Source organism: Streptomyces sp. NPDC049954 (assembly GCF_040656295.1).
Taxonomy (GTDB): domain Bacteria; phylum Actinomycetota; class Actinomycetes; order Streptomycetales; family Streptomycetaceae; genus Streptomyces.
The window spans coordinates 1-91116 of record NZ_JBFALS010000022.1 but is presented as its reverse complement, the minus strand read 5'-3'; the positions used below and the strand labels follow the sequence as shown (position 1 = coordinate 91116).

67 protein-coding genes, 9 tRNA genes, 1 other RNA gene and 4 pseudogenes are annotated in these 91116 nt (G+C 72.0%); 45 read left to right on the top strand and 36 right to left on the bottom strand.

The window, feature by feature from the left end:
* Positions 1-126: 126 nt before the first annotated feature.
* Both AB0J21_RS32080 and AB0J21_RS32075 read right to left on the bottom strand, forming a co-directional pair.
* Complete coding sequence (locus tag AB0J21_RS32080) at positions 127-4485, bottom strand: PAS domain-containing protein (protein WP_363149671.1); 4359 nt, start codon at positions 4483-4485, stop codon at positions 127-129.
* Positions 4486-4860: 375 nt separating this feature from the next.
* Positions 4861-5460, bottom strand: a complete 600-nt coding sequence (locus AB0J21_RS32075; protein ID WP_363149670.1) for an SSI family serine proteinase inhibitor — start codon at positions 5458-5460, stop codon at positions 4861-4863.
* A gap of 258 nt (positions 5461-5718) precedes the next feature.
* Between AB0J21_RS32075 and AB0J21_RS32070 the strand changes: the two genes are divergently transcribed.
* Both AB0J21_RS32070 and AB0J21_RS32065 read left to right on the top strand, forming a co-directional pair.
* Positions 5719-5809: transfer RNA gene (locus AB0J21_RS32070), tRNA-Ser, on the top strand.
* A gap of 192 nt (positions 5810-6001) precedes the next feature.
* Positions 6002-6074, top strand: a tRNA-Arg gene (locus AB0J21_RS32065).
* 77 nt (positions 6075-6151) lie between these two features.
* Here AB0J21_RS32065 and AB0J21_RS32060 read toward each other — a convergent pair.
* Positions 6152-6421 (bottom strand): annotated as a pseudogene (locus AB0J21_RS32060) (site-specific integrase); the annotation flags it as partial.
* A gap of 1191 nt (positions 6422-7612) precedes the next feature.
* On the opposite strand from AB0J21_RS32060, the gene AB0J21_RS32055 reads away from it, so the two are divergent.
* A complete protein-coding gene (locus tag AB0J21_RS32055; protein ID WP_363149669.1) occupies positions 7613-8284 on the top strand; it encodes a DUF4145 domain-containing protein in 672 nt (223 codons plus the stop codon).
* A gap of 558 nt (positions 8285-8842) precedes the next feature.
* Here AB0J21_RS32055 and AB0J21_RS32050 read toward each other — a convergent pair.
* Positions 8843-10183: a transcriptional regulator gene (locus AB0J21_RS32050; RefSeq protein ID WP_363149668.1), complete on the bottom strand. Its 1341-nt coding sequence runs from the start codon at positions 10181-10183 to the stop codon at positions 8843-8845.
* A gap of 412 nt (positions 10184-10595) precedes the next feature.
* Between AB0J21_RS32050 and AB0J21_RS32045 the strand changes: the two genes are divergently transcribed.
* The 6 genes from AB0J21_RS32045 to AB0J21_RS32020 all read left to right on the top strand — a co-directional run bounded on the left by AB0J21_RS32045 (position 10596) and on the right by AB0J21_RS32020 (position 16433).
* Positions 10596-11675 carry a sugar-transfer associated ATP-grasp domain-containing protein gene (locus AB0J21_RS32045; protein ID WP_363149667.1) on the top strand — a complete coding sequence of 360 codons (1080 nt, stop codon included), beginning with the start codon at positions 10596-10598 and terminating at the stop codon, positions 11673-11675.
* Between the two features lie 12 nt (positions 11676-11687).
* The gene (locus tag AB0J21_RS32040; RefSeq protein ID WP_363149666.1) at positions 11688-12617 is read left to right on the top strand and encodes a hypothetical protein; all 930 of its coding nucleotides are present in this window, start codon (positions 11688-11690) and stop codon (positions 12615-12617) included.
* A gap of 51 nt (positions 12618-12668) precedes the next feature.
* Positions 12669-14048 (top strand): cysteine--tRNA ligase, encoded by a 1380-nt coding sequence (cysS, locus tag AB0J21_RS32035; protein WP_363149665.1) that lies wholly within the window; start codon positions 12669-12671, stop codon positions 14046-14048.
* Positions 14045-14614 (top strand): 2OG-Fe(II) oxygenase, encoded by a 570-nt coding sequence (locus tag AB0J21_RS32030; protein ID WP_363149664.1) that lies wholly within the window; start codon positions 14045-14047, stop codon positions 14612-14614. The genes cysS and AB0J21_RS32030 overlap by 4 nt, the downstream gene beginning before the upstream one ends.
* 47 nt (positions 14615-14661) lie before the next feature.
* Positions 14662-15843: a serine hydrolase domain-containing protein gene (locus AB0J21_RS32025; protein WP_363149663.1), complete on the top strand. Its 1182-nt coding sequence runs from the start codon at positions 14662-14664 to the stop codon at positions 15841-15843.
* A 329-nt stretch (positions 15844-16172) separates the two neighbouring features.
* Positions 16173-16433 (top strand): hypothetical protein, encoded by a 261-nt coding sequence (locus AB0J21_RS32020; RefSeq protein WP_363149662.1) that lies wholly within the window; start codon positions 16173-16175, stop codon positions 16431-16433.
* 163 nt (positions 16434-16596) lie between these two features.
* Here the strand turns inward: AB0J21_RS32020 and AB0J21_RS32015 are convergent, their stop codons facing one another.
* Positions 16597-17124, bottom strand: a complete 528-nt coding sequence (locus AB0J21_RS32015) for a GNAT family N-acetyltransferase (RefSeq protein ID WP_363149661.1) — start codon at positions 17122-17124, stop codon at positions 16597-16599.
* Positions 17121-18386: an XRE family transcriptional regulator gene (locus tag AB0J21_RS32010; protein WP_363149660.1), complete on the bottom strand. Its 1266-nt coding sequence runs from the start codon at positions 18384-18386 to the stop codon at positions 17121-17123. The genes AB0J21_RS32015 and AB0J21_RS32010 overlap by 4 nt, the downstream gene beginning before the upstream one ends.
* Positions 18387-18612: 226 nt before the next feature.
* Between AB0J21_RS32010 and AB0J21_RS32005 the strand changes: the two genes are divergently transcribed.
* Both AB0J21_RS32005 and AB0J21_RS32000 read left to right on the top strand, forming a co-directional pair.
* The gene (locus AB0J21_RS32005) at positions 18613-19026 is read left to right on the top strand and encodes an ATP-binding protein (protein ID WP_363149659.1); all 414 of its coding nucleotides are present in this window, start codon (positions 18613-18615) and stop codon (positions 19024-19026) included.
* Between the two features lie 311 nt (positions 19027-19337).
* Positions 19338-19702: pseudogene (locus AB0J21_RS32000) on the top strand (hypothetical protein).
* Between the two features lie 79 nt (positions 19703-19781).
* On the opposite strand, the gene AB0J21_RS31995 reads toward AB0J21_RS32000, so the two are convergent.
* The gene (locus AB0J21_RS31995) at positions 19782-20741 is read right to left on the bottom strand and encodes an EamA family transporter (RefSeq protein WP_363149658.1); all 960 of its coding nucleotides are present in this window, start codon (positions 20739-20741) and stop codon (positions 19782-19784) included.
* Between the two features lie 26 nt (positions 20742-20767).
* Between AB0J21_RS31995 and AB0J21_RS31990 the strand changes: the two genes are divergently transcribed.
* Both AB0J21_RS31990 and AB0J21_RS31985 read left to right on the top strand, forming a co-directional pair.
* Positions 20768-21322 carry a CGNR zinc finger domain-containing protein gene (locus AB0J21_RS31990; RefSeq protein WP_363149657.1) on the top strand — a complete coding sequence of 185 codons (555 nt, stop codon included), beginning with the start codon at positions 20768-20770 and terminating at the stop codon, positions 21320-21322.
* A gap of 37 nt (positions 21323-21359) precedes the next feature.
* On the top strand, positions 21360-22271 hold the full coding sequence (locus AB0J21_RS31985) for a hypothetical protein (RefSeq protein ID WP_363149656.1): 912 nt from the start codon (positions 21360-21362) through the stop codon (positions 22269-22271).
* Here the strand turns inward: AB0J21_RS31985 and AB0J21_RS31980 are convergent.
* Positions 22210-22788 carry an RNA polymerase sigma factor gene (locus tag AB0J21_RS31980; RefSeq protein ID WP_363149655.1) on the bottom strand — a complete coding sequence of 193 codons (579 nt, stop codon included), beginning with the start codon at positions 22786-22788 and terminating at the stop codon, positions 22210-22212. The genes AB0J21_RS31985 and AB0J21_RS31980 overlap by 62 nt on opposite strands.
* A gap of 44 nt (positions 22789-22832) precedes the next feature.
* Here AB0J21_RS31980 and AB0J21_RS31975 point away from each other — a divergent pair, with 44 nt between their 5' ends.
* Both AB0J21_RS31975 and AB0J21_RS31970 read left to right on the top strand, forming a co-directional pair.
* The gene (locus AB0J21_RS31975) at positions 22833-24749 is read left to right on the top strand and encodes a protein kinase (protein WP_363149654.1); all 1917 of its coding nucleotides are present in this window, start codon (positions 22833-22835) and stop codon (positions 24747-24749) included.
* Between the two features lie 149 nt (positions 24750-24898).
* Entirely contained in the window at positions 24899-25759 is an 861-nt protein-coding gene (locus AB0J21_RS31970; protein ID WP_363149653.1) for a DUF4232 domain-containing protein, read from the top strand.
* Between the two features lie 55 nt (positions 25760-25814).
* Here AB0J21_RS31970 and AB0J21_RS31965 read toward each other — a convergent pair whose 3' ends face one another.
* On the bottom strand, positions 25815-28019 hold the full coding sequence (locus AB0J21_RS31965; RefSeq protein ID WP_363149652.1) for a TerD family protein: 2205 nt from the start codon (positions 28017-28019) through the stop codon (positions 25815-25817).
* 373 nt (positions 28020-28392) lie between these two features.
* Here AB0J21_RS31965 and AB0J21_RS31960 point away from each other — a divergent pair, with 373 nt between their 5' ends.
* The 4 genes and pseudogenes from AB0J21_RS31960 to AB0J21_RS31945 all read left to right on the top strand — a co-directional run bounded on the left by AB0J21_RS31960 (position 28393) and on the right by AB0J21_RS31945 (position 32233).
* Positions 28393-30405 carry a SpoIIE family protein phosphatase gene (locus AB0J21_RS31960; RefSeq protein WP_363149651.1) on the top strand — a complete coding sequence of 671 codons (2013 nt, stop codon included), beginning with the start codon at positions 28393-28395 and terminating at the stop codon, positions 30403-30405.
* A gap of 180 nt (positions 30406-30585) precedes the next feature.
* Positions 30586-30891: pseudogene (locus AB0J21_RS31955) on the top strand (MerR family transcriptional regulator); the annotation flags it as partial.
* A gap of 558 nt (positions 30892-31449) precedes the next feature.
* Positions 31450-31653 (top strand): cold-shock protein, encoded by a 204-nt coding sequence (locus AB0J21_RS31950; protein WP_030788646.1) that lies wholly within the window; start codon positions 31450-31452, stop codon positions 31651-31653.
* A gap of 289 nt (positions 31654-31942) precedes the next feature.
* On the top strand, positions 31943-32233 hold the full coding sequence (locus tag AB0J21_RS31945) for an SCO5918 family protein (protein ID WP_363149650.1): 291 nt from the start codon (positions 31943-31945) through the stop codon (positions 32231-32233).
* A 196-nt stretch (positions 32234-32429) separates the two neighbouring features.
* Here AB0J21_RS31945 and AB0J21_RS31940 read toward each other — a convergent pair whose 3' ends face one another.
* Together AB0J21_RS31940 and AB0J21_RS31935 are read right to left on the bottom strand one after the other, a co-directional pair.
* A complete protein-coding gene (locus tag AB0J21_RS31940; RefSeq protein ID WP_363149649.1) occupies positions 32430-33629 on the bottom strand; it encodes an acyl-CoA dehydrogenase family protein in 1200 nt (399 codons plus the stop codon).
* A 321-nt stretch (positions 33630-33950) separates the two neighbouring features.
* Complete coding sequence (locus AB0J21_RS31935) at positions 33951-35627, bottom strand: serine/threonine-protein kinase (RefSeq protein WP_363149648.1); 1677 nt, start codon at positions 35625-35627, stop codon at positions 33951-33953.
* A gap of 371 nt (positions 35628-35998) precedes the next feature.
* Here AB0J21_RS31935 and AB0J21_RS31930 point away from each other — a divergent pair, with 371 nt between their 5' ends.
* The 5 genes from AB0J21_RS31930 (at position 35999) to AB0J21_RS31910 (ending at position 41109) form a co-directional block, all read left to right on the top strand.
* On the top strand, positions 35999-37369 hold the full coding sequence (locus AB0J21_RS31930; RefSeq protein WP_363149647.1) for a glycoside hydrolase family 76 protein: 1371 nt from the start codon (positions 35999-36001) through the stop codon (positions 37367-37369).
* A gap of 297 nt (positions 37370-37666) precedes the next feature.
* A complete protein-coding gene (locus tag AB0J21_RS31925) occupies positions 37667-38230 on the top strand; it encodes an EF-hand domain-containing protein (RefSeq protein WP_363149646.1) in 564 nt (187 codons plus the stop codon).
* 103 nt (positions 38231-38333) lie between these two features.
* Positions 38334-39494, top strand: coding sequence for an isocitrate/isopropylmalate family dehydrogenase (locus AB0J21_RS31920; RefSeq protein ID WP_363149674.1), 1161 nt, complete (start codon positions 38334-38336; stop codon positions 39492-39494).
* Positions 39491-40225, top strand: coding sequence for a cysteine hydrolase family protein (locus AB0J21_RS31915; RefSeq protein ID WP_363149645.1), 735 nt, complete (start codon positions 39491-39493; stop codon positions 40223-40225). Before AB0J21_RS31920 ends, AB0J21_RS31915 begins: the two co-directional genes overlap by 4 nt.
* A gap of 26 nt (positions 40226-40251) precedes the next feature.
* The gene (locus tag AB0J21_RS31910; protein ID WP_363149673.1) at positions 40252-41109 is read left to right on the top strand and encodes an SAM-dependent methyltransferase; all 858 of its coding nucleotides are present in this window, start codon (positions 40252-40254) and stop codon (positions 41107-41109) included.
* A gap of 46 nt (positions 41110-41155) precedes the next feature.
* Here the strand turns inward: AB0J21_RS31910 and AB0J21_RS31905 are convergent, their stop codons facing one another.
* Positions 41156-41464 (bottom strand): hypothetical protein, encoded by a 309-nt coding sequence (locus AB0J21_RS31905; RefSeq protein WP_363149644.1) that lies wholly within the window; start codon positions 41462-41464, stop codon positions 41156-41158.
* Between the two features lie 29 nt (positions 41465-41493).
* On the opposite strand from AB0J21_RS31905, the pseudogene AB0J21_RS31900 reads away from it, so the two are divergent.
* Together AB0J21_RS31900 and AB0J21_RS31895 are read left to right on the top strand one after the other, a co-directional pair.
* A pseudogene (locus AB0J21_RS31900) lies at positions 41494-41922 on the top strand (hypothetical protein); the annotation flags it as partial.
* A 545-nt stretch (positions 41923-42467) separates the two neighbouring features.
* Complete coding sequence (locus AB0J21_RS31895) at positions 42468-42821, top strand: hypothetical protein (RefSeq protein ID WP_363149675.1); 354 nt, start codon at positions 42468-42470, stop codon at positions 42819-42821.
* Positions 42822-43016: 195 nt separating this feature from the next.
* Here the strand turns inward: AB0J21_RS31895 and AB0J21_RS31890 are convergent, their stop codons facing one another.
* From AB0J21_RS31890 to AB0J21_RS31880, 3 genes are all read right to left on the bottom strand, one after another.
* Complete coding sequence (locus AB0J21_RS31890) at positions 43017-44297, bottom strand: hypothetical protein (protein ID WP_363149643.1); 1281 nt, start codon at positions 44295-44297, stop codon at positions 43017-43019.
* Positions 44294-45094 carry a hypothetical protein gene (locus tag AB0J21_RS31885; RefSeq protein WP_363149642.1) on the bottom strand — a complete coding sequence of 267 codons (801 nt, stop codon included), beginning with the start codon at positions 45092-45094 and terminating at the stop codon, positions 44294-44296. Before AB0J21_RS31885 ends, AB0J21_RS31890 begins: the two co-directional genes overlap by 4 nt.
* A gap of 344 nt (positions 45095-45438) precedes the next feature.
* Positions 45439-45526: transfer RNA gene (locus AB0J21_RS31880), tRNA-Ser, on the bottom strand.
* Between the two features lie 71 nt (positions 45527-45597).
* Between AB0J21_RS31880 and ffs the strand changes: the two genes are divergently transcribed.
* The 6 genes from ffs to AB0J21_RS31850 all read left to right on the top strand — a co-directional run bounded on the left by ffs (position 45598) and on the right by AB0J21_RS31850 (position 55495).
* Positions 45598-45693: signal recognition particle sRNA small type (gene ffs, locus AB0J21_RS31875), an RNA gene on the top strand.
* Positions 45694-45801: 108 nt separating this feature from the next.
* Complete coding sequence (locus AB0J21_RS31870) at positions 45802-47991, top strand: DNA polymerase III subunit gamma and tau (RefSeq protein ID WP_363149641.1); 2190 nt, start codon at positions 45802-45804, stop codon at positions 47989-47991.
* A 207-nt stretch (positions 47992-48198) separates the two neighbouring features.
* The gene (purD, locus tag AB0J21_RS31865; protein ID WP_363149640.1) at positions 48199-49464 is read left to right on the top strand and encodes a phosphoribosylamine--glycine ligase; all 1266 of its coding nucleotides are present in this window, start codon (positions 48199-48201) and stop codon (positions 49462-49464) included.
* A gap of 629 nt (positions 49465-50093) precedes the next feature.
* Positions 50094-52289, top strand: coding sequence for a hypothetical protein (locus AB0J21_RS31860; protein WP_363149639.1), 2196 nt, complete (start codon positions 50094-50096; stop codon positions 52287-52289).
* A gap of 516 nt (positions 52290-52805) precedes the next feature.
* Positions 52806-54290 (top strand): N,N-dimethylformamidase beta subunit family domain-containing protein, encoded by a 1485-nt coding sequence (locus tag AB0J21_RS31855; RefSeq protein ID WP_363149638.1) that lies wholly within the window; start codon positions 52806-52808, stop codon positions 54288-54290.
* Positions 54291-54595: 305 nt separating this feature from the next.
* Complete coding sequence (locus tag AB0J21_RS31850; protein WP_363149637.1) at positions 54596-55495, top strand: phosphoribosylaminoimidazolesuccinocarboxamide synthase; 900 nt, start codon at positions 54596-54598, stop codon at positions 55493-55495.
* 187 nt (positions 55496-55682) lie between these two features.
* On the opposite strand, the gene AB0J21_RS31845 is transcribed toward AB0J21_RS31850, so the two are convergent.
* The 8 genes from AB0J21_RS31845 to AB0J21_RS31810 form a co-directional block, all read right to left on the bottom strand.
* Positions 55683-55755: transfer RNA gene (locus AB0J21_RS31845), tRNA-Gly, on the bottom strand.
* 49 nt (positions 55756-55804) lie between these two features.
* Positions 55805-56455 carry a response regulator transcription factor gene (locus tag AB0J21_RS31840; RefSeq protein ID WP_363149636.1) on the bottom strand — a complete coding sequence of 217 codons (651 nt, stop codon included), beginning with the start codon at positions 56453-56455 and terminating at the stop codon, positions 55805-55807.
* A gap of 13 nt (positions 56456-56468) precedes the next feature.
* Positions 56469-58988 (bottom strand): histidine kinase, encoded by a 2520-nt coding sequence (locus tag AB0J21_RS31835; protein WP_363149635.1) that lies wholly within the window; start codon positions 58986-58988, stop codon positions 56469-56471.
* 68 nt (positions 58989-59056) lie between these two features.
* A complete protein-coding gene (locus tag AB0J21_RS31830) occupies positions 59057-59875 on the bottom strand; it encodes an ABC transporter permease (protein WP_363149634.1) in 819 nt (272 codons plus the stop codon).
* Positions 59872-60978 carry an ABC transporter ATP-binding protein gene (locus AB0J21_RS31825; protein WP_363149672.1) on the bottom strand — a complete coding sequence of 369 codons (1107 nt, stop codon included), beginning with the start codon at positions 60976-60978 and terminating at the stop codon, positions 59872-59874. Before AB0J21_RS31825 ends, AB0J21_RS31830 begins: the two co-directional genes overlap by 4 nt.
* Before the next feature lie 191 nt (positions 60979-61169).
* Positions 61170-61242 (bottom strand) — tRNA-Gly (locus AB0J21_RS31820).
* A 77-nt stretch (positions 61243-61319) separates the two neighbouring features.
* Positions 61320-61391 (bottom strand) — tRNA-Gly (locus AB0J21_RS31815).
* Positions 61392-61706: 315 nt separating this feature from the next.
* Positions 61707-62024 (bottom strand): Lsr2 family protein, encoded by a 318-nt coding sequence (locus AB0J21_RS31810; RefSeq protein ID WP_363149633.1) that lies wholly within the window; start codon positions 62022-62024, stop codon positions 61707-61709.
* Positions 62025-62484: 460 nt separating this feature from the next.
* Between AB0J21_RS31810 and purS the strand changes: the two genes are divergently transcribed.
* Genes purS through purL form a run of 3 tightly spaced genes read left to right on the top strand, consistent with a single transcriptional unit; the run spans position 62485 to position 65653 of the window.
* A complete protein-coding gene (gene purS / locus AB0J21_RS31805; protein ID WP_363149632.1) occupies positions 62485-62730 on the top strand; it encodes a phosphoribosylformylglycinamidine synthase subunit PurS in 246 nt (81 codons plus the stop codon).
* A complete protein-coding gene (gene purQ, locus AB0J21_RS31800) occupies positions 62727-63407 on the top strand; it encodes a phosphoribosylformylglycinamidine synthase subunit PurQ (RefSeq protein WP_363149631.1) in 681 nt (226 codons plus the stop codon). Before purS ends, purQ begins: the two co-directional genes overlap by 4 nt.
* On the top strand, positions 63404-65653 hold the full coding sequence (purL, locus tag AB0J21_RS31795) for a phosphoribosylformylglycinamidine synthase subunit PurL (protein ID WP_363149630.1): 2250 nt from the start codon (positions 63404-63406) through the stop codon (positions 65651-65653). Before purQ ends, purL begins: the two co-directional genes overlap by 4 nt.
* 288 nt (positions 65654-65941) lie before the next feature.
* Here the strand turns inward: purL and AB0J21_RS31790 are convergent, their stop codons facing one another.
* On the bottom strand, positions 65942-67627 hold the full coding sequence (locus tag AB0J21_RS31790) for an MFS transporter (RefSeq protein ID WP_363149629.1): 1686 nt from the start codon (positions 67625-67627) through the stop codon (positions 65942-65944).
* A gap of 196 nt (positions 67628-67823) precedes the next feature.
* On the opposite strand from AB0J21_RS31790, the gene AB0J21_RS31785 reads away from it, so the two are divergent.
* Entirely contained in the window at positions 67824-68507 is a 684-nt protein-coding gene (locus tag AB0J21_RS31785; protein ID WP_363149628.1) for a helix-turn-helix domain-containing protein, read from the top strand.
* 459 nt (positions 68508-68966) lie between these two features.
* Here AB0J21_RS31785 and AB0J21_RS31780 read toward each other — a convergent pair whose 3' ends face one another.
* From AB0J21_RS31780 to AB0J21_RS31770, 3 genes are all read right to left on the bottom strand, one after another.
* Complete coding sequence (locus tag AB0J21_RS31780; protein WP_363149627.1) at positions 68967-69221, bottom strand: hypothetical protein; 255 nt, start codon at positions 69219-69221, stop codon at positions 68967-68969.
* A gap of 72 nt (positions 69222-69293) precedes the next feature.
* Positions 69294-69770: a hypothetical protein gene (locus tag AB0J21_RS31775; RefSeq protein ID WP_363149626.1), complete on the bottom strand. Its 477-nt coding sequence runs from the start codon at positions 69768-69770 to the stop codon at positions 69294-69296.
* Positions 69771-70244: 474 nt separating this feature from the next.
* Positions 70245-71105, bottom strand: a complete 861-nt coding sequence (locus AB0J21_RS31770) for a helix-turn-helix transcriptional regulator (protein WP_363149625.1) — start codon at positions 71103-71105, stop codon at positions 70245-70247.
* Between the two features lie 202 nt (positions 71106-71307).
* Between AB0J21_RS31770 and AB0J21_RS31765 the strand changes: the two genes are divergently transcribed.
* Positions 71308-72609: a metallophosphoesterase gene (locus tag AB0J21_RS31765; RefSeq protein WP_363149624.1), complete on the top strand. Its 1302-nt coding sequence runs from the start codon at positions 71308-71310 to the stop codon at positions 72607-72609.
* A gap of 85 nt (positions 72610-72694) precedes the next feature.
* On the opposite strand, the gene AB0J21_RS31760 is transcribed toward AB0J21_RS31765, so the two are convergent.
* Positions 72695-73042, bottom strand: a complete 348-nt coding sequence (locus AB0J21_RS31760; RefSeq protein ID WP_363149623.1) for a hypothetical protein — start codon at positions 73040-73042, stop codon at positions 72695-72697.
* A 251-nt stretch (positions 73043-73293) separates the two neighbouring features.
* Between AB0J21_RS31760 and AB0J21_RS31755 the strand changes: the two genes are divergently transcribed.
* The 4 genes from AB0J21_RS31755 to purM all read left to right on the top strand — a co-directional run bounded on the left by AB0J21_RS31755 (position 73294) and on the right by purM (position 78460).
* A complete protein-coding gene (locus tag AB0J21_RS31755) occupies positions 73294-74097 on the top strand; it encodes a sterol carrier family protein (protein WP_363149622.1) in 804 nt (267 codons plus the stop codon).
* A 101-nt stretch (positions 74098-74198) separates the two neighbouring features.
* The gene (locus AB0J21_RS31750) at positions 74199-75179 is read left to right on the top strand and encodes an META domain-containing protein (protein ID WP_363149621.1); all 981 of its coding nucleotides are present in this window, start codon (positions 74199-74201) and stop codon (positions 75177-75179) included.
* A 370-nt stretch (positions 75180-75549) separates the two neighbouring features.
* Entirely contained in the window at positions 75550-77076 is a 1527-nt protein-coding gene (gene purF, locus AB0J21_RS31745; RefSeq protein ID WP_363149620.1) for an amidophosphoribosyltransferase, read from the top strand.
* Positions 77077-77356: 280 nt separating this feature from the next.
* Positions 77357-78460 carry a phosphoribosylformylglycinamidine cyclo-ligase gene (purM, locus tag AB0J21_RS31740; RefSeq protein WP_363149619.1) on the top strand — a complete coding sequence of 368 codons (1104 nt, stop codon included), beginning with the start codon at positions 77357-77359 and terminating at the stop codon, positions 78458-78460.
* Between the two features lie 307 nt (positions 78461-78767).
* On the opposite strand, the gene AB0J21_RS31735 is transcribed toward purM, so the two are convergent.
* Positions 78768-79031, bottom strand: a complete 264-nt coding sequence (locus tag AB0J21_RS31735) for a DUF3073 domain-containing protein (protein WP_363149618.1) — start codon at positions 79029-79031, stop codon at positions 78768-78770.
* A gap of 334 nt (positions 79032-79365) precedes the next feature.
* Positions 79366-80451 carry a Glu/Leu/Phe/Val dehydrogenase dimerization domain-containing protein gene (locus AB0J21_RS31730; RefSeq protein WP_363149617.1) on the bottom strand — a complete coding sequence of 362 codons (1086 nt, stop codon included), beginning with the start codon at positions 80449-80451 and terminating at the stop codon, positions 79366-79368.
* Positions 80452-80679: 228 nt separating this feature from the next.
* On the opposite strand from AB0J21_RS31730, the gene AB0J21_RS31725 reads away from it, so the two are divergent.
* Together AB0J21_RS31725 and bldC are read left to right on the top strand one after the other, a co-directional pair.
* The gene (locus AB0J21_RS31725; protein WP_363149616.1) at positions 80680-81522 is read left to right on the top strand and encodes a hypothetical protein; all 843 of its coding nucleotides are present in this window, start codon (positions 80680-80682) and stop codon (positions 81520-81522) included.
* Between the two features lie 523 nt (positions 81523-82045).
* Positions 82046-82252, top strand: coding sequence for a developmental transcriptional regulator BldC (gene bldC, locus AB0J21_RS31720; protein ID WP_179813968.1), 207 nt, complete (start codon positions 82046-82048; stop codon positions 82250-82252).
* Positions 82253-82860: 608 nt separating this feature from the next.
* On the opposite strand, the gene AB0J21_RS31715 is transcribed toward bldC, so the two are convergent.
* From AB0J21_RS31715 to AB0J21_RS31695, 5 genes are all read right to left on the bottom strand, one after another.
* Complete coding sequence (locus AB0J21_RS31715) at positions 82861-83175, bottom strand: DUF6274 family protein (RefSeq protein ID WP_363149615.1); 315 nt, start codon at positions 83173-83175, stop codon at positions 82861-82863.
* 261 nt (positions 83176-83436) lie between these two features.
* Positions 83437-83511, bottom strand: a tRNA-Asp gene (locus AB0J21_RS31710).
* A 189-nt stretch (positions 83512-83700) separates the two neighbouring features.
* The gene (hrpA, locus tag AB0J21_RS31705) at positions 83701-87705 is read right to left on the bottom strand and encodes an ATP-dependent RNA helicase HrpA (protein ID WP_363149614.1); all 4005 of its coding nucleotides are present in this window, start codon (positions 87703-87705) and stop codon (positions 83701-83703) included.
* Between the two features lie 191 nt (positions 87706-87896).
* Positions 87897-87970, bottom strand: a tRNA-Phe gene (locus tag AB0J21_RS31700).
* 23 nt (positions 87971-87993) lie between these two features.
* A tRNA-Asp gene (locus AB0J21_RS31695) sits at positions 87994-88068 on the bottom strand.
* 194 nt (positions 88069-88262) lie between these two features.
* On the opposite strand from AB0J21_RS31695, the gene AB0J21_RS31690 reads away from it, so the two are divergent.
* Together AB0J21_RS31690 and AB0J21_RS31685 are read left to right on the top strand one after the other, a co-directional pair.
* Positions 88263-88544 (top strand): type II toxin-antitoxin system prevent-host-death family antitoxin, encoded by a 282-nt coding sequence (locus AB0J21_RS31690; protein ID WP_363149613.1) that lies wholly within the window; start codon positions 88263-88265, stop codon positions 88542-88544.
* Positions 88541-88804: a Txe/YoeB family addiction module toxin gene (locus AB0J21_RS31685; RefSeq protein WP_363149612.1), complete on the top strand. Its 264-nt coding sequence runs from the start codon at positions 88541-88543 to the stop codon at positions 88802-88804. The genes AB0J21_RS31690 and AB0J21_RS31685 overlap by 4 nt, the downstream gene beginning before the upstream one ends.
* 438 nt (positions 88805-89242) lie before the next feature.
* On the opposite strand, the gene AB0J21_RS31680 is transcribed toward AB0J21_RS31685, so the two are convergent.
* On the bottom strand, positions 89243-90658 hold the full coding sequence (locus AB0J21_RS31680; protein WP_363149611.1) for a hypothetical protein: 1416 nt from the start codon (positions 90656-90658) through the stop codon (positions 89243-89245).
* Between the last annotated feature and the right edge of the window lie 458 nt (positions 90659-91116).

Sequence of the window (91116 nt, the reverse complement as noted above, 5' to 3'; positions counted from 1 at the left end):
CCGGCACGTCCTCTCGCCGCACCGGCCGAAAACCCAAGTACGTCCAGTACTAGGGCTTCCGGCCGGCGCACCGAGAGCACGCACCGGACGCCGCTTCTTCACGGGCAAACATTGCCTGCCACGGCACTAGTTGGTCCCGATCTTCGCCAGGAGGTCGACGATGCGGCCCTGGACCTCTTCGCTCGTGGAGCGTTCGGCGAGGAACAGCACCGACTCGCCCGAGCCCAGGCCCGGGAGTTCGGCCGGGCCGATACCGGCCGCCGTGTAGACGACGAGCGGCGTGCGGTTGAGCTGCCCGTTGGCGCGCAGCCAGTCCACGATCCCGGCCCGCCTGCGCCGTACCTGCGCGAGGTCCATGACGACGAGGTTCGGCGGGGCCTGGGTGGCGGCGGCGACCGCCTCCGCGTCCGTCGCCGCGCGCGTCACGTGCATCGCGCGGCGCTCCAGCGCGGCGGTCAGCGCCCCGGCGATCTCCGGGCGCTCCTCGATGAGCAGGACCCGGGGCGGGTGCTGCTCGCTGTCGCGCGGCGCGAGCGCCTTGAACAGGACGGCCGGGTCGGCGCCGTACGCGCTCTCGCGGGAAGCGAGACCGAGACCGGCCGTCACGAGGACGGGGACCTCGGCGGTCACGGCGGCCTGCCGCAGCGACTGGAGCGCGGTCCGGGTGATCGGCCCGGTCAGCGGGTCCACGAACAGCGCGGCGGGGAACGCGGCGATCTGCGCGTCCACCTCTTCGCGGGAGTTGACGACGACGGGCCGGTAGCCCCGGTCGCTCAGCGCCTGCTGGGTGCCCGCGTCGGGGGCGGGCCACACGAGCAGCCGGCGCGGGTTGTCGAGCGGCTCGGGCGGCAGTTCGTCGTCCAGGGGCTGCGGCTGCGGCCGGTGCGCCACCTCGACGGCGCCGTTCGGGCCGTCCAGGGGCTCGGGGCCCTCGGCGCCCGCGTCCGGCGCCCCGATCGCGTACGAACGTCCGTGCTCGTGCCCCGACAGCCGGGCCTGCGCCGCGCCCTGGCCCGGCGCGACGCCCTGCCCGGGAACCTGCGGCGGGGCGGGCGGCACCGGCGGGGCGGCGAGCGGCGGCTGCGCGCTCCGGGGCGTCTGCGCCGGTACGGAGGACAGGCCGGACGCGGCGGACTGCGGTCCCTGCGGATGGGCCTCGGTCTCGGGGTGTTCCGCCCCGGACGTCTCGGCGGGCGGTCCCGGAGGCGTCGCGAGCTTGCGGCGGCGGCCGGAACCGTTGCCGCCCTGCGTCCCGTTCGCGTTCGGCGCCGCCGTGCCGGGGGCGGGCTGCCCCTGCTGGCGCGCGAGCCGGGCCTGACGCAACTGCTGCGCGGCCTGGGCCGGCAACTGCGCGGCGGCTGGCCGGGGACCCGCGATCCGCTCGTCGAACGGCACCCCCGCGCCGAGCGTGCGCACACTGAATGCCCGCCCCCGCGCGCCGTCCGGGTCGCTCTCGGGCGCCGGGGACGGGGCCGGCACGGGGCGCGCGCCGGGTTCCTGCGCGGGCTCCGGGACGTTCAGCGGGCGCGGCCCGTGCGGGGCCCCGGGCGCCTCGGCGGGCAGCGGCTGCGAGAGGGTCCGGTGCGCACCGCCGTCCTGAGCCTGAGCCTGCAACTGCTCCGGCGACAACTGCGCCTGCGCCTGCTCCTGCGGGGCGACGGGGGCCGGGGCGGCCTGCACCGGCTCCTGGTCCACCGGCTCCTGGTCCACCGGTTCCGGCGCGGGCGCCGGGGCCGCGACGGTGGGCGTGATGGGCGCGGCGGGCGCGTAGAGCGGCGGCTGCGGGAGCTGAGCGGCGGGTGCGGCGGGTACGGGAGCGGGCGGCGCCGGGGGTACGGCGGGCGGGACGGGCGGTACGGCCATCGGCGGCTGCACGGCGGCCCGCTCCGCGCCATGGGCGGCCGGGCTCGGCGCCTCCGACACGACGGGGCCTTCGGGCTGCTGACCGGAGCCCGGCGCGGACCGCGCGACCTGCTGGTCGGCCTGGGCGGGCGGCAGCGCGAAGGGCACGCGCGGCCCCGCCGCGAGCGCCTGCGCCTGCTCCGGCTCGGTCCGGGGCGAGGTGGAGGAAGTCTGCCCGGAGCTCTGCCCGGAGTCCGGCGCCTCGGCGGACGCCGGTCCGCTCACGGCGGCCAGTGCCCGGCGCGCGCGGCGCCCGGTGGGCCGGTCCCCGGCGGGACCGCCGTCGGGCCCGATCGGCTGGGCGGCGCCGGGATCGATCCCGTTCGGCATGGGCAGCGCGGGCGCCCCCGTACCGGCCGGGCCCACGGGCACACCGCGCGGCGACACGCTGACGGGGCCGAGGGAGTGCGAGGCGGCGGCCGTCCCCGCCGCGTGCTCGGCGGCCGTCACGACGGCCCCGTGCGGCGGCGTCTGCGCGGGGCCGGGCGCCCCGGACACGTCGGACGGCCCGGCGGTCAGCGCGAACGGCGACCCCTGGGCGGGCGCCGCCGGAGCGGGTTCCTCGGGAGCGGGCCGGCCGCGCCGCCGCCCGGTCGGCTGACCGGCCTGGGTCTCCTGGCGCACCTCGCTCTCCAGGAAGGCGTCCGTGGACGAGCGCCTGGCACGCCGCCGCCCGTGCCCGTTCGTCGCGGGACCGTCCGTGGACCCGGACTCGGTACCGGCGGCGGGCGTCGCAAAGGACGAGGGCTGCGCGGGGGCGGGGTTCTCGATGGCCGGTACGGGGGCGACGGCGACCGGTACGACGCCCGCGCCCTCCCCGATCGGCACGTCGAGGATGTAGGCGCTGCCGCCCATGCCCGGCACCGTGTGGGTCTGGAGCACGCCGCCGTGGGCGCGCACGATCCCGGCGACGATCGGCCCGTGCACGGGGTCGCCCCCGGGGTAGGGACCGCGTACCTCGATGCGTACGACGTCGCCGCGCTGGGCCGCCGCGACGACGATGGTCGAGTCGACGTACCCCGTGTTGAAGAGCCCCGTCCGGGCGTTGCCGGTCGCGTCGATCCCGGCGACGTCGGCGATGAGGTGGGCGAGGGCGGTGGCGAGCCGGGCCGCGTCGACCTGTGCCTCGATGGGCGGGGCGTGCACCGCGAACTGGGCGCGGCCGGGCCCGATGAGGTCGACGGCGCCGTCGACGGCCGAGGTGACGACCGCGTCCAGCATCGCGTTCTGCCGCTGGAGCTGCTCGGCGCCGACGTCGAGCCGCTGGTAGCTGAGGACGTTGTCGACGAGGGTCGTCATCCGGGCGTACCCGGCCGTGAGGTGGTGCAGGATCTGGTTGGCCTCGGGCCACAACTGCCCGGCCGGATCGGCGGCGAGGGTGCCGAGTTCGCTGCGCAGCTCCTCCAGCGGACCGCGCAGCGAGGTGTCGAGGACGGCGAGCAGCTGCTCGTGCCGGGCGGACAGCGCCTCGAAGCGGTCCTTCTCGCGTTCGGCGAGCGCCGCGTACCGGTCCTTCTCCTGCGCGATCTCCTCGTCGTGCCGCCCGGTGAGTTCGGTGAGCGTGCTCTCGTGGCGTCCGGTGATCTCGGCGAGGGTGCTCTCGTGCCGCCCGGTGAGTTCGGCGACGTCGCGCGCGCGGGCCTCCTTGAGCGCGGAGACCTCCTCGCTCCATCCGTCCTTCAGCTCGGTGACCTCGGCGGCGTGCTTCGCGGTCAGCTCCTCGACCTCCGCCGCGTGCCGGGTGACGAGCTCGTCGTAGGCGCGGCGGTCGGTGAAGGTCATGACGGCGCCGACGAGCAGGTCCCCGTCGCGCACCGGCGCGGTCGTGAGGTCCACGGGTACCTGTTCGCCCCGCTTGTTCCACAGGACCTGCCCGCGCACGCGGTGCTTGCGCCCCGAGCGCAGCGTGTCGGCGAGCGGCGACTCGGGATACGGGAACTCGGTGCCGTCGGCCCGCGAGTGCAGCACGAGCGGGTGGAGTTCGCGCCCGCCGAGTTCGCCCGCGCGATAACCCAGTATCTGCGCGGCGGCCGGGTTGACCAGGACGACCTGACCCTCGGTGTCGGTGCCCACGACGCCCTCGGAGGCGGCGCGCAGGATCATCTCGGTCTGCCGCTGGGAGCGCGCGAGTTCGGCCTCGGTGTCGACGGTCCCGGTCAGATCGCGGATCACGATCATCAGCAGTTCGTCGCCCGAGTAGCGGCCGGCCTGCTCCTCGTACGAGGAGGGGCCGGAGCCCGCGGTGGCGGTGCGGCCGTCGGCGAGGCTGGCGCTCGTGACCTCGACGGGGAACTCGCTGCCGTCGGTGCGACGGGCCACCATCCGGGCCGGTTTGGTGCGCCCGCGTTCGTCGGAGGACTCGGGCCGCCGCATCGATCCGGGGATGAGCCGCGAGTCGAACTGGGGCAGCAGGTCGAGCAGTCCGCGCCCGACGAGGGCGGTACCGGGGGACTCCAGGGCCTGGAGGGCGATGGTGTTGGCGTTGACGACCGTGCCGTTGGCGTTGACCAGCACGAGGGCGTCGGGCAGGGAGTCGAGTATGGCTGCGAGGCGAGCAGTGCCCCGGGATGGCCTGCTGCTCACGACGACGCTTCCTCCCTGACGTTCCGCGCTGCCCCGCACTCAGGCGACGCACCGCGCTCACTCCACTCCACGAACCGTCCGGCGGCCCGTGCGGGCCATCTTGCCGCGCGGCCCGTGACGTGTCACGGAAGGGAGTCTACGGGCAGCGCCCGGAGGGGCAACGCCGGATGAGACCCGAACCCGGCACGGACCGCTCGCGCGCACGGGACACCGCTGCGACGGGGCGGCGAACGGCCCCCGCACGGGCGCCTGTAGGGGGTTCTCGTACCTGTGCGCGTAGGGGTGCTGGTGTCTGTGCCCGTAGGGGGGTGCGTACTCGTGCCCGTACGGGGTGCTCGTATGCGTGCCCCTGTCGGCGCTCGTCTCAGCGGCGTCTCAGCGGACGGGGGCCGACTCGCCGCCGGGCGCGTCCTTCTCGCGGGTCGGCGCGTCGGTGGTCGCCTCGGCGGGGGTGCTCGCGCCGTCGCGGGGCGTCGCCCCAGTGGGGTTGACGGCCCCCTCGCGGGTCGTGGCGTCCGGGCGGGTCGTCGAGGGCAGGACGGGCACGAGCGCGTCCCAGCGCGAGATCTCGCAGCCGTTGGTCCGCTTGTAGGAGGCGTCGACGTGCCGCCCCGCCCACCGCCCGGTGATCCGCGCGGTCTGCGGACCGCCGTACTGCATCGTGCACAGCGCGTCCTTCGGCACGGGCGCGAAGGTGTCCCTCCCCCACCGCGTCACCTCGTCGAGCCGCGCGCAGGCGGCGCCCGCCTCCCGGTGACTCCCGCCGGCCGGGTGGCACCGCAGCGTGACGGTCCCGTCCCCGCCCGCCCCCGCCCCCGAGACGGTCACGAGCAGCCGGTCCCCCCAGGCGTCCCGGGCGGCGGGCGCGGCGGAGGCGGGCAGGGCGGACAGCAGCCCGAGCGAGACGAGGGCGGCGGCGAGCAGCGGCGTACGGATCCCGTGGCGCGCGGTCTTCTCGGAAGTCTTGGTGCTCATGCGGGGCGCTCCGTCGTGGGGTGCGGGGACCTGCCGGCCGGGCAGGGAGGGGTCCGCCTGCCTAACGCGGCGACGGCCGGGACGTTGCGGAGGGACCAGGAGTACGGAGGCGGGCGAGGGGCGCCCCGGGCGCGCGGAACCCCTTTGCCCGGCCCCCTCCCCACCCAGTACCGTGGGTGCCGATTGGTGGCACCGTGCTCGGCTGTGTCATCATCTCTCCGCACCCCGCGCACGTATTCCGGGCGCAGGTGCAGCTATGGAGGCGTCGCCTAGTCCGGTCTATGGCGCCGCACTGCTAATGCGGTTTGGGCCTTCAAGCCCATCGAGGGTTCAAATCCCTCCGCCTCCGCAGCCAAGCCAGGGCCCCGGTCGTTCCCACGACCGGGGCCCTGCGCGTCCCCCGGACACCAAGCCAACGCGCGAGCGTTTGCGCAGGTCAGATGGGGTGCGCGATACGGATTTCACGTCCGGCCGCAGGTCATGTAATGTTGTCCACGCAACGCCGACAGGGCAGAAAAAACCCCGGTCACGCAGAGCACAAGCACTCGTAGCTTAACGGATAGAGCATCTGACTACGGATCAGAAGGTTGCAGGTTCGAATCCTGCCGAGTGCACACAGGTAAGAGGCCCCCGGAGATGATCCGGGGGCCTCTTGCATTGGGCCGTACAGCAGCGAAGTACAGCAACCGTGTCAGCCGGTACCGTCCATCGCGCCGGAAAGCTGATCCAGCGCCGAGCGCACCTCTTCCTCGCTCGCCTCCGCGTAGACCTCCATCGTCATGGCGATCTGCGAGTGCTGCAGGATGCGTTGCGCGACCTCTGGGTGCCCCTTCAGGGCGACCAGGAGCGATCTGCACGGGTGCCGGGTGTTCCTGAGCGGGATCACTCGGAGCCCGGCGCGCCGAGCCCGTAGGGCGAACATCCGGGTGAGGTTCCCCGGCTCGATCGGAGTGCCGTACTTCGGGAGCTCCCATCCCGTCCGCCAGCGACCCAGGTAGAGCCGAGCAGACGCGGCCCAGGGCGTCAAGGTCGTTCGTACAGTGGCGCGCTCCACCTTGACGCCCTGAACCACGCCCGCTCCACATACATGTGGGTCGACGGCAGACGGGATGGGAGCTGGGGCGAGTGGCGGGTTGAGGTAGGTGGGCGAGTGGTGCAGGAGCCTACGCCGAGCCTTGTCGGCCCTGGGCTCCATGCCGATCACCCACGAACGAAGTGGTCAGTTCGTAACGCATCGCCTGGACAAGGCGCCCCCTCTGGTGTGCAAGGTCTGCTAGCTCATCCCCACCGGTCAAAGCCTCTCGTGCAGCTTGGTAGACCTTGGTCCGTAGATCGGGCATCACAGACAAGACGGGGGTACCCGCGAGTACCTCCATCTCCACATCCCCTCTGGAGAAATTGCGGGAGGCATCCAGGTGAGCTGCCGCTAACGGCGAGCTCTGGCGGGCATCATCCGTCGTGCTGGTATCCGGCACGTGGGGCATTCCGCCACGATCCCGAAGATCCCGCAGGAGATCTATCCAATCGTCGATACACGTGACAAAACGCAGGTAGAGCGCCCGGCGTTCCTGCCAGAGCAGTGCCTCTCGTTGGTCAAAGGTGGCCGAGGACGATTGGACCAGTGCCAGGGTCTCCTGTCGAGCCAGGTCGTGCGCCTGCCAACTGCGCTGTTCGCGGGCCTGCCTTCGCTGAAGGAGGTATCCGACGACCGCCCCCACCAAAGTCCCTATTACTGCGATCAAGGCGACAATGTAAGGCTGCAAGCCCCCACCCCTAGCCACTCAATGAACAGATCGAACCAGGATGCCCCGGAGCGCCTAGGCCGGGGCGGGGTTCTGCCGATGAACTCTCAAAGGAGTGCACGGGGAGATTGCCGCAACCGCATCGTCACCGAACGCCGCTGAGCTCGGCAATCATCAGCCTCATAACCGCACGACGGTGAGCAGGGCGAGCCAACTGCGGTACAGCAGAGAAGTACAGCAACTATGCCGACCGGAGTTGACCTTCTCCGACCGCTAGCACGTTCGTGACCAGATCGGGAGACTTCGGAGGCCGTCCCGCCCGTAGTTCGCATCAAGGGGACGGCCCAGCGGGGCGCCCTGACTCGGTCAATGGGACTCCAGCGGTCTCGCGCAGTCCGTATCCTCGCCATGTGGCGGAATACGTGGATCCAGAGCCTGTGTTGGCTGAATGTCCGTACTGCGAGCGAGCCGTGTTGGCGCGAGAGATAGGCGCCCTCACGAAGCCGGAGCACACCAAGAACTGGAAATGGGCATGGCGCTACGTCCTGGCTCGCTGTTCAGAGTGCTTCGGTCCATTGCTGCTGACTCACGATGCTCCTTGGGATCGCCTGGAACCGCTGTGGCCCAACCCCTACGGACGCGAGCTAAGCCAGAGCATCCCGGAACCTCTCCGCCGCGAACACAGCGAGGCCCGAGCATGCCTCAAAGCAAAGGCATACACGGCTGTTGCCGTAATGGTGCGGCGCACCCTTGAAGGTGTCTGTGCTGATCAAGGAGTGACGAAGCGACAGCCTTTGGTCGCTTCGCTCCGTGAGCTTCATCAGCAAGGGCTGATCGAGGGGCGGTTGCTCGAATGGGCCGAAGCGCTGCGGGCGTTGGGTAACCAGGGGGCCCACTACACAGGTGTACAGGTCAGCCGTGAGGATGCCACCGATGCTCTCGCGCTCGCTGAAGCCCTGCTGGACTACATGTACGTATTCGCCAGTCAGTACGAGCAGTTCAAAACCAGGCGGTCCAAGCCTGAGGCATCGCCTGCCCCGGAGGATGCGGGCAGGGGCGAGGCTTCAGGAATACAGCAGTGAGGTACAGCAACTACAGAAACCGGCTCCGGCCATCAGCGGCCTAGAAGGCCCGTCGACCACCCTACATAACCGCCACTGACCGATCACTGTAGAGCTACGGATCAGAAGGTTGCAGGTTCGAATCCTGCCGAGTGCACAGCAGGCCAGAGGCCCCCGGAGAAATCCGGGGGCCTCTCGCGTTGCGGCGGGGGGTGTGCGGTGGCCGGCCAAGGCCGCACCGATCACTGCGGATCGATCGCCGTTCACCCAACCGCGGCCCGGGTGGTCGATTTTCACGGCTACACCTCTCTGTTCGGGCCGGGGCCCGCGTCGGGCAAGTCCAGGGGGCCACTCGTTCACCTTTCGGGCAGGAGTAAAGCCTGCCCCAGCCGCCGGGTCCTCGTACGGCCCTCGGACGTGCGCAGCGCCCAACCCGAACAGGACACCGGCCACAGCCGCTCCGGTCGACTGCGAGGTCAGCGCGCGTGCTGAGCGCCAACCGTCGACACGGGGACTCGATCCGCGCAGGCCCCTTAGCGAAGAGGCCGTGCCGGGGACGGAGGCGTTACGGGAACGCTGTCAGCCGACAGCCGGAAGAGCTCGGAGCCGGTCGCGGAACTCTCTGACGGACGGCACCGTCGCGTGTGGCCCCAGATAGTTGCTGAACTTCGTCAGCCGGACGTGCGCCCGGTCGGAGCGGACGCGGCTTTCCAGTAACTCCAAGCCGAGATTGGCGGCGTCCAGGGCGCCGTCCAGATCCCTGGCGGCCAACCGCGCCGTGGCGAGACGGCCGGACCGTACGGCTCGGTCACGGGGGACCGCTTGGTTCACTGCTACCGCAAGGGCGTTGGTCGCCCGCTCCGGGTAGCCGGAGCGCAGCATGATCTTGCCCTCGGTGGACTTGAGCTGGGCCTCGCCGTACCAGCCCAACCAGTCGGGACGGTCGCCTTCGCGGTGGGCGCCCCACAGGTCGTAGGCGCGGTTGAGGGACTTGCCGGCTGCCTCGTGCTCAGTGTTCCGGGACAGGGCTTCGGCCTGGTGGAGGCAGAGGTACGAGGTCGCCGCAGGCGGGAGGGCCGACGGGGCGTTGACGATGGCGGTGTCGATCAGCTTCACGCGTGCGGCCGTGTCACCTGAGTCGGATATGTGGACGCCCATCTCGGCCAGGATGAAGGCGCCGAAGCCGTCGTCCTTGGCGCTGTGGGCGCTGCGGAGGGCGCCGACGTAGTAACGCTGGCCGAGGGAGCGGAGGCCCTTGTCGTAGGCCATCCAACCGGCGAGGTAGGACACGCGGGCGGCTGTGGCGTACAGGCGGTGTTCGACGGCGTCGGAGTAGCGCCCGCGGTCAAGGAGACTGGTGATCAGTGCGAGGTCGCTGGTGGCCTGGTCCAGGAGGCGCGCGCCACCCATCTGGTCGTCGAGCGTGCGGAGGGTGTCCACGCGCGCTTCGATGGTGGTCACCATCGCGTCAGTGACGCGGTCGCCGTCGAGTGCCGAGGCCAACGCCTCCGATGCGGCTGCCCAGTTGGCGGCGACTCCTGTCAGCGCGACACCGGTGATGGACAGGAATCCCCGACGATCCATATGGCCGCTCCTGACCAGATCAGCGAAGACCTCCACGGTGCCGGCCGGAGTCCAAGGAGCCACCAACGCTGTTGACTCCCACGCCGGCAGCCAGCGGGGCCAGGCCGCTGAACGCACGTGGTCCTCGGGGATGCCCAGCAGATGGGCGAGTACCTGTTGCGCGGCCGCGTCAGGCGCCTGCCCCTGCTCCCACTTCCAGACCGTTGTCCGGTTGGTGGCCAGTGGTAAGCCCAGCTCGGCCCCGCGGTCACGCATGCGCCGGGCCAGCTCGGCCTTGCCCCAGCCTTTGCCCTCTCGCACGTAGGTCAGCGGGTGCAGGGCCGTCGGGTCAGACATCCCGCCCCTCCCCTCAGGTTGGTAGTCAGGAGGCTACTCCCCGTGGAAGAAACAGGGGTTTCACTCGCGGGAGGAACCCCCTGGAAACGTTACGAGCCCGTGGTTCACGGCCGTTCACTGGGCCTGACGCCGTTCGGAGCCGAGCACTCGGGTCGACCCACTTCGCCCCCGATCGCTCCGGACGGCCCCCAGACCGCAGCCCGTCACTGGTGTTCCTCCGTGGGTGACGGGCTGCACCGCCCCGAGGAGGTCGTGATGAGCCAGCCTCTGCCCGTCCGTATGTCCGGGCTCACCTGATCGTCGTCCGTGCGCTCGTCGCCACGCCGGCCAGCGCCGGAACCCCGGACTACTGAGAGACGGGAGGAGCACCATGAGACGTACCGCGAACCGCGGTTTCAACCACCGCCAGGCCGTGACCGAGGAGTGGTTCCGCACCCAGGTCCTTCCTCGCGTGTCCGGCGCGCGGTTCCTCACCTACCAGGTGCGGCAGTTGCGGCGCGAGCACCTGCCGGCGATGCTGCGCGACGAGAACAGGAAGAGCCTGGCCCGTATCGCCGGTGACTTGCTGAAGGTCTCCGCGCGGTGGCGGTGCCTGCCCTTCCACTACTTCCGCTACGGCGGATACCGGCGCGAGGTGTCCACCGAGCGGGCCTGCTCCTACTTACCGGAGAGCGCCCTTTTCCACCGGCTGCTTCCCCGCGTGAACCGGAGCGCGGTCGACTTGGACGACAAGACGTCCTGCAAGAGGATCCTTGCCTCCGCCGGCATCCCTCAGCCCGCGCTGATCGCAAGCGGTGACCGCCGCGCAGGTATCACGTCCGCCGGTGATGCGGTGTCGCTGACGGAAGTCCTCGACGACGCTTCGGGCCTCGGCCGCGTGGTTTTCAAGCCTTCCCGCTACTCCAGTGGTGGGTCCGGTGTCGTGATCGTGCGGCCCGGTGAGGACGGCTTCGACCTCCCGGCCTACGCGCAGCGGTGGGGGATGTGGCTGGTGGAGCAGCACGTGCCGCAGCATTCCGACCTGTATGTGCTGAACCCGTACGCCCTCAACACGTTCCGCGTGATCACCCTGCTGCGGGAAGGCGTCGCCGAGGTCCTGTACGTGATGCTGAAACTTGGCGGCGCCGAGAGCACCACGGACAACTCGGCCGGCGGCGGTATGCAGATCCGTGTTCACCCCGACGGACGACTCGACCACCACGGCTACGACCGGTACCTGAACACTCACACCCGCCACGGGAACAGTTCGGTGTCGTTCGCCGACCACCGGATCTCCCGCATGACAGAGGTCCGAGAGCTGGCCGAGCGCTGTGCCCGCCTGTTCCCACAGGTGCCCTTCATCGGCTGGGACATCGCCCTCACGCCCGGTGGACCCGTGGTCATCGAGGGCAACAGCAGCCCTTCCCTCGCACACATCCAGCGCACCCACGGCGGCATCGCGCTGGAGCTTGTTCCCGCGCTCCGCTCCGTGATGGACCGCCCGATCATCTGACCAGGAGTTCTCGTGGAAAACCTGAAAATGCAGGCCCGTGCCGCAGCCGGGGGTCTACTCGACACGCTCAAGACGAGGCCCGAGGTCAAGGCGCTCTACGTCCTGTCCTCCTCGGCGATCGCGCCCAGGAACGTCACGCGGTTCAGTACCGATTCGGACTTCGACCTGGCCGTCGTCCTCGACGTTCCGCTCAAGGAGGCGGAGTGGAGGCCGCGGCCGGCGGACACGTACGCCCTGATCCGTGACCGGCTCCCCGCCTGGATTCCGGAGTTCAGTTTCCACCTGCCGGTTCCCTGGGGTCGCATGGAGGTCAACATCCACCAGCTCCTCTTCGAGTACGAGGCCGACCCGCGCACGACGTGGAACAGCGACAAGTGCGACGCCTACGGGAACAAGGGTGAGCCGCTGTTCGACCGTGAGGAAGCCTTCGGGGCGCTGATCTCGCACAAGTCGCGCGAGCAGCTTCAGCGGCTGGAGAACGAGACCTACCGGCTGCACAACCGGATCACCTGGGACGTGCGCGAGATCCCGCTGCGGATGGCACGGCGGGTCGGAGTGCCCACGGGCCACTACGTCCTCTCCGGGGCGCTGGACGAGGTCGTGGACTGGATGTACGCCCGCTCGGGCCAGCTGCTGCCGAACATGAAGTGGAAGCTGTACTCCCTTGGCGCACTCGGTCTGATCCGTAGCGAGCAGGAGGCCCTGCTGATCGAGGCCCAGCAGTGCGACCCGCTGTCGATGGCCGACCTGGAGCGGCGGTGCGAGGCCCTGAGCGAGTTCTGCCGCGTGGTCGGGATGGACCTCAGCCCCGGGGCGATCGGGGCCGTGCGGAAGGCTTACCAGCGGGCCAACCACCACCTCCTCGGGGAAGCGGCGTCGGTCTTCGCCGACCGGCCGTCCCCGCGATTCGTTCCCTTGGGCGAGGGCGGTGGTCCCAGTTAGGTGCTTATGTCCGGGCGTCAGTACGCTGCGTGATCCGTTTACACAGGAGGCATGATGTCGATCAAGGTCCACAACACGCTGACCGGCCGGACCGAGGAGTTCCGCCCCGAGCGGAAGGCCGAGGTGCGGATGTTCGTGTGTGGACCCACCGTGTACGGCCCCAGCCACGTCGGGCACGCGAAGACGTACACGCAGTTCGACTTCATCGCCCGGTACCTGGAAGCGAGCGGGTACAAGGTCACCTACCTCCAGAACATCACCGACGTCGATGACAAGATCATCCGGCGGTCGGCGGAGCAGGGCATCCCGCCGGAGGAGATCGCGGCCCTGTTCGAGAAGCAGTACCTGGAGGACATGGCCGCGCTGGGTAACACCCGCGTCGACGTCCACGCGCGGGCCCACGACCACATCGACGCGATCGTGGACCAGATCAAGCGACTCATCGAGCGAGGCCACGCCTATCAGCTCGACGACGGCTGGTACTTCGACCTGGCCTCGTTCCCCGCGTACGGCAAGCTCTCCGGTCGCACCGACCTGCGCCCCGAGGACTCGGTGTCGCGGATCGACGACAATTCGAAGAAGCACAACCCGGGCGACTTCGCCCTGTGGAAGGGCCGCAAGGACGGCGAGCCGTTCTGGGAGACCGAGCTGGGCCCCGGCCGGCCGGGCTGGCACATCGAGGACACCGCGATCACGGAGACCTTCTTCGGGGCCTCCTACGACCTCCACGGTGGCGCCGTAGACCTCATCTTCCCGCACCACGAAGCCGAGGTCGCCCAGATGGAAGCCGCCTCCGGCATCGAGCCCCTGGCCCGCTACTGGATGCACACCGGCCTCCTGCGGGTCGACGGCGAGAAGATGTCGAAGAGCACCGGCAACTTCCTCACCATCCGCGACGCCCTGACACGGACGGACTTCCGCACCCTGCGGCACGCCTTCCTCTCCCAGCACTACCGCTCTTCCACGGAGCTCAACGACTCCACGTTGGAGCAAGCCCGAGGGGCACGTCGCCGGATCGAGAACTTCGCCCGGACGATCGACCCCGCGCACACCGACAGCCCGGCGAACGCCGCACGCGCGACGGAGGCATGGAAGGAGATGCGCGAGCGGCTGGACGACGACTTCGACACCCCCGGTGCCCTTGCCGTCCTGTTCCAGTACATCCGCGAGCAGAACCGCATGGAGGGGCCCGCCGGGCCGGCCGCCCTGCGGCTGATCGAGGACGTGAACAACCTCTTCGGAACCTTCGACATCCCCGGCACCGCCCACAGCGACGCCGCCGTCGACGAACTCGTGAAGGAACGCGACCGGCTCCGCGCGGCGAGGAAGTTCGCCGAGGCGGACGCGGTCCGCGACCAGCTCACCCAGCAGGGCGTCGTCCTTGAGGACTCGCCCGAAGGCACCCGTTGGTGGAAGGAGAGCACTTCATGACCTGGAAGAGCCGCTTACCGCTTCTCGTGGAGAGCGCCATCCCGCTCAGCCTCTGCGGAGCGCTGACGGACCACGCGCATGGCCAGACCGCCCGCTCGCGCACCTACCAGGGCGTCATCGACGAATCGCTGCGCAAGAGCGAGTACGTCGAGGTCCCGACGTACCTGGAGCAGGCGGTCGTCTCCCACTGCGCCGAACACATCCGCAGCCACTTCGGGATCGTCCCGACACGCGTAGCCACCCAGCCGGCGGTGATCTACCGCTACGGCCCCGGAATCGGCTTCGTCGCCCACCACGACGAGGTCACCGACATCGAGCGTGAGCGGGCCCGGACCAACGGACAGCCCGTCGTCGGTGGGAACCTCACCCTTGTGGTTTGGCTCAACACGCCGGACTCCTACGGCGGCGGCGAGCTGTTCTTCGAGAACCCCGCCCAGGAGATCAAGCCCCACTGCGGCACTGTGGTCGCCTTCCCCGCCACCCGCGACCACATCCACGGCGTACGGCCGATCACGAGGGGTGAACGTGTGACCCTCGTCGTACGCGTCGATGCCGAATGCCCTTGAGCACAGTTCACTCGCACTGCCGGAGTGGGCAGCCCAGCTCTGCCAGGATGAGCGGGATGACAACGATCGACGGTGAGGTGGCGCCCGGGTTCGAACCGGTCCGCGAGGCGTTCATGGCGAACTTCACCCAGCGCGGGGACATCGGCGCGGCCGTTTGCGTCTACTGGCACGGCCGGCCGGTGGTCGACCTGTGGGGCGGCGTCGCCGACCCCGAGACCGGTCGTCCTTGGACCCGGGACACCCTGCAACTGGTCTATTCGGCGACCAAGGGAGCCACCGCGACTGCGGCGCACATGCTGGTTGAGCGCGGCATGCTGGACCTCGACGCACCGGTGGCGAAGTACTGGCCGGAGTTCGCGGCGAACGGCAAGGAGGGCATCTCCGTGCGCTGGCTCCTGTCCCACCGGGCCGGCCTGGTCACCTTGGACCAACCACTCCCCTTGGCGGACGCTTTGTCCTGGGAGCCCATGGCGGCGGCGCTGGCGGCCCAGCGTCCCCTGTGGACTCCGGGGACGGCACACGGGTACCACGGCCGGACCTGGGGGTGGCTGGCCGGCGAAGTGATCCGCCGGGTCTCGGGCCGTTCGCCGGGCCGCTTCTTCGCTGACGAGATCGCCGGCCCGCTCGGGCTGGACTTCTTCATCGGCTTGCCGACGAACGAACGTGACCGGGTCAGCCGCATGGCGTACCGGCGGCCGGACGTCGACCTCACCACTGTTCCCGCCGAATCGCTTCCTGTTGAACTCCGCGAACAGGTTGCCGCCTGGCGCAACCCGAACTCCTTTAGCAACCGGGCCTTCGCCGTCACCGATCCGGCCGCGATCGACTTCGACTCACCAGAGGTGCAAGCCGCAGAACTTCCGTCTTCCAACGGCATCGGCACTGCACGGGCACTCGCCCGCATGTACGCCGCGCTGATCGGCGAGGTCGACGGCGTGCGCCTGCTCGCCCCGGCATCCCTGTCGTCGGCGACGGAGGAGCAGGCCGGCGGCAGGGACGAGGTGATGGTGACCGCGAGCCGATTCAGCTCCGGATACATGTTGCCCACACGGGACAACCCCATGACCGGCCCGAATGCCTTCGGTCACACCGGCCGTGGCGGCTCGCTCGGCTTCGCCGATCCTGTCCAGGGCATCGCCTTCGGCTACGTCATGAACCACGTCATCAGCGGTTCAGACGACGCGCGCGCGTCTTCGTTGACTGAGGCAGTCCTGGAGTCGCTGGCGTAAGCGATCGCCCTCGGGGCTGCTCCTTTCGCTCTGGCCCCGAGCCCGTTCGCTCCTGTCGACCCTGGTGTCCGATACTTGGCGGTATCTGCTGCCTCGATTGCACAGCCTCACATACCTGCTGTGCGGCTTCCTCGGGATCTTGGTGCTCCCACACTCGGATGACAAGCCATCCCGCGTAGCGCAGCGCCTTATCGGTCTCAACGTCGCGGGCCCGGTTTCCGGCGGTCTTCTCGTGCCAGAATTGGGACGTCCGGATCGCCACGTGGGGGCCGGCCACGGTCGCCTACAAGGCCGCCGAACAGGGCGTTGTCACGGACCGGCCGGACGAGGTGCTGGAGATCGCCGACCGGCTGAGGGGCGGCACGGGGTCCGAGTACCACCGTCACCGGCTCGACGTGGCCAAGGCGTACACCATGACGCGTCAGCCCGGCCGCGCGCTCGAAGTGTTCGGGGAAGTCGCGGCCGAGGCCCCGGAGTGGATCGCGGAGCAGCCCTACGCGCGGCACACGCTGGCCGACACGATCGCCCGGCGGCGCACCCTCACCACCGAGATGCGTCAACTTACCGACCTGGTGGGTCTCTCCCTCTGAAGTCGTCTCTTTCACGCTGAGTTGCTGGGGCACCAGGTCGTCCCGCAGCGGCGGAAAGCCGGACCGCCACCTACTCGTCGGGCGGGCGGTCGAGATGATCGCCGCTGGGCAGGAAAGGCCCTCGACGGGGCTGCGTGCGGCTTCCGTCGGGTGGACCCTCGGCTCAGGACAGCGGCAGGTCCACGATCATCACGGCGTACGTCGGGGAGTCGGGGAACGGCTGGTCCTCCCCGGCCTTGCGGTAGCCCCAGGACTCGTACAGGGCTTGGACCTTCGGGTGGGTCACGTCCACCAGTAGTGCCGCCAGGTCTTCCTCCCGGGCGTCCATGAGTGCCCGGTGCAGGCGCTCCGCCGTGCCCGTCTTGCGCCACGGCTCGCGCACCATCAACTCCGAGAAGTGGTACGTGCGCGACTTCTCCGGCGCCGGGTCCAGGTGCTCCCGCCACCACTCGCGGCCCTCCGCGCCGGGAGCGCCGTACGCGAAGCCCGCAGGCTCGTCCCCGTCGTAGGCGATCACACAGGAGAAGCCGGGGTTCCCGCCCCAGTGGTCCACGAACCAGGGGAACTTCCGCCGGAACTCGTCGTCGGCGATCCGGTCGGCGTGCACGTCCGCGTGGACGTCGATCAACGTCTGCCGGATCGCCGGCAGATCGTCGTGGCCGTAGTGGCGCAGCTCCAGGGCTGAGGTCATCGGGCCTGGCTCCATTCAGATCGATAGCGGTCTTCCCACTCTCGCGCGGTTCCGGAGTCCGGTGCCAGAGTGATCAATTTTCGGTAGAAGTCTCCGAGGTAGGAGCGCATGCGGCCGGGCAGGGAGTTGGCATGCATCAGCGCGAATACCTTCTTCGTCGTCGCACACGCCTGGTCCACGTCGCGCTGGTGAAGCTGTGCTGTGGCGAGCTGAAGAGTGGCCAGGGCGCGGTTCCGGCGGAACTGCTCCGGGATGATGGCCAAGGCGCGATGGGATGCCGCCTCGGCACCCGTCGCGTCCCCGATCTTGTCCCGCACGATGGCGGTGATGGCCAGCAACTCGGCGGGGCCGTAGAAGGCCACCCACGACGGCCGGGAATGGTCAGCGCCCGCCTTCTCCAGTGCATCTTCCGCCTGCCCCAACGACCGCAAAGCGCCTCGGCGGTCACCGATGCCGGAATGCCCGATTGCCGTGCGGGCGTGGGCGAGAGAGGCGAACAGCGGGTCTCGGCGCGTCACGGCGGTCGCCTGCGCTGCCTGGCCCGCATCCACGGCTTGCGAGACTTCCCCGCGGTGCAGCGCGAGCATGGCGTGTGAGTTCCACACGCGCAGTTCGGCCACGGAGTCCTTCGCCATGCCCGCCAGGTACAGCGCGCGGTTCAGGTGGCTTTGGGCGCGGTCGCTCTGGCGGGCGTCCACGGCCGACCAGGCGGCCGACGCGGTGTAGTTCGCGGCCACGCTGAAGAGGCGCTGCCGGATGCGCTGGGAGGCGGCCCGCTTCTGGAGTTCCAGAGCCTCGGACGCGCCGGCTAACGCGGCACGTTCCAGTGCCTCGTGCCCGCCTCTGGAAGCGTCCAGGGCCGTCAGGGCGTCGAGCCCGCTGCGCAGCCGGATCACGTCCGTTGTTCCGACCACGTACGGTCGGGCGGCTAGCAGGGGCACGACGGCGGCGGTCGTGCCGGTGGCCGCGGTGAGGAAGTTCCTGCGGTGCACAGGGTCCTCCGTCCTGTTGGGGCTTCGTCGGCTTGCTGGGGGTCGGAACCCGAGTTCCCCGGCGCTACGGCCGAATACTGCCTCCAGGGCTTCGCGCTGCCGAGGGTGGGGCCAGCGGGTCTTTCCGGTCAGCCAGTGACGCACCGTGCGGTCGCTCACCGTGCCTTCCCGGCCGAGGGACCGGAGGTAGTCGTTCACGGCCTCTGCCAACTCGGTCTGCGTCGATCCTGCTTCGCTGAGCGCATCCGCCAGGTGCGTGTTCGCCTCCACGCCACCCAAGGTAGCGAGACAGCGAGATCGCGGCGTCGGAGCAGCGGCGAAATTTCCGGTCGCCCGCATTGCACAGCGGCCCGACATTTCCTCACGTGGTGTCGCGTTCCGTCGTTGACTGAGTGCTTTCCGTCACTGGGGCGAAGCGTGGCGGCCCGCTGAAGTCGCTCGCTCCCACGCCCCGCTGGTGCGTACCGCACCTCCGGCTCACCGACGAGGGGTCCTGATGACCGTGACCGTCACATCCCGCCCGACCGGGCACCCCGGCTACAGCGAGACCCTGCCGCGCGAGCCCGAGAGCGCCGCGACGGCCCGGCGGCTGCTGCGTACCGCCTGTGCCGTGTGGGGGCTGGACGGACTGGCCGAGGACGGTGTCCTGATCGTCTCCGAGCTGGTGGCGAACGCCGTGCGGCACGCCCGGCGGGAGTCCATCCGGGTCACGGTCGAGCGCCGCGAGGGGGATCGTGTGCGTGTCGGTGTCGTGGACTTCTCGCGGCGGTGCCCCGTGCGTCAGGATGCGGGCCCCGAGGACGAGAGCGGGCGTGGTCTCGCTCTCGTGGGCGAACTGGCGGCGGACTGGGGCACCGCCCGGCTGCCGTGGGGCAAGCAGGTGTGGGCGGAGCTGGAGGAACGCGGGTGAGCCACGAGGAGACGACTTCCGCGCGCAGCGCCGCCCGGGCCCATCTGTCTGAGTTGATCGAGATGTTCGGTACGGACGGGTGGTTGCAGGTCAGCACCGCCGGGGCCGGGGAAGCCGACACGGCCGGTGGCGCTTCGGGTGCCCCTCCCCGGGGTGGCGGAAGGGGAGGGCGGCGAGCGGACTCGGCTGAACACGCGGGCGGGCCCGGTACCCGGAACGGCGATCGACGGCGCGGGTCAGCGCGGCTGTCCCGTCGCGGAGTTGGGGGAGAAGACAGCCACGTTGAGGACGCCGTGACGGGAGGGGTTCGCATGTCGCAGACCGAAGGTGCACGACTGTTCCGGGAGACCTGGATCGCGGGGGTGCGTCAGCATTTTCCCGGGGAGCCGAAGGCCGGCTACGTCACCCCGTGGGAGGACACCCCGCAGTGGGAGCGTGCGGCCGCCGGGGCGGTCTACGAGCAGGTCCGGCAGTTCGTCGAGATCAGTGGCGGGCACGCGGCGCGGCTGTCCCGGGAGCAGAAGAGCCGGTTCGTCGCGACGTGCTGGACGGCGCAGATGTACCAGCACTTCGAGGACCCGAAGCCCGGGTACGTGGCGGACTGGCCCGACCTGCCGTCCTGGCGCGGGAGACCGACGCCGACATCTTCGAGGCCGTCGAGAAGGCGCTGAGCTGACGCGGACTCGCGAGGGGCCGCCGGGCACGCCCTCAGCCCTCCGCGCGGAGCGGTCGGCCGGGTGACCGCTCCGCTTGGCTCAGCGGTCGCGTCCGCCCCCGAAGGACCACAGGGCCGCCGCGACGACGAGGGCCACCGCCACCGCCTCGCGCGCGCTCAACGGCTCGTGCAGGGCGAGGAAGCCGATGGCCACGCCCACGGCCGGGCCGAGGCCCAGCAGGACGCCGAAGGCGCGTGAGTCGATGCGGCGCAGCACCGTCATGTCGAGGGCGTACGGCACGAGTGAGGACAGCAGCGCCACCGCGAGGCCCGGCAGCAGCAGGCCCGGCTGCCGCACCACCGCACCGCCGTCCGCGAGGGCCGCCACCGGTACGAGGACGACCGCGCCCACCAGCAGCGCCACGGACAGGCCGGTGAAGTCGGGGAACAGCCGCCCCACGCGTTTGCTCAAGCCGACGTACGCGCCGCGGCAGACCGCCGCCGCGAGCCCGAACCCGAGCCCCGCGACTGGCACGTGACCTCCGGGGGCGCCGAGCAGCAGCACCCCGGCCAGGGCCAGCAGCCCGGCCGCCAGGTGGGCCGGGCGACGCGACAGCGCGACGGCGAGCAGCAGCGGGCCCAGTAGCTCGACCGTGGAGGCGACGCCCAGCGGGAGCCGTCCGATGGCCTGGAAGAAGGTCAGGTTGTTGGCCGCGAACACCAGGCCGAGCGCGCCCGCCGCGCCCCACTGCCGCGCGCTGAGCCGGTGCACCGCGGGCCGCACCACCGCCGCCGTGACCAGCGCGGCGAAGCCCAGCCGCAGGCCCGCCATCGCCGTCGGGTCCAGCCGGTCGTACGTCGTCTTCGCGACCGCGGAACCCGCCTGGAGACTGCATATCTGGAGGAGGACGAGGAGCGGCGCGACCCGGACGAGACGGTCGCGCGTCCCGCCGGTGCCGACTGCCGACCGGTCCGCCGACTCCGCCGACTCCGCCGACTTCCTGGCGCTCACGTCCGCCGATTCCCCGGTGCTCGTGCCCGTCGGCTCCCTGGTGCTCATGACGTTCAGCGTGATGTCATGGCCTTGTGCAGTTCAACCATTACGGCGGTCAGGCGGCCCGGCTGGCCGCCGACCTGGTCAACGCCTCGCCGGACGCCGACCTCGACCTCGTCCTCGCGGCGCACGACGTGCACCGTCCGCCGCTCACCGGGGCCGCCCGCCGCGCGCTCCTGCGCTGGGCGGCGGACGGTCTCGCCCCGTGCTTCACGGCCCTGGCCGCACACCTCGCAGAGGCGGAGCGCGAGGCCGGGCCGGCCGCGCGCTGCGCACGGGTCAACGCGCTGCTCGCGGTGGCCTCGACGCAGCCGCGCATCTCCCTGCACGACGGACACCCGCACCTGCACTACGGCCCCGACGACCGGGACGCCGTCGCGCACGTCAAGGCCTCGACGGCCGCCGGGCTCGCGTACGTCGTGTGCTTCGCGGGCGCCCAACGGCTCGGCCGCTGCGCCCGCGCGGGGTGCGCACGCGCGTACGTCGACACCTCGCGGGGCGGCAGGCGCGCCTACTGCTCTGTGCGGTGCGCGAACAACGACGCGGTGGCCCGGCACCGCGCCCGGCACCCGGGGACACGGCCATGAGCCGGGATCGCGCCCTGCCAGGCCCTACGCTGCCGGGATGACGCAGGACGACGACGAGTTCGGGGCCCCCGCGAAGGCCGCGTCCCTGGTGCGCTCGGCGCTGGAGCGCGCCTGCCCCGGTTCGGTCACCCGGCTGCGCGGTTCGCTCGCGGCCGGCCGGGCCGACGCGTACAGCGACATGGACATCGAGTGGCGGGTGCCCGCGGACCGGTTCGCCGTGTGCGTACGCGAACCGGGCACCGTACTGCGGGAGGCGGCCCGCGCGCTGCGGGAGGTGTACGGCGACGCCTGGCCGCGGCGGCGGGCCCCCACGACGGCGCACGCCCGCGCGGCCTCCACCGGCCCGGCGTACGCCTCCACCGGCCCGGCGCACGCCTGCGCGGTCCGCACCGACCCCGAGTACGCGCACTCCCCGGGCGCGCGCCTGCTCTTCGTACGGTTCCCGGGGCTGCCGCTGTTCTGGCGGCTGGACCTCATGGTCCTGGCCGAGGGCGGCACGGCGGCGGGGGAGGGGACGGAGCCCGGGGAGGGCAGGGACGCCCCGGAGGCGGACTGGTCGCTGCCCGCGAGCGCGCTGGAGAACGCCATCGCCGCTGTGAAGGCCCTGGCCAGAGCGGACCCGGAGACCGCGGCCGGACTCCTGAGCCGGGGCCTCGCCCGCCTCGGCGAGCGGCCCGGCACCCGGACCGGGGACGGGCCCGGTGACGGGGGAGAGGGACAGTACGGCGGGCAGGCGGGGGACTGGCCGGCCGCCGTCAGTGTGCTCGTGCGCGCCGCCGTCCGCGCGGAGCCAGGTCTCGCGGAACTGGGCGCGCAGACGGAACACGTGGCCCGCCGCCTGCTGCCACCGGGCCCCGGGGACGGTCACCCCGGGGCGGCAGCACCCCTCAGATGGCTTCCAGCAGCCACGGACGGATCACCCGGCGGGCCTGGTGCAGACGGGACTTGACGGTCCCGAGCGGGATGCCCATGCGCTCGGAGATCTCGGCGTAGTCCAGCTGGCAGATGTCCCGGTAGACGAGCGGCGCGACCAGGTGCGGGCTGTCCCGTTCGAGCCGGTCGAGCGCCTCCAGCAGGTCGAGCCGCGAACCGGCGATGACGCTGGTCGTCCGCGGATCGGTGCTCTGCTGCTCCTCCGGCGCCGTGGACTGCTCGGCCGAGCGGCGCTTCAACTCCCTGTACTTCTGCCGGGAGCAGTTGGCGACGACGGTGTACAGCCACGTGCTGAAGCGGCTGCGTCCCTCGAAGCGGCGGATGTTGCGGGCGATCTGGAGCAGGACGTCCTGAGCGGCCTCCTCCGCGTCCTCCCGGTACAGCAGGAAACGGCCGCAGCGGCGTACGACCTCCGGGCTCACCGCCCGCAGCAGATCGTCGAGGGCCTGTTCGTCGCCCGCCGAGGCCCGCAGCGCGAGGGCCTCGGTGTCGGGACGTCCGTGCTGGTCGGGGGGGATCGTGGCGGAAGTCATGGGGCCTTCGGAGCGAGAGACGTCATCCGGGCATCATAAAAGGTATGCCATCACCTCAACAGATCGGCCGGTACCGGGTTCTGCGCCGTCTCGGTTCCGGAGCCTTCGCCGTTGTCTGGCTCGCCCACGACGACCGCCTCGACGCCCCCGTGGCCGTCAAGGTCCTGGCCGACAACTGGGCCTACCGCATGGACATCCGCGAACGCTTCCTGAGCGAGGCCCGTCTGCTGCGGCGGGCCGGCTCCGGCGGGGTGGTGCAGGTCTTCGACGTCGGCGAGCTTCCGGACGAACGCCCTTATTTCGTCATGGAGTACGCGGACCTCGGCAGCGTCGAGGACCTTCTGACCGCGGGCCCCCTCCCGCAGGCGGAGGCGCTGCGGCTCACGACCGGGGCCGCGCGCGGAGTCGCCTCCCTGCACGAGGCCGGCATCGTGCACCGCGACATCAAGCCCTCGAACGTACTGCTGAAGGGGCTGGCCGGACCCTCGGGCGGCACCGACGCGAGCGGTGAACGCGTCCTCGTCGCCGACCTCGGCCTCGCCAAGAACCTCGCCCAGGCCACCGGGCTGACCGTCGTCGCCGGGTCCGCCGGCTACATGGCGCCCGAACAGTCCGACCCGCCGGTGGACGGCATCGACGTACGCGCCGACGTGTACGGGCTCGGGGCCCTGCTCTACCACCTGATGACGGGCTCGGTCCCGGGACCGCCCGGCCGGGTGCTGCCCCCGCACGAACTGCTGCCGGACGTCCCGGCCACCGTGAGCGCCGTCATCGCCAAGGCGATGGCCCCCGACCGCGAGGACCGCTTCAGCTCCGCCGCCGAGCTGATGGACGCGCTGCGCCGCCTGCGGAACACACCGGCTCCGGCGGGGCGGGCGGAGCCGGTCGCGGCGACGGGACCGGTACGGGAGCAGACACCGGCGGCGTCGGTGGCGGAACCGGTGTCGTCCGTGGCGGAAGCGGTGTCGCCGGTGGCGGAACCGGCGTCGTCCGTGGCGGAACCGGCTTCGAGCACCCCCGTGCGGGAAGGTCCTCGGACGCCCGTGCCGGAAGAGGCCCCGGTAGCGGCCCCGTCCCCCTCCTCCTCGTCCCCGTCGACTCCGTCCTCCGCGTGGGGGGCGGTGACCGTGCGGGGATCGGAGTCGAGGCTGCGGGCGGCGCCCGAGTCCGTGGCGTGGCCGGTCCTGAGCGCGGACCGGCAACCCGTCCCGCCGAAGGACTCGTACGCCACCCCGGCGGCCCCCGCGTCCTCCGTCCCGTCTCCCCGTACGCCTCCGGAGCCGTCGCCGGGCAGTCCTCTCGGCCCGGTGAGTGGGCGGCCCGGGCGGCCCCGGCGGCGGGCGCGCTGGATCACGGTGGCCGCCGTGGTGGTCGTACTCGCCGCCGGGGGCGGGGTGATAGCGGCACAGCACGACAAGGGCGGGAAGGCGCAGGCCGCCACAACCTCCGTGGTGAGCGACGGCAAGCACCGCATCAGCCTCGAAGTACCGGCGAAGTGGGCCGCGCAGTACGCCGACCCGGACTGGGACCCGGCCACGCTCGGGCTCGGCGCCGGAAAGGAGCCCGCGCTCACCGTCGCCCAGCAGGTCGCGGACTGGGGCGACCTGGGCAAGGACGTCAACGGGGTCTTCGCGGGTCTCGCGCCCGGGGCGACGGCGCTCGCCGAGAACGTCGCGCGGGTCCGGCACGGAAGCTGCCGCGCGGGCGACGAGCGGAAGGCCGACGTCCCCGACTGGGACGCCACCGTCCGCACCTGGGAGAAGTGCGGGGCGGACGGACAGCAGCTCTACGAGATCGCGATGACCCCGAAGGCCGGGAAGACCGGGAAGGCCGGAAAGAAGGGGACCGACGCCGTGTACGCGCAGATCCGCTGCGGCGGCGAGAGCGGCGGCGTCGCCCCGGAGGACTGCGCCAGGACCACGGATGAGATCCTGCGCAGCCTCAGCGTGAAGCCCTCCTGAAGCCGTCGTCGGCCCTCGTCCCGGGGCAGTCGCGGGAGCCCCCGGAGAATTGGTCCGGGAACCCGCGAACTTTTCCGGGCGGGGCCGCATCCCAGGTAGGTGTAGGGCTTGAGGGGGCGACGGGGAACGACAACGGGAGTGACGCAGCCATGACCAGGACGCGACGAAGCACACAGGGCCCCGCAGCGACCGGACGCGACCGCTCCGGCCGTCGTCGCGGCAGGCCCGCCACGGCGGGCACCGCGGCCGTGCTCGCGGCCGCCGCACTGCTCCTGACCGCCTGCGGGGCCGAGGGGGACAAGGACGCGGGGCCCCAGCACGTGAAAACCGGCGCCGGCCCGGTGCAGGACGACGGCGGCGCGAGCAAGGGCACGGGCACCGGCGGCGCCAAGGGCGGCGACTCCGACGAGGGGGGCAAGCCCTCGCAGGGCAGCTCCCCGGACGACGGCGGCTCGGACTCCTCGTCCGGCACGTCCGGCTCCGCCGACGGCGCGTCCTCCGGCTCCGACTCCTCCTCGGGCGGCTCCGGCTCCACCGGTTCCTCGGGCTCCGGGGGAACGGCGCAGGGCGGCTCCTCGGGCGAGGACGCCCCCTCCGCCTGCCGCAGCGACCAGATGAAGGCCTCCGTGGGCGCCAACCACCCGGGCGCGGGCCAGGAGAACTTCGCGGTCGTCCTGACCAACACCTCGGGCGGCACCTGCACGGTGTACGGCTTCCCCGGCCTGTCCTTCCTCGACGGCGCGGGCACACCGGTCACCGCCGACCCGGAGCGCACCGGCGGGGCCAAGATGAAGATCACCCTGTCCCCCGGCAAGAGCGCGTGGGCGCCCCTGTCCTTCGCCAACCCCGAGATGACCGGGGCGAAGCAGGTGACCCCGGCCACGGTGCGCGTCACCCCGCCCGACCAGGAGACCCCGCTGCCCATCCCGTGGGAGGGCGGCGCCCTCTCCGCCGACGGCTCCACCGGCCGCGCCAAGATCGGCCCCATGGCCCTGGGCACGGGGGGCTGAGGCCGGGGGCCGGAGCCGAGGGGCCGTGGGGCCGAAGCCGTCTGCGGCGTGTCCCTCAGGTGGACGCCGCAGTCGCCCTCGTCCTGGCGTCCGCTGTGGTCGAGGTGGTCGAGGTGGTCGCGCCGCCACCTGCCGCGAACCGTGCGACCACCTGTCCGTGGAAGCGGTCCACGGCGTCGTCGACGCTCCGGATGAACCCGGTCTCCGCGCTGCCCCGGGTGAGACCCATCCCCTTGAACAGGGACAGCCGGAAGCCCGTCACCGCGCTCCCGTCCTTGGGCAGCAGATCGCCCGGCTCCGGCCGCAGGCGCTCCAGGGTGCCGCGCGGGCCCTTCCCGCTCCCGCCGGAGACCAGCGTCTCGACGTGCAGATCGGCGGGCGCCTGCTCAAGGAGGCGCAGGAGCCGCTTGACGACCGTGAGGGGATAGGCCGCCTCGGGCGGCGGCACCTCCATGGACACCCGGATCTTCCCGGTCCGCAGATCAGCGGCGATCCCGACCGGCGACACCGCCCCCTCCGTCCGGATCTCCGCCTCCAGCAGCCCCGCCCCGCACAGCCGGTCGGCCTGAGCGAGACGCCGGTCCGTCGGCCCGCTCCCGCGTCGTGCCCGCTGCACGGGCAGAGTTCTGCGCCCCAGCTCACCGCCGAGCCGCAGACACACCTGACGGATCAGCCGCTCCCAGCTCTCCACGACCGCGACCGCCTGCGGATCACCCAGGCACAGCGTCTCGGCGTCGATGCCGTTGCGCACCGGAACCCAGGCCGGGCCCATGTTCTGGAAGCCGTGACAGCCCGAGTTGTCGTGCTGGAGGTAGTGCAGGAGCTCCTGGAGCAGCCACGCGTGCGCCGCGTTGCCCACACCCTCGTGCCGGATCAGCAGCTGTGCCTGCTGCGTCACCTCGGCCCAGGACAGATGCCGCAGCGCGGCCCGGTTCTTGCGCCGTCCGTCGGTACGCACCTCGACCAGCGGGGTGCCTTCGAGGGCGACGTCGTTCGAGAGGGTGATCACCGCCTCGTACCCGCGCCGCGTCGCGATGTCCATATAGGCCTGGACCTGCTCGGACTTGAGCGGATTGCCATTGGTCTTGGTCTCGACGAGGGCCGTCCACAGTTTTCCGGCCCGTTCCACGCGGATGACCCCGTCCGGACGCCTGGGGCTGTCCCCGTGGGGCAGTACGACCTCCGTGAAGGTCTGCGTCCGCCCGGCCGGCGCCCCGAAACCGGCCAGCAGACGGCGCGCGAACTCCGGTACCTCGGCGAGTACCGCGAGAAGCACGGACGTCGCCCGCACCTCGCGCTCCCGGTCGCTCTTGAGCGAGGGCACGGGGAACAGCCGGGCCGGGCGCCACGCCTCGTTCTCGGCGAGCGACTTCCCGACGACCTTCGGCAGCGTCACCTTCTTCTTGGCGGTCCGGGGACGGCGGGGGCGCGGTGCCGTCGGCGACCCGGTCACTCCCGTACCGGTCGGCGCGGGTACGGCGGTCCCGTCCGGCACCGGTGGCGCGGCTACGCCGGTCGCGGTCGCGGTCGCGAGCACGGCAGCCGCGGCTCCCTCGGTGTGGACGCGCGGCGCCGGGAGGACGACCGTCCCCTCACCCGGGGAGCCCTCGCCCGACGAGCCGCCGCTCGCCGCGACAGCCTGCGGCCCGGCTCCGGAGTCCCCGGCGCCGGTGCGGGCCTCGGTCCCGGCCGCCGCCTCCGTCGCTTCCTCCGCCTCCTCGTCGACGTCGATGCCGAAGTCCGTGGCGAGTCCGGCCAGCCCCGACTCGTAGCCCTGGCCGATCGCGCGGAACTTCCAGTGCCCGTTCCTCCGGTACAGCTCACCGAAGAGGAAGGCGCTCTCGACCGTGGCGTCGTCGATCGGATAGCTCAGCAGAGGCTCCCCGTGGCGGTCGCCCAGGGTCACGCGCAGCCCGTCGAGGTCCCCGAACCGTGAGCCCCGGTCCCGGCTCGCGGCGACCACGACCCGCTCGACAGCGGCCGGGACCGCGCTCAGGTCGACACTGACCCGGTCCTCGCTCCCCGTCCCGGTCGGCACCTTGCCCAGGAGCTGCACGCTGCCGTCGGCGGCGGACGGGTTGTTGTAGAAGAAGAAGTCCGCGTCGCTGCGCACCCGGCCGTCGTCGCCCAGCAGCAGCACCGACACGTCGGCGTCGCCCTCGCCGTCCGCACTGCTCCAGTTCAGCCCCACCAGAACCGAGTCCGCGTCCTCGCTCAGCGCGGAGAGGTCCACGTTCGACCCCTTGGCCATCTCATGCATACGGCCCCCCACGGCGGTGCCGCATCCCCGCGGCCCACCGGACGTCGTTCCGTGCCCCGGCGGTCACCCGCCGCGCACCCCCGGGCTCACCGTACGCCGGGGCGTCGGACTTGTGGCGAGGATCGGAAGATCAGGTGAAGAACGGACCACCGCCCTCCGCATCACCGCGCCGACGTCCTGCGGATCACCGGGCCCATGCCCCGCGGATCACCGCGCCGGCGTCGCGTCGCCGTACCCGCTCGGTGTTCCTCCGCGCTGCGGACCCCGCCGGACAGTCGGAGCATGGACCCAGAGAGCCGCGCGCACGCCCCCGCGTACCCGTCGTAGCCGTACGAGGGCGCGTGCGCCACGAGGCCGCTGGGAGGAGAGGGGCTTGAGCGAGGGCACTGAGGGCGACGGCCGTTCCGGGCGCGGTGGTGAGGGGGCCGCCGGGGACCGCCCCGGGGCGGGGGCCGGTGCGGGCGGACGTGCGGCGGACGGTGGGGGGCGGGACGCCTCCTCGTCGGCGGACCCGTCCCGTGCCCCGCGGGACAAGGGCACGTTCCCCCCGCTGCGCGGGGAAGGGCACAAGGCGGCCGAACGGCGCCAGATCGAGGCGCTCAACCAGTTGCCGCCCACGCCCGAGGCCGGTGCGCCCGAGGCCGGTGCGCCCGAGACCGGCGTGCCCGAGACCGGCGTGCCCGACGAGGGCCCGCCCGGCTCCGCGCCGCCCGCGACGGGCGGCGGTCCGCGCCGCCCCCGGGAGGCCACGCTCCTGGACGCCGGGCACGCGCTCGCGGAGGCCACCTCGCTGGAGGAGGCGCTGCGGGTCGTCGTCCGGCTGCGGGCCGGCGCGGACTTCGACCTCCACGGGCAGGTCGTGTTCGGGGTCGGCGAGAGCTTCCTCAACGCCGTCGCGCAGGCCGACTTCCGTCCCGGCGGCCTCGACAAGAGCTTCCGCATGCCGTTGACCACGGGTTATCCGGCGGTGGAGGTCGCCCGTACGGGCCGTGCCGTCTTCCTGTCCTCCCCGGAGGAGTACCGCGACCGCTTCCCCGCCACCTGGCAGCTCTCGGCGCGCAAGGGCCGGGGCGCCTGGGCCTTCCTCCCGCTGACCGCGGCGGGCCGGGTCACCGCCGTGTGGCTGGCCGCGTTCGACAGCCCGAAGGAGTTCGGCTCACCCGAACGGGCCCTTCTCGACACGACGGCCGTACTTCTCTCCCAGGTCTTCGAACGCAGCCGCGCGAACACGGCGGAACTCGCGCTCTCCCGGGGCCTGCGCAGCAGCATGGGGGCCGCGGGGGAGGCGCGCGGCGGACTCGCCGTCGCGACGCGCTACGTCCCGACCGGCGGCGGTCTCATGGTCGGCGGCGACTGGTACGACGTGATCGACCTGCCCAGCGGCCGGGTCGGCCTCGTCATCGGCGACGTCCAGGGACACGACGTGCACGCGGCGGGCCTCATGTCGCAGCTGCGCACGGCCGTCCACGCCTACGCCGCCGAGGGGCACGGCCCGGACGCGATCCTCTCGCGCACCTCCCGGTTCCTCGCCGCCGTCGACGAGGAACGGTTCGCGACCTGCGTCTACGTCGAGGCCGACCCCGCCACCGGCACCCTCCACGTGGCCCGCGCCGGGCATCCGCACCCCGTCCTGCGGCTGCCCGACGGCACCTGCCTCGTCCGGCACATCCGGGGCGGGCTGCCGCTCGGGCTCATGGCCGGCGAGAACGACTACCCCGTGGACGTCATGGAACTGGGCGAGGGCGAGGTCCTCATGCTCTGCACGGACGGCCTGATCGAGACCGGCGGCCACGACATGTTCACCGGCTGGGTGCGGCTGCGGGACGCCATGACGGACGCCCCCGCCGCCGACCTGGAGGGCATGGCCGACCGCCTCATGGGCGTCGTCACCGGGCCCGCCCGCGAACCCCACGAGCAGGCCCCCACCCGGGGCGGCGACGACATCGCCCTGCTCCTGCTGCGCAGGGACGCCGAGGACACCTCCACCGCCGTGCCCGAACGCCGCCTCGTCCTCACCATCCGCCAGGACCAGGGCGAAGGGCTCTCCGAGGCCCGCGAGGAACTACGCGCCCTGCTCCACGACTGGACGCGGGAGGACCAGGTCGACACCGCCGTCCTGCTCACCTCGGAACTCCTCGGCAACGTCCTCGTCCACACCGACCAGTCCGCCGCGCTCGCCGTCCGCGTCCTCGGCGACCGGGGCCGGCGCTCCCTGCGCATCGAGGTCACCGACCGGGGCGACGAACTGCCCCACCAGCGCGCCCCCGGCGAACTCGCCTCCTCGGGCCGCGGCCTCGTCCTCCTCGACCTCCTGTCCCAGGCCTGGGGCGTGCGCCCGGAGCCCGAGGGCAAGACGGTGTGGTTCGAACTCGGCGAGCAGGACTGAGCCGCGCCTGCCGCCCCTCCGACCAGCCCCGAACCCGCCTGGTACCGGACGGGCGGGTGCGGGGTGGGGGAGCGGGCGAAGCTCGCACGGGCTCACACCGCCGGGGATGAAAAGCTGTCACAGTGGTGGCAGATGTCCGCCGCAGGCGAGCCCGACCGACCCCGAGAGAAGAAGACGTACGTGCCCCAAGAGATCCCGCCCCGCACGAGCGACCGACTGGACGACGACGACTACCCCGCCTACACCATGGGCCGGGCCGCCGAGCTGATCGGTGCGACACCCGCCTTCCTGCGGGCCGTGGGGGAGGCCGGCCTCATCGTGCCGCTGCGCTCCGAGGGCGGGCACAGGCGCTACTCCAGGAAGCAGCTCAGGACCGCTGCCCGCGCCCGTGAGCTGGTCGACCAGGGAACGCCCGTCGAGGCCGCGTGCCGGATCGTCGACCTGGAGGACCGGCTGGCCCGGGCCCAGCGACGCAACGAGGAACTGACCGTCGAGGACGTCGAGGACGTCGAGGACGTAGAGGACGTAGAGGACGCAGAGAACGCAGAGAACGCCGGGGCGGCCGAAGACGTCGCGGGCGCCAGGAGGGCCGGGGCCGCCGGGGCCGCCAAGGACACGGGGCGGGCGGAGGACCCCGCGGACGCCGGGAGGGCCGGGGCGCCGGCCCCGGCCCGCGGTGAATGAATATCTGTTCCGGCGGCGACAGAAAACAGAATTCCGTTTCCGTGATTTCGCCCCGGGAGTTCCGCGAGTTCCGCCCGCGCGGCCGCGCGGGCGGAACTGACCGGAGCCACATTTCCTCCGGGCCGGGCGGGACCGGCGTGCTACGCTGATTTTCAGTTGCTAGTTGTGGTTCCCGTCAAATTACGGCGCACAGCACAGCCTCGGCGCTGATTTCGCCCCCGGGTTTCACCCCGGGAGATTTCACTCCGATGGATGCGCTTTGTTTGTTCGGTATTTTCTCCGAATGGGGAGATCATCGCGGCGACGCGGGCGATCGCACAGTGCGGTCCGCCCGAGAACTGCCCCACAGAGGAGATGTACATGGCTACTGGCACCGTCAAGTGGTTCAACGCGGAAAAGGGCTTCGGCTTCATCGAGCAGGAGGGCGGCGGCGCGGACGTCTTCGCTCACTACTCGAACATCGCCACCCAGGGCTTCCGCGAGCTGCAGGAGGGCCAGAAGGTGACCTTCGACGTCACGCAGGGCCAGAAGGGCCCGCAGGCCGAGAACATCGTTCCCGCCTGACGCCGACGCGTTCCGCGACCGGGGCCCGCACCACCACAGTGGTGCGGGCCCCGGTCCGTCGTGAAAGCCCTTTCACTTCCCGCCTTTCGGCCGGGCCCGTCGCGGGAACCGCGGAACGGGCCGCCCGGGACGGCACCCAGGAATTACCGACGGCCCCGGCCGCCCGGCACAAAGGGCGACGGCCCCGCCGGCCCCCGACGGCTCCGGAAGACGCCGCCAGGACGACGCGACCGATGGACTCCCTCCCGCCCAGCCCGTGGCGGACCTCCAACGACCCAGATGAGGCACGATGCGCTGCGTGATTGCCCGGTACCCCTTCGATCTGATCAAAAGCGATGTGCAGGCGTCGATGAAGGGCATCGCCCCGGAGGCGATCACCGCGGAGTCGGTGACCATCGGCCGCCGCCAGTACCCCGTCAAGCAGGTGGGCCAGGTCATCACCGGTCAGGACCGGCGGGACTTCTCCGCGGGAGAGGTGGTCCGCGCCCTGACCCGGCTCGGCTTCACGTGCCACGCCGCACCGCAGCCGGTGGTCCCCGAGCCCTTCTCGCTCGGCTCCCCCGAGGGCACGCTCGGCTGACGCGCCACCGGACCGGCGCCCAGGGCCGCTGACGCGACAACGGCCCCGCCCCCGGCGTCCAGGGCCGTAGGACCCCGGCCTCCCGGCCCCCTCCCGGCCGTACGACCGACGCCCCGCCCGCGCACCTGATCGTGCGCGGGCGGGGCGTCGGCCGTTGCCGTGGCGGGATCGTCGCCGGGCCCGTCCGCCGTCCGGTTCATACGAACGCGCTGTACCCCGTCGCCGCGCGCCCCACGATCAGCGCGTTCATGTCGCGGGTGCCCTCGTACGAGTACAGCGCCTCCGCGTCGGCGAAGAAGCGGGCGGCGTCGTGTTCGAGCAGGATGCCGTTGCCGCCGAACACCTCCCGGGCCCAGGCCACCGTCTCCCGCATGCGCGAGGTGCAGAACATCTTGGCCAGAGCGGCCTGCGCGTCGGACATCTCGTCGCGTTCCTCCAGGGCGGCCATCCGCACGACCATCGCCTGGGACGCCGTGATGTTCGCGAGCATCCGCGCCAGCAGGTCCTGGACGAGCTGGAAGCCGGCGATGGGCCGTCCGAACTGCTCCCGCTCCACGGTGTACGCGCGAGCCGCCTCGTAGGCCCCGATCGCACAGCCCGTCGCGCTCCACGCGACCCCGCCGCGCGTCACCTTCAGCACCCGCGCGGTGTCCCGGAAGGAGTGCGCCTCCTGGAGCCGGTCGGCCTCGGGGACCCGGACGTCCTCCAGCACGATGTGCGCGTTCTGCACCCCGCGCAGCGCGATCTTGTGCTCCAGTCTGCGGGCGCTGAACCCCGGGGTGCCCTTCTCCACGACGAAGCCCTTGACCTGCTCGTCCTCCTCGTCCTTCGCCCAGATGACGATCAGGTCGGCGAAGGTCGCGTTGCCGATCCACTTCTTCTCGCCGTTGAGCACCCACACGTCGCCCTCGCGCCGCGCCGTGGTCGTGAGCCCGAGCGCGGTGCCCGAGCCGACGAGCGGCTCGGTGAGCCCGAAGGCGCCGGTCTTCTCCCAGCGCGACATCGCCGGCAGCCACCGCTCCCGCTGCTCCGCCGAACCGCACTCCCGGATCGACCCCATGGCGAGCCCCGCGTGCACCCCGAAGAAGGTCGCGAACGAGGGATCGACCCGCGCCATCTCCATGCCGAGCAGTCCGGCGAACAGGTGGCCGCGCGGGGCGATGCCGTCCGCGTCCCCCGGCTCCCCGGTGATCCCGAGCGTCCGGATCTCCTCCCGCAGACCGAGCGGGGTGTGCTCCTGCTCCCACCACTCGTTGGCGTGCGGCGCGACCCGCGTGACCAGGAACTCCCGTACGGAGTCGAGCCTCTTGCGCTCGTCCGTGTCCAGCAGGTCCTTCACCCGGTAGAAATCCCCCTCGACCGCACCCGGATCAGTCCGGTGCTGGTGCTCCGCCATCACAGCCGCCTCTCGAAGACTCCTGGTTACCGCCGAGTACCCCGCGCCGGGACGCCCAGACCCCCGCAGGTGGCCGCCGCACGCGCCGGGCGGCGACGGAAGCCGCCGGCCGGGCGTACGGGACGGTGCGGGGGAGCGGGGCGACGGCGGGACGAGGGAGCCGACGGAGGGCCCACGACGATAGGCGGCCCGGGCGCGACGGAGGGGAGCGCGGGTGTGCCGGGTGTGTCGGGTCCGCCGGTGACGAGCGGTGTGTCGGGGACGACGGGAAGGGCGAGGCGCCGAGCCTCGCCCTCGCACCCCCCACGGAAGCGGCTTCCGTCAGTCCCGGAAGCGGATGCCGTTCACCGCCGCGTCGAAGACCGGCCGGAACTGCTCCCACTGGGACTGCGGCGCCGACAGGTAGACCACGTACTGCGTCCCGTTGGTCCCGCTGAACGCGAGTTCCACCGCGCGGAAGTCCCGCACCCGGCCCTTGAAGGTGAACTCCCAGTACCCGGCGGGCCGCCCCCGGAAGGTCGTGGCCGCCATCCGTACCCGTTCGTAGCCCGGACTGTCCCGGCGGGTCTGCTCCTCCTCGGTGTCGCGCCAGTGCGCGAGGGGGTCGGAGCCCGCGAACTGGACGACGTCGACCCGCAGGCCCGCGAGCCCCGTCGGGTCGAGGTAGGCGAGCTGGCCGCCGCCCAGGTCCTTCGTCGTCCAGCCCTCCCGTACGGGCACGGAGAACCCCTCGCCCGCCTTCCGCAGCTGATACCCGTCGGGCACCGGCGGCGGCGGGGAGTCGCTCGGCGAAGGGGAACCCTCCGGGGAGCCGCCGGGGGACGTGCCCGCGGGCGAGCCGTCGGCCGCGGACGGACCGGACCCGGCCGAGGGGGCGCCCGCCCCGCGCGGTTCCGCGCTCGCCGAGGAGGTGCCGTCCGGCTGCCACAGCAGTACACCGGCCGTCACGGCGGCCGCGAGCCCGAGCGCCGCCACCGACCAGCGGACCGCACGGCGCCCACGCCCGGTACCGCCCGCCCCGCCACCGGGGACCGGCGGAACCGGGCCCCCGGCGTGGTCCGGGACGGTCGTCGCGAACCGTGCGGTGCCCGGCTCGGGGACGGGGGGAACGTCCAGCCGCTGCGGCCGGGTGGGCGGCTCCACGGTGTCCCCCGCACCCGTCGTCCCCGTTCCCGTTCCCGCCACGAGACCCAGGAGGCGGGCGGCCTCGGGCGCGGTCATGCGGCGGGCCGGGTCCTTCACGAGCAGGCCCTCGATCACCGGGGTCAGGGCCCCCGCGCGGCGCGGCGGGCCGTACGGTTCGGCGGCGATGGCGTACGCCGTCTCGATCGCGGTGTCCCGGTCGTAGGGCGGCTGCCCCTCGACCGCCTGGTACAGCGTCGCCCCCAGCGACCACAGGTCACTGGCCGGGCCGGGGTCGATACCGCTGCGCAGACGTTCCGGGGCCAGGTAGTGGACCGAGCCGACCAGTTCGCCGGTCCGGGTGAGCGAGGAGGTCCCCGGCTCCACCGCGATCCCGAAGTCGGTCAGGACGATGCGGCCGTCGTGCCCGAGCAGCACGTTGCCCGGCTTGACGTCCCGGTGCAGTACGCCCGCCGCGTGCGCGGCCCGGAGCGCGGCCGCCATGGCCCCGCCGATCCGCGCGACCTCGGCCGGCGGCAGCGCCCCGCGCCGCTTCAGCACGTCCGCCAGGGTCACCGAGGGGACGTACTCCATGACGATGCACGGCAGGCCCTCGTCGTCCACGACGTCGTGCACGACCGTCACGTTCGGATGGGTGATCCGGGCGGCGCTGCGCGCCTCGCGGCGGGTGCGCTCGTAGAGGCGCTGGACCTCGCCCTCGCTCTCGTGCAGGTGCGGCGGGACGTGAAGCTTCTTCACGGCGACGTGCCTGCCGAGCAGTTCGTCCTCTGCGCGCCACACGGTCCCCATACCGCCCCGGCCCACCCGCTCCACGAGCCGGTACCGGCCGACCACGAGCCGGCCCTGATCGGACACCGTGAGACCTCCCCCTCTTCGCACACCTGAACAGACGGCGATAGCACGATAGCTTGTGCGATCAAGGCGGCGGACGGTCGTTCCGGCGGCGGGACCGCGCAACGCCCGTGTCGTGAGAGGCGGGTGTGCGGCGCGTGAGGGGCCGGTGCCCGGACTGCGGGCGGCTGCGGCCGGGCCGTCGCCGTGACAGCCGCCGGGCCGTCAGGGCCGCCCCGGCAGAGGGGCGGTGCGACCGTCCCGTACGCCGCCCGGCCGTCATTCGCGCCCAATTTCTCTTACCCGCACGGTTGTTGACCGCCCCGCGCACCGCCACTAGCCTCGCCGGGGCCCGAACGAAGCGTGTGTACGTGTACGGAAGGGTGTTGACAACGATGTCAGAGACCTCGCGGGAGCGGAAGCCGGAGCGGGAACGGCAGCACGCCCGGGAACTCGACCAGGACCGGGACCGGGGTGAGGACCGAGCCCGGGACCCCCGGCCCTCGCGGCCGAGCCGGAGGGCCGTGGGCAAGGCCGCTGCGGTGGCGGGCGGTTCGCTCGCACTGGCAGGGCTTCCGGCGACGGCCCGGGCGGACACCCGTAACGGCCGTGACACCCGTAACACCCGCAATGCCCAGGCGCGGAAGCCGGGCGCCGACGCGGACCGGGACCTCAACTCTTCCCCCGGCCGTCACCGACGCCGCGCGGTCACGGCGTACGAGGGCCTGAACCGCCACTTCCGCGTCCCGAAGACCGGGCTCTACGCGCCGAACTTCCCCGTCCAGCCCGAGGACAACCCCTACGCGTACGTCTATCCGTACTCCGGGGTCGTCACCGCCACGCTCGGCCTGCTGCGGCTCGACCGCCGTTACGCCCCGGACGTCCGCGACCAGGCCGGGAGCCTCGCCGCGTACTACGACCCGGCGCCCGCCTCCGCCAACCCGCCGAGCCCGCCGGCCCGGCCCAGCCCGCCCGGCTACGCCTCGTACGTACTGCCGCCGCTCGGCGAGGGCGGTGACCTCTTCTACGACGACAACGAATGGCTCGGCCTCGCCGCGCTCCAGCAGTACCGCACGACCGGCGACCGGGCGGCCCTCAAGCGCGCCGAACTCGTCTTCGCGCTCGTCGAGTACGGCTGGGACGACGACTCCGGCCACCCCGACCCGGGTGGCACGTACTGGACGCAGGGCACCGACAACCACGACCGCAACACGGTCTCCACCGCGCTCGGTGCCGAGATCGGGGCCCGCCTCCACCTGCTCACCGGGAACCGGTCCCACCTGCGGCACTCCCTCCGGATGTTCGACTGGGTCGACCGCAACCTCAGGGGACCGAACGGCCTGTACTGGGACCACGTCGATCTCGAAGGCACCGTGGACAAGGCGCAACTCGCCTACAACCAGGGCAATATGCTCGGCGCGGCCGCCCTGCTGCACCTGGCCACCGGGGAACGCGGCTACCTGCGGCGGGCGAGCGACATCGCCGGCACGGCGCTCGACTTCTACGGCTCCGGCGAGACCTTCGTCAACGACGTCCCCGGCGCCGTGGTGTTCTTCAAGAACCTGCTGCTCCTGCACTCGATCCGCCCCGACGACCGCTACCGCCGAGAGCAGCAGAAGTACGCCGACCTCTTGTGGGAGAAAGTCGACGAGAGCACCGGCCTGCTCACCACGCGGGACCCGCTGGCCGTCAACGCCCAGGCCGCACTGGTCGAGATGCAGGCCCTGGCCGCCTGGAGCCCGCGCGACTACCACCTGCTGCTCTGAACCACCCCCACCCGGTAAGGCCAGTGGATCGCCGGGGCTCCGGGTCTCCGGGGCCCCGGCTTCTGGTGTTCCGGGTCTCCGGGGCACTGGGCTCGGTGCGAGCACGCGCCGACCCCGGCGCGCAAGGATTTCAGCCCCATTCCACCTTTCTGGGTAAACAGACCACCTTTTCGGATAAGCGCCGTCCGCCGGGACAACCATCGGTACGGCCGGACGACGTCCGGCCGTACGGAGCGAGGCGCCGGGGCTGCCCGGCACACCGCTCCGGGAATCGGTTGCGAGGAAGGTGCCGGAGCTATGCGTGCAGAAGCCACCCAGCGGGTCGCGCTCGTCTTCTCCCTGCTGGACGCCAACGGGAACGGCGTGCTCGACGCCGACGACTTCACGCTCATGGGCGACCGGGTCGTGGCCGCCGCCCCGCGGTCCGGGCGGGCGGCGCACGACGCCATGCGGGCGGCCTTCGCCCGGTACTGGACGACGCTGCTCACCGAGCTGGACGCCAACGGGGACGGCGAGATCAGCTTCGAGGAGTACACCGCCTGCGTCCTGTCGCCCGAGCGCTTCGACGCGACGATCACCGAGTTCGCCGAGGCGCTCGCCGCACTGGGCGACCCGGACGGCGACGGGCTCATCGAACGCCCCGCCTTCCACGCCCTGATGGCGGCGATCGGCTTCGAACGCGACAACGTCGAAGCGCTCTTCGACGCCTTCGGCCCCACGGCGGACGACCGCGTGCCGGTGCCGGTCTGGGCCGAGGGGATCAGGGACTACTACGCCCCCGACAAGGCGGGCATCCCCGGTGACCGCCTGGTCTCCGGGTCCGGGGCCGGGGACCAGCTGGTCACCGGGACCGCGGTCTGACGCGGGCCCGGGCAGCGTGAACACGGACAACCGGGACGCCGGGAGAGCGGACGGCGGCACCGCGAAGACGGCCGTGGCCGACGGCGGCACCGCGAAGACGGCCGTGGCCGACGGCGGCACCCGGGACGCCGGGGAACGGCATGTCGTCGGGCTGGCGGTCGGCCGCGGCACGGGGGCGGAGGTCGCGGCCGTCTTCGAGCGCGTCCTCGGCCGCTTCGCCGAGCTGTACGGAACGGACGTCACCGTGGCGCGCTCGCCGCGCGTCTACCACTCGTACGTCTCGCTGAAAGAGGTGTCCCTCGGGGGCGGTGGCGGCGGTATCGACGAGGTGCGTGCGCTGACCCGGGAGGACGCCGACCACTACGAGCAGTTCGTCCGCGCGCGGGCCGCCGCCGGTGGCCGCGTCGTCTTCCGTACGGCGATCAACGCGCAGACCCTGTACCTGGTCCGGCAGCGGCTGCAAGCCGTGAAGGTGGACGCCCTCGACGCCGCCGGCGCCAGGCTCCTGCTGGTCAGGGACCAGGCGCAGGGCTTCTACACCGGGGAGAACGAGCACACCCCGGGGCGCGTGCGGCGGATCACGGAGTTCAGCCGGGAGATCACCGGGAAGGTCCTGGAGTACGCCCTGCGCCGGGCCCGGCAGGAGTGGCCCGGCGAGGGACCGGCCCGGATCGTCATGGCGTACAAGTTCCACCTGCTCGACGGCGCCCTGGACGTGTGGGCCGCGGAGTTCGCGCGGCGCCACGGCGTCGACGTACAGGTCTTCCAGCCGGACACCGTGAACCGGAACCTGATCGCGGAAGGACCGGCGGACCGCACCGTCCTCGTGGCGGGCAACGAGTGGGCGGACATCATGCACGTCGTCCTGCTCGACCGGTTCGGCGCCGGCCGGCAGGAGGAGCACTGCACCCGCAACGTGCACCTGCACGAGGACCTGGACGGGCTCGTCGAGTACCAGACGGTGCACGGATCGGCCGACGACCTCGAAGGACGGGACCTCGTCAACCCGGTGGCCACGGTGCGCGCCGCCGCGGCCGTCGCCGAACGGCACACCGGCTGCGAGGGCGCCGTGGCCGCGGCGGAACAGGCCCTCGCCCGGCTCAGGGAGGAGGGCGTCAGCACCCCGGACCTCGGCGGCGGGCACTCCACCACCGCCGTCGTGGACACCCTGCTCGGGACGCTGGAACGACCACCCGGCCCAGCGGCGGTGCCGACGACCCGGACGGCGCCGCCGCCCCTGGCCGAACCGGTCAGCGGGCCGTGACGGACGGCGGGGGCCCGGACCGCAGGGGGCCGGAGGGGAGGGGTCCGGACGGCAGCGGCACGGCGCTGGTCGTCGTCGACGTCCAGAACGACTTCTGCGCCGGCCCGCTCGCGACCGCGCGCTACCCGGGCGACCCGGCGAGACTGGAGACCGTGGTGCGCCACACGGCCCGCGCCGTCGAGGCGGCCCGCTCCCGGTCCATCGAGGTGGTGTTCGTCCGCTTCCTCGGGGACCCCTCCCACCAGGGCGCCGCCTGGAGACGCCGGGACGCCGCGCGCGGCAAACCGCCCAAGTGCCTGGAAGGCAGCTGGGGCGCCGAGTTCCCCGAGGGGCTCGGCCCGGCCCCCGGGGAGCGGGTGTTCACCAAGCGGGCCTGCTTCGACGCGTTCCTGGCGGAGGGCTTCGAGAGACATCTCGCGGAGCGCGGTACCGGCCACCTGGCCTTCGCGGGGCTCTTCGCCGACGTCTGCGTGGACAGCACGGCGCGCACCGCTTTCCAGAAGGGCCTGCACGTCACCGTACTGAGCGACTGCACCACCGCCCTGCACACACCCGACGAACAGATCCTGCGCTTCATGCACCGCGTCTACGGCGCCCGCGTCACCACGCACGACCGCGCCGCGCTGTGGACGCGCCACCCGGAGCAGCAGGAAGAGCAGGAAGAGGAGGAAGGGCAGGAAGAGGAGGAAGAGCAGGAAGGACAGGAAGAGGAGGAGACAGCGTGGCGGTGACAACGGAGGAGGCGACGGCGGGCGGTATGGCGGCGGGCGTCGCCCGGACCGCGCTCATGGTCGCCGCGGCGAGAGCCGTCGAGACGCACCGCCCCGACGCCCTCGCCCGCGACACCTACGCGCAGCACTTCGTCCGGGCGGCCCCGGCCTGCTCGACGTGGCCGGTGCACCCGGCGCAGGTGCCGGGCGGCGAGTCGAACCCCCTGTGGGGCAGACTCGGCCGCTACTTCGCCCTGCGCACCCGGGCCTTCGACGACAGCCTGCTGCGACAGACCACAGCGGGGGTGCGCCAGGTGGTCCTGCTCGGCGCCGGCCTGGACACCCGCGTCTACCGGCTCCCGCTGCCCGGCGACTGCACCGTCTTCGAGATCGACCAGCAGGACGTCCTCGACTTCAAGCAGCACACCCTGGACGGCCTGGGCGCCCACCCCCGGGCCGGACGGGTGACGGTCGCCAGCGACCTGCGCGGCGACTGGCTCCCGGCACTGAGCGCGGCCGGCTTCGACGCCACCCGCCCCACCGCCTGGATCGCGGAAGGACTGCTCCTCTACCTGCCCTCGGCGGCCGAACGCCGCCTCATCGACACGATCGACGCCCACAGCGCCCCCGGAAGCGGCCTCGTCTACGAGGTGAAACACGGCACGGAGAGCCCGGCGGTCCGCGACTCCCCGGTCTACAAGGCGGCCCGCGACCAGATCGGCGTCAACCTGCTGACCCTCTTCGACCCGGACCCCAGACCCGACTCCGCGCACGACCTCACCGAACGCGGCTGGCACACGAGCGTCCGCACCCCCTTCCACTACACCGACCACTACGGCCGCGGCCCCCGGGAAGAACAGGACGACGCCTTGGCCGCCAACCGATGGGTGTTCGCGACCCGTTGACCGACGAGCACCCGAGGGACGCGGACGGGCGCGGGCGCGGGGGTGCTCAGCCGACGGCGAGCGCCAGGCCCAGCAGCAGGAGAACCACTCCCGCCAGGGCCATGACGCTCCCGGCCAGCCTGAAGAACCAGGGGCCGAACCCGTCGTTGTCCGCGAGGCTCAACTCGCCCGTACGCGAGCCCCTCAGCTCCAGGACAGCCCGCCGCCGCGCCAGCATCCCGTCAACGGCCCCGCCCAGATTGAAGGCCCATCGCGCCCCGAACCAGACCGCCACCGCTCCCAGGGCGAAGAGGAGGACCAGACTCCCTGGCGAACTGGACGAGGAAGCCGCCAAGGCGGACGCTTTCGTGATCATGAAGCGGAGTTTCGCAGACGGCGGCACGGATGTCACCGCGGTTCCCCGCCCCGCGGCAGGAGGCCGACGGCCGGGGTCTCCCGACCGGTTTCGGCCGGTTCCCCGCTCGGGTAGACGAAGCAGTCGCTGGGTACTTTGTCCGCGAGGACCGGCGCGCCGCAGCAGGACATGCCGACGGGCGACGTCCGTCGAAAGCAACCGCCCGTCGGCTCCGGGACGAGGAGGAGCGCGGAATGCCGTTGGAGTTCGGGCTGTGGCGGGTGGACGACGGCAGGCCGAAGCGCGTCGCGACGCGGCCGATGACGCTGGAGTCCCGGCTGGAAGACCTCATCGAGGCCGATCCGGAGATCCTGGGCAGACGTCTTCTCCTGATCGGTCGGCAAGTACTCACCGACCACGGCAAGTTCATCGACCTGCTCGGCATCGACGCCGAGGGCGGTCTGCACGTGCTGGAGCTGAAGCGTTTCCGTACGCCCAGGGAAGTGGTCGCTCAGCTGCTCGACTACGGTTCCTGGGTCCAGGACCTCGGCAACGAGGACATCCGCGAGAAGTACGCCGCGTACGCCCACAAGCGCGGCCTTCCGGAGGAACTGGACGAGGCGTTCGCACTGCGCTTCGGCGGCGGCCCGCCCGAAGCGCTGAACAGCACCCACACCCTCACGGTCGTCGCGAGCGAGATCGACGCGGCGACCGAGCGGATCGTCACCTACCTCGCCTCGGGCTATCAGGTCCCCCTCAACGTGCTCTTCTTCCGCCACCTGGAGGACGACGGGCGCTCCTACCTCGCCCGCACCTGGCTGATCGACGACGTCGAGGCGGCGGCCCCCACGGGACCCAGGGGCGTGGAAAGCAGGAGCCGTGGAACGGCACGGACTGGTACGTCTCCTTCGGGGCCGAGCCGGGCGGCCGGAACTGGGACGATGCTCGTCAGTACGGCTTCGTATCGGCCGGTGGAGGCGACTGGTTCTCCCGGACGCTGCGCTCTCTGCCCGTCGGCGCGCGGGTGTTCACCCACATCCCCAAGACGGGATACGTCGGCGTGGGCACGGTGTCGGGTGAGCCGCTGCCCTTCGAGGAGGCCGTTCTCGACGTGGGCGGCGAGAGCCGCCGGATGGCCGATCTCTCGCTCGAAGGCGACTACCGGCCCCACATCGGCACGACGGACAGCGAGGACAGCGAGGACAGCGAGGACCGGGAGGACCGCCGCGAGTGGGTCGCCCCGGTCCGCTGGGAAGCGGCCGTTCCGCGCACCAAGGCCCTGTGGCGCACCGGCTTCTTCGCCAACCAGAACTCCGCGTGCAAGCTCCGCGCCCGCTTCACGATCGACGAGGTCTCCCGCCACTTCGGCACCGACTGACGACTGGCACCGCGCAACCGCTGTTCTGCGACCTGGCATTCGTCCGCCCGAGCGGACGGGGCGAGCGGTGGCCGACGCCCTCTCACGGAGTGGGGAGGCAGATCCCCGTGGATGGTCATCCGCCGAGGCCGCGTCGGGGCCGCCGGCTGCTCGTCGCCTCGCACCTGTCGGTGCGGCACAAGGCCACAGCGGCGCTCAGACCTGGTGCCCGGGCTTCCGTAACTCCGACAACTCCTCCCGTCCCTTCGCGACAACCGTCAGCGTGGCGTGTGGATCCGCGCCCGGAGGGAGCGGGGTGTCGGCGATGAGATCCCGGAAGGTGTAGGGGACGTCGAGCCAGCTCAGCAGTGCGCGCCAGTGCTCTGTCCGGGCCCGGCGGAGACCCGTGTCCCAGGGGTCGGACGCGTAAGGAGTGCCGTCCATGCCCAGGAGGCCCGCGCGGCGTACCAGGCAGGGGTAGCACAGGCCGCAGTTGGCGAGGCCGGAGCCGTGCGGGCGGTGCTGTGGAGGGACGCCGCAGCTCAGGGTGGTGGCGAGGTCGTCGGGGGTGAGGCCGGCATCGAGGGCGCGATGACATACCTGACGCTTGGTGAGGTGGGCGAGTGGGTTGTGGAGATGTACGGCAGGGCCGTAGGCCACGGCGGCGATCAGCCGGTTCAGCAGGTGCAGGGTCCAGGGGTGGACGGAGCGCGTGGAGCAGGCGGAGGCGCGGGCGGGGGTCAGGGGAGGGTTGATGGAGAGCTGGCCGTTCTCGGGAATGTGTGCGACGGGGGCGCCTTCTGCGGCTGCGGCGCGGACGGCGGTGGTCGCGTAGAGGAAGCCGCGCGAGCGGGTGGAGCGCTCAAGACCGGCCTGGCTCGTATCCCGGCGGCGTACGTTCTGGCTTAGGGTGATGCGCCGGACGGGACGGGATCGACGCTGGTGAACGGCGGCGTACGCGGCGTCCTGGAGGGCGCCGAAGTTCTGTTCACCGAAGGAGACGAGCAGCAGCTCGCCGGACGTGTCGACAGTGGCTCGCTGGGCCGCCCAACTCAGTGAATCCAGGCCCCCGGAGAACAGGGCGACCTCCGCAGCGCGGGAGCCCGGGTCGAAGGTGAAGGGCACATTGGTGGCGAGTCCGGCATCACGGAATTCCACCTCCCAGTGGTCACCGGTCAGGGTTCGCAGCAGGGAGGCGAGGAGGGGGCGTGCGGACTGCCAGCGCTCGTAAGCGGTGACCGGTACGGAGAGCCGCAGGCGGCGCGTCCAGCGGTCGAAGGCCGCGTCACGGCGGGCATGCTTGTCCGCGGCGAAGACGGCACGGCCGACTCGGTGCAGATCGTCCGCCCAGGGTGGGGCGGAGCCCAGGAGGGTCTGCCAGTGCGGGGCACGGTGCTTGGCCTCCGCGTAGTTGAGGTCACTCAGTGGCTGCCATCCGGCGGGGAGTCTCGTCCCGCCGGGCTCAAGCCAGTAGAAGCGGTGACGGGTGGCCGTCATGCGGGTTTCTCCTCGGCGCCATCCTGGGGTTCCACTACGTCCTCAACGACCAGGCCCAGCACCTTGCCCACCGTGCCGGGGACCAGGCGCCGGGCGACGTCCGGGAGGGAGCCGACCGGGTCCTCGATCAGCGACTCCGCGGACTCGGCCTCCTCCACCAGTCCAGCGGCCTCCTCGCAGGGGCTCGGCACGAGCGAGAGAACGTTGTCGGCGGCCCAGTCCGCGATGTGATCACCGGGATCGAGAACAGGCAGGACCGGAACCACGAGCTTGACCTTCTCTGCAATGACGGACCGCAGGAACTCGCTCACCACGTCCGCGAAGAACCACTGGTAGAGCAGGCACAGCAGGTCCCCGGCGAGACCACCGTCTCCGGCCTCGTCGCCGCTGCTCACGAGGTTGTGCCGCTTCAGGAGACGCTCGGCAGTGTCCCTTGCGGCCCGTCGTATCGCCGCGTCGGTGAGCGTGCCGCCGTCTCCGCCTACTTCTTGGGTGAAACGGGCCAGGAAATCGTCCGCTTCCTTCAGGCCGCCCGGGTTGTCTTCAGCCAGCGCGGCCATCGTGTCGGCGAGGCGGTAGCCGGCCTCGGTCGTGGCCTCGACGAGGCCGAAGGCCGACTGGTCTTCGCGTATGGTCCGGTGCAATACGTCCAGGTAGTCATCGAAGATCTCGTCCAGGTGTCGCTCGGCCTGCGGTCCGTCGCCGTTCCATCTGGACAGCCGTCTGCTGACGCGGCTCCACTCGGCGGCTGTGCCTGACCGGCCGCCCGGACCGCACCAGCGCGTGGACGTGCCCATCCCGACCACCCACCCCCACGATTTGACGGCGTCCTCCTGGTTATGGGACCAGGAAGGGCAGCGCACAGGTAGAACGCGAACCGGCCAATCGCACGGCCGGTTCCCGGGGGAGTCGTGGGGCACGATCATGGGCTGAGGCCCGACGCCGGTCAGTCCGGATCCGCCGTCGTCCCCAGCGTTGGACAGTCATGTCCTCAAGGCCACGACCGCCGGGATGGGCGGCAGCTCCGGACCCGTCGTGACCAGTGGCCTCCGGCAGGCCGATCCGGGTAACTGCAACCTCAACGTCGAAGGGCCCCACTGCAAGCAGTGGGGCCCTTCGACGTATTGCCCGGTGAGAGCAATGGCGGAGGATACGAGATTCGAACTCGTGAGGGGTTGCCCCCAACACGCTTTCCAAGCGTGCGCCCTAGGCCTCTAGGCGAATCCTCCGCTGGAGACATTACATGACCTCGGGGCGTGCTCGCGAACTCGTTCCCGAGGCCAGGATCGGGTACTGTGTGCGCAGCCCCTCACGTGGCGCTATCTGACTGAATCCCCCAGGGCCGGAAGGCAGCAAGGGTAGGTCGGCTCTGGCGGGTGCGTGGGGGGCGTCTTCGCTTCCGGGGCCGCAGGGGCGGGTGCGGCGGTCGCGGCGACGGGCCGGGGCCGGGGGCCGGATCGCCGGGGCGGTCCGGTTGTCCGTGGGCGCCTATAACCTCGTAGACGTGTCGTCTCTCGCGCTCTACCGCCGTTACCGCCCCGAGTCCTTCGCCGAGGTCATCGGGCAGGAGCATGTGACTGCCCCGTTGTCCCAGGCGCTGCGGAACAACCGGGTCAATCACGCGTACCTGTTCAGCGGGCCGCGCGGCTGTGGGAAGACGACCAGTGCGCGCATCCTCGCCCGCTGCCTGAACTGCGAGCAGGGGCCCACCCCGACGCCCTGCGGGGAGTGCCAGTCCTGTCGTGACCTCGCGCGCAACGGGCCGGGGTCCATCGACGTCATCGAGATCGACGCCGCCTCCCACGGTGGTGTGGACGACGCGCGCGACCTGCGGGAGAAGGCGTTCTTCGGGCCCGCCTCCAGCCGGTACAAGATCTACATCATCGACGAGGCCCACATGGTCACCTCGGCCGGGTTCAACGCCCTGCTGAAGGTGGTCGAGGAGCCGCCGGAGCACCTCAAGTTCATCTTCGCGACGACCGAGCCCGAGAAGGTCATCGGGACCATCCGCTCGCGCACGCACCACTACCCGTTCCGGCTCGTGCCGCCCGGGACCCTGCGTGAGTACCTCGCCGAGGTGTGCGGGCACGAGAAGGTCCAGATCGAGGACGGGGTGCTGCCGCTCGTCGTCCGGGCCGGCGCCGGTTCCGTGCGTGACTCGATGTCCGTCATGGACCAGTTGCTGGCCGGCGCCGACGACGGCGGTGTGAGCTATGCCATGGCCACCTCGCTGCTCGGCTACACCGACGGCTCGCTGCTCGACTCCGTCGTCGACGCCTTCGCCGCCGGGGACGGGGCCGCCGCCTTCGAGGTCGTCGACCGCGTCATCGAGGGCGGAAACGACCCGCGCCGCTTCGTCGCCGACCTGCTGGAGCGGCTGCGTGACCTCCTCATCCTCGCCGCCGTCCCGGACGCGGGGGAGAAGGGGCTCATCGACGCCCCCGCCGACCTCGTCGAACGCATGCAGGCCCAGGCGTCCGTCTTCGGTGCCGCCGAACTGAGCCGCGCCGCCGACCTGGTCAACGCGGGGCTCACCGAGATGCGCGGGGCGACCTCGCCCCGGCTCCAGCTCGAACTCATCTGCGCCCGCGTGCTGCTGCCCGCCGCCTACGACGACGAGCGGTCGCTGCTCGCCCGGCTCGACCGCCTGGAGCGCTCCGGACCCCCGCCCGCCGCCTATACCCAGGCCGCTGCCCCGGCTCCGGCCCCCGCGGCCCCCGTCGCGCAGCCGGCGCCCCCGGTGTCCGCGCCCGTGGCCCAGCCGGAGGCCGCGCCCGCTCCCCAGGCCGCACCGCCCGCCGCCGCTCCCGCCGCGCCCGGCTCCTGGCCCACGACCACCGGGTCCGGCGGCGGGGCGGGGCGCAGACCGGGCGGCTGGCCCACCGGTGCCTCCCCTTCCTCTTCCCCCGCCCCCACCGGACCCGGCCAGGCGCCCGCGCCCGCCCAGGCCCCGGCGGCCGCCACGGGGGCCCCGGCGGCGGGCGGGCTCGATCCGCGTGCGCTGTGGCCGGACATCCTGGAGGCCGTCAAGAACCAGCGGCGCTTCACCTGGATCCTGCTCAGCCAGAACGCCCAGGTCACCGGGTTCGACGGGACGACCCTCCAGATCGGCTTCGTCAACGCCGGCGCCCGCGACAACTTCTCCGGCAGCGGCAGTGAGGACGTCCTGCGGCAGGCCCTCAGCAGCCGCTTCGGCGTGCAGTGGAAGATCGAGGCCGTCATCGACCCCTCCGGGGGTGGTGGCGGTGCCGGTGGACCGGCAAGCGGCGGCCCCGGTTCCGGCTTCGGGGGTTCCGGTTCCGGTTTCGGCGGCCCGGGCGCGGCTCCCGGTGGGTCCGGCTTCGGCGGCTCCCCCGCGCCCGGCGGTGCGCGCGGCGGCAACGGCGGATACGGCGGTGGGTCCGCGCCCGCCGCGCCGTCCGCGCCCTCGGGGGGGTACGGCAACTCCGCCCCCGAGGCCCCGCCCGCGCCCGGCCCGGCCGCCCCGGCTCCCCGCCCGGCCCCGGCCGCCCCCGCGCCCCGGCCCGCCGCCCCGGAGAACCCCGCCCCCGCTCCCGTAAGACCCCCGGTCTCTCCGGAGGACGACGTCCCACAGGAGGACGACCCGGACCTCGTGGAGAGCGCCCTCAGCGGATACGAGCTCATCGTCCGCGAACTCGGCGCGACCGTCGTGGACGAGTACGACAACGAGTGAGCCGGGCGGCGGCCGGGATCGCGCCTGGCCTGATCCCGCCCCCCGTGACCCGGGGTCTCGTGGCCCCGTGACCTCGTACGACGTCCCGGGCGCCGCTCTCTCTCGACGGCTCCCGCCGCCCCCTCTGGACGGCTTCCGCCGGGCTCCGCGCCGGTGACCGCCGAGCGCGCCCCCGGCCTCCTGCGGCCCGCCCGTTAGGCTGCCCCCGTGAAGGTCCTTGTCATCGGAACCGGTGCCCGCGAACACGCCCTGTGCCGTTCTCTCTCGCTCGACCCCGCCGTCGACGCCCTGTACTGCGCCCCTGGCAACGCCGGGATCGCCGAGGTCGCCGAGCTGCACCCCGTCGATCCGCTCGACGGGGCCGACGTCGCCCGGCTCGCGCGTGAACTGGAGGCCGGACTCGTCGTCGTCGGTCCCGAGGCGCCGCTCGTCGCCGGGGTCGCCGACGCCGTGCGCGAGGCCGGTATCGCGTGCTTCGGGCCCTCCGGCGCGGCCGCCCGGCTCGAAGGCTCCAAGGCGTTCGCGAAGGACGTCATGGCCGCCGCCCAGGTGCCCACCGCCCGCGCCTACGTCTGTACGACGCCCGAGGAGGCCGACGAGGCGCTCGCCGCCTTCGGCGCCCCGTACGTCGTGAAGGACGACGGGCTCGCGGCCGGCAAGGGCGTCGTCGTCACCGAGGACCTGGAGGAGGCCCGCGCCCACGCCCGTGCCTGCGGCCGGGTCGTCATCGAGGAGTTCCTCGACGGCCCCGAGGTGTCCCTCTTCGCCGTCACCGACGGCACGACCGTCCTCCCGCTCCAGCCCGCCCAGGACTTCAAGCGCGCCCTCGACGGCGACGAAGGCCCCAACACGGGCGGCATGGGCGCCTACTCGCCGCTGCCCTGGGCCGAGCCCGGACTGGTCGACGAGGTGCTGCGCACCGTGCTCCAGCCCACCGTGGACGAGCTGCGCAGGCGCGGTACGCCGTTCTCCGGGCTGCTGTACGCGGGCCTCGCGCTCACTTCGCGCGGCGTGCGCGTCATCGAGTTCAACGCCCGCTTCGGCGACCCCGAGACGCAGGTCGTGCTGGCCCGGCTGCGTACGCCGCTGTCCGGGCTGCTGCACGCCTCCGCCGTCGGCACCCTCGACTCGCTGCCCGCGCTGCGGTGGAGCGAGGACGCCGCCGTCACCGTCGTCATCGCCTCCCACAACTACCCGGGCACGCCCCGTACCGGCGACCCGGTCACCGGGCTGGACGAGGTCGCGGCGAAGGACGCCCCGGACGCGTACGTCCTGCACGCCGGGACGAAGCACGCCGGGGACGCCGTGGTCAGCGCGGGCGGTCGCGTCCTGTCCGTGACCGCGACGGGCGCCGATCTGGCGGAGGCCCGGGAGCGGGCCTACGCGGCGGTCTCCCGGATCGGCCTCGACGGCTCCCAGCACCGCACCGACATCGCGGCCACGGCGGCGTCCGCCGCAGCGGCCGCCCACTGATCGGCGCGCCCTCCGGCAGGACCGGCGAGGCGCCCGGAACACCGGCCCCGGGGCCGTACGCAGCACGAACGCGCGTACGGCCCCGGGGTTCTCCGTTGTCCGCCGTTGTCAGCACCTTTGCCCAGAGCCATTCCATCGAGTGATCGATGGTCTTTCCGGCTGACGCGTGTCGCAGCCCCAACTAGGGTGCCGCGCAAGCGCTCCGCCCGTTCTCCGGGGGCGGACCGGTGAGGTGCGGAGCGGAGTGAGGCACTTGGCCCACCGGCATTGCGATGTCGGAGGGCGGTGCCACAGTGGGGGTGTGAGCAAAGCCATGAAGTACGCGAAGCGGCAGGCCGCCGGGGACGGGTGCGGCACGCCGCGCCCGTCCGGGCGCGCCACGCCCCGCGTGCTCGGCCACGCACACTCCACGCACCGGACGCGAGAGCCAGGGCACGCGGGGCGCGCGGGCCGGGCGGGGGCGCACCACTGGACGCACGGGGCGCACGGGTTGGACGAGCAGTGCGAGAGGCATGGGCCGTACGGGGAGCACGTGGGGGAGAGCGCCGCGCGGCAGGCCGACGCGGTCCGAAGGCGCCGGGCGGAGCGGTGCGTGTCCGGCGGGTACCAGGGGTAGGGGGCGGCAGGTCGTGACGGGTACGGGTGTGGAGGTGGGCGCGCTGGCCGCGCGGACCCGGGCCGCCGCTGTGCTGCGGGTGCGCGGCCGGGCCGCGGCCTGTGCGCTGCTGCCCGCCGCGGTCGCGGTCGTCCTGTGGGCGGGCGCGGGCACCGGACGGCTGACGGGCCCCGCGTGGGACGTGGCGCGCGGCGCCGTCTCGGCGTTCGCCGCCCTCGTCCTGCTGCTCGCCGGCGCGACCGCGCTGCTGATCGCGCGCGCCGCCCCGGCACAGAGCCCCACCGTGCCCGTCGCGGAGCGCTCCGCGCCCGACCTCTACCGGCTCGTACGCGAACTCGCCGCGGTACTCGACGTGCCCGCGCCCTCCGCGATAGCGCTCACCCCGGACTGCGACAGCTGGCTGGAGGAGCGCGGACGCCGCCGCGCGGCAGGAGCCGCCCGGGGCTCCACCGCGTCCACCGAGTCCGCCCCCTCCCCCTCTTCCGGTTCTTCTGGTTCGACGCCTCCGGCACCCGTCCTGGTCATCGGATCGCCCTTCCTGTGGTGGATGCGCGTGGCCGAACTGCGCGCGCTGCTCGCCCCCGTCGTGGCCGGCACCGGGCCCGCCGCGCATCCCGACATAGCCGCCGCCCGGCGGTTCGTCCGAGGGCTCGACGCGGCCATCGCCGTGGCCGGCTCCCGGTCGCACCCCCTGCGGCGCCTCGTGCTCGGCGTCCCCGGACGCGTCGCGCGGCTGCTGCTCGTACGGTGCAGGGACGCCGCCTCCGACATGGAGCGGTACGTCGCCGCGGCCTCCGCGGAACGGGCCCGGTCCGTCGACTACGGGCAGCGGATCGTCGCCCAGGAGCAGGTCGGCCTCGCCTACGCGGGCTGGGACCGGTTGCTGACCCGGGTCGCCGTGCCCGCCTGGCGCATGGGGCGCTGGCCGTCCCGGCTCGACGCCGGGGTGGTGGCCGCACTGACCGAACTCTCCCGCAGGGACCGCCTCGCGGACGGCTTCGCGGCGCGGCTCGGCGAGCGGCCCGCGTGCGACCTGCTGGAGGAGCCCGGCCTGGTGGACGAGGCCGCCTCCCTGCTCGCGGCCCGCCTCTTCCACGGTGATCCCGCGGGCCAGGGCTCCGACTGGTCCCCGGTCAGCTGGCAGGAGTACCCCCAGGAGGTCGTCGACCGCACCTGGCGCCGCGACGCGGCCCGACTCCACGCCGTACTCGACGGTCTGGACGGAACCACCTCCGCAGGGGCGGCGGGCCCGGAACAGGCGGACGACGGTGGGAGCGGGGCGAGCGGTGCGAGCGGTGCTGGAGAGCCGCACGGTCCGAGAGGGCCGGGTGGTCCGAGCGGTCCGAGCGGCCCGAGGAGGCCGGGCGGTCAGGGGAGCGCTGCCACCGGGACGGTGCGCGGACTCACTCTGGCCCGTGTCCTGGACCACCTGAGCTTCCGCGACGCCCCGCCCGAGCCCGGGCAGGGGATGTCCGGGAGCCCGGAGCACGCACACATCACCGCCCCTGGGCAGGACTCGGGTCGCTCCGGGCCCGGGCAGGACTCGGGTCGCTCCGTGTCCCCCTCCGGAGCCTCGCCCGCCTCCGCCTCGCCCGCCTCCGCCTCGCCCGCCTCGTCTCCCGTCAGAGTCCTCGCCCCCAGGGAAGGGCGTGCGGAGGACACCCGGGGGAGCGAGGAGACGCGTGGCGGCGAAGGAGTCCCCGAGGGCGGGTTCACGACCACCCCGGCGCGCTCGTCCGCCGGAGGCCCGGAGGCTGCGGACGTGGACGTGGACGTGGAAACCGACACCGAGGCGGAGACCGAAGCGGCCGCTCACCCGCCTACGGAAGCGCTCGCGGCGGGGCTCGCCGCACGGCTCGCCCGTGAAGAGGCGGCCGCTCCCGTCGCCCGGGCGGGCGCCGCGGACCTGGTGCCCGGGGCGGGTGCCGAGGGAGGCCTCCCGCTCTTCCCGCTCCAGTCGCCGCGTACCGGCAAGGAGTTGCTGACCGACCACGTGACGGCGCTGGTGTGCTGTGCGGCCGTCGACACCGCCGGTGCCGCACCCGGCCTCGACTGGCTGGACGGGCCCGCGCTTCTCGTCGAGGGCGAGCGGGCCAAGGACCTCGGCGCGCGGGTGCGCAGCCTCGTCGAGGACGGGGACTCCATACCGCTGCGCCGCTGGCTGGCCCGGCTCGGCATCCGCCCCGAGAGGCCGGTTCGGCTGGCCTGAGCGGCCGGTCCCCCGGCCCTCGCCGGAGCCGCGTTCGTTGCGCAGACCAGCGCGGCGGGGACAAGCAGCATCGGGGGGCGTACAGGCGCACAGGAGGTGGCGCGGCGAGCACCGTAACGGAGGCCGTGAATCCGCTTTCTGCGAGGAGAGACGAACGGTGACGGGACGCGTGCGTAATGTGATGTGCTGGGTCCCGGATGGCCGTACCAGCGGTGACCGAAGGGGAGGGGCGCGCCTGCGCGGCGGTTCGCCGCGGGTGCCGGGCCCGCCGGGTGACCGCGCGGCCGGACACCACCGCCGACGGCCCGTCCACGACGTACCACCGCGGCACGGCGTACCACTCCGGACGCCGCGCCACCGCGGCGCGCCGCACCCTCACGGGAGGACGCGCCGTCACCGCACGACGCACTACTACCGCACGACGCACTACCACCGGCGGCACATCCACACACGCACCACCCGCAGGACCGAGCAGCGGAGCACCGCAGGGGCCGGGGGAGCGAGGGAGGGGAACGTATGGGGTCGGGGCAGATCAGGCGCTGGGATTCGGGCGCCCTCGCACACGCCGTGACGGACCCGTTCGGGCAGGGGCCGTTGCCGTGGCTGCGCGGAAGTGAGACGTACTTCGACGACACGGGGCACGTGGTGCCCTGGTACGTGGACCACGCCCCGGCGCCCGGTGCGAGGCGGGTCCCGGGCCCGCGCACGGGCGACGGCGGCACCCGCCCCTCCGACGACGTGCACCAGCAGATCAAGGGCTTCACCTCGGCGGGCGCGGTCGCGCCCGGGGACTCCCTCGACTTCCACGTCACGGTGGACCCGCCGCAGCCCTTCTTCGTCGACATCTACCGCATCGGCCACTACGCCGGGGCCGGGGCCGCCAAGATCACGACCACCCCGCGGCAGACCGGGATCACGCAGTCCCCGCCCCTCATCGCCGACCGCACGGTGTCGTGCCACAACTGGTTCATGTCGTACCGCCTCCAGGTCCCCTCGTACTGGAAGGTCGGCGCGTACGTCGCGGTGCTGACGACGGAGAACGGGCACCGTTCGCACGTGCCGTTCACCGTCCGGGACAGCGACCCGGCGGACCTGCTGCTCCTGCTTCCCGACGTGACCTGGCAGGCGTACAACCTGTACCCCGAGGACGGGCGTTCGGGTGCCAGCCTCTACCACGCGTGGGACGGGGCCGGGAAACTGCTCGGGGAGGAGGACGCCGCTGTCACCGTCTCCTTCGACCGGCCGTACGCGGGCGCGGGGCTGCCCCTGCACGTGGGCCACGCCTACGACTTCATCCGCTGGGCCGAGCGCTACGGCTACGACCTCGCCTACGCGGACGCCCGCGATCTGCACGCGGGCCGGATCGACCCCACCCGCTACCGGGGACTGGTCTTCCCCGGGCACGACGAGTACTGGTCGGTGCCGATGCGGCGGACGACGGAACTCGCGAAGGAGACCGGCACCTCGCTCGTCTTCCTCTCCGCCAACACCATGTACTGGCAGGTCGAGCTGGGTCCCTCCGCGTCCGGGGTGCCCGACCGGCTGCTGACCTGCCGCAAACGCCGAGGCCCCGGGAAGCCCTCGCTGTGGCGCGAGATCGACCGGCCCGAACAGCAGATCATGGGCATCCAGTACGCGGGCCGGGTGCCGGAACCCGCCCCACTGATCGTCCGGCACGCCGATCACTGGCTGTGGGAGGCCACCGGCGCCTACGAGCGCGACGAGATCACCGGACTCGTGGCCGGTGAGGCGGACCGCTACTTCCCGCGCACCGCCCTGCCCGAGCACGAGGAACGCGTCCTGCTCGCCCACTCCCCGTACGACGACGGGGGCGTCACCCGCCACCAGGAGTCCTCGCTGTACCGGGCGCCGAGCGGGGCCCTGGTCTTCGCCTCCGGCACCTTCGCCTGGTCACCCGCGCTGGACCGGCCCGGACATGTCGACACCCGCATCCAGCGCGCCACCGCCAACCTCCTCGACCGCATCTGCAAGAGGGACTGAGCCGGAGGGCGCCGGCCGCAGGGACTCAGCAGGGGCGCGTCCGCCCTGGACTGAGCCGGAGACGCGCCGGTAGGGGCGCGTCGGCGGGGACGCGTCGGTCGGTGTCCGAGTCGGCGCTCGCCTGCGGGTGTGCGGGTGTGCGGGTGTGCGGGTGTCCGGTCCTCTGGGCCGGCGCGTCTCCCTGTCCGGGCCGGTGCGCGCCGCGGTTCACGGAACGGGCACGTCCCCCCGCACCCCCTGACCGGGCTCTCCCCCATGACGTGCGGGACAATCGGAGGAATTGGACAGAACCACGGGGAGGAACCGTGTCCGGATTCGTCGAAAAGCCCGAGGCCGTGCAGGTGCCGGGGCTGGTGCATCTGCACACCGGCAAGGTGCGCGACCTCTACCAGAACGAAGCGGGCGACCTCGTCATGGTCGCCAGTGATCGCATCTCCGCGTACGACTGGGTGCTGCCCACCGAGATCCCCGACAAGGGGCGGGTGCTGACCCAGCTGTCGCTGTGGTGGTTCGACCAGCTCGCCGAGCTGGTGCCCAACCACGTCATCTCCACCACGCTGCCGCCCGGCGCCCCCGAGGACTGGCGGGGCCGCACCCTGGTGTGCCGTTCCCTGCGGATGACGCCCGTGGAGTGCGTGGCCCGGGGCTACCTGGCCGGTTCCGGCCTCGTCGAGTACCAGCAGTCGCGCACCGTTTGCGGGCTCGCGCTGCCCGAGGGGCTGGAGGACGGCTCGGAGCTGCCCGCCGCGATCTTCACCCCGGCGACCAAGGCCGAGGTCGGCGAGCACGACGAGAACGTCAGCTACGAGGAGATCGCGCGCCGGCTCGGTGCCGAGGCCGCTGCCGAACTCCGCCAGACCACCCTGGCCGTCTACGCCCGGGGCAGGGACATCGCGAAGGAACGCGGCATCATCCTCGCCGACACCAAGTTCGAGTTCGGCTACGACGGTGAGGACCTCGTCCTGGCCGACGAGGTCCTCACCCCGGACTCCTCGCGCTTCTGGCCCGCCGACACCTGGGAGCCGGGCCACCCCCAGCCCTCCTTCGACAAGCAGTTCGTTCGTGACTGGCTGACCTCCGCGGAGTCCGGCTGGGACCGGCACAGCGAGCAGCCCCCGCCGCCGATGCCGCAGGACGTCGTGGACCGTACCCGCGGAAAGTACATCGAGGCGTACGAGCGACTGACGGGCGTGCGCTGGTCCTGATCCGCGCTGATCCGCGAAGTCGCCCGGGCCCGCGAGCAGCTGGCGAGCGCGTACGGCGGGTGATGTTTCACGTGAAACATCACCCGCCGTACGCGTTACCGCATCCTGGGGCTACGGGGCTACGGGGCTACGGGGGCCAGAGCACGAAGAAGCCCCCGGTACCCGGAGGTACTGGGGGCTTTCGCTGAGCGGACGACCAGGTTCGAACTGGCGACCTCAACCTTGGCAAGGTTGCGCTCTACCAACTGAGCTACGTCCGCACCGCACTGCTGCCCGCGCTTGCGCGTCGGCGTTCCGTGCGTGCGTTCACTATAGCCAACCTCTGCGGCGTGCTGTGCGCACGGCCGCGTGACGGTTCTCGGCGCCCAGCTTCGTGACGGCTGAGGAGAGGTAGTTGCGGACCGTCCCCTGAGAGAGCGCGGCCCGCTCGGCGATCTCCGCCACCGGGGCACCGTCGGCCGCGAGTTCCAGGACCTCGGCCTCCCGCACGGTGAGGGGGGAGTCCCCGGCGGCGATGGCGTCGGCCGCCAACTCCGGATCGACATAACGGCTTCCGGCGTGCACGGTCCGGATGATCTCGGCGAGCCGCTGGGCGCTCACCGTCTTCGGCACGAAGCCGCGCACCCCTGCCTCCAGTGCTCGCTTGAGGTGGCCCGGCAGCCCATGGCTTGTGACGATCATGGTGCGGCAGGCGGGAAGCCGGGCCCGCAGGGCTGTGGCGACACTCACACCGTCGCTCCCGGGCATCTGGAGATCGAGCACGGCGACATCGGGCTCGTGCGCGAGAGCCATGGCGAGCGCCTCCGGACCGGAGGCCGCCTCTGCCACGACCAGCAGATCGTCCTCCAGCGCGAGCAGAGCGGCCAGCGCCCCCCGGATGAGGTGCTCGTCGTCGGCGAGCAGTACACGGACGGTGGCCGGTGGCGGCCCTGCCGGGTCGGCAGACGTGGAGTTGTTCATCGCTGTGGCTGCCTCATCGTGGCGGAGGGAGAGAACGGGACGAGGGATCGGGGGCGGCGGAAGCAGAGGCGGAGGACGCCGACGGGGGGTGGTCGGCGGCCGTCGGGGCGTGTGGGACAGGCATCCCTCGTGAGCCAGTCGCACCCGAGGTGACAGCGACGGCGGCGGTATCGGGTGCGTTCCGGAAGGAGGCGGCCTCGGTGTCGGAATCGGTGACAGGACCTGGGTGGACGCAGGCGCCGGAGCGCAGCCAGGAGCTGCGACGCCGACCAGCCCCCGAACCGGCAGCTGGACCGGGTACGGTCGCTCGGCCAGGAGAAGGCATCGAGTCGCGATCGGAAGACGGTCCCGCAACCGGCGCAGGACTGGGGCCGGCGGCCGGTCCTGTTTCAGGTGCTGGACGGTGACCGGTGGTCGCTCCGGCAACCAGTGCAGGATCGCCATCGGCGGCCACACGGGGCTCGGGTGCCGGACGGCGCCCGTTGGCCGGACCGGCAACCGGCGCAGGACCGCCATCGGCGGCCGGTCCGGCATCAGGCGCCCGATCGTGACCGGCGGCCGGACCGGGTCCAGGAGCCGGACCGTCGCCGGTGGTTGTAGCGGCATGTGGCGCTGGACCGTCACCCTTGGCCGTACCGGCGTCTGACGCAGGGCTGTCGCTGGTGGCTGGCCCGTGTACAGAAGTCGGGCCGCTGCCAACGGCTGGACCCGAGACGGGCATTCGACGGTGACCGGTGGCCGGACCGGGCCCAGGAGTCGGGCCGTCACCGGCGACCGTACCGGCATGTGGCGCTGCACCTTCACCGGCGGCCGTACCGGTCTCTGGCGCTGCACCTTCACCGGCGGCCGTACCGGCATGTGGCGCTGGGCTGTCACCGGTGGCCGTACCAGGCACAGGAGGCGGACCGTCGCCGCCGCTGGCAACGGCCGTACCCAGGAGAGACCCTGGGCCGTCACCTGTGGTGGGGCGGCGGACGGGCATCGGGCCGTGACCCGCGGTCGGTCCGGCAGGCAGCGCGGGGCCGGCACCGGCAGTCGGGCTCGGAGCGGGCGATGGACCGGCAACACGCTCCGGACCGCCACCGCCACCGCCAGTCGGACCGGGAACAGCGGGCCGCCTGCCGCTTCCCGCCCGGACGTCTCCCGCCGGGACGTCTCCCGCCGGGGCGTTTCGCGCCTCGGGGAGCACCTTCGGCACGTGTGCGCACAGGCGGAAGCGGCCGGGGCCGGCGGGGGCCGCTTCGAGAGTGCCCGAGACCGTGCCGAGGCGCTCGCGCAGCCCGGCGAGGCCCGAGCCGGTCCCGGACGGGGCCGCCGAGTCCGGTACGCCGTCGTTCTCGACGGTCAGGCTGGTACCGGTGCGGCTCGTGGCGAGGGTGATCGCGCAGTGCCGCGCGTCCCCGTGCCGCAGCACATTGGTGGCCGCCTCCCGCACGACCCAGGCCAACGCGGTCTGGACGGGAGCGGGCAGGTCCTCGGTGGCGCTCGCGGCGGACTCGCAGGTGATGCCGGCCGCCTCAAGGACGCTGCGTGCGCCGAGGAGTTCGGCGCCGAGGTCGATGCCCCGGTATCCGCGCACGACCTCGCGGACCTCGCGCTGCGACTCCCGGGCGATGCGCTGGACCTCCACCATCTGCTCGGCCGCCTCCGGCTTCCCGCGCCGCGCGAGCTGGACGGCCAGTTCGCTCTTGAGCGCTATCACCGCGAGGTTGCGGCCCAGCACGTCGTGCAGATCGCGGCCGAACCGCAGCCGTTCCTCGGCGACCGCGAGGCGCGCCTCGGTCTCCCTGGCCCGCTCCACCTCCCAGGTGGCGGCGAGGCTCCAGGCGCAGGGTCTGGTCGAGGCCAGCCCGAGCAGCCCGGTGAAGATCGCGACACCGGCGAGCGTGCCCGACGTGTCACCTGCCGGATCGGGGATCAGGAACACGAGCGCGCACCCGGTCACGGTCCCCAGCAGCACGAGGACGAAGCGGCTCGTGGTGAGACGCAGGGAGTAGACGGCGGAGACCGGGAAGAAGGCGAAAATGACGATCGTGGCGTGGCCGCCCGCCACGATCCCACCGCGTACGACCAGGGCCTCGGCGATCGCGAGCATGAGCCCGGTCAGGACGAGCAGCAGGGTGAGGGAGCGCGTGGAGCAGTCGCCCTTGCCGAGATACCGGTTGAGGCTTCCCAGGAGCGCGGGCCGGGTGGCCAGGCACAGCCAGACGCCGATCAGCCCCAGAGCCACGCTCAGGGCCACGTCCACCGGTCGTACCGGCGGATCGATCAGCAGAATCGGCAGCGCCCAGCCGACGTAGAAGACCCACGGCACCAGGCACAGACTGAAGCGGCTGTAGGCATCGATCTTCTGGACCGAACTGCGGCTGCCCCAGATCCTCCGGCGCAGTCCGTCCTTGATGCCGTCTTTGATGCCGTCTGTGAGCCCGTCTCTGGTTCCGCCGTGCCCGCCGTGCCTCGCCCGGCCGCCCGTGCCTCCGTCGCCGCCCGTTCCGGCGCCGCCGCTCCTGCCGTCCCTCGTCCCGTCGTCCACGATGGCTCTCCTCGCCCCCTGTACCGGCACGCCTCGTCGACGCCCCCGTGCGCCGGGTGTGCCCGGCCTTAACGTCGCGGTTCCCAGCGGAACCACTTCCGCACAGCCAACACGGTCAGCACTGACCAGAACAGGGCGGAGCCGAGCGCCACCAGGATCTCGCCCGTGCCGAGGTTGCCGGCCCAGCCGCCGCGCAGCAGCGTGATCACCGGGGTCAGCGGCAGGACGCGGCACACATTGGCGAGCGCGTCGGGGAACACGTCGAGCGGCACGGTCACCCCGGAACCGATCATGGTGATGATGAGCATCGGCATCGCGGTGAGTGCGGCGCTTTCCGCGGTCCTGCTGATCGTGGCGCTCAGCGCGGCGAGCGTCACCGACAGGAGCAGCCCGAACAGGACGCCGAGGACCACGAGATGGAGGGCCTTCGGTGCCTCCACGCCGATGAGCAGCACGAAGCCGGTCACGAGCACCACGGACTGCGCGAGCCCTATCCCGATCGGCGGCAGCGCGGCGCCCAGCAGGATCTCGTGGTCGCGCAGTTCCCCCGTACGAAGCCGCTTGAGGACCAGCTCCTCGCGCCGGGCCACGAATATCCCGACGAGCGAGGAGTACACGGCGAACAGCAGCGACAGGCCGAGCGCACCGGGCAGCAGCACCGTGCCCAGGGTCAGTCCCGTCCCGCTGAGATCCAGCCCCTCGGCCGCGCCGCGGAAACTGAAGGGCAGCACGAGCGGCACGATGAGCGCGGCGAACAGTGTGCCCTTTCCCCGCAGCAGGAGGGTCAGTTCGGCGCGGGCCAGGGCACTCATCCTGCTGCCCACCGTCGTGGCCGCCCCCGTCCTCGTCGGCCTGGGCTCTGTCGGGTGCGGCGCGCTGACGTTCATCGCAGTACCTTCCTCTTCCGGTTCCGGCCCGCCGGGGCCACGGGGCTGTCCGGCTCCGCGGAGCCCGCCCGGGACCGCGGGAGCGGCGAGTCCTCCGCCTCCCGGGCGATGCGCAGGAACGCCTCCTCCAGCGAGGCCGCCCGGACGTCGAGCCCGGACAGCTCCACCCCCTGCTCCTTCGCCCACACCAGCAGTTCCGTCGCCGCGTGCTGGAGGCGGTGGGTACGCAGCCGCACGGTCCTGCGGTCGCGGGACCGGTCCTCGACGCGGTCGCCTCCGCCGGCCTCCCGGCCCTCCGCCCGGCCCTCGTCCCTGTCCCGGCCCCGGAGCCCCAGTGCCTCGTCCTCGACGAGTTCCGCGCCGAGCCGGGGCAGCGGCGGCAGGTCTCCCAGGTGGTAGCCCTCGGGAAGGACGAAGCTGATGCGGGAGGGCTGGGTGGCCACGACCTCGGCGACCGTGCCGGTGGCGGAGATACGGCCCTCGTGCAGGATGGCGAGGCGGTCGGCGAGCGCCTCGGCCTCCTCCAGGTAGTGCGTCGTCATGAGGACGGTGGTGCCGCCCGCGCGCAACTCCCTGACGAGGTCCCACGTCTCGCGGCGCCCTTCGGCGTCCAGACCGGTGGTCGGCTCGTCCAGGAACAGCACCTCGGGGCGGCCGAGCAGGGCCGACGCGAGATCGAGCCGGCGTTTCTCCCCGCCGGACAACTGCTTGACCCGCACCTGGCCGCGCCGCCCGAGCCCCACCATGCCCAGAGCCTCCGAGACCGGCCGCGCCCCGCTCGTGCAGCCCGCCCACATCCGTACCGTCTCCTCGACGGTCAGTTCCGAGGAGAAGCCGCCCTCCTGGAGCATGACGCCGGTCCGAGGCCTCACCGCGGCCCGTTCGGTGAAGGGGTCGTGCCCCAGGACCCGGACCCGGCCACCGGCCGGCCGGGAGAGCCCTTCGAGGAGTTCGACCGTAGAGGTCTTGCCCGCGCCGTTGGTGCCGAGCAGGGCGAAGAGTTCGCCGCGGTCCACGTGAAAGCTGACGCCCCGGACCGCCTCGAACCCGCCCCCGTACACCCGCCGCAGATCGGTGACGTCGATCACCCGCGTGGTGTCCATCGCACTGTTCATGCATCCAGCCTGTCCGCTCCCGCACGCACCGATCAGTGCGCACTGTCATGAAGCGGCATGACAAATGTCAGACGGAAGGCGGCGGGGCGACAAGGCGGCGGCACACCCGGGGGAGCGCGCCCGCACACGCGGCGCACGAAGAAGCCCCCGGTACCCGGAGGTACTGGGGGCTTTCGCTGAGCGGACGACCAGGTTCGAACTGGCGACCTCAACCTTGGCAAGGTTGCGCTCTACCAACTGAGCTACGTCCGCATTGCCTCCGACCGGCTCTCACTGATCGGTGCTCGCGCCACTCTACCCGATCCCGGAGGAACGGTGGAGCGATGCAGAGCGGGTGACAGGAATTGCACACTGCGCCTCCCCCTTGGAAAGGGGGTGTTCTACTACTGAACTACACCCGCGAGATCCTCGGGGTTCCGGCCTGTCGGCCTCGCCCCTCGGCGTGCTCCAAACTCTAGCGGATCACCTGGGGTGCTGTGCAAGTCGGCTGTTGATCCTCCTTGGCGGCCCGTCAGCCGGGCCTGAGGAGAGGCCCGGGCCGAGTCCCGGCGGAGTCCGGCGGAGTCCCGATCGAGTCCCGGAGGAGCCCCGGCGGAGTCCCGGAGGAGTCCCGGAGGAGCCCCGGCCGAGCCCCTGGTCACCGTCGGCCGATCCGGGCCGCGACCCGTCCGGTCCTCCGCCGCGGCGGCCCTGCGGCGGCGGCCCCGTGGCTCCGCTCAGTTGGCCGCTTCGAACGCCTCGTAGACCTTCTTCGGGATGCGTCCGCGCTGCGGCACCTCCAACTGGTGCGAGCGGGCCCACGCGCGGACGGCCGCGGGATCGGCGGCCACGGCGGTGCGCCGGTACGCGCGGCCCGAGGCGGAGCGTTTGCGGCCGGCCGCCACATAGGGCTCCAGGGCCTCACGCAGTTTCTCCGCATTGGTCTGACTGAGGTCGATCTCGTACGACTTGCCGTCGATCCCGAAAGTGACGGTTTCCGCCGCTTCCTTGCCGTCGGTGTCGTCGTAAAGCGTGACCACGACACGCTGCGCCACGAATATCGGTCCTTTCGTCGGCGGCGGGGCCGCCCGACTGTCCTAGGCCGGGAGTGCCCCGTGTGCGCGGCGGCGCACGGGACACGGACATACGGGGACGGTGCGCATCACTGAGGAGATCCGCTTTTTTCCGAATGTCTTTTCCTGGTTGATTCCTTTGTACAGCGGTCGGTGTGGAATGGGGAAGACCATCTCATTCACGGCGCGTGTTCCCGCGCCCGGCGAGGACGGTTCGAGAGGATGTCCGCCCGGCGAAATGAGGGCGCGGGCGTGCCCTTTCTCTTTGCGTGAGCGATCAGTTGGCGGCCGGTCGCCGCCCCAGAAAAAACCGGCGCGGGAAGCGGCGCCGCCCGGCCGGGGTGACCGCGGTCACAGGGCAAACTTGTCTACCCGCGTAGAAAATCGGGCCGGGTACGCTGAACGGACAAGCTCAACGAAGCACCACACACCGGGAGTGCCAGTGGCACGCGTCGTAGTCGACGTCATGCTCAAGCCGGAGATCCTCGACCCCCAGGGGCAGGCGGTGCAGCGTGCACTGCCGCGCCTCGGCTTCGACGGGATCTCCGACGTGCGTCAGGGAAAGCGTTTCGAACTGGAGGTGGCGGAGCCGGTCGACGAGGCGGCTCTGGCCCGCGTCCGTGAGATGGCGGAGACCTTCCTCGCGAACACCGTCATCGAGGACTTCGTCGTAAAGGTGGAGTCGTGACGGCTCGTATTGGCGTCGTCACATTTCCCGGTACGCTCGACGATCGCGACACTCAGCGCGCGGTGCGGGTCGCCGGTGCGGAGGCCGTTCCGCTGTGGCACCGCGACAAGGATCTGCACCAGGTCGACGCGGTCGTCCTTCCCGGTGGATTCAGCTATGGCGACTATCTCCGGGCCGGTGCCATCTCCCGGTTCTCCCCGGTCATGGAATCGATCATCGAGCAGGCGAAGTCCGGAATGCCGGTCCTCGGTATCTGCAACGGATTTCAGGTGCTGACCGAGGCGCATCTGCTGCCCGGTGCCATGCTCCAGAACGACCGTATGCGGTTCGTCTGCCGTGAGCAGAAGCTGCGTGTGGAGACCACGGACACCGCCTGGACCGCCGATTTCACGGCCGGTCAGGAGATCCGTATTCCGCTCAAGAACATGGACGGCCGCTACACCGCCGACGAGCGGACCCTCGACGAGCTGGAGGCGGAGGGCCGCGTGGCCTTCCGTTACCTCGACGTCAACCCGAACGGCGCGCTCCGCGACATCGCGGGCATCACCAATGAGGCCGGCAACGTCGTGGGCCTCATGCCGCACCCCGAGCACGCCGTGGACCCCCTCGTGGGCAGCGGCGGTACGGACGGCCTCGGGTTCTTCACCTCGATCCTGAAGAAGCTGGTAAGCGCATGAGCCTGGACACGGTCGAGAACGCGGCCGCGACCCCGGATGTGGACCTCCCCTGGAAGGAGCTCGGCCTCAAGGAGGACGAGTACCTCCGGGTCCGCGAGATCCTCGGCCGCCGGCCCACGGGTGCCGAGCTGGCCATGTACTCCGTCATGTGGTCCGAGCACTGCTCGTACAAGAGCAGCAAGGTCCACCTGCGGCAGTTCGGTGAGAAGGCCCCCGAGTCCGAGGCCATGCTCGTCGGCATCGGCGAGAACGCCGGAGTCGTCGACGTCGGCCAGGGCTACGCGGTGACCTTCAAGGTCGAGTCGCACAACCACCCCTCCTACGTCGAGCCGTACCAGGGCGCCGCGACCGGCGTCGGCGGCATCGTGCGCGACATCATCGCGATGGGCGCCCGCCCGGTCGCCGTGGTCGACCCGCTGCGCTTCGGCGCCGCCGACCACCCCGACACCAAGCGCGTCCTGCCCGGAGTCGTGGCGGGGATCGGCGGCTACGGCAACTGCCTGGGCCTGCCGAACATCGGCGGCGAGGTCGTCTTCGACGCCTGCTACCAGGGCAACCCGCTGGTCAACGCGGGCGCCGTCGGCGTCATGCGGCACGAGGACATCCACCTCGCGAAGGCGTCCGGCGCGGGCAACAAGGTCATCCTCTACGGGGCCCGCACGGGCGGCGACGGCATCGGCGGCGCCTCCATCCTGGCCTCCGAGACCTTCGACGACGCGAAGCCCAGCAAGCGCCCCGCCGTCCAGGTCGGCGACCCCTTCCAGGAGAAGCTGCTCATCGAGTGCACCCTGGAGGCCTTCGCCGAGAAGCTCGTCGTCGGCATCCAGGACCTCGGCGCGGCCGGGCTGTCCTGCGCCACCTCGGAGCTGGCCTCCAACGGTTCGGGCGGCATGACCGTCGTCCTCGACGACGTACCGTTGCGCGACTCGACGCTCTCGCCCGAGGAAATCCTCATGAGCGAGTCGCAGGAACGCATGTGCGCGGTCGTCGAGCCCGCGAAGGTCGAGCGCTTCCTCGCGATCTGCGAGAAGTGGGACGTCATCGCGACCGTCGTCGGCGAGGTCACCGACGGGGACCGGCTGGAGATCTTCTGGCACGGCGAGAAGATCGTCGACGTGGACCCGCGCACCGTCGCCCACGACGGACCGGTCTACGAGCGCCCCCTGGCGCGCCCCGAGTGGCAGGACGCGCTCCAGGCCGACGACGCGAACAAGCTGCCCCGTCCGGCCACGGCGGCCGAGCTGAAGCAGCAGGTGCTCCAGGTCCTCTCCTCGCCGAACCAGGCGTCGAAGGCGTGGATCACCGACCAGTACGACCGTTTCGTCCAGGGCAACACCGTCCTCGCGCAGCCCGAGGACTCCGGGATGATCCGGGTGGACGAGGAGACCGGCCTCGGCGTCGCCCTCGCGACCGACGGCAACGGCCGCTACACCAAGCTCGACCCGTACACCGGCGCGCAGCTCGCGCTGGCGGAGGCGTACCGCAACGTGGCGACGACGGGCGCCAAGCCGCTCGCCGTCTCCGACTGCCTCAACTTCGGCTCCCCCGAGGACCCGGCCGTGATGTGGCAGTTCGCCGAGGCCATCCGCGGTCTCGCCGACGGCTGCCAGCAGCTGGGCACCCCGGTCACCGGCGGGAACGTCTCCCTCTACAACCAGACGGGCAGCGTCGCGATCCACCCGACGCCGGTCGTCGCGGTGCTCGGCGTGATCGACGACGTGGCGCGCCGCACCCCCGTCGCCTTCAAGGAGGAGGGGCAGCTGCTCTACCTCCTCGGCGACACCAAGGAGGAGTTCGGCGGCTCGGCGTGGTCCGAGGTCGTCCACGACCACCTCGGCGGACTGCCGCCGGCCGTGGACCTGGAGCGGGAGCGCCTGCTGGGCGAGATCCTGATCTCCGCCTCGCGCGACGGGATGATCGACGCGGCGCACGACCTGTCGGACGGCGGACTGATCACCTCGGTGATCGAGTCCTGCCTGCTCGGCGGCGCGGGCGCGCGCCTGGTCGTCCCGGACGGTCTGGACGCCTTCACCTTCCTGTTCTCGGAGTCGGCCGGCCGCGCCGTCGTGTCCGTGCCACGCAGTGAGGAACTGCGCTTCACCGACATGTGCGGGGCGCGCGGACTGCCCGTGACCCGCATCGGTGTCGTGGACGGCGACGCGGTCGAGGTGCAGGGCGAGTTCGCCCTCTCCCTGACGGAGCTGCGCGAGGCCCACGAGGGTACGGTCCCGGCGCTGCTCGCCTAGGCGGGCCGAAGGAGCCCTGGCGGGCGGGCTGACAGAGCCCCTGCCGGGCGGCGGTGCGGCGGTTCTTCCGCACGATGGATACGCACGATGGATACGGGGGAGGCCCCGTCCGGTCCCAGGTGACCGGGCGGGGCCTTCCGCATGCCCGGGTCCGGGGCATGCGGACGGGGGGGCGGGACACCCGCGAACTCCGTGAACACCGTGGACTCCGTGAACCCCGTGGACTCTGTGAACGCCACGACTTCGCGAACACCGTAAGTACTGCGAACACCGTGCACACTGCGACGGTCACCGTGCCGACGGCGTACGCCGGACGGTGGCGGTGCCTGTGGCCGGGGTACCGGCGGCCGGGTGGGGCGCGGGAAGCCTGAGGGCGAGCGCGGTGGCGAGGAGCAGCAGGCCGGCCACGGAGAAGAAGACGACGTCGATGCTCTGGACCAGCCCGAGCCCGGCCTCCGCCCCGTGCCCGGCACCGTCCCGGCCGCCCCCGGCACTCCCCTCCGTGAGCCGGTTCAGCAGCGATCCGAAGAGGCTCGCGCCGAGCGCGCCGCCCAGCGTCTGGAAGAAGCGGATGGCGGTCGTGGTCACCCCGAGCTGTCCTGGCGGGGCCTGCTCCTGGCCGTACTGGAGCAGGCGGCCGATCAGCATGCCGAAGCCCGTTCCCGCGAGCAGGAGTTCGCCGCGCAGCCACCACAGGCTGCTGTCCGCCGAGGAGGTGCCGAGCAGGGTCAGGGCGACGGCGGCGCACAGTGTGCCCGTCACGACGGTCCGCCGGGCGGGGCCGCCGAGCCGTCCGGCGAGCAGCCCCGACAGGCCCATGCCGATGGCCATGGGCAGCAACTGGAGTCCGGCGGAAGCGGCTTCGACCCGCCGGGCGGCCTGGAGGTAGATCATGACGTAGACGATGGTGACGGTCATCGCGACGCCCACGAGACCCTGGACGACGAAGCTCAGCCGCAGGGCGCGTTTACGGAACAGGCCGAGCGGGAGGACCGGTTCGGCGGCGGTGGCCTGCCGCCACAGGAACAGTCCGAGCAGGCAGCAGACGGCCAGGACCAGGCCCAGGAGTTCCGGGGAGGCCCACGGGTAGCGGCCCCCGCCCCATTCCAGAACCAGGAGGAGCGTCGTGGCGAACGCCGCGGCCAGGGCGGCGCCCAGGTAGTCGACGGACTGCCGCACGGGGTGGCCGGGCAGGTCGAGGAAGAGCACGGCGCCGATCAGCACGACGATGCCGACCGGCAGGTTCACGTAGAAGATCCAGCGCCAGCCGAGGTGTTCGGTGAGCAGGCCGCCGATCCACGGGCCGAGCGCCATCCCGGCCCCCGCCATGACCCCGCCGACCCCGGCCCCGCGCTGCCCGCCGCCAGAACCTGTGCCGGTGCCGGTGCCAGAACCTGTGCTCGTACCCGTACCCGTACCCGTACCCGTGTGCTCGTGGTCACCAGTGGCGCGGACGGGGGCTGTGGCGATGAGCCGGACGACTACGAGGGTGATGCTCATGAGGCCGCCACCGCCGATCCCCTGGAGGGCGCGGGCGGCGATGAGCTCGGTCATGTTCCGCGCGAGACCGCACAGCGCGGAACCGGTCAGGAAGGTACCGAGGGCTGCGAGGAACACCCGCTTCGCGCCGAGACTGTCGCTCAGCTTTCCGTACAGCGGGAGGGCGGCCGTGGCGGCGAGCTGGAAGGAGCTGACGAGCCAGGGGATCTTCGCGAGACCCCCGTCGGGGTCGAGGTCGCGGGCGATCGGCACGGTGGCCGCCGAGACGATGTTCATGTCGAGGACGGCGAGCACGATCGTCGCCAGACACAGGGCGATCCCGATACGCCGGTGGGCCGGGGAGCGCGGGCGGGACGGCCGGGCGCGCCGCTTCGCGGTGGTCGCTCCGGCGGTGTCGGTGGTCGCTCCGGCGGTTCCCGTGGTCGTTGTGCCGGCCTTTTCGCTCGCCGCCTCCGACGGTGTACGTGTGGTCATGTCCTCGTTCCCCCTGCGTTCTGGTGGAGAGCCGGTGAGCCGCATGGCCCGGTGGAGGCCATGAGCGCCGCACCACCTGCCGGCGTGTCCTCCGATGCTGCGGGAGTCAAATAGACCGAGTCAATGTTTTATCTCAGACCATCTTTAATCCAGGATGACAAATTACCTCGGTACATGGCTTGGTACGGTGTCCGGCATGAGTCTGCGGGAGCGGAAGAAGGCCGAGACGAGGCGTCGGTTGCGCGAGGTCGCCGTCGAGCTGTTCGGCGAACGCGGCTTCGACGGGGTCTCGGTCGCGGAGATCGCGGAGGTGGCGGGGGTCTCCAAGATGACCGTCTTCAACTACTTCGGCAGCAAGGAGGACTTGCTGCTCGCGCCGATGGAGGAGCACGTCGGCGATGCCGCGCGGGCCGTGCGGGAGCGCGCCGTCGGGGAATCGGCGGTGGCCGCCTCCCGGCGCGCCTTCCTCGCGGCTCTGGACGCGGGAGACCCCTCGGTCGGCGCGAGCGCCGCGACGGTCGTGGTGCGTATGCGCCGGCTCATCGTCGAGACGCCGGCCCTCCTGGCGCGGGCGCTGACCTTCAGCATCCGCGCGGAGAAGCTGCTCGCGGAGGAGATGGCCGCCGAGACGGGGGACGCGCAGGGCGCGCTCCTCGCCGCCGCGCAGCTGATGGCGGTCCGCAACGCCCTGGCCGGTGAGAACTTCCGGCGCGTGCTCGCGGGGGCGACGTCAGGGAAGGTCGTCGCCGAGAGCCGCGTGCTCGCCGAACGCGCCTACGCGCAACTGGAGTCGGGGCTCGGCGCGTACGCGACCCGCACCAGGCCGCCGGAGGGGCAGGGGGAGAGCGGCACGGGCGTCCGAACCCCGTCGCTCCCCTGAGCGGTCGGCCGCGCCGGGGACACGGGCCGCCGCCCTCTGGTGATCTCGCACCGACCGCGGACTTCCACCCGGAGCCCGGCACCGTGGCCGCCGGGAAGTGGCGTCCCGAGCGGGGCGAGCCAGCCGGTGCCTGGCCCGGGGGACATCGTCAGCCCGGGCTACGTGGCGGTGGGACGCAAGCCGTAGCCCCCGCCGGTACTTGTGCCCGTGCGCCGGTACCTGTGCCCGTCTGCCTGCCTGTGCTCGTACGCCTGCCCGTGCCGGTGCCCGAAGCTCGCGCGCAGCCGGACGCCGCGCTCACGGGGCACCGCGTGGACTCCGCGCCCCCGGACCAGGAACCGGCGGCTTCCCGGCGGTGCCGCTCGTGTGCGGGTGGTTCGAGGAGCGCGGCCTCAGCCGGGAACGGCTCTCCACGCCGGGTGTCCGGCAGGCCGCCTGCCCGGTGACCGTGCCGTGCGGTCACAACCTCTTCAGGACGAGCGCGGCGCCGAAGAGAGCTGCCGCCAGCGGTACGGCTGTGTGGGCGATGATCAGGAGCAGATAGTGGGAGGTCGAGTACACGCTGTACGGGATCGTGTGCCCGGAACTGGCGTCGATCGCGCGCAGGGTGCTTTCACCGAAGACGGCGCTGAAGGTCCCGACGAGGGCCAGAACGTACGCGGCGATGCGCGAGCGCCTGGCAACGGCCGCGCTGGAGGCGGGGTTCGTGTCCAATGTCTTCCTGGCCCTTCTGTCGTGTCACTCGGCGAATCGTCCGGATCCCCGGAAGTCCCGGAGCCGTCCAGCTCATTCGACGATCTCCGCGTTCTTGAAGATCAGGACGCTGTTCCGGTCGGCGAAGACGTCGCAGGTCGCGGAGGCGACGATCTCCTGACCGTCCCTGACCTTCTCCAGCCGCCGGAACGACTCCGCCCGGCGGCCGTCGTAGGGCAGGACGATGCTGGCCAGATGCGTGCCGTGCTCCACGTCGGACGCTTCGATCGTCGGCGTCCCGTACTCGCTCGCCCCTGTCTTCAGCACGACGGCCCGGACCGTCACGGTCTGGCCGTAGCACTCCTTCTCGGCACGGGAGCGATCGGCCGTGAACAGGTCGTGGAGGTCCCGGACGCCGACTGTGCCCGTCAGGTCCACCGGTGCGTGAGAGCCGCCGGTGTCGCCGGACGAGCGGGCGCCGCCGGTCGACCTGCCGGCACCGGCGGCCGTACAACCCGTCAGGACGACGAGGAGCGCCAAGGCGCCCGGGAGAACTGTGCCGTGCCTCATCGCGTCATCCTTCGGTCGTTCCTGTTCTCCGGGTCCCGCGTGACGGGGAACGGGCTTCAGCCGGACAGCCCTCGTCCCGGCCCGAGCCCCGAGCAGCGCCGTGGTCATGCCGCCACGCTGCTCCACTTCCGGATGATCAGCCAGGTACCTCGTTTCCTGGTATCGCCGGTACCAGGGTGATGCGGGTGGCCCGGTGCACACTTGTCGGTGGAGGGTGGCCTGAGCGGGACCATTGAACTCACCTGCCGCAAGCCGCTCCCAGGGGTCTTCACGGGCGTCGCGGGCGCTCAACCCGGCCGGGGCTATGAGGGGCCGGGCGTGGCCTTCGAGACGGGCACGGCCCGGAGCGGCCAGTACGACCGTCCCCCTGGTGTGCGGCGTCGGCGCGCACCGGCGTGTACGGCCGAAGCCGGGGCCGGGGCGTCGCCGTCGTACGTCCCGCCCGGGGAAGACGAGGACTGCCCGGCCGAGCGGCTACAGGGCCTTCCGCCCGGACACGCCCATCATGTGCTGGGTGCCGATCGTGGCGAGCAGGGCGAGCCGGCTCTCCGATTCGCTGCCCGGTTCGGCCGAGTACATGACGATGCGCAGGTCGCCCCGCTGAGTCGTGAGGATGTCGCAGTCCAGCTCGCAACGGCCCACGTCGGGATGGTCGATGATCTTCGTGGTCGGGCCGTGCTCCGCGATCTCGTTGCGCTGCCACAGGTCGCGGAAGGATGCGCTGATGACCTGCAAACGCTCGACGAGTTCCGGTAGATGGGGATCGTCGGGGTAGCGGCCGACACTGCGACGCAGGTCGGCGACCATCGAGGAGTGGAAGGACTCGGTGCTGCTCGACCTGCTGACATGGCATTCGGAGAGACCGGCGAAGTGCATCCACAGGACGTTCCGCTCGTGCTCCCGGATCTGCGAGGGGTCTCCCATCAGGGCCGCCCAGACCGGGTTCCACAGGAGCAGTGACCACATCGCGTCGAAGACGGCGACGGGGCGGTCGTTCGTACGCTCCACCAGGCGGCGCGTGGTGGCGGGCACCAGCCGGCTGACGCGTCCGCCACCGGTGGCGTGCCCGGCCAGCCGGAAGAAGTGCTCCTGCTCGGTATCGGTCAGTTGCAGGGCGCGGGTGAGTGCGGCGCACACCTGGACGGAAGGGGCGGCGGCCCGCCCCTGTTCGAGGCGCACGACGTAGTCCGCCGACACCCCGGCCAGGACGGCCAGCTCCTCGCGCCGCAGACCACTGGTCCGCCGCCCGGTGGTGACCGGCAGTCCCACCGCCTGAGGGATCAGCCGTTCTCGCCACCCGCGCAGGATGGTTGCCAGCTCACCGGGTGCGCTCATGGCGGCATGCTCGCAGACCGGAAGCGGAACGTCCTGGTACCGCCAGTACCAGGAACACGCCTCTCTGGCTCAGGCGGAGGACCCGGCACAGACTCTCCGCAACCGCGGAAGCGGCTTCGTTCCCGCCCGACGGGTCCGGGTCCGGGTCCGTGTCCGCGGCCCGGAGACTGACCTCCGCCGACCAAGAAACTGACAAGGACATGTGATCGTGCCGGTCTTCCTGCTCTTGACGGTGCCGGCCCTCGCCCTGCTCGCCGCCGTGCACTGGTACGTGTGGCGCAGGCTCGTGCGCGACCTCACCGTCCCGCGAGGCACGGCGAGAAGGGCGGGCACCGCCGCCGTGATCGTGCTGCCCCTGCTCTCCCTGGGAGCATTCGGTGCGGGTCAAACGGGCGCCCCCTTCCTGCTCCAGCAGGTGCTGGCCTGGCCGGGGTATCTCTGGACGGCCCTCCTGCTGTACCTCGTGCTCGCCCTCGTCGTGGGCGAGGCGGTCCGTCCCCTGCTGCTGCGAGCGCCCGGCGGACGGTCGCAGCACCGGCCGCAGGAGCGCAGGACCCGGCCGCAGGAGGGGGCCGGGCCGGTCGTCGGCCTGCCCGCGGCCGAGACCCCGGCCGAGACCCCGGCCCAAGGCCCGGCCGAGGCCGGCGAGGAGTCCGCGGAGGACCGGCGGGCCGCAGGTCCGCCGCGCAGGCTGTTCGTCTCCAGGGTCGTCGGGGGCGCCGCGGCGGCCACCGCGGTCGGGGTCGTCGGGCACGGCGCCTGGGGAGTGCTGCGGGGGCCGACGGTGAAGCGGGTCACGGTGCCGCTCGCCAAGCTGCCGCGCTCCGCCCACGGCTACCGCATCGCCGTCGTCAGCGACATCCACCTCGGCCCCGTCCTGGGCCGTGCCCATACGCAGCGGGTCGTCGACGCCGTCAACGCGACGCAGCCGGATCTCGTCGCGATCGTCGGTGACCTGGTCGACGGCTCCGTCGCCGACCTCGGTGGCGCCACCGAGCCGCTGGCCCGGCTCCGGTCCCGGGACGGGTCGTACTTCGTGACGGGCAACCACGAGTACTACTCCGGTGTCGGGCAATGGGTGGAACGCGTGCGTGACCTGGGCGTGCACCCCCTGCGCAACGAACGCGTCGAGATCGCCGGCTTCGTCCTCGCCGGTGTCAACGACATCACCGGTGAGGACTACCACGACGCACCCGACTACGACCGGGCCCTCGGGGACCGCGACCGGTCCCTGGCCGCCGTGCTGCTGGCCCACCAGCCGGTGATGGTCCACGAGGCCGTACGACACGGAGTGGACCTCCAGCTGTCGGGACACACCCACGGAGGGCAGCTCTGGCCCGGCAACCTCGTCGCCGCCCTGTCGAATCCCACGGTCGCCGGTCTGGACCGCTACGGCGACACGCAGCTGTACGTCTCTCGCGGCGCGGGAGCCTGGGGGCCACCGGTCCGGGTCGGCGCGCCCGCCGACATCACCGTCGTCCAGCTCGCGTCGCGACAGACTTGAGGACGTCCATGACCGCTGTCGCGGGTGGTCCACGGACGGCACGAGGGACGCGTCCGCCACCGCGGCGGATGCTCCGGTGGCCGGCTCAGTCGTCGGCGGCGACGAGGAGAGCGATCTGCCCGGCCGAGCGGTCGATCAGCACGAACTCGTGGAAGCAGTCGTGCACACGTCCCCAGTCGTGCGTCGCTTCCTCACCGAGTGCGCGGAGGCAGTGGACGGCATCAGCCGCGAGCAGGCGGCCGAACACCTCCCGCTGGAGTTCCGCCTCCAGAGCGGTGGGCACGTCCCGGACCGGAGCCGCCCACTCCCGCAGGATCTCCACGGCCCTCTCCTGGCTGACGGGCTCGTAGCGGCCGGGCGTGATCGACCGCAGCCAGTACGGACCGTGCCGGGGCCCGTCCGGCAGTACGCCACCCCCCCGCGTAGTCGTCACGGAACTGCTTGATGTCGACCCACCGGAACCCGTGCCTCTTCGGGTCCGGGACGTGGCGACGGAAGTTGACGAAGGTGCTCTTCTCGTGAGTGAGCCCGATGCCCATGGCGCCAGCCCAGGAGGCGGGCAGGGCGACCTTGTCGGCGCACCGGACAGGCCCGGGCCGGCTCACCGGACAGGCCCGGGCGGACGGGCGCCCCGTCCCCGTGACCGGCCTGACGGCCGCGGTGCCGGGGTCCTACCCTTCACTCATGCCGCCCGCCAGGAAACGACTCCGTTCGTACGACGCCCACAAGACCCGGGCCGCCGTGCTCGCCCAGTTCGGGCATGTCCGCACCGCCGTCCGCGCGCTGACCGCCGAGCAGCTCGACGGGCCGAGCGGCCTCGGGGAGTGGACGGTGAGCGAACTGGTGGCGCATCTCGGGATGGTGCTCGACAGCCTCAACCAGCGGCTGGCCGAGGCCCCGCCGGTCGCGAAGACCCTGCCGCTGCTGGACTGGCCCTTCGCGACCGCCGGACAGGCCGGAAACATCGACGCGGACGTCCGGAGGCTGGCCGCGGCGCACCCCGAACCGGCCGCGCTCGACGGTCTGCTCGCCGGGATCGACGAACGGGCCAGGACGCTGCTTCCCGCCGCGCTGCCCGGCCGGCTCGTCGGCACCCGCGTCGGGGCCATGGTGCTCGGGGACTTCCTCGTGACCCGCTGCGTCGAACTCGTCGTGCACAGCGACGACCTGTCCCGGGCCACCGGCCTCGACGTGACGCTCGACCGGCAGGCGCTCGCCGCGTGCACCCGGCTGCTCGCCGACGCGCTCGCCGTGAAGGCCCAGGGAGCCTCCACCGAGGTGCGGGTACCGCCGTACGCCGTCGTGCAGTGCGTCGAAGGGCCCCGGCACACGCGCGGCACCCCGCCCAACGTCGTCGAGACCGACCCGCGCACGTGGCTGCGGCTCGCGACCGGACGCACCGCCTGGGACGAGGAGCGCCGGGCCGCCCGGATCAGCGCGAGCGGCGAACGCGCCGACCTGTCCGCACTCCTGCCCCTCATGGGCTGACGACGGGATGAGCCGCTCGCGCGACTGACTGGACACGGGCCGATCCGTTCTGCGGCGGCGCGGAACCCGTCGGTGCCGCGCCCCGTCCCACCGCCATGGACATGAACCGAGCGACTCTCCTCGGCCGGGCCGCGGGCCGGGCCACCACCGGCGCCGTCGCCCCGGCCGCGTCCCTCGCCGTCCTCACGGTCTGCGCGACCGTCCTCACGGCCTGCGGGACGGAACCGGCGGGCGGCGGAGCCGGACACGCGGGCGGCGGGGCGGGGGACAGCGCCACCGGCGCCGCCGTCAGCGACAGCGAGCCACCCGCGTACGCGGGGGTGCGCTGGAGCGTCGAGAGCGTCACGGCCGACGGGAAGCGCCACAGCGCGCCCGACGGTGCCCGCCTCGCCTTCGACACCTCGGCCCGTACGCCACGCGCCGAGGGCGACTACGGCTGCAACCGCTTCTCCTCGCCGGTCCGCTTCACCGACGAGCGGGGCGGACGGCTGAGGCTGAGTGAACCCGTCTCCACTCGCCGGGCCTGCGCGAAACCGGTGATGGACTTCGAGAAGAAGCTCTCCGGCCTGCTCACCGGCACCGAACTCACCGCGCACACCGGGCGGCAGACCGGTCCCGGCGCGGACCGGCTCACACTCACGAACCCGGAGGGCGACACCGTGACCCTGCGCGAGAGCCAGGACGAGAGCGGCGAGGCCGGCGAGTCCGCAGGACACGACGGCGGAGCGCCCTCCTCCGCGCCGCTCACCGGGACGACGTGGGAGATCACCCACCTCCTCGACGAGGACGGCGACCACACCCCTCGCGCGACCGGCGAGGCCCACTTCCGGGTCGCGCGGGACGGCACGGTGAGCGGCAGCCTCGGCTGCAACCGTTTCTCGGCACGCGCCGCGCTCGACGGTGACCGGCTGCGTCTCGACCGGCCAGTCACCACCCGCATGCTGTGCCAGGGCGGGGCGATGGACACCGAGAAGGCGCTGCTCAAGCTGTTCGCGGCCCCCCTGCGCCACGCGGTCGCCGACGGCACGCTGACCCTCACCGCCGGGAACGGCACCGGCCTGCGCGCCGTCCCCCGCACCTGAGGGCCGCCCGCCGCCACCCGGCCGGAACGGTCTGCCCGGGCCGCCCCGGCGCCTGCCGCATTCCGCGTTCCGTGCCCGCCCCGGCGCCCGCCGCGTCCCGCGTCCCGCGCCCGCCCCGTGAGACACCGCACACTCCCGGCCGTCCCGGCCCTCCCGGCCCACGGGACGGCCGGTGTCCCACGGGGCGCGGGAGCGGGGGCCCGAGGGTATGCGCGTAGACCGCCCGCCACCTGCGGGATCAGTCCCTGCGGCGCACCCGGTGCGGCGGGTGTCCGCGCAGGCCAGGCGGCTGCTGCGCCGGGCGTTCACCGGACAGGGTGGTCCCGTCCCCAATTCGGACCAGTGGTCGATCTCGCCTACACTCGGTTCCGTGCCACGTGGTGACGGTCTCCTCAATCATGACCTTCTCCCCGGAGAGAAAGGCCCCCAGGACGCTTGCGGCGTCTTCGGTGTCTGGGCTCCGGGTGAAGAGGTCGCCAAACTCACCTACTTCGGGCTGTACGCCCTCCAACACAGGGGCCAGGAGTCCGCGGGAATCGCGGTCAGCAATGGTTCCCAGATCCTCGTCTTCAAGGACATGGGGCTCGTGTCCCAGGTCTTCGACGAGACCTCTCTCAGCTCTCTCCAGGGTCATATCGCGGTGGGCCACGCCCGCTACTCCACCACCGGTGCCTCGGTGTGGGAGAACGCGCAGCCCACGTTCCGTGCCACCGCGCACGGCTCGATCGCCCTGGGGCACAACGGCAACCTGGTGAACACGGCGCAGCTCGCCGAGATGGTCGCCGACCTCCCCAAGGAGAACGGCCGGGCCACCCAGGTCGTCGCCACCAACGACACCGACCTCGTCACGGCCCTGCTCGCGGGCCAGACCGACGAGGAGGGCAAGCCGCTCACCGTCGAGCAGGCCGCGCCGAAGGTGCTGCCGCACGTGCGGGGCGCCTTCTCCCTCGTCTTCATGGACGAGAACACCCTCTACGCCGCCCGCGACCCGCAGGGCATCCGCCCGCTGGTCCTCGGCCGGCTGGAGCGCGGCTGGGTCGTCGCGAGCGAGAGCGCCGCTCTCGACATCTGCGGCGCCTCCTACGTCCGCGAGATCGAGCCGGGCGAGCTGGTCGCCATCGACCAGAACGGTCTGCGCACCAGCCGGTTCGCGGAAGCAAAGCCCAAGGGCTGCGTCTTCGAGTACGTCTACCTGGCGCGTCCCGACACCGACATCGCCGGGCGGAACGTCTACCTCTCCCGCGTGGAGATGGGCCGGCGGCTCGCGAAGGAAGCCCCCGCCGAGGCCGATCTCGTCATAGCGACCCCGGAGTCCGGGACCCCCGCCGCGATCGGGTACGCCGAGGCCAGCGGCATCCCGTTCGGCAGCGGGCTGGTGAAGAACGCCTATGTCGGCCGGACCTTCATCCAGCCGTCACAGACCATCCGCCAGCTCGGCATCCGGCTGAAGCTGAACCCCCTCAAGGAAGTCATCCGGGGCAAGCGCCTCGTGGTCGTGGACGACTCCATCGTCCGGGGGAACACCCAGCGCGCTCTCGTACGGATGCTGCGCGAGGCGGGCGCCGCCGAGGTCCACATCCGGATCTCCTCCCCGCCCGTGAAGTGGCCCTGCTTCTTCGGCATCGACTTCGCGACCCGCGCGGAACTCATCGCCAACGGCATGTCGCCCGAGGAGATCGGTACCTCGCTGGGCGCCGACTCGCTCGCGTACATCTCGACCGACGCGATGATCGAGGCGACCACGATCGACAAGCCCAACCTGTGCCGGGCCTGCTTCGACGGCGAGTACCCGATGGAGCTGCCCGACCCCGAGCTGCTCGGCAAGCAGCTCCTGGAGACGGAGCTGGCGGCGGGAGTGGCCGAGACCGCGGCCAGCGACGCCCTGCGCAGGCCCTGATCAGGAGCCTCTGAGCAGGCCCCGCACAGGACCGGGCCGGGACCACCGGATGTCAGCACCGGACATCGGGACCGGATCAGGCCCTGGGCAGGCTCCGAGCAGTGGCGCTCCCTCAGCGGTACGGAGTCCGGCCGGCGCCCTCGCGGCACCGGCGGATTCCGGCCCCGGACGATCCCCGGACTCCCGGACGACTCCCCGGGTCCCGGACCGGCCGGGTACCGACCGAAGCCCGGACCGACGACGTACCCGGACCGACGACGCAGACGAAAGACTTCACCCCATGCCCTCCTCACTGCCCTCCATGCCGCCCGTGCCCGAGACGAGCGGCGCCGCGGCCTCCTACAAGTCGGCGGGCGTCGACATCGAGGCCGGTGATCTCGCCGTCGAACTCATGAAGAAGTGGGTCAAGAAGGCCCAGCGTCCCGAGGTGCTCGGCGGGCTCGGCGGTTTCGCCGGCCTCTTCGACGCCTCCGCGCTGAAGCGGTACGAGCGTCCGCTGCTCGCCTCCGCGACGGACGGCGTCGGGACCAAAGTCGACCTCGCGCGCCGGCTCGGCGTCTACGACACGATCGGTCACGACCTGGTCGCGATGGTCATGGACGACATCGTGGTGTGCGGCGCGGAACCGCTGTTCATGACCGACTACATCTGTGTCGGCAAGGTCCACCCCGAGCGGATCGCCTCGATCGTGAAGGGCATCGCCGAGGGCTGCGTCCTCGCGGGCTGCGCCCTCGTCGGCGGGGAGACCGCCGAGCACCCGGGGCTGCTCGGCGCGGACGACTTCGACGTGGCCGGCGCCGGCACCGGGGTCGTCGAGGCCGACCGGCTGCTGGGCGCGGACCGTATCCGCGAGGGCGACGCGGTCATCGCGCTCGCCTCCTCGGGACTGCACTCCAACGGCTACTCGCTGGTCCGCCACGTCCTGCTGGAACGGGCCGGCCACTCGCTGGACCGTCGCTTCGAGGAGTTCGGCCGCACCCTGGGCGAGGAGCTGCTGGAGCCCACCAAGATCTACTCGCTGGACTGCCTGGCCCTCATGCGGACCTCCGAGGTGCACGCCTTCTCGCACGTCACCGGCGGCGGCCTCGCGGCCAACCTGGCGCGTGTCATCCCCGACGGGCTGCACGCCACGGTCGAGCGCTCGACCTGGACGCCCGCCCCGGTCTTCGACCTGGTCGGCCGCACGGGTGACGTCGAACGGCTCGAACTGGAGAAGACGCTGAACATGGGCGTCGGCATGTTCGCCGTCGTCCCGCCCGAGGCCGTCGAACCGGCCCTCGCGACCCTCGCCGACCGCGGCGTGGACGCCTGGGTGGCCGGCGAGATCACCGCTCGCGGGGAACACGCCACCGGCGCCGAACTGGTCGGCGACTACGCGGCGTGATCAGCGGGACCACGAGGTGAACAGCGGAAGCGGGGCCCCGTACCCGGGTACGGGGCCAGGCACCGGAGCGGGCACGGCGCACCGCCGCACCGCGCCATCGGCAGAGGCAACGCCGAAGCGGCGCACCGGCCGCGGACAGCGAAAAACGGCGTACGGCTCACAGCCCCACGCCGATGTCGCCGGCACCACTCACCCGTACCGCCCACAGCCGCACACCGCACGGGACGGATACCTCGGTACCGTCCTCAAGCAGCAGAGAACCCGGTCCGGGAGAGTGTCCCGGACCGGGTACCCGATCCATACGAGGTCAAGCGCCGCGGCGCTGCGAGGAGGACTGGCCCGACCCACCGTCGGAGTCGTCGTCGTCCTCTTCGTCGTTGTACAGATCCGCGTACTGTGCGTACGGGTCGTCTTCGTCGTCGTCGTCCTCGAACGGCTCCCTGTTCGGAGGCTGACTCGAAGTCGATGCGCCCAGCTCGCTGGCCAGACGCGACAGGTCAGTCCCGCCGCTGTTGTACTTCAGCTGGCGGGCGACCTTCGTCTGCTTGGCCTTGGCCCGGCCGCGCCCCATGGCTCGACCCCCTCGGTGACGGGGCTCGACGGCCCCAGAGTCTTGACACGCGTTCATGTTTCGGACAGGACCTCTCAAATGAGAGACCGTGCCCGTAGGGCTTCCACGGTACCTGCTTCAGCGGCCATCCGGTACGCCGCCCGCAGCACGCGCCCTGCCGCGCCGCCCGCCAGAAGCCCTTTCCTTGCTGGTCAGGTGCGATTTTAACCTCTTCTGAAGCGCCGACCCGCCGACCGGGGTGAGTCATGTCTCCCCTGCGTCTCCCGGGCGGACCTCCCACGTCCCACGAGGCCCGGACGGCGGGCCGGACCAGGCGCTTCCCGCACCCGGGCGGTCAGCCCCGGCGGGCCTCGGCCATCCGCTCCTCCGCGACGCGGTCGGCCGCGGCGGCCGGGGGAACCCCCGCCTCCTTTGCGGTCGCGAAGATTTGCAGGGTGGTGTCGAAGATCCTCGTGGCCTGGCTCTTGCAGCGCTCGAAGTCGAAGCCGTGCTGCTCGTCGGCCACCTGGATGACCCCGCCGGCGTTGACCACGTAGTCCGGGGCGTAGAGGACGCCCCGGTCGGCGAGGTCCTTCTCGACCCCCGGGTGAGCGAGCTGGTTGTTGGCCGCTCCGCACACCAGACGCGCGGTGAGCGCCCGCACGCTCGCGTCGTTCAGCGCTCCGCCCAGCGCGCAGGGCGCGTACACGTCCAGCCCCGGGGTGCGGATCAGCGTCGCGGTGTCGGCGGCGACCGTCACCCGGCCCGCGTGCCGCTCGACGACCCTGCGCACCGACTCCTCGCGCACGTCGGTCACGACGACCTCGGCGCCGTCCGCGAGCAGGTGGTCGACGAGGTGGTGGCCGACCTTCCCGACCCCGGCCACCCCGACCTTGCGGCCCCGCAGCGTCGGATCGCCCCACAGCTCCTGCGCCCCGGCCCGCATCCCCTGGAAGACCCCGTACGCGGTGAGCACCGAGGAGTCACCGGCCCCGCCGTTCTCCGGGGACCGCCCCGTCGTCCACGGATTGGTGCGGGCCACGACGTCCATGTCGGCCACGTAGGTGCCCACGTCGCACGCGGTCACGTACCGGCCACCGAGCGAGGCGACGGCCCGCCCGTAGGCGAGCAGCAGCTCCTCGGTCTTGACCGTGTCGGGGTCGCCGATGATGACGGCCTTGCCGCCGCCGTGCCGCAGACCGGCCAGCGCGTTCTTGTACGACATTCCGCGCGACAGGTTGAGGGCGTCGGCGACGGCCTCCTCGTCACTGGCGTAGGGGTAGAAACGGGTACCGCCCAGGGCGGGACCCAGGGCGGTGGAGTGCAGGGCGATGACGGCGCGCAGGCCGCTCTCCCTGTCCTGGCAGAGCACGACCTGCTCGTGGCCCCCCGCTTCGGTGCGGAAGAGCGTGTGCAGGACGCCGTCGGTCACGTCGGTCACGGTGGTGACTCCCCTGAGTTGGTGCGGCGGATGAACCGGTGTGGTGGTGCGCCACCCGCTCCCCGGCGGGTGGTGGAGAGCGTGTGACACGAGGCTAGAGCCTGTCGCGTGCCCTCGCGGGCGCAGTGTCGTGGATCACCCTCCGGGGTGCCGCACGCGTGGGACCATGGGCACGGTTGTGACCGGCGCACGGGTTTTCCGCTCCTGTGGCCGGGGAGGGGAGTGATCGTGCCCAAGGTGTCCTCGGTGGTCGTCCCCTACGCGTCCTACCTCCGCGTCTACGAGCCCCTCGCCGCCTTCCCCGAGGAGGAGAGGGGGCACTGGGAGCGCTACGCGCGCCGCCCCGAGCACCCCTCCTACCAGGAGGAACTGCGTCGTTCCCTGGCCGATCTGCTGCCCACCCCGCCGGTGCCCGTCCCGGTGCACGAGAGCGCCGACGCCTTCGTCGCCGAGCTCGACGGGGTCGTGTGCGTATGTCCCTGGCGGACCCGGCTGCGCGGCTGGCAGGCGCTGGGCACCCTCGCCGAGGAACTGCCCCGGCCGGTGCTCGACGCGGTGCTGCCACCGGTGGTGCGTCGGCAGGCGCGCGACGACTTCGAGCGCTGGCTCGAACGCAACCCGGACGCGCGCCCCTGGATCCGCACCGGTACCTGGCAGGTGCCGCTGAGCTGGTTCGTCCTGGTGACCGACACCGAGCGCGAGTACGAGAAGGGCGAGGGCGCCGGGGCGCCGGTGCTGCGCTACCGCACCCGCATGGTCGAGGCGCGCCGCCGCGTGGCCAGGGGCCTCAAGGTGCTGCGGGACAGCATCGAGGAGGGCGCCCTGATCGACGGCCTGGTGGACGTCGGCAGCTGGCTGGAGGAGTTCCATCCGCGTTCGCTCGTGGAACTCGACTACGGCGGTCTCGTGCACGCCCTGGCCGAGGAGCACTTGGCGCAGGACCGCTCGGCCGCCGACATGGCCGAGGCGCTCGCCGCGCTGCGCGACGACGATCCCGACACCGCCGGGGAGGCGTACGCCCGGCTCGTGGAGCGCTGGCGGTCGGTACGGGAGCGCCAGTTCGCGAGCTGACGCCCCGGTACGCCGGCCGGTTCGCTCCCACGCGCCCCCGCGAGGTTCCCAAAACCGCCCCGCCCGGGGGCAGTCGGTGAGCCGTTCCCTCCGGGGACAACCGTGATGGATCGCACTAACGGGGCCCCTTGCACTCTTCCCCACTCCTCGTGCCAAAATAGGACAAGGAGCCCGAGTAGGGCTCCTTCCGTTCGCTTGTGGGCGGTTTGCCGGGTATCGGCCGGGTAAGTGCGTTCGCGGGGGATCTGCTGGGTACTGATCTTGCTGTGACTGATCGTTACAGGCGGGTGACTGTCCGCTATGGGGCGGTCCATCGGCTTCCGCCGCTGATGGCCACCTGAGAGGGCAATTCCATCGGTTTGGCCGACGCGGCTGGACGGATGGTGTAGTTGTAGTGCCGAGGACAAGCCGTTCGTCCTATAACCGACTCGACCTTCGTCCGCCCATTTCGGGCAACGTGGGTCAAGGTGCAGAATTTAGAGGAATGAACCGAGAAGGTTCGGTTCTCCCGAGGAGGCCGCTCATGACCGCTCGCACCCCTGATGCCGAGCCGCTGCTGACCCCGGCTGAGGTCGCCACGATGTTCCGCGTCGACCCGAAGACGGTCACGCGCTGGGCGAAGGCTGGCAAGCTCACGTCGATCCGCACGCTCGGCGGACACCGCCGTTACCGCGAGACCGAGGTTCGCGCACTGCTCGCGGGTATTCCGCAGCAGCGCAGCGAGGCCTGACGTCCCGCACAAACCCGCTGTACCGGGCGTTTTCGGGTCCCCCAACCCGTTGCTCCCATCCTTTGCAGTACCTCAGCACCACCTTTGCTCGACCGACGTCGGCGCCTGCCCCAACAGGTGCCTCTGCCGCAGTCATTGGGTACGTCATGGATCGCGCTGGACTCCGCCGGGTCCAGCGCGATTTTTTTGTGCCCGCGGCGGGCCGGCCCGGTCCTCCGCTTCTGTGCGGAACTGTGCGGACGCGGTCGGCGCGGGTGCGCGGGGCTGGTGGTGACCGGGGGTCTCTGCGCGGGTCTGTGGTCTGTGAGGGGGGTTCGGGCGGTGTGGGGCGAACACCCTCACACACCCGTGCAATTGCACATATTAAATTGACCCTATGTAGGTGTGGGGTAAATTCCTTGGTTTCAAAAACTGATGCGGTGACACCCGTCACATGTCATGACACTTGTGGCATGTGCGGGCAGTCGGCTAATGGGGTCGGCCGCTCCGTCTCGTGACTCGTTCCCGGACTCGCTCCCGAGGGCTCCTGCTGAGGACTGTGCTGGGGACTGTGCTGAGGGAAGACTTACCAGGCACCCCCTCCGGTGCGGCCGTCTCCCGGCTCAATGTCACTCGTTGGGGGGACTTTCGCCTCTCTCCTCTTCCCAGCGGCCGTGCGGGGCGCTCACGGCGTCCTGGGGACCTTCGAGGGCGACGGGTGGCGTCTGACGGGCCGTCGGGTCCTCCACGGGCGCTCTGGAGGGCTCAGGGGTGGTCCCTGTGGCCCGCTCGGGCGCCCGGCGGCCCGGGGCGGGCTCCATGGCCAGGCGCAGCAGCCGGTGGCACACGGGACAGTGCCGGGTCACGTGGCGCCGGCCGGAAGCGGCGGCCAGGTGAGCCCGGAGGAGCGCGCGCGTCTCGTGCCGCGCAGAAGGAGCCGTCATGCGTCCACCTCCCAGGGCCCGCCACCCGGGAGGGCCTCTGCCTCCGGAGTACCCGCCCCGTCGGCAGGTGGTCAAGACAAGGAGTGGTCAAGCGGGTCAAGCCCGGGAATGGTCCGTACCGCAGCGCTCCCGACAGCCCTCTGCGGTACGACGCGCGACCCGGCGGACACGTCCTTGGCCCGCCCCTGGGAACAGGCCCCGGGACGCCCCCGGGGACACGCGAAAGGCCCGCCACCGAAGTGACGGGCCTTTCGACTACTGCGGTCCTGACGGGATTTGAACCCGCGGCCTCCACCTTGACAGGGTGGCGAGCACTCCAAACTGCTCCACAGGACCTTGCGTACTGCCGTACTGCTGTGCCGCTCTCGCTGCGATGTTCGCCGCGCTGTGCTGCGAGAAGGACTCTACAGCAGTCCCGGCCCCCTGGTCGAACTCGCGCAGCGTGAGCGTCCCGGCACGCCCGCGCGGTGCCGGGACGGGCCGCGCGAGACGGCTCGGAAGACCGGGCGGGACGGCCCCGAGGGCTCAGGGGGCCGCCGCGTCGATGGCCTTCACGATGCGCTTGTCGGAGACCGGGTACGCCGTGCCGAGGGCGTGCGCGAAGTAGCTGACCCGCAGCTCCTCGATCATCCAGCGGATGTCCCTGACCTCCTGCGGCACCGGACGGCCCGGCGGCAGCTGCTCCAGCAGCCACGCGTACTCGTCGCGCATCTCGCGGACCTTCTCCATACGCGTCGTGTCGCGCTGCGCGCCCGTCGGCATCTGCTGGAGCCTGCGGTCGGCCGCGATCAGGTACCGCATGAGGTCCGGCAGCCGGCGCAGCCCCGTCGCCGTGACGAAGCCGGGGAAGACGAGCGCGTCCAACTGCTCCCGTACGTCGCCGAGGTTGGCGAGCAGGGCCGGGCTGCGCGTCGACTTCAGGCGCCGCTCGCAGGCCTGCCAGGCGGCCAGCACCTGCTGGACCTGCCCGACCGTGCGGACGGTCGTGTCGACGATCTCCGCGCGCACCCGGTCGTACAGCTTGCGGTACGACTCCTCGTCCCAGGCCGGTCCGCCGAAGTCCCCGATCAGCTTGTCGGCCGCCGCCGTCGCGCAGTCCTCGAACAGCTTCTGCGTGGAGCCGTGCGGGTTCGCGGACAGGGCGAGCTTCTGCGGGTTGGTGAGCTTGTCGGAGGCGAACTTCGCCGGGTTCACCGGGATGTTGCGCAGGATCAGCCGACGCGTACCGCGCCACATCGCCTGCCGCTGCTCGGCCTCGGTGTCGAAGAGACGCACGGCGACCGTGTCGCCCTCGTCGACGAGCGCCGGATACGCCTTGACCGGCTGACCGGCCCGCTTCGTCTCGAAGACGCGGCTGAGCGTGCCGATCGTCCAGTCGGTCAGGCCGGTGCGCTCGATCGCGGCGCCACCCGTGCGCTCCGCCGTCGCGGCGGCCGCCTGCGACAGGGCCTGGCGCGCCTTGGGCCGCAGCCGCAGCTTGAGCGCTTCGAGGTCCTTGTCCTCGGCGAGCTTGCGGCGCCGCTCGTCCACGATCCGGAAGGTGATCTTCAGGTGCTCGGGGACCCGGCTCAGGTCGAAGTCCTCGGCCGTGACCGGGACGCCCACCATCTGCTGGAGGCCGCGCGCGAGCGCCGCCGGCAGCGGCGCGGACAGCGGCGTCGCCTTCGCCAGGAAACGCTGGGCGAAGTTCGGCGCCGGGACGTAGTTGCGGCGGACCGGCTTCGGCAGGGAGCGGATCAGCTCGGTCACCAGGTCCTCGCGCAGCCCCGGGATCTGCCAGTCGAAGCCGTCGCCGGTGACCTGGTTGAGCACCTGGAGCGGGATGTGGACGGTCACGCCGTCCGCGTCCGCGCCCGGCTCGAACTGGTAGGTCACCCGGAACGTGAGCGCTCCCTGGCGCCACGCGTCCGGGTAGTCGTCCTTGGTGATCGCCCCGGCGGCGTCCGTCATGAGCATGGACCGCTCGAAGTCGAGCAGCTCCGGCTCCTCATGGCGCTTGTGCTTCCACCACGAGTCGAAGTGCGCCCCGGACACGACGTGTTCGGGTACGCGCTCGTCGTAGAAGTCGTACAGCGTCTCGTCGTCGACGAGGATGCCGCGCCGCCGCGCCCGGTGCTCCAGCTCCTCGACCTCGGTCAGCAGCCGCCGGTTGTCGGCGTAGAACTTGTGGTGGGTGCGCCAGTCGCCCTCGACCAGGGCGTTGCGGATGAACAGCTCGCGGGACACCTCGGGGTCGATGCGCCCGTAGTTGACCTTGCGCTGGGCGACGAGCGGCACGCCGTACAGCGTGACCTTCTCGTACGCCATGACGGCCGCCTGGTCCTTCTCCCAGTGCGGCTCGCTGTACGTGCGCTTGAGCAGGTGCTCCGCGAGCGGCTCGACCCACTCGGGCTCGATCCGGGCGTTGACGCGGGCCCACAGCCGCGAGGTCTCCACCAGCTCGGCGGACATCAGCAGCCGCGGCGGCTTCTTGAACAGCGCCGAGCCCGGGAAGACGGCGAACTTCGCGCCGCGCGCCCCGATGTACTCGTTCCTGCCCCGCGCCTCCTTGGCCTTCGCGGCCGGGTCCTTCGCGGTGGACTCCTTCACGTCCTTGAGCCCGATGTGCGAGAGCAGACCGGCCAGCAGCGAGATGTGGACCTGCTGCTCGGGGGAGTCGTCCTCGTTGATCCGCAGATCCATCTGCTTCGCGACGGACCGCAGCTGGGTGTAGATGTCCTGCCACTCGCGAATCCGGAGGTAGTTCAGGTATTCGCTCTTGCACATCCGGCGGAACGCGGAGGAGGACAGCGTCTTCTGCTGCTCGCGCACGTACCGCCACAGGTTGAGGAAGGCCAGGAAGTCGCTCGTCTCGTCGCGGAAACGGGCGTGCTGCTGGTCGGCCTGGGCCTGCTTCTCGCTGGGCCGCTCGCGCGGGTCCTGGATGGAGAGGGCGGCGGCGATGACCATGACCTCGCGGACACAGCCGTTGCGGTCCGCCTCCAGGACCATCCGGGCCAGCCGCGGGTCCACCGGCAGCTGCGCCAGTTTGCGGCCGGTCGGGGTGAGCCTCTTGCGCGCGTCCTTCTGCGCGGGGTCGAGCGCGCCCAGTTCCTGGAGGAGCTGGACACCGTCGCGGATGTTGCGGTGGTCCGGCGGGTCGATGAACGGGAACTTCTCGATCTCGCCGAGCCCCGCCGAGGTCATCTGGAGGATGACGGAGGCCAGGTTGGTGCGCAGGATCTCCGCGTCGGTGAACTCGGGCCGGGACGCGAAGTCCTCCTCCGAGTACAGCCGGACGCAGATGCCGTCCGAGGTACGGCCGCACCGGCCCTTGCGCTGGTTGGCGCTGGCCTGCGAGATCGCCTCGATCGGCAGCCGCTGCACCTTCGTACGGTGGCTGTAGCGCGAGATGCGCGCGGTGCCAGGGTCGATCACGTACTTGATGCCGGGGACGGTCAGCGAGGTCTCCGCGACGTTCGTCGCGAGCACGACGCGGCGGGTCGTACTGCCCTGCGGGCGGCGGAAGACGCGGTTCTGCTCGGCGTTGGACAGCCGCGCGTACAGCGGCAGGATCTCCGTGTACGGCAGCTTCTTCTTCTCCAGCGCGTCCGCCGTGTCGCGGATCTCGCGCTCCCCGGAGAGGAAGACGAGGATGTCGCCCTTGCCCTCGCCGCGCAGCTCGTCGACGGCGTCGGCGATCGCGGTCACCTGGTCGCGGTCCGGCTCCGCCGCGTTCGCGGCGTCTTCCGCGAGCAGCGGCCGGTAGCGCACCTCGACCGGGTACGTACGGCCGGAGACCTCGACGATCGGGGCGTCGCCGAAGTGGCGCGAGAACCGCTGCGGGTCGATCGTCGCCGAGGTGATGACGAGCTTCAGGTCGGGGCGCTTGGGCAGCAGCTGGGCGAGGTAGCCCAGCAGGAAGTCGATGTTGAGACTGCGCTCGTGGGCCTCGTCGATGATGATCGTGTCGTAGGCGCGCAGCTCGCGGTCGGTCTGGATCTCGGCGAGCAGGATGCCGTCCGTCATGAGCTTGACGAAGGTGTCGGAGCCGACCTGGTCGGTGAAGCGGACCTTCCAGCCGACGGCCTCGCCGAGCGGGGTGTCCAGCTCGCTCGCGACGCGTTCGGCGACCGTGCGGGCCGCGAGCCGGCGCGGCTGGGTGTGGCCGATCATGCCCCGCACCCCGCGCCCGAGCTCCAGGCAGATCTTCGGGATCTGGGTCGTCTTCCCCGAGCCCGTCTCCCCGGCGACGATCACGACCTGGTGGTCGCGGATCGCCTCCAGGATGTCGTCCTTCTTCTGGCTGACCGGGAGCTGCCCGGGATACGTGACCCGGGGCACGCGCCCGGCGCGCTCCGCCATGCGGCGCGCGCCCCGGTCGATCTCGCCCTCGATCTCGGCGAGCACGGCGGCCTGCGCCTCCGGCTTGCGGATGCGGCGGGCTCCTTCGAGCCTGCGGCCCAGCCGGTGGGCGTCGCGCAGGGACAGTTCGGTCAGACGCGGCGCGAGAGCGCTGCTCGACGGGGCGGGGGCAGGCTGCGTAGACATACGTACTCCAGGATCGCACCAACCGCGCGGACGCGGCGAACGCATTTCGCGCGCACCGGCGCGGCGAGGCTGCCGACTGCTTCCGGGGCCCGGACCCCGGACCGCTGCCGGCGTGGATGACCACTACTGACGTGAATACCGCCGTGAACGCGACTGAGCCCCCCGTCGGTAACGGGGGGCTCACTCTGCGGTGGCTGGGGCCGGGATCGAACCGGCGACCTATCGCTTTTCAGGCGATCGCTCGTACCAACTGAGCTACCCAGCCACGCGGCCCACGAGGAACCGCAGCGGTCCTGACGGGATTTGAACCCGCGGCCTCCACCTTGACAGGGTGGCGAGCACTCCAAACTGCTCCACAGGACCTCGCACACGCGACACTACTCTGCCACATGCGTCCACTCAGGGTGAAGCGCGTCCCGGGCGGGATGCGCACCCGAAGTCGTTCTTCCGCATCGAGCCGCATGCGGCTCGATCACCGCCACGCCCGCCGTGGACGTGGCGCGCCGCCGATGGGTGTCCCCGCGCCTGGGCTGGCTCTGTACGTTATCGTGTACGTCATGAAGACGATGAGTGTCACCGAGCTGCGCGCCGGTATCGCCGACGCCCTCGACGCGGTCGAGGACGACGCCGAGGAGCTCGTGATCACCCGAGCTGGTCATGAGCCCATGGTCGTCGTCTCACTTGCCGAGTACGAGGCGCTGAAGGAGACCGACTACCTGTTGAGGTCGCCTGCGATGGCGGAGCGGCTGCGCAGGTCTATCGAGCAAGATCGCGCGGGTGGGGGCTGCGTCCGCGGACTGGTCGATTCCGATGACGAGTCCGGGCAGGGCACCGCGTGAAGGTGCTGTTCCTCGACGACGGCTGGAGCGACTACCTGTGGTGGCAGGTGAATGATCGAAAACTGCTGAAGCGGGTCAACCAGCTCATCACCGACATCGACCGGAACGGCCACGAGGGGATCGGCAAACCCGAGCCGCTGCGCAACGACCTCTCCGGCTACTGGTCGCGTCGCATCAACTCAGAACATCGGCTGGTGTACCGCATCGATGAGGACGACGTCATTCACGTCGTTGCATGTCGCTTCCACTACGAAAGGTGAGGCGCGGCCGGTACCGATGAGGTTGGTGTCCGGCCGGGCCGGAGCCTGCGTCCCTGACCGCGGCGCGGCGGCGCTGACCGCGCGGGGAGCGCGACCAGGTCCGCCCGGGTCCCTTGGCCAGTGTGGAGGTGGCGCGACATGGCGATGACGTGTGCGGCGGCGCGCAGCCCGCTGCCGCCGCCGTCGACCACGATGCCGGCCAGATCCCAGCCGAGCGTCATCGGCAGCGGCGGCGTCCCTTCACCGATGGCTCCCTCCCGCGTGTTGTCGTCGACGGGATTGATGCTGGTCGCTATGCCCGGATCAGTACCTCTCCGAGGCCGGGCTCGGGCTGTTCGGGCAGGTCGAGGGCCACAATGCCGCCGCCGTTGCCGCCTGGCTGGCGTGTTCAGGACGTCGGCAGGGATGCCAGAGGTCTTCCTGCGCCTGCCGATGGGGCTATTCGGCGACTCGGGCCAGCATGCTGTCCTCATCCGGGGCGAGGTCCGCACCCCTGGCGCCGGCCAAGGCTGCCGCTGTGGCGTGGCTGCGCTCGGCCAGATGGGCGGGCAGGGCGGCGCGTCCAGTGAGCCAGGCGGCGACATCCGGGAGCAGGCCGACGATGAGCGAGCTGTAGGGGTCGGTGTAGTAGTCGCGGATGCTCGCCGCCGCGTAGCTGAGCCGGTGCGGGCTGCAGGCGTAGGCGAGTTCGGGGAAGCCGTCGATGTGCCAGGAGCGCGCGAGATCTTCGTACAGCTCCCGCTCGCTGGGTGGCTGGTCTTCCTCGGTGATCGGATGGCCGTCCGGGATGGCGCTCCGGCCGCCTCGGTGCTCGGCGCGCCAGGCCGCGAACTCCTCGGCCCAGGCGTCCAATCCGGCGGGGGGCGGGGTGGACGTGGCCTTGCCGATGTGGGGTGAGTTCCTGAGTTCCGCGGCCAGCCGCCGACAGCGGTGGAACTCGGCGAACTGGTGCTCGTCCTCCCCGCCGGGGTGCAGGAAGTCGGGCGGGGACGGCAGTAGCCGGGCAGCGAGGAACCGGTCGGTGACCGGGGTGAACTCGTCGGCGTGGGTGGCCTCCTGGCCGGCGCCGTCCCGCCAGGCGGTCAGGGCCGTGGCCGGGTCGGGGAAGTAACCCGAGCCGACGGTGAAGGCGTCGGTCGTGCAGGCGTCGACGTCCCACAGATACCAGCGGTCGGGGCCGCCGTCGGGGTCGGTGAACGGCGCGGTGATCGCGAACCGGGTGCCGTAGCCGTCGCGGCACCACAGGGCCGCCCCCTGCGGCTCGCACTTCAGCGCGTCCGGGGTGTGCGGGCCGACGGCCGCGTCCAGGGAACGCGCGAGCCGGCCGATGGCGAGCACGAGGCCGTCTGGAACCGGGGTGGCGCTGATCCGGGCGGCGGCCACCAGGAGCCGGTGCAGACTCTCCCTCTCCTGACGGGGGGCCTCGGCGCTCGCCGCCGCCCGGCCGACCAGGGCGTTGGTCAGGACAGGCAGCAGGTGCTCGGGTCCGTAGCGCTGCAGCGGGTCGACATCGTCCGGCCGCTGCGACCTTTCGAGCGGGCGCTCGTGGCTGAGCAGCTCACCCATACGCAGACACAGGGCGTCCTCGGTCGCACGGGGCGACGTCGTGAGCTGGAGCAGGCTCTCGATGACGACTGCCGCCTCGCGACCCGCGCGTCGCTCACGCTGCGCGTCGAGTCGTCGCCGCTGCTCGCTGAACCCGCCGAACAGGCCGTCGACGAAAGGCTCGTGACGCTGCGCCGGCACGGCCGCGGCCTCCTGCGCGGCGGCTGCGCGCAGGGCGGGGTTGCCCGACCGGCTCGCGCCGGTCTTGGCGGGCTTCTTGGACTTCTTACGGGACTTGGAGACGGCCATGCGGAGAGCCTAGTCAGCTGAGGTGCCGCAGGGGCCCGCAGCCGGCCGTTCACCCGTGCGGGTGCCGCCGTGCCGGTCTTTGCCGCGGTACGCGATGGTGCTGCGCAATTCCGGAGGGCGGCCGGGCAGGCGCCCTCGACCTACGACAGCGGTCTACGGATCGGGGCCGTCAGGCACAAGGTCAGGAACGCCGTACAGGTGCTCCGGGCGGCGGTATGTACGGCCCCGGCCAGAAGCAGCCGTCGAACGGGCCGGCCTCGGTGAGCCGCGGGACGTGCTCGCTGCGCTGCTCGGCGGAGTCGGCGGCGGCCTCGGTGAGCGCGCGGGCCTGGCGTACGCCGAAGGGAATGTCGGCGCTGTCAGCTAGTAGGGCTTGGTCAGGTCGGAGTGAGTGTGGGTATGTCGCGGTGGCAGGTGGGGCAGGCGCCGGTCCATGTCGCGAGGAGGAGCTGTAGCTC

Excerpts from the sequence above, each read along its gene's own strand:
- AB0J21_RS32030 (WP_363149664.1), top strand. The coding sequence starts at position 14,045 with ATGACCTGGAAGAGCCGCTTACCGCTTCTCGTGGAGAGCGCCATCCCG.
- AB0J21_RS31680 (WP_363149611.1), bottom strand. The coding sequence starts at position 90,658 with ATGGCCGTCTCCAAGTCCCGTAAGAAGTCCAAGAAGCCCGCCAAGACC.
- AB0J21_RS32025 (WP_363149663.1), top strand. The coding sequence starts at position 14,662 with ATGAGCGGGATGACAACGATCGACGGTGAGGTGGCGCCCGGGTTCGAA.
- AB0J21_RS31755 (WP_363149622.1), top strand. The coding sequence starts at position 73,294 with ATGCCGCCCGCCAGGAAACGACTCCGTTCGTACGACGCCCACAAGACC.
- AB0J21_RS31985 (WP_363149656.1), top strand. The coding sequence starts at position 21,360 with ATGACGCAGGACGACGACGAGTTCGGGGCCCCCGCGAAGGCCGCGTCC.
- AB0J21_RS31975 (WP_363149654.1), top strand. The coding sequence starts at position 22,833 with ATGCCATCACCTCAACAGATCGGCCGGTACCGGGTTCTGCGCCGTCTC.
- cysS (WP_363149665.1), top strand. The coding sequence starts at position 12,669 with ATGATGTCGATCAAGGTCCACAACACGCTGACCGGCCGGACCGAGGAG.
- AB0J21_RS31855 (WP_363149638.1), top strand. The coding sequence starts at position 52,806 with ATGGGGTCGGGGCAGATCAGGCGCTGGGATTCGGGCGCCCTCGCACAC.
- AB0J21_RS31830 (WP_363149634.1), bottom strand. The coding sequence starts at position 59,875 with ATGAACGTCAGCGCGCCGCACCCGACAGAGCCCAGGCCGACGAGGACG.
- AB0J21_RS31910 (WP_363149673.1), top strand. The coding sequence starts at position 40,252 with ATGGCGGCGGGCGTCGCCCGGACCGCGCTCATGGTCGCCGCGGCGAGA.
- AB0J21_RS32005 (WP_363149659.1), top strand. The coding sequence starts at position 18,613 with ATGACCGTGACCGTCACATCCCGCCCGACCGGGCACCCCGGCTACAGC.
- AB0J21_RS31925 (WP_363149646.1), top strand. The coding sequence starts at position 37,667 with ATGCGTGCAGAAGCCACCCAGCGGGTCGCGCTCGTCTTCTCCCTGCTG.
- AB0J21_RS32015 (WP_363149661.1), bottom strand. The coding sequence starts at position 17,124 with ATGACCTCAGCCCTGGAGCTGCGCCACTACGGCCACGACGATCTGCCG.
- AB0J21_RS31940 (WP_363149649.1), bottom strand. The coding sequence starts at position 33,629 with ATGGCGGAGCACCAGCACCGGACTGATCCGGGTGCGGTCGAGGGGGAT.
- bldC (WP_179813968.1), top strand. The coding sequence starts at position 82,046 with ATGACCGCTCGCACCCCTGATGCCGAGCCGCTGCTGACCCCGGCTGAG.
- AB0J21_RS31980 (WP_363149655.1), bottom strand. The coding sequence starts at position 22,788 with ATGACTTCCGCCACGATCCCCCCCGACCAGCACGGACGTCCCGACACC.
- AB0J21_RS31735 (WP_363149618.1), bottom strand. The coding sequence starts at position 79,031 with ATGGGGCGCGGCCGGGCCAAGGCCAAGCAGACGAAGGTCGCCCGCCAG.
- AB0J21_RS32075 (WP_363149670.1), bottom strand. The coding sequence starts at position 5,460 with ATGAGCACCAAGACTTCCGAGAAGACCGCGCGCCACGGGATCCGTACG.
- purM (WP_363149619.1), top strand. The coding sequence starts at position 77,357 with ATGCCCTCCTCACTGCCCTCCATGCCGCCCGTGCCCGAGACGAGCGGC.
- AB0J21_RS31945 (WP_363149650.1), top strand. The coding sequence starts at position 31,943 with ATGCGCTGCGTGATTGCCCGGTACCCCTTCGATCTGATCAAAAGCGAT.
- AB0J21_RS31890 (WP_363149643.1), bottom strand. The coding sequence starts at position 44,297 with ATGACGGCCACCCGTCACCGCTTCTACTGGCTTGAGCCCGGCGGGACG.
- AB0J21_RS31690 (WP_363149613.1), top strand. The coding sequence starts at position 88,263 with ATGAAGACGATGAGTGTCACCGAGCTGCGCGCCGGTATCGCCGACGCC.
- AB0J21_RS31965 (WP_363149652.1), bottom strand. The coding sequence starts at position 28,019 with ATGCATGAGATGGCCAAGGGGTCGAACGTGGACCTCTCCGCGCTGAGC.
- AB0J21_RS31950 (WP_030788646.1), top strand. The coding sequence starts at position 31,450 with ATGGCTACTGGCACCGTCAAGTGGTTCAACGCGGAAAAGGGCTTCGGC.
- AB0J21_RS31995 (WP_363149658.1), bottom strand. The coding sequence starts at position 20,741 with ATGAGCACCAGGGAGCCGACGGGCACGAGCACCGGGGAATCGGCGGAC.
- AB0J21_RS31775 (WP_363149626.1), bottom strand. The coding sequence starts at position 69,770 with ATGAGGCACGGCACAGTTCTCCCGGGCGCCTTGGCGCTCCTCGTCGTC.
- AB0J21_RS31770 (WP_363149625.1), bottom strand. The coding sequence starts at position 71,105 with ATGAGCGCACCCGGTGAGCTGGCAACCATCCTGCGCGGGTGGCGAGAA.
- AB0J21_RS31790 (WP_363149629.1), bottom strand. The coding sequence starts at position 67,627 with ATGACCACACGTACACCGTCGGAGGCGGCGAGCGAAAAGGCCGGCACA.
- AB0J21_RS31825 (WP_363149672.1), bottom strand. The coding sequence starts at position 60,978 with ATGGACACCACGCGGGTGATCGACGTCACCGATCTGCGGCGGGTGTAC.
- hrpA (WP_363149614.1), bottom strand. The coding sequence starts at position 87,705 with ATGTCTACGCAGCCTGCCCCCGCCCCGTCGAGCAGCGCTCTCGCGCCG.
- AB0J21_RS31970 (WP_363149653.1), top strand. The coding sequence starts at position 24,899 with ATGACCAGGACGCGACGAAGCACACAGGGCCCCGCAGCGACCGGACGC.
- AB0J21_RS31885 (WP_363149642.1), bottom strand. The coding sequence starts at position 45,094 with ATGGGCACGTCCACGCGCTGGTGCGGTCCGGGCGGCCGGTCAGGCACA.
- AB0J21_RS31930 (WP_363149647.1), top strand. The coding sequence starts at position 35,999 with ATGTCAGAGACCTCGCGGGAGCGGAAGCCGGAGCGGGAACGGCAGCAC.
- AB0J21_RS31785 (WP_363149628.1), top strand. The coding sequence starts at position 67,824 with ATGAGTCTGCGGGAGCGGAAGAAGGCCGAGACGAGGCGTCGGTTGCGC.
- purL (WP_363149630.1), top strand. The coding sequence starts at position 63,404 with ATGAGCCTGGACACGGTCGAGAACGCGGCCGCGACCCCGGATGTGGAC.
- AB0J21_RS31840 (WP_363149636.1), bottom strand. The coding sequence starts at position 56,455 with ATGAACAACTCCACGTCTGCCGACCCGGCAGGGCCGCCACCGGCCACC.
- AB0J21_RS31715 (WP_363149615.1), bottom strand. The coding sequence starts at position 83,175 with ATGACGGCTCCTTCTGCGCGGCACGAGACGCGCGCGCTCCTCCGGGCT.
- AB0J21_RS31905 (WP_363149644.1), bottom strand. The coding sequence starts at position 41,464 with ATGATCACGAAAGCGTCCGCCTTGGCGGCTTCCTCGTCCAGTTCGCCA.
- AB0J21_RS31750 (WP_363149621.1), top strand. The coding sequence starts at position 74,199 with ATGAACCGAGCGACTCTCCTCGGCCGGGCCGCGGGCCGGGCCACCACC.
- AB0J21_RS32050 (WP_363149668.1), bottom strand. The coding sequence starts at position 10,183 with ATGTCTGACCCGACGGCCCTGCACCCGCTGACCTACGTGCGAGAGGGC.